Below are 113,317 nucleotides of genomic sequence, written 5' to 3' on the forward strand. Positions count from 1 at the left end.
GCAGCAAGCGTGAGTAGTCGATTGTTGACGTTTCGGATGCTCTCGTCGAACGGCTGTTCCTGGCCCGGCTAGCGCCCGACGACGGAGCGCGGCGAGTCGGTCCAAATGCCGAACAGGCGCTCCGTCGCAGTCGGTTGCAACGGCGATGCCATTATTTCGTGAACTCCCGCTTTGCCCTCTCGCAATGGCATCATGTCGGCTTGACGTCCATCTCTCTTCAAACGTCCCGAACATGTCCAACTTGATCGTTCATGGAGGCGCCCCGTTACGCGGGGAGATTGTGCCCTCCGCTAACAAGAACGCTGTCCTGCCGATACTCTGTGCAACGCTCCTCACCGATCGACCCGTGCGCCTCATCGGAGTGCCAGAGATCACTGATGTCCGGAAGATTCTCGACATATTCCGTGTGCTTGGAAGTGATGTGTCGGTGAATTTCTCGACCGGCATCGTTGACTTGCATCACCGAGCGACCGTTTTCGATCCCGCTACGCACCGGCTGCCCGAGGAGATGCGCTCGTCGATCATGCTGGTGCCACCTCTTCTCGCGCGTTTCGGCGTGGCGAGGCTTGAGAGCGACGTGAAAGGCTGCACACTCGGCGTGCGCGAAATCGATCCACACGTAGAAGTATTCGAGCGTTTCGGCGCTCGTGTGGCGCGCACGGACAATTCACTGACCGTCCACAACGACGGAAGGATGGTCTCCAACGATCACTGGCTGGACTATGCATCAGTAACGACGACTGAAAACTTTGCGCTGTGTGCGGCGGCCGCCGATGGCACCTCGACACTTGTCAACGCGGCGTCGGAACCACATGTTCAAGAGTTTTGCCGGTTCCTGTCAATGCTCGGTGTCTGCATTGAAGGCATCGGTACGTCACGGCTCGTGGTGACAGGCGGCCGACAACTCGGCGGCGGCGAGTTTCGCTTTAGCGAGGATTTTCATGAGATTGCGACATTTCTCGCGCTGGGCGCGATCACCGGCGGCGACATCGCGGTCAAGAACTCCGCACCCGAGCAGTTCCCGCTGATCGACAGGACCTTCGCAAAGTTTGGCGTCAACGTCGTGCATCGCAACGGCTGGTCACGCACGGTAGTTCAAGGTCAATTGAAAGTGCTCCGCCCGTTCACCCAGAACATTCTTACCAAGGTCGAAGCGGCGCCATGGCCCTATCTGCCTGTCGATCTACTGCCAATCTTTGTGGCACTTGGGGTGAAGGCCGAAGGCAGTGCGATGTTTTGGAACAAGGTCTATGACGGCGCAATGGGCTGGACGAGCGAGTTGTCGAAGTTCGGTGCGCACGTGTTTTTGTCGGACCCCCACCGGCTGGTCACGTTCGGAGGGCTGACCCTAAGCCCCGCACGTGTCGAGAGTCCGTACATCATTCGCGTAGCGATCGCATTGCTGATGGTCGCCGCGAGCATTGACGGACGATCGGAGATCATGAATGCACTACCGATCCGGCGTGCCCATCCGCACTTTGTCGAAAATCTGCGCTCAGTGGGTGCGAACGTCGAGTGGACCAGTAGCGAATGATAGGCATCGGCGCACGACTTTCCTGCATGGGGGTGCGGATTCTGCGAGCATTGCGACGCAAGATCTGAAAAAAAACAGCCGCAATGTGAACCGTCGCGAGATTGCCGCGCGGTCGAGGTTCCTACGATAGCAACGGCTCTAGGTCCGCTGTTCGCTTGGTTTCCACCGCTCAAATGGTTCTCGGTGCATTGGAGTGAGCGTCTCTTCATTGCCGCACCTGGTCCAACGGACTTGCGCAGCGATCACGCCAGGTTGTGTATCTCGTGCAAAAAGCATAACCCGACGACAGTCACGGATCAAGTGAAAAGGGAGGAACGATTCGAAAAGCCTTACGGTTCGGTCTGTGACGGCGATACAACCACGCCTGTCCTTATAAAGATGAACGGAGCCTTGCTGCTTGCCTTTCGCTCGGCCGGTTGACGAGCATAGTAGATGTCCCATTCGTCTTCACTAGTCTGTACGAAGCCGTGCCGTCTGTAAAAGCGGTTCGAATCACTGCCGCGCAAGGCGCCGAGACGGACTGGCATGCCTTGCGCGTCCGCGCTGGTGAAGACATCGCGTAGGACAGTCGCGCCGATGCCCTTTCCCTGGTGCTCCGGCAGGATATAAAAGTGATCGAGTAACCAGTGGTCTGCTTGCGGGCGAATGAGAATGAAGCCAGAGCGAACACCATTGACCTCGATAAATCGACACAACGCGGGATCGAACGACGTTAGAAACCGCTCCCGCGCGCGCTGCGGGTCGAAACGATGGACGCGCTCCAGGCTCTCGCGCATCGCGGCGATACGAATGGCAACGAGGGTTTCAGCATCGGACTGCGCCGTAAGGCAATAGGCGATGTTCATTGAGGGCGGCATCCGGACAACGGTCACTCGGCGCTGCCAATAATAACGCCGCGAATCGATTGTCATCAATCCACGCCGTCATCCCGGACGTCCGCTTTTGGCCGACCGTCGCCTTATAACATTCGCGTAGCGGGCCGGCACCTAGGACTGCAGAGTCGCCATGAGCACCCGCTGGCTTCGAGGAGGCGGTGATTCACGGGGGTGGAGTTCGGCCAGTAACGACAAACACAACGAATAACGAACGGTCTCGCAAGGAATGCAAGAAATCCCGGGCTGCAGAGATGCCCTCGTCGACGTTGTTTCCCTCGTAAAACCAATTGTCGTACGTGGGCTCAAGACTTCGTCCGTCTGACGTTGCGCGGTAAACGTCCCCGCCAAGGACCAGCCATTTTTGGCCTGCAAACAGGTCCAACGCTTGCCCTGCTTCAGAGAGATATAGCGCGGCTTCCTTTAGGCCCATAACTTCAAGCGGACCGTCCGCTCCGAGCGTAAAGTTCGAGAATCCTGGAGATGGTCATTAACACTCTCGTGGCGCTGTCTAGCGAAAAACTGGATGGATTGACAAGTCGTCGATCGGCGAAAGACGTCGGATTGTCAGCAATCAGAGGGCGATCGTCAAATGACCGTTTGCGGCCGGAAGTGCGCGTTCGCCCGCCGTGAATGCGACATTCGCAAACCCCGTTTTTCCGAAAGCCGGCAATAGACTGTCACCAAGCTCATTAATCGCGTCGTTTTACCGTAGTCACGCACGGCCCACACCACGCGCAGGCGCCTGTACCGGACACCATCCTCGAATCCGTACAGGTACTGTACCGGCAACGCTCGCTAGAATGCTCCAAAGTCCTCTGCCAGTCTTTGGAGTCCGCCATGTCTTACTTCACGCTCAGCGCGCTGCCAGCCGGCATCCTGTTCGCGCTCGTCACTACCATCACGCCAGGTCCGAACAACACCATGCTGCTGGCTTCCGGCGTCAACTTCGGTTTTCGCCGCACGTTGCCGCATCTGTCTGGCATTAGCGCCGGCGTGGTGCTGTTGATGCTGTCGGTGGGCATCGGTCTCGGCGAAGCCTTCATTCAGTTCCCGGTGCTCTACACGGTGCTCGAAGTCGCGAGCGTCGCGTACCTGCTTTACCTCGCGTGGAAAATTGGCACGTCCGGCGAATTGAAAGTGAAGCAGGGCGAGCGCAGGCCGATGAAATTCTATGAAGCCATCGCTTTCCAGTGGGTCAATCCGAAGGCATGGATGATGGTATTGACCGCCGCCACGACGATTCATTTGAGCGAGAGCTACAGCATGAACGCGGTAGCAATGGCGGCGCTGTTCTATGTGATCGGCTTTCCGTGCATTTGCCTGTGGGCCGGTTTCGGCACCGCCATGCGCCGCGTGCTGTCCGACCCGAAGCGCCTGCGCGTCTTCAATATCGCAATGGCGCTGCTGCTGGTTTGCTCGCTCTATCCGATCGCACTGAAGCTGATCGACACCATCCGCGCGTGAGCGCGTGGGCGCGTGTTCATCCGGGCACCTGCGCGCGGCTAGATCACGCCACGCCCAACCTGCTCGATGAAGCGCCACAACGCGTCGTCGGTTGAATACGGGGCGTTGAAGCGGAACCAGGCGCTCGGCGCGTCGTCGGGACGGAAGTAGGAGCCGGGCGCAAGCCAGATGCCGTGCGTGAGCGCGGCGGTCGCCACGTCGCCGGCGCGCGCGGCGTCGATCGGCAAACGCGCCCATAGAAACAGTCCTGCGCGCGGGCGATGAAACACTTCGAGCCCGAGCGAATCCAGCCGCTCCTCGACGGTTGCGTGCGCGAGCTTCAGCCGCTCGTTCACGGCCTCCACGTGACGCGCGTAGCGCCCTTCAAGCAGCACTTTGTCCACGATCCGCTCGATCGCTTCCGACGACGTCAGCCCCACCGCCATCTTCGTGCGCGCCAGCTCACGCAGCACCGCGCGCTCCGCGACCACATAGCCGCAGCGCAGCCCCGGCGTGACAGTCTTCGAAAAACCGCTGACATACAGCACGCGCTGCAAGCCTTCCATTGCGGCGAAAAGCGGCGCACCCGACGGCGCCAGCTCGCGGCTCACGTCGTCCTCGATCACCCACATGCGCTGACGCTCGGCGATCTGCAGCAAGCGAAACGCGGCCGACATGCCGAAGGTCGCGCCGGTCGGATTCTGCAGCGTCGTGTTGACGAAAATGGCCTTGGGCTTGTGCTGCGCGACGAGCGTTTCGAGTACATCGGTATCGACACCGGCGGGCGTGCGCGGCACGCCATGCACGACCAGTCCCGCCAGCTTGAGAATCTGCAGCAGGTTGCAATAACCCGGATCTTCGACGATCACCGAATCTCCCGCGCGCAGCAAGGTACGCACGATCAGGTCGAGCCCCTGCGTCGCGCCTTGCGTGAGCAATACGTTCGACACGTCGACCGGCAAGCCGCGCCGGTCGAGCTGCTCCGCGATGCGCTCGCGCAACGGCGCGAACCCGTACGGATGACCGTAGTCGCCGAACCGCGCCGCAGGCACGCGGCTCATCGCACGCAGCGCGTGCTGCAGACCCGTTTCGTTGATCCACTCGTTCGGCAGCCAGCCGCCGCCCGCCTTGATCGGCACCGAATGATCGGCGAACACGTCGGACAGGAGCCAGGTCGCGGTGAGACTCGGCGGCTGCCAGTCGGTGACCGCAGGCCGGGCGGACGACGGGCGCGCCGCCACGCGATACCCGGAGCCGCGCCGCGCGACCACGAGCCCCATCGACACGAGACGGTTGTACGCTTCCGTCACCGTGAACGTACTGAGTTCGTGACTTTGGGCCAGTTGCCGGACGGAGGGCAGCAACGCGCCCGCGCGCAGCGATTGAGCCTCGATCGCCTGGGCGAAGCCTTGCACAACCTGTTCGACCAGCGTCGGAGCGGCGCGCCGGTCGCGCTCGAGGTTCAATTCGATCATGGTCAGGACGAAAAAGGCGGCCGGCGAACGGCCCTGAATGAATGACGCGGAAACGGCGCGCCGCAACCTGCCGTTCCACGCTAGATCCGCGCTAGATCCGCGCGATGCGGTCGACACAGTTGCCGCGAATCCACCAACACAGTTAGCGCGACACTGCGTCAACTGTTTATGCCGCCATTAAACCGCGAACGCTACAGTTTTGGCTATGCCCACGGGAAGTGCCCTCGGGGTGCCTCGACGGAAATGCGTCTGGGGCGCCCCAACGGAAGTCCCTATCGGGAAACCACTTCGAGGAGAACCCATGACTTCGCGCCCCGTCATCGACGATCTGTCGTCTTTCTGGATGCCCTTCACCGCCAACCGCCAGTTCAAGGCCGCACCGCGCCTGCTGGAGTCGGCGAAAGGCATGTATTACCGCAGCACGGACGGCCGCGAAGTGCTCGACGGCTGCGCGGGTCTCTGGTGCGTCAACGCGGGACACAGCCGCGATGAGATCGTTGCCGCGATTACGCAGCAACTCTCCACGCTCGACTTCGCGCCGACTTTCCAGATGGGCCATCCGCTCGCGTTCGAAGCGGCCACGAAAGTCGCGGAGCTGATGCCCGAGGGCCTCGACCGCATCTTCTTCACGAACTCGGGTTCCGAATCGGTCGACACCGCGCTGAAGATCGCGCTCGCCTACCACCGTTCGCGCGGCGAAGGGCAGCGCACGCGCCTGATCGGCCGCGAGCGCGGGTATCACGGCGTGGGTTTCGGCGGCATTTCGGTCGGCGGCATCGCGCCTAATCGCAAGACTTTCTCCGGCGCGTTGCTGCCGGCGGTCGATCACCTGCCGCACACGCACAACCTCGAACACAACGCTTTCTCGAAGGGCCAGCCGGCTTGGGGCGCGCACCTCGCAGAGGAACTGGAGCGCATCGTCACGCTGCACGACGCGTCGACGATTGCCGCGGTGATCGTGGAACCGGTCGCCGGATCGACGGGCGTGCTGATTCCGCCGCAAGGCTATCTGCAGAAGCTGCGCGAAATCTGCACGAAGCACGGCATCCTGCTGATTTTCGACGAAGTGATCACGGGCTTCGGCCGCGTCGGCAAGGCCACGGCAAGTGAATATTTCGGCGTGACGCCGGACCTCATCACGATGGCCAAGGCGATCAACAACGCGTCGATTCCGATGGGCGCGGTCGCGGCAAGCCGCACGGTGCACGACACGATCGTCAACGCGGGCGCGCAAGGCGCGATCGAGCTATTCCACGGCTACACGTATTCGGCGCACCCGGCGGCCGTCGCCGCGGCTATCGCTACGCTCGACCTGTACGGCCGCGAAGGACTCTTCGAGCGCGCCGCGTCGCTTGCGCCGACGTTCGAAGCCGCCGCTCACTCGCTGCGCGGCGCGAAGCACGTGAAGGACATCCGCAACCTTGGCATGATCGCGGGCATCGAACTCCAACCGCGCGACGGCGCGCCCGGCGCACGCGCTTACGAAGCATTCGTCAAATGCTTCGAAGCGGGCGTGCTCGTGCGCTTCACCGGCGACATTCTTGCGTTCTCGCCGCCGCTCATCATCAACGAAGAGCAGATCGCGCACATCTTCAAGACTGTCGGCGACGTACTCGCCACCGTGCAGTAAGGTCCACCCCGGCTCAATGATGCGCGCGAGCCGCGCGCGTCTGAGCCGCCTTCTTGGCCGCCGCCGAACGGCCGGCTGCACCCTTGGTCGCAGCAGCCTTCTTGGCGGCCGCCGAGCGGCTCGCCGCCGGACGCTTCGCGGCGGCCGTCTTTGCCTGCTTCGACATCGCCGAATGCGATGCGCCGGCCTTACTCTCGCGCTTCAGCGCATTGGTGGAGGCACGTGAGCGCTTCGCCGTCGACTCCTTGCTGGCCGTCTTTTTTGCGGTGCTCTTCTTCTGCCCCGCAGCGCTGTCCTTCTCGGCTTTCTTGCGCGTGGCCTCGCTTGCGGCGCCTTTCTTGGGTGCCTTCAGATCCACGCCCGCGCGACGCGCTTCCGAGAGGCCAATGGCGATCGCCTGCTTCGGCGACCTCACGCCGTGCTTGCCGGCGCGCACCTTGTCCACCTGCTCCTTGACGAACTCTCCAGCTTGCGTGCTTGCTGACTTGCCGGCGCGTTTGTCGGCTTCGGCACGCTTCACGGTTTTCTTTTCGGGCATGACGGTTCTCCGGTTGAATGTGGCTCTAGTCGCTGAGCAATGTGTGTGCCGGGGTCGTCGTTCAAGCTGTCGGGACTCGCGCCGTTCACGTCGACGGCGTATGGTGTCATCAAGAGTTGGCACTTGACCGGCTCGAACGGGAGACATCCATGAAGATCCCCACCGTGCGCGCGGGTGCGCATATTGAAGGCGTGCATTGGATCGCCGAATACGCGGAAGACGTCCACGAGATTCGAATCTTCCGCGAGGGGCAGGAAATCGACGTGCACGACGCGCCTTCGTCGCTGTTCGGCGACGAGGAGAACGCCGGCTCAAAAAGTACCGCGGATCATCGCGCGGGCGAGGCAGCCGTGCTGGCGTATCTGAGGCGCTTCGTGGCCGAGCACGACGCCGAGGAATAGCGCCTTCGGCCCAAGCGAGCCGGCCGGAAGATCGGCCGGCGGCCGGCGCCTCATCGGCACCGGCATGGATGGACGCCTGCGGCATGGGCCGCCGCAGGCGTGGCGGCACGCTCGCGCCGCGACAGGAAGCTTACTCGGCAGGCCGCAGCTTCTTCACCTCGGCGTCCGACGGCTGAACGCTCGCGCCATCGACATAGCGATACGACGTCATCACGCCTTTGCCGTCCTTCAGACCGGTCACGCCCACATAAGCACCCATCGTCGACTGATTGTCCTGCGCGCGATAGGTGATCGGCCCGAACGGCGTTTCCACGCCAAGGCCCTTAAAGGCCTCCGCGAGTTTGTCGGTATCGACGGAACCCGCCTTTTTGATGCCGGCCGCAATCGACATGAGCGCCGAATAACCGACCACCGAGCCGAGCCGCGGATAGTCGTGATACTTCGCCTGATAGGCGTCGACAAATTTCTTGTTGGCCGGCGTATCGATCGAATACCACGGGTAGCCCGTCACGATCCAGCCGGCCGGCGCTTCGGCACCCAGCGGATCGAGATAATCCGGCTCGCCCGTCAGCAGCGACACGACGCTGCGGTCCTTGAACAGGCCGCGCGTATTGCCCTCACGTACGAACTTGCCGAGATCGGCGCCGAACAGCACGTTGAAAATAGCGTCGGGCTTGGCGTCGGCGATTGCCTGCGTGACCGCGCCCGCGTCCACGTTGCCAAGCGGCGTGGCCTGCTCGGCAACGAACTGCACGTCAGGCTGCGCGGCGCTCAACAGTTTCTTGAACGTCGCGACCGCCGATTGTCCGTACTCGTAGTTCGGATAGACCAGCGCCCAGCGCTTCTTTTTCAACTTGGCCGCTTCGGGCACGAGCATCGCAACCTGCATGTACGTGGAAGGGCGCAGGCGATACGTATATTTGTTGCCGTCCGCCCAAACGATCTTGTCGGTCAGCGGTTCGGCGGCAAGGAAAAAGATCTTCTTCTGCTTCGCGAAGTCGGTGAGCGCGAGCCCTGTGTTCGACAGGAAACCACCGAACAGCAGTTGCACCTGTTCCCGCGCGATCAGTTCCTGCGCGACGCGGATCGTGTCGCCGGGGTTGCCGTTGTCGTCGCGCGAAACGACTTCGAGCTTTTTGCCGAGCACGCCTCCGCCAGCGTTGATCTGCTCCAAGGCAAGATTCCAGCCGTTCTTGTAAGGACCGAGAAAGGCCGGCTGCGCCTTGTAGCTGTTGATTTCGCCGATCTTGATGGTCTGCTGTGCGTTCGCGGCGAAGGCGGCGAACGACAGCACCGTCGATAGCGTGAGGCGAGAGATCCATCTTGCGCGCGTGGTCATGCGTTTCTCCGTATCAAAGGGATTGCGGGAATGCGTTGGTTTTCTGTGCGGCATTGCAGCGGCGATCGAGCGAACGGTTGACCGGTCGCTGCGTAGCACGCTCACTCGGCGACCGGCGTTGCGCGAATCCGCGCGACGCTTGCGGCAACGTCCTGCCAGGCCGGTTTGCCGCCCGCGAACTGCTGCCGCAGATACGTCACCAGTTCGGCGACCTGGGCGTCGTTGAAACTGTCGCGGTAAGCCGGCATCGTACCGAGTTCGGGCAGCGCAGGCGAGCCGATGCCGTCGAGTATCACGCGGATCAGATTATCGGGCGTCGCGCTATGCAAATTCGTATTGAGCGCCAGCGACGGATGCGCGCCGAACAGTTGCGGCCCGCTGCCCGTGTGATGACAGGCGGCGCATGCACCGTCGAAAAGCCGTGCGCCGACGCCTGCCGGCGTGCCGGTGATCGCGCTCGCGTGTTCGTATTGACGCGCCATCGCAGCGGTATCGACGTTCGCTTCAACGGGATTGAGCGAAGCAAGATAGTTTGCCATTGCGCGAATATCGCTGTCGGGCAACGCAGCGAGATCTGCGACCACCGGCGCCATCGGCCCGGCCGCAACGCCATGCAGCGGCGCGTGCCCGAAGCGCAGATAACTGAACAGTTCGTCTTCGCTCCACGGCACAGGAGAGTTAGAAAGCGACGACAACGCGGGGGCTTCCCAGCCTTCCACGCTGCCCCCACCCATGAACGCCGCACCGGTCTTCTCGGCGCCGAAAGCGTTGCGCGGCGTGTGGCATGCGCTGCAATGGCCGAGACCGTTGACGAGATACGCGCCGCGATTCCACTGCGCGCTTTGCGTCGCGCTCGCAACGAACGTATTGCGTCCGAGGAAGAGGCCGTTCCATGCGGCCATCAGCGGACGCGCGCTGAACGGAAACGGCAGCTTCGTTTCCGGCGGACGGAAGCGAACCGGCGTTTGCGACATCAGGTACGCGTAGAGCGCCTTGAGGTCGTCGTCGGAAGTGTTCCTGAACGACGTGTACGGAAAGGCAGGATACAGCCGATGGCCGTCCCGGCTAATGCCTTCGCGCATCGCGCGAACGAACGCTTCCAGCGACCATGAGCCGATGCCCGTCTGCGCATCGGGCGTGATGTTCGTACTGTAGACGGTGCCGAACGGTGTCTCGAGCGGCTTGCCGCCGGCGTTCGGCACACCGTTGCGCGCCGTATGGCACACCGCACAATTACCGAGCGAGGCCAGCAGCTTGCCGCGCGCGACGAGGTCCGGCGCGAATGCACTGGCAAGCGGCGGTGCGATCGGCGCAATGGGCGGCGGCGCCCACGCCGACGCACCGAGCCAGCCCGCAGCGCCCGCGGCAAATGCGCCGAGAAAACCCAAGCGCCAGCGCTTTTTGCGGCGCGACGCGGCGTCTTGGGCCTGCGCATCGGCGAGCGCGGCGCGGATCGTTTCGGGCGTGAAAGGAGGCTTGCGAAAACGCACGCCGGTCGCGTCGTATAGCGCATTCGCAATCGCCGCCGCGCCGGGCAGCGACGCGGACTCGCCCGCGCCCATCGGCGGCTCGCCGTGGCGCGGCATCATCACGACGTCGATCACGGGCACTTCACGGAACGTGAGGATCGGGTATGCGCCCCACTCCTGACTCGTCACCGCGTTCTGGTCGAACGTCACGCGCTCTTTCAGTGCGCGGCTCGTCGCCTGAATCACGTTGCCGTGAATCTGATGACGCACGCCGTCGGGATTGATCATGGTGCCCGTGTCCTGGCCGACCACCACGCGCGTTACCGCGAGTTCGCCGCTTCGGCGATTCACTTCGACGTCGGCGACCCACGCGCACCACGCCGCGCCGAAGCCGGGAAACTTGCTGTGCACATAGCGTGCGTAAGCAATGCCGCGGCCGCGCGCGATGTCGCCCTCTTCTCGAGGCTGGTCGGTTCGCGGCTCTCGCGGCTGCCAGTCCGCGCGCTCGGCGACCGCCTTCACGAGGTCGACGGCACGGGGGTCGCTCAAATGCTTCAGGCGAAATTCGACCGGATCGACGCCTGCTTCGGCCGCGAGTTCGTCGATGAACGACTCGTGCGCGAACGTGTTCGGCAACGCGGACACGCCGCGCAGCCACGACGCACGCACGATGGGCGCCGTGTCGTCGCAGACCACGCGCATCGACCGATAATCGTATGGTGGCACCGCCGTTCGGTCGCCCATTTCGAACACCTGCGGCTGCGCGGACAGCACGCCGGTCAGCAGCAGCGCCAACGTAGGTGCGTCGTTCGACGGATAACGCGTCGAGAAGTCGTAAGCCGCCAGTTCGCCTTCGGCGCTCAATGCGCCGCGCACATCCATCAACTGCGCCGCGCCCTTCGGCTCCCAAGCGTGCTCGTCCTCGCGCGACAGTTGCACGCGCACCGGTGCGCCGGTCGCGCGCGACAGCAGAGCGGCGTCGGCGGCAACATCGTCCGCGCAATTGCGACCGTAGCAGCCGGCCGCATCCATCCGCACGATGTCGATGAGCGCTTCGTCCATCGACATCAGCAATGCAAGGTCGGCGCGCAGCGAATGCGGATTCTGCGTGCCCGACCACACTTTCAGCGCGCCCTCGCGATAATCGGCGACGGCGCACGAAGGGCCGATCGACGCGTGCATCTGAAACGGCCACACGTAGGTGCGATTCAGCGTGCGACTCGGGTCCTGCGAAAGCGCCGCGTCGACATCGCCGTCGATCACGAGGTCGCGCCGTTTCGCCGGATTTGCACGCAATGCGGCTTCCACTTCTTCGCTGGTTTCGAGCGGCGGCAACGGTTGAGCGGGTTTCCACTGAACACGGAGCCGCTTCGCGGCCTGCTGCGCGACTTCCTCACGTTCGGCCACGATGCCTACAAAGTCCCGTATGACCACTACTTTGACGATGCCGGACAAGTCGCGAATCGATTCTTCGTCCACATGCTGCAGGCTGTTGCCCACAAAATCACCCTGCGCGATTCCCGCATATGGCGGACGCACAACGCGGCCATGCAGCATGCCAGGCACGCGCACGTCGTGCACGAAGCTCAATTCGCCCGTCGCCTTCGCGGGAATGTCGACGCGTGGCGCGCTCTTGCCGACGATCTTGTAGGTGTGCGGCGATTTCAAAGGCGCGTCGGTAGTCAGCTGCAGTTCGACTCGCTGCCCCGCGATCAACCCGCCGTAGCCGATGCGTCTTGCTTTCTCTACCGCGTTGTCGCCGTCGTGTTCGAACACCATGCCATCACGTACAACGAGCTTTTCGACATCCACGCCGAAGCGTGCCGCCGCCTGTGCGAGGAGCCATTGACGCGCCTGCGCCGCCGCATGCCGCAGCGGCACTGCGGTTATCTGCATCGTGGCGCTTGCGATGGTCGGCCCCTGATTCGGCGTTTCGTTCGTATGGCCAAGCACGATCGACACGCGCGTCAAAGGCAGATCCAGTTCTTCCGCGACGATCTGCGCAAGCGCGGTGCCGATGCCGGTGCCGAGATCGACATGGCCGTTGAACGCGATCGCACTGCCGTCGTCGCGCACGGCGAGAAACATATCCGGCTCGCCTGGAACAAACGACGACCGCGAGCCGGGTTGACCGACAGCCGGCTTGACCGGCGCTTGCGGCGCGCGCATGACGATCAGCACGCTCTGCGCGTCGTACAACTGCTTGCGCGACGGCGCAGCGGCCCGGCGATCGACGCTGAAATCCGGTCCTGTCATGCGCGCGCCCCTTCGGAAGCATTCTTTTGCGACGCGAGTAGTTCAGCGGCGCGTTGCACAGCACGCACGATCTCCACATGTGTGCCGCAGCGGCACAGATTGCGCGACAACTCGCGTCGGATCGTTTCCACACTGGGATGCGGATCGCGATCGAGCAAGGCCTTCGCCGTCATGATCATCCCGCTCAGGCAATAGCCGCATTGCGCGGCCTGCTCTTCGATAAAAGCCTGTTGCACTGGATGCAGCGCGGCACGTGTACCCAATCCTTCGAGCGTGGTGATCTCGCGGCCTAATGCCACTTTGGCGGTCGTCACGCACGCACGCGTCGGCACGCCGTCCAGCAGCACCGTGCATGCGCCGCATTCGCCCAGTCCGCAGCCGAACTTCGGGCCGTTGAGTGCGAGGTCGTTACGCAGCAGATAGAGCAACGGCGTGTCGGCGGCGGCGCTGACGAGATGGGTCGCGCCGTTCACTTTCAGCGCGAGCGGCGCCGGCGCGTTCACGAGCTCACCGTGAGCGCTGAACGTTGCGTGCTCACAGCACGACCGGCACTTCGGTCGCGGGCGGCGTATTACGACTGCGCCTGCAACGGATCAAACCGTCGATCATCACCATGCCCACGCCCGGAATGTCGCCGAGCTGCACGCTTTCGAGCAGCGTGTCAGCCGCCGTATGTTGCGCGCGGTCCATGAAGACGAGGTCGGCGGGACGTCCCACTTCGATCAAGCCCTGGCGTAAGTTCCGCTGACGTGCGGTATTGCCGGTCGCGAAGCAGAACGCGATTTCAGCGGGCACATCCGCGAGACTGGAAATGAGCGCGATCATCCGCAAGATGCCCAACGGCTGGACGCCGGAGCCGGCGGGACTGTCGGTGCCGAGAATAATGCGGTGCGGGCATTTCAGTTCGACCGCATGACGAGCCGTCAGCAATGCGATGCGTTCGTTGCCGTTGTGCACTATCTCGAGCGCACGGCTCGACTGCTCGCACAAATCGCAAACATGCCGGTAAGACAGCGACGTATGCCCGCCGTTGATATGGCCGATCACGTCAGCATCGGCTTCCAGCACCACGTCGCGGTCGATCAGACCGGAGCCGGGAATCGAAGGGCCGCCCGTATGAATCGTGCTCTGAATGCCGTACTTACGCGCCCACGCAACCATCCGCGCGGCTTCCTCGCCGGCCTTCACGCTGCCGAGACCGACCTCGCCGAGCAGCTTCACGCCTGCTTCGGACAGCTCCTTGAAATCCTCCTCGACCATGCCCTTCTCGATGACCGGCGCGCCCGCCATCACCTTGACGCCGCCGCCGACACCCGCGCCGCGCATGCCTTCGAACGAACGCTGCGCGGTGATCGCCAGTGCCTTCACGCCGAGCACATCTTTCGGACGACCAGGTAAATGTACTTCGCCGGCGGAGATCATTGTTGTCACGCCGCCGTTCAGATTCGATTCGATCCATCCCATCTGGTTCTGTCGCGGCGTCCAGTCGCCGAATACCGGATGCACATGCGAGTCGATCAGACCGGGCGCAACGGTCGTACCCTTGCAATCCACCGTAGTGCGCGCGCCTTCAAGGTCGCAGTCCTTCTCTTTGCCCACAGCAACGATCACGCCGTCGTCGATCACCAGCGTGTCGGCGTCGAGAATCGGCTGATCGATGTCGCCGGATAACAGCAGCCCGATGTTCGTTACCGCGACCTTGCCCGACAAGCCTGTCAACGTCTCTGCTGCCATCTGCCTCTCCTTTCGCAACGACTGTCCTAATCACGCGCGAATCAAACGCTCAGATAAGCGCGCCTCACTGTTTCGTTACTTGCCAGTTCGCCGATCGTGCCGCTAAAACGGATCTGCCCTTTTTCGAGCACATACGCGCGGTCGCTGACCAGTTCCGCGAAGTGCAGGTTCTGTTCGGATAACAGAATGGATAGCCCTTCGCGCTTGAGTTCGAGAATCATATTGGCCATCTGCTCGACGATCACGGGTGCCACGCCCTCGGACGGCTCATCGAGCAACACGAGATACGGGTTACCCATCAACGTGCGCGATACGGTGAGCATCTGCTGCTCGCCGCCGCTCATCTGGCCGCCGGGGCGTTTTGGCATTTCGCCGAGATTGGGGAATAGACGGAACAGCTTTTCCGGCGTCCATTGCGGCGCGCCTTCGCGTGGCGGCTGGCGGCCAGTGTCGAGGTTCTCCATCACTGTCAGATCGGCAAAGACACGCCGGTCTTCCGGAACGAAGCCCATGCCCATGCGAGCGATCTTGTACGGCGCCAGCGCAGCAATGTTCTGGCCGCGAAAGGTGACTTCTCCATGGCGTCGCGGCAGCAGACCCATTACCGCTTTCATAGTGGTCGATTTGCCCGCGCCGTTGCGGCCCATCAGCGCGACAACTTCGCCGCGGCCTACTTCCAGGCCGACATCGAACAGAATGTGAGCGCGTCCATAAAACGCGTTGAGGCCCGCTACTTTCAGCATCGGTTCGCTCATTGCAGCGCTCCTCCTGCCGCATGACCACCCGCCACGTCGTGCAGCGCCGCGTGCGGCTGAAAAGTCTTGCCGGTGCCGAAATACACTTCCTGCACTCGCGGGTCGTTGCGGATCGTGTCACCGTCGCCCTCGGCGATCAGCTTGCCGCGCGCGAGCACGATCATCCGGTCGGCGTAAGCGAACACCACGTCCATGCTGTGCTCGGTGAACAGCACGCCGATTTTCTGCTCCGTGACGAGCCGCTTGGTCAGCGCCATCAGTTCGTTGCGCTCCTTCGGCGCCATGCCCGCAGTGGGCTCGTCCATCAACAGAAGCTTCGGCCGGTTCGCGAGTGCAATGGCAAGCTCGACACGCTTCACGTCGCCATACGCGAGAACGCCGCATGCGCGGTTCGCGTCGGCGGCCATGCCGACCTGCTCGAGCAGCGCGAACGCTTCGTCAGCATAGCGCGAGGCTGCGGGCTTCCACACGCCGAAAGTTTTGCGTTCGCGCGAGACAAGGGCCATCTGCACGTTTTCGAGCACCGTCATTGAATTGAAGGTCGCCGCGATCTGGAATGTCCGGCCCACGCCGAGCCGCCAGATGTCGCGCGGGCGCATGCCAACGAGTTCGTGTCCGTCGAAACGGATAGAGCCTGACGAAGGCGATAATTGTCCGTTGACCATGTTGAAGCAAGTGGACTTGCCCGCGCCGTTAGGCCCAAGCAACGCGAGAAGCTGGCCGGCTTCGAGCGTGAATGAAACGTCGTCGACCGCTTTCAGACCGCCGAACGATTTGCAGAGGCCGGATACGCGCAGCAAGCTCATAGCCCCTCCTTGATCGCCGTGCGTTGCGACGGTTGCGGGCCGTTCTTCTCAGCGTTGTCGGCCGTGTCATCGCCAAAACGATCGCGGATAAAACCGACGATGCCCTGCGGAAACGCGATCACCAGCAACAGAATCGTGAAGCCCAGCAGCGCTTGCCAGTAATCGGTCTGCCGCGCGACGGTGTCCTGCAGCCACGTGAAGACAGCCGCACCGACTATCGGCCCGGTGAGCGTCTGCAAGCCGCCGAGCAGCACCATCACGAGGCCGTCGACGGAACGGCTCACACTGATCACCTCCGGCGAAATCGTGCCCTTGGAGAATGCATACAGGGAACCCGCGAGACCGCAGAACAGCGACGCGATCACGAAAGCGGCCCATTGCACGCGCTTCACGTCGATGCCGATCGCCTCGGCGCGCAGCACCGAATCGCGCGACGCGCGCATTGCATAACCGAGCGGAGAGAACAACATGCGGCGCAAGAGCCATACGCCGACCACCGCACAGACAAGCGTCAGGTAATAAAACGCCACCGGCGACGATAGCCAGTTAGACGGCCACAAGCCGAGAATGCCGTTGCTGCCGCCCGTCACATCGTCCCATTGGAAAACGACCGACCACACGATCTGTGCGAACGCGAGCGTCAGCATCGCGAGGTATACGCCGGAAAGGCGCACGCAGAACCAGCCGAACACCAGCGCGCCTGCAACGGCCAGAAGCGGTCCGAGCAGCAACGCGGCTTCCATCGGCAGATTCAACACCTTGAGGAAGAGCGCGGCACCATATGCGCCGAGTCCGAAATACGCAGCATGGCCGAAGGAATGCATGCCGCCCGGCCCCATGATGAAATGCAGGCTCGTCGCGAACAGCACGGCGATGAGAATTTCCACGAGCAGCACCGGCATATACGGGAACGCATTCGCCGTGAGCGGCGCGAGCAACAGGATCAGCAGCGCAATCGCGGCAAGCCATTTGAGCCGCTTTCCCGCAGGACGCAGAGGCGCTTCCGGCGCGGCCATGCCCCGCACTGCGGCACTGGCGCGACCGAGCAAACCCCAAGGCCGCACCACGAGCACGACGGCCATCACGACGAATTCCGCAACCAGCGTAAATCGGCTCAACGAGAGACCGACGCCGAATAACGTCACATGTCCGATGCCGATGCACAGCGCCTTTATCTCGGCGATGATCAGCGCCGCGACGAACGCGCCCGGAATCGACCCCATGCCGCCGACCACGACGACCACGAACGCATTGCCGATCGTCTCCAGATCGAGCGAGAGATTCGCCGACATACGCGGACCTTGCAGCGCACCGCCCAACCCGGCCAGAAACGCGCCGACGAAAAACACGCCCGTAAACAGCCACGCCTGATTGATGCCGAGCGCGCCAAGCATCTCGCGATCGTGAGTCGCCGCGCGCACGAGCGTGCCCCAGCGCGTGCGCGTCAACGCATACCAGAGCAGGAGCAAAACCACCGGGCCGATGACGATCAATGCGATGTCATACGTCGGCAACGGATGGCCGAGAAAATCCACTGCGCCCGCAAGATGCGGCGCGCGCGGTCCGAACAGATCTTCGGGTCCCCATAGCCACAACGCGGCGTCGCGAAAGATCAATACGAGTGCAAACGTGGCAAGAAGATGGAACAACTCCGGCGCCTGATAAATGCGCCTGAGCACGATCACCTCGACGAGCGCGCCGAGCACCGCCACGACCAGCGCAGCGGCCAGCACCGAAAGCCAGAAGCCGCCCGCGGTGTGTCCGAAGCGGCTGGCGATGCTGTACGCCACGTAGATGCCGAACATGTAGAACGAGCCGTGCGCAAAGTTGACGATGCGCGTTACGCCAAAGATCAACGACAAGCCGGCGGCGACGAGAAATAGCGTCGACGCATCGGCGAGTCCGTTGACCAGTTGTACCAGCAAATTCGAAAGCATCGAGACCCTCGGCAGCTTGCTGACGATCCACGCGCCAAACGGCAAGAGGCTCGACCAGCAGACGTTGCGGCGCGTACGGCACCGTGCTCGCACGCATCAACGGCAGCACACTACCTGAAAGAAAGCCCTTGCGGGAAGCCGTGAAAAAATCGCATGCAAATCCCTGTGCAAGCGTCAGCGCAAACCATCCTCGCCCTTGATTTCGCTTGCCTCCAAACCGCCGATACGCGGCAACGGCCGGCCCGACGCGGTCACGGCCACCGCGACCACGATCTCGTTGGCACGCGGCGCGTCGGACACGCGCGCCTCGATCGCGTCGAAATGACTGCGCACGAAAGCGGCGTCCTTATGGCCGAGTGGCACGTCGATCGGGGTGCCGAGCGTGCCCATTTTTTTCGCCGACGGCACGAGCGCCGCGCCCTTTTCGACCGCCGCGCGCAACGGCGCGCCGAGCTTCGGGTGCAAAATCGCGGCGGCGTGTTCGAGTTCGCCTGCCTCGCCGACAATCGCGGCCTTGCCATAGCTTTGCGCGTCGCCCGGCTCGATGCCGAGCGCTTCGACGCACCTCTTGCCGAGCAGCGCGCCCAGTTCCTCGCCGGCCTCGATCAGTGCGTCGAGCTTCGCTTCGTAGCGTCCCGCATACGGATTGTCGATCACCGCGATCGCCACCGCACGACGGGCCGGCGGATCGACGTTCTGACCCATTTCAATGCGTGTTTCGTCCACTTGCACGACTAGCTTGCGAAGCCTGATTGCCATTTCGCTCTCCGTGTTTCCATGCCTGCGCTGCTCTGTGTTGGTCTGTATTGTCCGTACGCCCGCTGCAACCTCAACGTGGTTTAGCGCAGGCCGTCCTTGCCCACAATTGCCTCTTTCGCGAGCCCGCCGACGCGCGCATGCACGCGCTGACCGGTGCTCATCGCAAGGATGTACACCACTTCGTCGGCGGATGGTGCGCCTGGCACGCGTACTTCGATCGCGTCGAAATGACTGCGCACGTAGCTCGCGTTCACATGCGTAAGCGGTACGTCGAGCGCGGTGGACGGCGCGCCGACCTTTTTCGTCGACGGCACGATTGCGTTGGTGGGCACGCCGTTTTTCTCCAGCAACTCGCGCATCGCATAGCCGCCTGGCACATGCCATAACGCGCCGTGTTCCAGTTCGCCACGCGAGCCGACAATCGCGCCCTTGCCATAACTTTCGATCGACGCATGCGGGACCGCCATCGCCGCGAGCAGCCGTTGCGCCATGTCGAAGCCGATGGGCTTGAGCGCTTCCATCGCGTGTTCGATGTTCGCTTCATAGCGGCCGGCGAACGGGTTCGTCATCACAGCGGCAATCGCACCGCGGCGCAACGGCTCTGCGGGCGCGGGGCCGAACTCGTGGAAGATGTCTTCGACGTGCGTCAGCACGCGGCGTATTTCGAACACGGAACCTCCGTTGTTGTTTGAGCGCGATGCGAAAGCAACGCGCTCGTGCCGTGCATACCGGCGACTCGCACTCGCCCTTGCAAGAACAATGCGGCGCCTTCAATCATCCCTCTATTGAGCAAGCGCCGCGCGGCTTCAACGCCGCGTGCAAGTGCGAAATCGATGAGCGGCTGTGGCAGCCAAGGCACGTTGGCGGTAACAAGCCGGTCGCCCAGATCGGTGTCGTCCTTCAGCGACGAAGCCGGTACACGTACGATGCCTGCATGATCGAGATTCACGGCGTTGGCGATCATCGTCGCGGCGGCGTCTGCGCTTGCCGCATTGCGTGCGAGCACTGTCACACTGTCCGCGATGCCGAGACTGAAGCTGCGGCCGCGCCAACCGCTCGTGGCAATGCCGCGAATGGGCGCGTTGGCGTCGAGCGTGAGATTGGCGTCGAGCGCGTCGCCGCCTCGGCTCTGCGCTTTCGCGAGCGACTGCGAGACGTCCGCAAAGACACCGACGCGATATTGCCGGCCCTCCGTCAAATAAAACGCGATGTCGCCGCCATTGTTGATGAACGCGCGAGAGATGCCTTCACGCGCGAATGCAGCGATCAATTCGTCGGCGACACTGCCCGCAACGGCCGCCATTGGCGTGATAAAACGCGCGCGGTGCGGATGGCACGCGGACCACATGCGGCGCGCAACAGGGCCTTGCAGCGCGCAGTCATCAGGCGACGCGTCGACGCTAATGGGCCGCCGAAGCATTTTTAATTCACCGACCAGTTCAGGCAATACGTCGACGAAACGTGCCCAGCACGCATCAAAAGCAGCTTGCAGCGCGGCGGGTTCTCCGTCGGCGCCGAGGATCAGATCGATGGGCCCGTGCTGCCAATGCCAACGGGTTGCGTCGATGCGGATGCGGGTTGGGCTCATTGCGTTGTCGTGACAGTCCGGTTAGCCGAGCATTGGCGGCATGACGGGTGGCCACGGATTGTCCGGATTGGCGGCCACCATGCGGCGCGCAAGCGGCGCGCCTTCGGTATGCTCGGGACCGTTGGCCAACACGTTTTCCAATGAACGCACTGCATCCAGATGGCCGCCGAGATCGCGATAGGCGTCGTACGTCATGGTGAATTCGATCGGCGCGACAATCGCGGGCGTCGGCACAGTACCGAACGACCGGTCAGGCATGCGCGATACGTCGACCATTACGGTAATACCGCCGCCTGGCCACACATAAGCCGGCGCGCCGCCGCATGTCACGTTGACGAGCTTCTGCTTGATCGCGCGCGTGAGCAGCACCGGGTTCTCGGTCGCACCCGCGCGCAGACTGCCGCCCGCGCCGCCGAGAAACAGCACCGTCGCAAGCGACGGCTCGCAGTTTTCGCCGATTCGCTCCACTGTTCTGCGCACCGCATCGGGCATCTCGGCCACGCGCGGAACGAGATCCTGATCGAGTTCGTACCACTGCGCGTGCTCGCCTGTGGTCGACACCATCAGCAGGCGCGTGCCGGGTTTCGCAACTGCAGGATCGAAGCCTTCGATAATCGCAAGGGGGTCCTGAATGTCGGTGCCGCCCCAGCCAATGCCAGGATTCGCCACCTGAAAGTAGCGGCCGGGCGTCGACTTGCGTCCGCGAATCCGGATGCCGGAGCGTGTCATGCCGAGGCAGCGCCCCGCCTGATGTTCGGTCAGCACGCCGGTGATGTGATCGTCCACCACGACGACTTCGTCCGCGTGCCCGAACCATTGCTTAGCGAAGATGCCGATAGTCGCCGACCCGCAACCCACGCGCATGCGCCGCTCTTCGACACCGTCGACAACCGGCGCGGCACCGGCGCGAATCGCGAGGCTCGCGCCGCCGTCTATGCTTAACTCCACCGCCTGTTTATTGCCGAGCGCGAGCATCATGTCGCAAGTCACGCGGCCTTCTTTCTTGCTGCCGCCGGTCAGGTGATGCACGCCGCCGAGACTCAACATTTGCGAGCCGTATTCGGCCGTCGTCACATGCCCGACGATCTCACCCTGACAGCGCACGTTGGCCTGCTCTGGACCGAGAAAGCGGTCAGTGTCGATTTTTACCTTGAAGCTGCAATAGCTGAAAATGCCTTCGGTGACGACCGTGATCATGTCGACGTCGTCGCGCTTCGAGGCAACGATGAAAGGCGCGGGTTTGTAGTCGGGATAAGTGGACGATGCGCCGACACCGGTCACGAAAAGCGTCTGTTCGGTGGAATCCTTTTGAGCATCGGACGATGCACCGAATTCGACCGTGGAGTCCGCTTCGTTTGCGCGGGATAGAAACACCACCGGATCGACGCGAATCAGCCGTCCGCTTGCATTCGCATAGCGATCGCATGCGCCAGTGCGGCCTTCCGATATCTGACACAGCACCGGACAGGCGTTGCATTCGATCTTGTTCGACGCCATTCGCTCGCTGCGCGGCGCCGCCTTCTCGAGCACGGTGGGGCCGGGCGTCGAGGCGGTGTCGCCGTCCACGCGCTCCGCACCGAAATCGACCTTCGTATGTTCTGTCATGGTGGGGTTCCCATACGACGACATTACAATCGGTCCTGCCCGGCTGACGAATAGCCCTTGTTTCAAGGGACGTTTCGTGTGACTCGCGAATTTCATGTTGCGGTCACTTACCGTTCGTGTAGTATCCGCTACACCAAAGTTCTTGCAAATCTACTCGATCAAAATAGACTGCGCAATGTGTTTCCCGTGCGTATGCGGATGGTGCAACGCGGCATTTAAAGAGCGCGCATTGGATCGATCGTCCAGTTTGCGCCGAAGATGCAGCACTCGCAGCACTCGCACAATGCAAGGCCCGCTGTATGATGAGACGCGTGTCTGCCCTGGCGAACAGCGGACGCAAAGTCACAAGGTGCAAATCTTAATCGACGCCAACAGAGAGATATCGGACCGCCATGAGTTCCACTGCCGCTCGCAAACCGGGAGCCACCGGCATCCGTGCGAAACAGGCGCAAGACACGCGCGCCAAGATACTGAAAGCGGCAATCAAGGTCTTCGCGAAGCAAGGCTATGCAAGCGGGCGCGTGGAAAGTATTTCGAAGGCTGCGCGCTCGCACGACCGAATGATCTACTACTACTTCGGCAGCAAGGAGCAGTTGTTTATCGAAGTACTGGAAACGATCTACACGCAGTTCAACGAAGCGGAGAGCAAGCTCGATCTCGACCTGGACGATCCGGTGCACGGCCTTGAACAGATGGTCGAGTTTGTCTGGCAGTACTACCTAGACCACCCGGAGTTCGTTACGCTGCTGTCGAGCGAGAATCTGCATCAGGGCAAGCACGCGAAAAAGTCTTCGAAGCTGAAAGAAATCTCCGGCTATGCGATCTCCGTGGTGCAAAAGCTTCTCGATGCAGGCAAGGCGCAGCGCGTTTTCCGCGCCGAGGTAAAGGCGCGCGACGTGTATCTGCTGATCGCATCGCTCGGCTATTTCTATAACGCGAATCAGTACACGTTGGGCGCGTTTCTCGGCGAGCCGCTAATGGACAAGGCGGCGCTCGCGCATTGGCGCGAAGTTATCAAGGACACCGTATTGCGCGCTGTCCGGATCGACTCGCCGGCTCAGGCACGCCCGAATGCAGATGCCGTGACTGACGTTGATGTCAGTGCACGTCGCGAAACGGAGCCCGCACGGCGGGCCATGTAAAAACGCGCGCCGTATCGGGCGCGCGTCGTATCGTTAAAGCATGACTGCAGCCAATCAACTCACTGCTTCGCTGCGGCGTCGTCCTCGCGGAACAGTTTGTCGGCGAGATGAAACGCGGAGTTGGCCGCCGGCACACCGCAATAAACGGCGGTTTGCAGCAATACCTCTTTGATCTGTTCACGCGTCACGCCATTGTTTTTCGCCGCGCGCAAATGCAGCGCAAGTTCTTCGCTGCGATTCAACGCAACCATCATTGCAATGGTCAGCAGGCTGCGCGTGTGCCGCGGCAAGCCCTCGCGTGTCCAGATTTCGCCCCACGCATAGCGCGTGATGAAATTCTGGAATTCTTCAGTCAACTCGGTGCGATTCGCAAGCGAGCGGTCCACGTGCGCATCGCCCAACACTGCGCGGCGCACGCCCATTCCTGCTTCGTATCGGTCTTCGTCGTTCATTTCGGCTCCGTCAAAAAGTCGATGACTGTCTTCGTGAAAGCATCGGCCTTCTCGATGTTCGAAATATGCGACGCGTCCAATTCGACGTAACGCGCGCCTGGAATCGCCTGCGCGAGTTCGCGTCCTTGCGCAGGCGTCGCCGCGACGTCGTGCGTGCCGCTGATCACGAGCACCGGCAGCTTGATCCCGTGCGTTTCGGGACGAAGATCGGTGGCGTCGATCGCATCGCAATTCGATGCATAACCTTCCTTGTCCGTGTGCACGAATACGTCGCGAATCATGGCGAGAACCACCGGCTCCCGCTCGATGTAATCGGCGGTGAACCAGCGCGGCAACACCGCGTCCGACAGCGCCAGCATGCCCTCCGTGCGAGCCCGCGCGGCGCGCGGCACCCACACTTCAGGCGAGCCGATTCGCGCGGCCGTATTCGCGAGCACGACGCGCTCCAAACGATTCGCATGACGAGCGGCCAGCGCAACGCCTGTCAGCCCGCCCATCGACACGCCGCAAAAATTCGCGCGCGCGATCTTCAGCGTGTCCATCAGGCCCAGTACGTCGCCACTTAGTTGCTCGATCGTGTACGGACCTTTCGGCGCTTCGGAATGACCGTGGCCGCGCGTGTCGTAGCGCAACACGCGGAAGTGCTTCGACAGCGCCGCGACTTGCGGCGTCCACATTGACAGGTCGCTGCCGAGCGAATTCGACAGCACGATCCACGGTGCATTGCCGTGACGGTCGCCGTCGATCCGATAGTGCAGCTCCGTGCCGTTGACTGCGGCGTAAGGCATGCCGGTTACTCCTTCGAAGGGGCGCGCTGTGAACGCGCGGTATGAAGCGCCAGCGCGGCGTCCACATATGCGTGCGCCTGGCCGACGTATTGAGCGGGGTCGAGCAGTTGTTTCAGGCGCTCGACCGAAAGATGCTGGGTGACGGCTACGTCCGCGGACAGCACATCGAAAAGCGTCTGCCCGTCGTGGATCGCGGCTTTCGACGCGCGCTCCACGAGATGATGCGCGTCCATCCGGCCAATGCTGTCCCCGAGCGCAAGCATGACCGCTTCGCCGAGAATCAGGCCGTGCGTGACGTCGAGATTCTTGGCAAGGCGCGGCACGTTCACGTTGAGTCCGGTCGCGATCTGTTCGATGTTGGCGAGCGCGCCGCCAGCAAGCCGTGCAAGATCGGGCAGCGCGTCCCACTCGGCTTGCCAGCCGCCGAGCGCGCGCTCGTGTTCCTGCACCATGCCCGCGAATACCGTGGCGACGAGTCCGGGCGCGCGCGTGGCCGCCGTGAGAACCGCCGCGCAGCCAACCGGATTACGCTTGTGCGGCATCGTCGACGATCCGCCTTTGCCTGCAGCGGCAGGCTCGGCGAGTTCGTCGATCTCGGTTTGCATTTGCAGCGAGATGTCCCGCGCGATCTTTCCGAGCGTGCCGATCAGCATGGCGAAGAACGATGCGCTCTCTGCAATCCGGTCGCGCTGCGTATGCCACGGCAATGTAGGCACCGTGAGGCCGAGTTCTTGCGCGAGCGCTTGCGTGACTTGCGGCGCCGCATCGCGAAGGCTCGCCAGCGTGCCAGCCGCGCCACCGAATTGCAGCACGAGCGCGCGCGCACGCAGCGCATCGAGCCGCTCGCGGTGACGCAACAACGCATCGAGCCATTGCGCGAATTTCAGGCCGAGCGTGATCGGCAACGCCTGCTGCAACCATGTGCGGCCGATCATCGGCGTCGCGCGATGCGTGGCCGCCAGTTTCGCGATTGCGTCGCAAGTGGCTTGCAAGCCGCTGTCTAGCAGGTTGAAGGTATCGCGTAGTTGCAGCACCGTTGCGGTGTCGATGATGTCCTGGCTCGTCGCGCCCCAATGCACGTATTTCGACGCTTCGGCGTCAGCCGCTTTCACGCGTGCGGTGAGTTGCTTGACGAGAGGTATCGCGAGATTGCCGCCGAGCGCCGCGTCGCGCGCTAGCGCGTCGGCGTCGAGTTGGTCGGCGTGGCAGGCTGCTTCGATTGCCGGCACCGCCGTTTCAGGAATGACATGGTGCGCTGCCGAAGCACGTGCGAGCGCCGCTTCCACGTCGAGCATCCGTTGCAGCGTGGCACGCGGCGCCCAGATGTCGTTCATCGGCTGTGTGCCGCAAAGAAGGCCGGTGAGGCGACCGCTGGAGTCGAGCATGATGACGTGGATGGCCGGATGATTTTATTGAATGTAGCACTGCTCGGCGAAACGCGGTGCGCACGGCAGCACGCGTGCCGCCGCGCCGCGCCACCGTTACGCGGCGCGCGCGTCCTGCGTACCGTCGATCAGCGGCACACCCGTGAGTTTGAGCAGCGCGTCGAAGTCGATATCCGAGAAAATCTCGCGCACCACGAGGCCCTGGTCGGTAACGTCGATCATGGCCAGATCTGTGTAAATGCGATCGACGCAACCGACGCCCGTCACCGGGTACGTGCATTCAGCGGCGATCTTGCTTTCGCCCTGCTTGGTCAGATGCTCCATCATCACGTAGACCTGTTTCGCGCCGATGGCGAGATCCATTGCGCCGCCGACAGCGGGAATCGCGTCCGGTGCGCCCGTGTGCCAGTTCGCGAGGTCACCCTTCGCCGAGACCTGGAACGCGCCGAGCACGCAGAAGTCGAGGTGGCCGCCGCGCATCATCGCAAACGAATCGGCGTGGTGGAAAAAGGCGCCGCCCGTCAGCAGCGTGACATGCTGCTTGCCGGCGTTGATCAGTTCGTCGTCTTCCTCGCCCTTCGCGGGCGCGGGGCCCATGCCGAGCAGGCCGTTTTCGCTGTGCAGGAAGATTTCCTTATCGGCTGCCAGGTGGTTCGCCACCAGCGTCGGCACGCCGATACCGAGGTTCACATACGCGCCTTCCGGAATATCCAGTGCAACGCGCTTGGCCATTTCATCGCGGGTCAGTTTCTTCATGTCGGTCTCCGGTTCAAGCGGCAGCGTCGCGGGGATTGGGCAGCGGAGCGTGTGCCGCTTGCGGCACTTCGATCACGCGTTGCACGAAAATGCCCGGCGTCACGATGTTTTCCGGATCGAGCGCGCCGAGCGGCACGACTTCCGACACCTGCACGATCGCGGTTTTCGCCGCACTTGCCATGATCGGCCCGAAGTTACGAGCCGTCTTACGATAAACGAGGTTGCCCCAGCGGTCGCCCTTATACGCCTTGATGAGCGCGAAATCCGCATGCAGCGGCGACTCGAGCACATAGTGCCTGCCGTCGATCAGACGCGTTTCCTTGCCTTCAGCTAGCTTCGTGCCGTAGCCGGTCGGCGTGAAAAATCCGCCGATGCCCGCGCCCGCCGCGCGAATGCGCTCGGCCAGATTGCCCTGCGGCACGAGTTCGAGTTCGATTTCGCCGGCGCGATACAGCGCGTCGAACACATACGAATCCGTCTGGCGCGGAAATGAGCAGATGATTTTGCGCACGCGCTTCGCCTTGAGCAGCGCGGCAAGGCCAATGTCGCCGTTACCGGCGTTGTTGTTGACGATGGTGAGTTCGCGCGCGCCTTGCTCGATCAGCGCGTCGATCAGCTCCGACGGCATGCCGGCCGTGCCGAAGCCGCCGATCATGACAGTCGCGCCGTCGTGGACGTCGGCGACCGCCGACTGAAGTGACTCGAAAATCTTGTTGATCATGTCGAATTTCCTTGTGAGGCGCTACGCACGCCGGGCATCGCCGTGACGGCAGCCTACGCGGGCGGTCTCCAGACAGATGCGAGCTGTGCCAAACCGTGGGGCGTGCGACGAATCACCTGCCAGCTCGCTCGTTTTGTTCGCACAGTGAACAGTGATTCGTTTAGCGAACGATTCGGCGATTATGGTTGCGCTTGAACTGCATTGTCAAGGCACGGACTTTCCCTTAATCATAGGTTGCCGACGTCCCAGGTGCGCGCCTGTTGGCCCTCCCGCACATTCTTCCTGCTCGGCGTGCAAAGAAAACTCCACTATCCCGAGTGGCGATTCTTCGGCTACCCTTTATCCATATATCGAATAGCACAGACGGCCGCCGGCCAAAGAGCATGTCGGACAACAACCTCGATCTGAATCTGATTCCCTACCTCGTCGCGATGGAGGACACCCGCAACGTCAGCCGCGCGGCCGAGCAACTCGGTGTGAGCCAGCCGCGCGTGAGCACGGCGCTTGGACGGCTGCGCGAGTATTTCGACGACCCGTTGTTCGTGCGCACTTCCAAAGGTATGGAGCCAACGCCTCGCGCGCTCGCCATTCTGCCGGCCGCACGCGACGCGCTTTTGCGGATCGAGAAAGGCATGCTCGATGCACAGGAGTTCGACCCGGACACGAGCACGCATACATTCTCGATCGCGCTTTCCGACGTCGGTGAGATCGTCTTCTTGCCGCGGCTTTTGCAACTCTTCGCCGAGCGCGCGCCGCATGCGAATCTGCGCTCCGTATCGCTGTCGCCGGCGCATGTCGAACGCGGGCTCGAATCGGGCGACGTCGATCTCGCGGTCGGCTACTTTCCGGACCTGTCGGGTAACAACTTTTTCCAGCAGCGGCTCTTCACGCACCGCTTTATTTGCCTGATGCGCGCCGGTCATCCGCTTTCAAAGGCGCCGCTTACGCTTGCGCAATTCGTCGCGTCGGGGCACGCGGTGGTGCGCGCGGAAGGACGCAGCCAGGAAGTCCTCGAACAATATCTGGTGAAAAAACGCATCGAGCGGCGGGCGGTGCTGGAGACGCCGCACTTCATGAGCCTGCCGTTCATCCTCGCGCGCACGGATCTGATCGCGACCGTGCCGCATGCAATCGGCTTCGCGTATGTGTCGGAACATGCGTCGATCACGCTCGTCGAGCCGCCTCTGCCGCTGCCGCGTTTCGATTTGCGGCAGCACTGGCATCGCAAGTTTCATAACGATCCGCGCGGCAGCTGGCTGCGCAGCGTGGTCGCGCAACTCTTCAACGACGCAATGGACGAGTGGCCGAAATGAAACCGTCAGCCCCGCGACGTCGGAAGGGGCATCGGCACGATCCGGCGTAAAACATGGAACAATGACCCCACTCATGAACCCGCGCGCTCCATCCTGGCCCGACGCGCGATCCCGGAGGAGCGACGGATGACCAGCAGCAAGACAGAAGAAACCACACCGGCGGCCGCGAACGGCCGTCCGAGCCGTGAAGAAGCAGAAGCAGCCGTGCGCGTGCTGCTGCGTTGGGCCGGCGACGATCCGCAGCGCGAGGGCCTGCTCGACACACCGGCGCGCGTGGTGCGCTCTTACGAAGAGTTCTATGCGGGCTATCAGGTCGATCCGCGCGAAATCCTCGCTCGCACATTTTCCGAGGTGGACGGCTACGACGAGATGATCGTGCTGAAGGACATTCGCTTCGAGAGCTATTGCGAACATCACATGGTGCCGATCATCGGGCGCGCGCATGTCGCTTATCTGCCGCAACACCGGGTCGTCGGCATTTCAAAGCTCGCTCGTCTCGTCGACGCATTCGCGAAGCGCCTGCAGATCCAGGAAAAGATGACCGTGCAGATCGCTGATACGTTGAACGACGTACTGCAACCGGCGGGCGTGGGCGTCATTCTCGAAGCCGCGCATCAGTGCATGTCGACGCGCGGCGTGCACAAAGCCGGCGTGACAATGGTTACGTCGCGCATGCTCGGCACGTTCCGCACGGACCCGTCCACGCGCCGCGAGTTTCTGGCGATCGTCGGCAATCCCGGCGCCGTCGCGGTGCCCAACACGTAAGAGCACGTTGTTAGCCGAACGCGCGGCACCACGCATGCCTCACGCCGCCTTGCGCGTGCTGCGCGGTTGCCCGAATGTCGCGAGCATCACGGCGCCGAGCACACAGGCAACGCCCGCGAGTTGCGCCGCGCTAACCGGCTCGTGCAATAGCAGCGCGGCCAACGCCAACGCACTGACCGGCACGAGCGCGGTCGTCAAGCCGGCCTCCGCGCCGCTCACGCGCGCGGCGCCTTCATACCAGAGAACGAAGCCGGCCACGGTCGGCACGAGCGCGTAATACAGCACGCCGCTCAGAGCGCCGGCGTCGAGCGGCATGCTCCAGGGTCTTTCAAAGTACGCAGGCACGATCGACACCGCGAAACCCACGCCGCACATCAACGCCGACAACGGCAGCGGCGCAACCGGCGTGCGCAGCTTGCGATTGAGCAGAATGAAGAGCGCCTCGCAGACAATCGCCGCGAACACCAGCGCGTTGCCCACGATAGAAGAACCGCCCGGATGCGGCCCGACGCTTTCGCCGGGATGCACGGTGCAAGCAAGCACGCCCGCCGTGGCAAGACAGACCGCACCGAGCAGCGAAGGCGACGGCCGCTCGCCCAGCGCCAGCATCGCGACCACTGCCGACACCGCGGGCAACGTGCCCGCGATCACGCCCGCATCGCCGGCGGAGGCGAGTTTCATCCCGCTGATGAGCAACACCGTATAGCCGACGCTGCCCGCCGCGGCCTGCGCGACCACCAGCGCGGCGTCGCGCCGGTCGAGACGCGGCCAGCGAACGCCGCGCCAGCGCATGATCAGCACAAACAACGGAAACGCAATTGCGAAGCGCAGCGCGGTCGCGCTGAACGGCGGCAATCCCGCCGCGATCGACTTGCTCACCACCACCGTGCTGCCGACGCCGACCATCGCCAGCGCGCAGCACATGTAACCGATGTACCGTGAGTTCATCCGGCATCTCCGAGGCAAAGGGACGAGCACGCAGCTTAGACATGCGTCGGCAGGCGGTCTTGAACGAAATTGCAGCGGGTCGCGCAGTGGCCCTGCGGGAGATCGATCGAGTATCCTGATTGAAGGGAGAAGCCACAGCGCGACGGGAACGCTCTTTGCATCGGCAGTCGAGCCGGGCAACAATAGGCGCGCTTTCAACTTCCCGACAAGAACCCAGGAGCCGCTCAATTGGTAGAGTTTCCGTCGTCGGCGGTATCCACTTGGGGCGGCGCGGTCGTCTTCGGCAACGTGCTGTTGACGCGACTCGGCGTGCCGATTCCCGCCGTCCCCGTGTTGCTGTTTGCCGGCTCCGCGATCGCGGCGGGCACGCTGTCGTTCTGGCCAGTGCTATGCGCCGCGGTGCTCGGCGCATTGATCGGTGACGGCCTGTGGTTCGCGGCCGGTCGCCTCTACGGCAGCAAGCTGATTGGCGTGCTCGGCCAACTGGTGCCCGCTCTCGATGCCCGGGTCGAACAGGCTCGCTCGATGTTCGAGCGCTTCGGCGTGCCGCTGGTCTCGATCTCGAAGTTCGTCCCTGGCCTCGCGCTGATTACGCCGCCGCTGATGGGCACCACGGCCGTGGACGCCCGCATCTATGCAATCTGGGACCTGACTGGCGCAATGGCGTGGGCCACTTTCTGGCTCCTCGGCGGCGCGGCAGCGGAACGGCAACTGCATATGTTGTTCGAGTTCGTCAGAGCGCGCGGCGGCACGGTGATCGATTTGCTGCTGGGCGCCGCGTTGGTGTATCTCGCCTATCGCCTTTTTCTGCAGCAGCGGGCACGCCGGCAATCTGCGCTCGCCGATGGCGGCGCGCAACCGCAAGCGTTGAACCGCGCGGCGGCCCGCAAGCCGACGCCCAAGGTACTCGACGCACGTCCACCGGGCGCGGCGCTCGACGCAGCGTCGCCGATTCCGGGCGCGTTCGCACTCGACCCGCATTCGCCCGAACAGATCGACTTCGCTCTGCGCGCTTACGACATGGTGATTTACTGCGTGTGCCCGGACAGCGCGACGGCTGCGGAGATCAGTGCGCGCATGCGCAACTACGGCTATACGCGGATTCGCGCACTTCGCGGAGGGCTGGATGCATGGCAGCGGCGCGGCTTCCCGGTGGGAGTGCTGCTGGTCGACGAACCGGGCGCAAGCCGGCCCGCGCAGTCAATTGGCGGATTGCGCGGCGGCTTACAGGGAGACGCACAAAACGCCGTGACACTGCGCGGCCTCGCGCCGCGAAGCCGCGCAAGCGCATGAGTGCCGGCTGCGCTCTAAAGGTCAACCTCGCCTCGTGTGCTTCAAGCTAGTCAACAGCAGCGAGTGCTAAGTCATCGAACGCATGGGCGACTGCGCGGCAGAGACGCGATTGCGGCCCGCCGCTTTCGCCACATAAAGCTGCCGGTCGGCCGCGGCGAGCAGGTCGAAGGCGTTCTCACCTTGCGCGGGCACACAGGTCGCGCAACCGACGCTCACCGTGACCGCCACCGTATCGTCGCCGCCCTGCAGAATGTCTTGAGCCTGCACTCTTCGGCGGATCTTTTCGGCGACCGTGAGTGCCCCGTCGGCCGACGTGTCCGGCAGTATCACGGCAAACTCCTCGCCGCCATAGCGCGCGACCACGTCGACTGAACGGCGCACCGTGGTCGATATGCATTCGGCCACCGCGCTCAGTGCCTCGTCGCCGCTTGCATGCCCGTGTGTGTCGTTAAAGTGCTTGAAATGATCGATGTCGATGAAGAGCGCCGACAGCGGCTGGCCCGTGCGCCGCGCGCGGCGCCACTCTTCGTCGAGCCGGTTGTCGAGCACACGGCGGTTGCTAAGCCCGGTCAGCGGGTCGGTGGCGGCGAGGCGCGTCAACGCAGCCTCCGCGCGCAACTTGCCGCGCAGCGCAAACGCCAGCAGCCAGGACACCGCCACGAAGACTGCGCCGAACGCGAGCGTCAATGCGCCGCTAATCGTCGCACGACGACGCCACGGCGCCAGCACGTCGTCGACGGCGGGCGCAACGACCGCAATCAGCGAGGTGCCCGGCACGTGCGCGTAAGTGAACATGCGCTCGACACCGTCGACCGCGGAAGGCGCCACATAGGAACCGGCGTTGTGCGCGGCCATGCGGACGAAGCTCGGGGACCTTGCAATGCTCGCGCCGATATCTCGCGGCGAGTACGGCTTGCGCGCGATGAGCGTGCCGTCGTCCATCGCGATGAACACCGAGCCCTGCTTGCCAATGTTGATTCGTTCGAGCAGGCGCTGGAAGTACTCGATGCGAATCGCAAGCAACGCAACGCCGGCAAAGTTGCCATCGGCGTCGTTGATCCGCCGGGTGAGCCCTATCGACAATTTGCCGTCGCGCAAGCGGGAGCGGAACGGATGAGACAGATAAAGACCCGCAGCCGCGTTGCGCCGATGGGCGATGAAATAGTCGCGGTCAGTCAAGCGAACATCCCGGTTGACGTCGCCGCTTTGCGAAGCGATCACCTCGCCCTGCGGGCCCACGATATACGCGCCGCCGAGATAGGCGGCCGTCGTGGCACGGTCGAACAGCACTGCTCGCTGCATGTCGGGAGGCAGCCCCGCACCCAGGTGATGCTGCGCGCCATCGGCCATTGCCTGCAACGAGAGGTTATAGATTTCGACGTTCCTCTCCAGATCGCTGGAGATGATCGACACCAGGTTCTGCGACGTTTCGCGCGCATGGTCGAGCGCGTCAGTGCGGCCGCTGACGAGCGTCAGCAACGTGAGCGCCGCCATTGCCACCGCGACCAGCGTACCGGCCACACCCGCCAATACCGGACGATTGCCTACATAACGCGCGACGCTGCCTGCTCCATGCCGGAAGGTCCTGCGCCAGCGTCGCCCCTGCAAATGCGCTCGATTTGCCACCTGCGCGTTGCCTCCATTGCACGCGGACCGCATGAGCGTGCGGGCCGCCATTCGAAATTATGCGCAGCTGCTTTGCCTGCCGCGTGTCAGGCCGCGTTCGCGCTATAGCTTGCGCAACAGTCCTGCTGCCGAACGCATCCGACGTTTGCGCTCCTTGTGCAACCAGTGCAGCACGGCGTCGGTGTTTCCCGATCCGGCAAACAAGGGGGCATTGTCGCGCAGCAACATTTCGCTCGCGACAATGTCGTTTAGCGCACCGAAACGTTTTTGCACCTGCTTAAGCCGCTTGAGCGTGCGCTTGTGGCTGCCGCTCAACACCGGCTGAAAAAATTCGAGCAGATAGCGAAGCTTCTTGCCGGCTTTCCTGACGTCGTGAAAAGCGGCGTAATTCGAAGGTTTCGCGCGGCGCGCGCGCCTGGCGCGCTTGAACAACGAACGCTCCGAAGCCGCCACCCGTTTTCCCGCGAACCTGCTCAGCGGTACGCGCTCGTGCGTCGTGTTGATCTCCTTCGATGCGCTCGTCAACGCCTCGCGCAGCAGATGCTTGACGTCCGCGTTCGACAGCGTCTCGCGGCTCGTCGCGAGCGCATCGCCGCGCGCCTGCTCCAGCCTCGTCGAGAGGCCGCGTGCACCGCTATCTTCCTGGCCGAGGAGTTCGATCAGGATGTCCCAGTCGCGGGTTTTTCCGGCTGCAGTGGCCAGATACTTGTACAGCGCGCGTTGCCGTGTGTTTTCGCCCTTCTCGAGGAGCGGCGCGAAGGCCCACCACAACGACCGCAAGCGGCGGAGCGAAACCCGCAGCTTGTGCAGCGCTTCCGGCGATGGATCTTCGCGTACTGCAGTCGCGAACGCTATCGCGTCGCTCACGAGCGGGGCCGCATACGACGCGAACGCCGCGTGCGCTGTGGGCTCTTGCGCAGCCGGATCGGCGACCGACACGCCTTCGTCCGCCTTGCGGCTTTCCTTGCGACTGTCGCGCGCCATCGAATCTCCCCCGAAAGGTGTACCCCGCATCCTCAGCGTAGCAAAAACGATTCCTGCGCGCTATGCAGCGCTGCTTGGGCCGTGAGCCAAGGCGCCGCCCGCCAGATACCCGTGGATGCCCGCTCATATTCATCCGCCGATGCACATGTCATCGTACAGACACATATGCCCCGCAGCATCGGCAATTCACCGACATTCCTCCAGGGGCACACGTCATGCCGGAACTTTCGTATCCGCAACCCAGCGCGGCCAGTGGCAAGGGGCGCAATCTCGGTCTCGTGATCTTCCTCGCCGTGATCGTAGTCGGCGTGGGCTATTGCGGCGTGCAGCTCGCGGGCGATCTCCAACCGGTGCGGGAGGGTTCCATCCTGCCGTATTTGCTGCTCGGCGTCGCACTGCTGATCGCACTCGGATTCGAATTCGTCAACGGCTTTCACGACACAGCGAACGCCGTGGCCACGGTTATCTATACACATTCGCTTGCGCCGAATCTCGCGGTCGTGTGGTCCGGCGCGTGGAATTTCCTGGGCGTGCTGACCTCGAGCGGCGCGGTCGCGTTCGGCATCCTGCAACTGCTGCCGGTCGAGCTGATCCTGCAAGTGGGCAGCAGCGCGGGCTTTGCGATGGTGTTCGCGCTGTTGATCGCGGCAATCATCTGGAACCTCGGGACCTGGTATTTCGGCTTGCCGTCGTCGAGCTCGCATACGCTGATCGGCTCCATCATAGGCGTCGGCCTGATGAATCAGTTGATGCACGGCGTGAACGGCACGAGTGGCGTGGACTGGACCCAGGCGCTTGGCGTGGGCAAGTCGTTACTGTTCTCGCCGCTCATCGGTTTTCTCGCAGCCGGACTGCTGCTGATGATTCTCAAAGCCGTTGTGCGCATTCCCGCGCTGTATGCCGAACCGAAGGGCAAGGAGCCGCCGCCGTTCTGGATTCGCAGCCTGCTGATCCTCACCTGCACCGGCGTTTCGTTTGCGCACGGTTCGAATGACGGCCAGAAAGGCATGGGCCTCATCATGCTGATCCTGATCGGCACGGTGCCGACGGCGTATGCACTGAACAAGGCCGTTACGCCCGCTGAGACGCAGACGTTCATCGCGGTCGCGGAGCAAACGTCGGGCGCTCTTGCGCGCTACACGAATGGAGCGCCGCCTTCCGCCAATCCGCGCGCCGATGTCGAAGCCTATGTGCGCACGCATCAACTGACGCCCGCGACGGTGCCCGCCTTGAAGCAACTCACGGATATCATCGCGCACCAGGTCGGCACATCCGGTTCGATGGCGGCTGTTCCGCAAGGCATCGTCGACAACGTGCGCAACAACATGTACGTGGCGTCGGAGGCGATTCGACTGATGGACAAGGCGAAGCAACCCGCCTTTGCGCCGGAAGACGCCAAGGCGATCAACAACTTCAAGGGGCAAACGGATCACGCCACCAAGTTCATCCCGACGTGGGTGAAGGTCGCGGTGGCTATCGCGCTGGGCCTGGGCACGATGGTCGGGTGGAAGCGGATTGTGGTGACCGTCGGCGAAAAGATCGGCAAGCAACACCTGACGTATGGACAGGGCGCGTCGGCCGAACTGGTTGCGATGATGACGATCGGCGCGGCCGACATGTACGGCCTGCCCGTGTCAACGACACACGTTCTGTCTTCGGGCGTGGCCGGCACGATGGCAGCCAACGGCTCGGGCTTGCAATGGGCGACCGTGCGCAGCCTGGTGCTCGCGTGGGTACTGACGCTGCCCGCCTCTATCGCGCTCGCGGCCGGCTTGTACTGGGTTTTTCGTGCCGTGTTTTAAACAGTCCGTTCGCGATCGTTCATGCATCGACATGCATGGACCGGCATAACGAAAAAAGCGCGGCATATGCCGCGCTTTTTCGTTTCTTTTACTTCGAAAACATGCCCGGTCAACTGCTCAATACACCTCGGGCACGATCATCGAAGCCGGCACGGGCTGACGGCTGTACTCGTCGTGATAAACGCGCGCCGGCAATTCGACACGCGGATGCTCGATCTCGTGATACGGCACCTGGCTCAGCAGATGATGAATGCAGTTCAGGCGCGCCCGTTTCTTGTCCACTGCCTGCACGACCCACCACGGCGCCTCGGGAATATGCGAACGTTGCAGCATCACTTCTTTGGCGAGCGTATAAGCCTCCCAACGGCGCCGGCTTTCCAGGTCCATTGGGCTGAGCTTCCACTGCTTCAGCGGATCGTGGATGCGGTTCTGGAAGCGGATCTCCTGCTCTTCGTCGGTGATGGAGAACCAGTATTTGACGATCTGCACGCCGCTGCGCACGAGCATCTTTTCGAACTCGGGCACCGAACGAAAGAACTCTTCGTATTCTTCGTCGGTGCAAAAATTCATGACACGCTCGACGCCCGCGCGGTTGTACCAGCTGCGATCGAACAGCACCATCTCACCACCGGCGGGCAACTGTGACACGTAGCGCTGGAAATACCATTGCGTGCGCTCGCGATTGTTCGGTGCGGGCAATGCCGCGACGCGGCATACGCGCGGATTGAGTCGCTGCGTGATGCGCTTGATCGCGCCACCCTTGCCCGCAGCATCGCGCCCTTCGAAAATCACCACGAGACGATGCCCCGTCTGCACGATCCAGTCCTGCAATTTGACCAGTTCGCCCTGCAAGCGGAACAGTTCGCGAAAATACATCTTGCGTGCTTCGCGGTGCTCAAGCGTGAAGCTCTCCGCACCGTCGAGGATGCGGTCGTCGACCTCCATCTCGAGTTCCTCGTCGTACGCGTCGATGAGGTCTTCCTCGAAACGGCGTTGCCGCTCCACGAGCAACTCAGCTTCAGGTCTCGGATCCTGCTCTTTCATTGCGGCTCTCCTGGCGACGAAAATGATCAGGCTCGCGGCGGCAAACGCGACGCGGGCGCGCCCGATTATCGGTGTGCCCGGTGTCAGCCGTGTTACCGCATCATGTTTATGATAGCGAGTTTCACGCCGACGCTGCCCGCTAGCGCAACGGTTTTGCGAAGCTGATCTCGTGGCCGTCCGGATCGGAGATGTGAAAATAGCGCTCGCCCCACGGCGCATCGGAGGGCTCGAGCGTAGGCTTGAATCCGGCGGCCAGTGCCTTGCGATAGATCGCATCGACATCCGACACATAGACGATCACGCGGCCCCACCAGTTGACCGGCGCACGCGAATCGGCGATCAGGTTCAGATACGTGCCGCCAAACGCGAACGACGTAAATGCGGCTTGCCCGCCGCCGAATTTGAGTGGGAACCCGAGAGCTTCGTAGAAGCGCACCGCTTCCCGCATGTCGCCGGTGGCGAGCGTGATAGCGCTGAGCGACTCGATCCGCGGTTCGGCCCCGGCGGATGAAGCTGACGAAGCCGCAGCATCGGTCTCGCCGGATGGATGAGAGGGCAGGTTCATGACGGCGGTCTCCTTGGCGTGCGGTCGCGGACGGCTCGCGGTGGCATTACAGTGTCTCACACGCCGAAAGCCCGCTCGACGTCGGCGATGGACGCTCACGCCAGATTGCGGCCGATCTCTGCCCGGGCGAGCCAGGCGGCCCTAGCCGGATTCGCACTTGAAAAGCCCAGCCGCGCCCCGCATCTGCAGTTCCGTTTATCCGGAGCATCGCCATGGGAAGCCGTCCACGCTTCATCGATGACCTGTCGCGCGCCGCATCCGACGCCCCCGGGCCAAACCACCTCAATCCTCTATCCGACGACGCCCTGCTCGACGCCTATTCGCGCACCGTCATTGGCGCGCTGGAACGCGTGCAGCAGGCCGTCGCCTTCATTTCCGTCGAACGCCGGCTGGCGGGCGCCGCCACGCGCGAACGCGGTGCTCGCGGCGGCACGGGCTCAGGCTTCATCTTTACGCCCGACGGCTACTTGCTGACCAATAGCCACGTCGTGCATGGCGCGACGCACATTCAGGTCACGCTCGCCGACGGCTCCAGGTTCGACGCCGATCTGGTCGGCGACGATCCCGGCAGCGATCTGGCCGTGCTGCGAATCGGCTCGCCCGAGCCGCTGCCGCATGTGGAGCTCGGCGACTCGTCGAAGCTGCGCGTCGGGCAGATCGCCATCGCGGTCGGCAATCCGCTCGGCCTCGCGCAAACAGTGACGACGGGTGTCGTATCGGCGCTCGGCCGCTCGCTGCGCTCCAATTCCGGCCGCATGATTTACGACGTGATTCAGACGGACGCCGCGCTCAATCCCGGCAATTCCGGTGGCCCGCTGATCAATTCGGCCGGCCAGGTGATCGGTGTGAATACCGCGATCATTCCCGGCGCGCAGGCCATCTGCTTCGCCACCGCAATCGACACGGCGAAGTGGGTCATCATGCAGATTTTCGCGCATGGCCGCGTGCGGCGAGCGTATATCGGCGTGGCGGGCACGACGACGCCGCTGTCGCGCCGCGTGCAGCGCTACTTCGGTTTGAGCGCGCAAAGCGCCGTGCATGTGATGGAAATCGTCAAAGGCAGTCCTGCTGCGGCGGGCGGTCTGCGCACCGACGACACCATCGTCGCAATCGACTCGCTGCCGGTGCAGGACGTGGATGCGCTGCAACGCACACTCGACGCGTCGCGGATCGACAAGCCCGTCAACGTGACGGTGCTGCGGGGCGCGCAGCGGCTCGAATTGACGCTGACACCGGTGGAACAGGCAAGCTGATCGCGTAAAAAAACCTCGGGCTCTTTCGCGCGCGAGGTCTTGTATTCGTGAACGGCGCATCGCGATCGACACGCCGTCCACACCTTCGAAAAACGCTTACTGAATGATCCGCGTGACGCCACGGCCGCGAGGGTCGGCTGCGGGCTCCGGCGTGTCGTCATTGATCTTGATGGCCTGGATATCGCCGTTGAAGTTCTGGGCCTTCAGCGTATAGCCCTTCGCTTCGACCTGCTTGGCGAGTTCGCCGTCGATCGGCTGGTACGGCTCCCAGAAAATTGTGTTCGGCGGCAGCAGCTGGTGATGGAAACGCATCGCGCCGACCGCTGCCGGCAACGGCATGTTGAAGTCGTAGATGTTGTTGATCACCTGGAAGATCGACGTGAAGATGCGCGAGCCGCCCGGCGTACCGATTACGAGCGAGACTTTGCCGTCTTTCGTGAGAATCGTCGGGCTCATGGACGACAACGGGCGCTTTTTGGGTTCGATCGAATTCGCGTCGCTGCCCACCACGCCGAACATGTTGGCCACGCCCGGCTTCGCGGAGAAGTCGTCCATCTCGTCGTTCAGCACGATGCCCGTGCGATCCGCGACCACACCCGAGCCGAAGTAACCGTTCACCGTATAGGTGTTGGACACTGCGTTACCCCACTTGTCGACCACCGAGAAATGCGTGGTTTCCGCTTTCTCCGGCATCGACGTGCCGAGTCCGGGTTGCACGCTCTTGGTGTCGGACGGGGTTTCCGGATTGATCTCAGAGGCACGCTTCGCGATGTACGCGTCGTCAGTCAATTGCGCGACGGGCACCTTGTAGAAGTCGGGGTCACCAAGATATTGCGCGCGGTCGGCGAACACGCGCTTTTCGATTTCCGCGATCAGATGGATGTATTGCGCCGAATTGAGCGGGACGTCCTTAAAGTCGGCTTCGCGGTCAGCCTTCATCTTCAACAATTGCACGAGGCCGATGCCGCCCGAACTCGGAGGCGGTGCGGTATAGACGCGGTAGCCTTTCCAGTCCGCCTGGATCGGCTGGCGCCACACGGCCTTGTACTGCTGCAGATCCGCCTTCGTGATGAGGCCGTGGCCGCGCATGGATTCAGCGATCAGGTCGGCGGTCTTGCCCGAGTAGAAGTCTTTCGCGCCCTGGTCCGATATGCGCTGCAATACGGCGGCCAGATCGGGTTGCTTGAAGTTGACGCCCTGCTTCAGGTTGCCGAAGTAGGTGTCGAAATTCGTCTTACCGGCGAATTCTTTCGCTGCCGCGTCGCGACGCTCCTGCAGTTGCTCGCTGACCGTGAAGCCGTCGCGTGCATAGTGAATGGCCGGTGCAAGTACCTGTTTCCATTTCAGCTTGCCGAAGCGGCGCTGCGCCTGCCACATGCCGTCGACGGTACCGGGCACGCCCACGGCACGGTAGCCGTACAGGCTCATGCCCTTGATGACCTCGCCCTTGTCGTCCAGATACATGTTCTTCGTCGCCGCGAGCGGCGCGCGTTCGCGATAGTCGAGGAAGTACGGCTTACCGGCCACGTACAGCGTCATGAAACCGCCGCCGCCGATATTGCCCGCCTCAGGATAAGTCACGGCAAGCGTGAAAGCGATGGCGACTGCGGCGTCGACGGCGTTGCCGCCTTCCTTGAAGATCTGTTCGGCGGCGTCGGCGCTGTACTCGTCGGCAACCGCGATCGCGGACGCAGTCAGGACAGCCGGCTGGGCCTTCGCGGGCGGCTTCGCGACTGCCGGTGTGGCCTCGAGAAATCCGACGGAAACAGACAGCAGTGCAGCCAGCGCGAATCCGCTAGCAGACGATTTGGCGTTGCGGAACAACTTCATTGATATCCCCCAAGACGACTGTTTCACCAGACGATAACTTCCATTCCCTTGGGCTTATAACATGTGAACCGGCTCTTTGCGAACCAGCGGTAGCCCGTAGGAAGACTGCTGCGGCACACAAAACCACGCGTCGCGTGTCTGCGTTATGCCGTGCCGCGGCGGCCACGGGCGATTTCGTCGCCGGCGTCGTGCGGCAAGCGTGCCGTGACCGGAATCGACAGAAACGAGAACAGGCCGACCACGACAAAAGCCGGCCAGAAGTCCGAGAACACGATGCTCGAATGCCCCTGCACGTTGTGCGAAATCTGCAGCACGATGCCCGCGATGGTCACGCCCAGCCCAAGCGAAAGCTGCTGGATCACGCTTGCGACGCTCGTCGCGCGGCCCACGTCCCGGCTCGGAATATCGGCGTAGGCCAACGTGTTCAACGACGTGAACTGCAGCGATGGAAAGAAGCCGCCGACCAGCACGACGCACCAGATCAGCCAGTGCGGCGTGCCGGGAAAGAACAGTCCGTATATCGCGATGGCAATGCCCGCGCAGCCTGCGTTGACCATCAGCACGGTGCGAAAGCCGAAGCGTCCGAGTATGCGCGAGGTCGCCGCCTTCATGAAGATCGAGCCGAATGCGGACGCGCATGTGATCGAACCCGACAGAAACGGCGTCATGCCGAGGCCTTCCTGCAACGCAAGCGGCAACAGAAACGGCACGGCGCCGAGACCGATGCGAAAGAGCGACCCGCCCGCCACACTGGCATGAAAACTCGGAATACGCAAAAGGCGCAGATCGAGCACCGGCAACTCGACGCGATTCGCGTACAGCACATAACCCACCAGCAACACGACACCCACAGCGCACATGCCGATCGATACGATGTTCGGCACCAGTTCGCCACCCACCAGCGAAAGCCCCAGCATGAACAGCGACGCGCCGCTCGCGGACAACAGGAAGCCGGTCCAGTCGAGCCGGCCTGGATGCGCTTCGCGGACGTTGGCGATGTGCTTGTTGGCGAGCCAGATGCCGAGCAGACCAATCGGAATATTGACGAAGAAGATCAGGCGCCAATGCAGATACGTGGTAATGAAGCCGCCGAGCGGCGGCCCGACCACAGGACCGAGCAGCGCGGGCACCGTCAGATAATTGACCGCGCGTATGAATTCCGATTTCGGCACCGACCGGAAAATGATGATGCGCCCCACCGGCACCATCATCGCGCCTCCAATGCCTTGTACGAAGCGGGCGGCCACGAACATGCCGAGCGAGGTGGACGCCGCGCACATCAGCGAGCCCGCCATGAAGATGCCGATGGCCGTGCGAAACACCGTGCGCGAACCGAAGCGGTCCGCGACCCAGCCGCAGATCGGAATGAAGACGCCGAGGCCGATCACATACGCGGTGACAGCCAGCTTGAGGGTGATGGGGTCCTGACCGAGATCGCGCGCCAGGACCGGCAGCGACGTCACGATGACCGTGCCGTCAACGTTTTCCATGAACATCGCACACGCGACGATCAGCGGAACAATGAAAGCGCCTAAAGCGAAAGGCATTGGCAGAGCGACGGTCGGCTAGGCCGTCGATATAAAGCGTCGATTATGGCATCGCAGCCGCAACGAAGGTTGCGATGCCCGCTGGATAGTCCTTGAACGACAAAAAGCCGGCATTGAGCCGGCTTTTTGCTGAATGTCTCGCGGTCAAGCGGATATCAACGCGGATATCAACGCGACGCGCTGACGAGCGGCTGCAACTGCGGCAGGATATCCGTGGTCGCACGGGCGACGTCGTTCGGGAAATCGATTTCGATCCACGGCGCGCCGGTGACGTCGGCGGTGTCGAACACCTGGCTGCGCTCCAGCAGCAGGTCGCGCACGGCTTCTTCGTGGGGCAGATTCGCCCGGCCGCTATCGACATAGCCCGCCACGATCTGCGCAAAGCGCTCGGCCGTCTCCTGACGGAAGCGGAAAAAGCCAACCGATTCGCCGATGGTGTCGTACTCGAGATTGACCGCCAGTTGCTTGCGCAACTCGACTGGCACGCCGTCTTTCAGGCACAGCTTCACGGGCTCGTCGCCAGCTTCGAAATCGCGGTCGATCAGCAGACGGTTGACCGTCTCGCCTGCGACCAGCGCGCTCAGAATGCGCTCGTCGTACAGCACGTCGGCGTCCATCAGCAGAACGTCGCCGCCGCGCGTCAGCGCCTCGGCCACCGTGTGCACGGTCAGCACGCTGCCCAGGTCGTAACGCGTGTTCAGCACCGTTTCAACGTGGTGCGGCCAGTTGATGCGCGCCAGTTCCGCCTGCACCGACTCGGGCTGAAAACCGAGCGCCAGCACGACTTCTGTTACGCCGGCGGTTTCGAGCATCTGCAGATGCCGTTCGAGCAGGCTCATACCGTCGAACTGCAACAGGCACTTCGGGAACTGGGCTTCCGGCGGTTGCTGGAGACGCAGGCCGAGGCCCGCAGCGAGGATGATGGCACGCATGCGCGGTCCTTTGAAAAGATACGGAGTTTAATCGACAGCGGGAACGCGCCCAAGGGCGCGCCGCCTTTGCCAGCTTCGTTCGCTGAAGTGCAAGACCAGCAGACCCGGCAACCCTAGCAGGATTTCGCGCGCGCGCTTGGTCAGCGACAACGCGAGCGCCGCGTCGGGCGGCAGACCCACCAGCGGCGCAAGCAGCAAGTAGCCGCCTTCCTGCACGCCGAGCGAGCCGGGAATCATGAAGGCCGCGCCGCGAATCGCCTGACCGACGCTTTCGAGCAGCAGTGCGTCGACCCAATCGACCGGATGGCCGAGAAAACGCAGAGCGAGCCAGACTTCCACGGTGCCGACGATCCAGCCAGCAAGACTCAGCGCAAAGCTCGCGGCCACGCGGGCCCGCTCGCGGTACATGGCCTGCACGGCGGCGTCGACGGCTTCGGCGCGCGTCATCAGCCCGGACCAGTCGCGTTTGCCGAACAGTTTCGACGCCACGCCGAGCAGCCGGCCGAACAGTCCGCGCCGTTGCGCATAATAAAAGCCGACGATCATGCCGCCAAGCACTGCGGTTGCAATGAGCGTGGCGGTTTGCAGGTCGTGCAGCGCGCCATGTGCCGCGTAGGCGCCGAACATCAGCAGACCGAAGAGCGCGAAGATGATTTGTGCGAGTGCCTGGGCGGTCGTGCTCACGGTGATGGCCGCAGCCGCGTCGCGCATCGGCATGCCGCGCTGCGACAGCTGCCGCACCATCACCACCGGCCCGCCGATCTGGCCGGCTGGCAGCAGGCTGTTTACAGATTCGCCGATCCAGCGCGCGAACAGCGCGTCACGCACCGACAGATCGTGACGCCCGCCGTCCCGGCCGCGTGGCAATAGCACCGAGATCGCGCCGGCGTCGAGCGCGAGCGGCACCACGTGAAACGCGGCGACGAGCGCGAGCCCCCAACCGGCGGCGAGCAGCGTCGACACCACCGAACCGAAACCCTGCCACGCGAGCAGGCCGACAAACAGCGCCGTCCCGATCGACAGCAGAATCAGGGCTGCGCGACTCATGCGCGGTCCTTGTCGCGGGGTTTCGTCTGAGTCATTTGACGAAACACCTGGCGGAAGCCGAAATACGCAATGGCGTCTTTCATGTTGGAAATGAGACGACGCCACGGACGCATGTTCGGATCTGTGACGTATTCAAAAGTGAGCGACACGCGCATCTCGTTCGGGCCGGCCGGCGTAATGCGATGACGCAGCTTGTCGCCGTCGAAAAACACGAGGCCGCCAGGCGGAATCTGCACCGAGCCGGGCTGATCCGGCACGTCCGGATTGCGCGTGTGCAATTCATAGTCGAGACGGCACGACGATTCGTCGATTACGCCAAGCAGAAGCGTATAACGGCGGCCGTCGTAATACGAAGTGTCGTAGTGCCAGCCAATGTGATCGCCTGGCCGCGTGTAGTAATACAGCGCGTACGCGTGCGGATCGTCCGCCGGCGACACCTGCAGCTTGTCGCCGCTCAGCTGTTCGAGCCAGCCGATCAGTTCCTTCGAGCGATACAGTTCGGCGATGAACGGCGCAAGACGGTCGATCGTATGACGGCTCACGCTGCCGCCCTGCTTGTGGCCCGGCAGGTAGTTGCGGTTAACCTCGTCGAGCAGCGCACGCGCGCTATGCACCAGTTGCGCGGTGACTTCCGGCGCGAGGAAATCCTCCAGATAGAGAAATGCGTCCTGCTCGGCGAAGTCCTTGCGCAAGCGCGGATTGTCGAACGTGCGCGTGCGGCTCGCGACCGCACGGTCGGCGTCCGGCGCGGCGGGCGTCGTCTGCATTGCGGGCACGGCATGTTCTGTGTGAATCGATGCGGCCACGTCGTCTTCGGCGTGTGTACTCATTTGCCAGCCAATACTTGATGGGTTTCAGAAGCACCCGCGCCAGTTGCGGCTGGCTGCGCGGTACGGCGCGAGACGCGCCAGTAGTCGATCATCACCCACACGGCGAAGAGCGGTGCGCCAATCGAGGCGGCCACGACGAACGGCATCACGACGCTCGTCAGCGTGACGATGGGCAGCAGGTACAACACGTCTTCTGTTTCGAAGCCGCCCACGGCGGCCTGCTTCGTGCCCGCCTTGCCGGCCATCTCCTCGATGCGCATGCGCAGGAAGAAAATCAGTGCAACGGCAATGCCGGCAATCGCGCCGAGCCAACCCGGCGCAACCGTCAGCACGCCGATATTCGACGCGCTCATGCCCATAGCCATGCCGATAAACAGCATGACGGTGACGAGGGCATCGCAAGCGAGGTCGTAAAAATGACCGATCCGGCTCGACTTGCCGCTGATGCGCGCGAGTTCCCCGTCCGTATGGTCGACGAAGTTGGACAGAACGATCAGAACCGCGCCGGCATTGGACCACGCGAAACCGCCGCGCGCGAGGCACAGCGCGCCTGCGACGCCGATCAGCAGACGCAGCGTGGTCAGATGATTCGGCGCGACGCGCGTATTAACCAGCGGTGTCACGAGCCGGCGGGCGAGCCGCGCGTCCCAGGTTCGGGGCGGCGGAACATTAATTGGAGTCTGGGGTCGCGAATTCATAACCCGGAAATATATACGGGATCGAGAAAGATTGCTTTCTCCTCGTTCGTTTCTGTGTGCTCGATCGGGACTCGCGAACGGTTTGCCGACTGCCCCTATATGAAGCAGGATTTGCCGAATCGCGATAAAGTGCGAATCCTGTTGCGCCTGCCTCCGCGAATAGCCTCGATGTCAGACAGTCTTCGCGATTTGCGCGGGATTTGTTTTTATCCGTGCGACCCGTTGTGCACGCACTACAGCGCACCACATCGCAGTACTCGAATTCGCCGCCTTTCGCCTATGAAACGCTTTCTTCCATCTGCCGCTTCGCGCGTCTTCTGCATAGCCGCACTCGTTGCCGCCGCCCTCGCGCTGCCGCTAGCCGCTCGCGCGACCCCGCTGGACGCGCCGCTTGCCTGCAATGAAAGCGGTCATCAATTCATCGCCGATCTTGCCGACAATCAATTGATCGACCCGAAGCCGACCCGCGTCGAAAGCAACTCGATCAACGCATTTTCTCCCGCGCAAGGGGCGGACCTGACCGCGTTCGGGTTCCACATTTTCGCGGTGGTCGGATATGAGAAGGACGATCCGATGTTCCGCGTTGGCGAAGGCGAGCCGGTTGCACGCTCGGCGTATGGCGTGGTCGTTTTCGGAAGCGAATCGAAGGTGCGGGCCGCCGTGACGGCAACCGGCGGCACGGCAATCGTGCACCGCGTAGCGCCGCTCATTACGGCGATCTTCTGCAAGCGGAGTTGAGGCGGCGCTTCACTATCCGCGTCGCCTCCCGCGAAATTACAGCTTGATCGACGTCGGATCGGCCGTCAGATAGCCGACCGTCGCGCCGAAGCGGTCCTTGTAGTTGGCCCGAACGAGCGGATCGAGCGTGGCCTTGACCTTGTCGTGCAACGGGCTTTCCCAATCGCCCACGTGCTGGAAATTGCTCATCACGTAGGTCCAGCCGTTGATCTCGTCGACGGCGTGCAGACCCGTCGACTCCGCGCCTGCCGGACACGACAGCACGCGCGAGAGCGTCTTCGTGTCGACGTTGTACGCCCACAGGAAGTTGTTCACGTGCATGCTGCTGTCTTCGCCGATGAAGAGCGTTCGCAGCTTTTCCGAAAACTTGAGGTTGTCCGGGTTTGCGATACGGTCGGCGTTCGCCGTGTTGCCGAGCGCGTCGGCGGTTGACAGGTCTTCGCCGACGAGCGCCGCGGGCGCCGCCATATCGACCGGCACCCAGTTGCTATTGATCGCGCCGCCGCTGCGGTCGGTCTGGCCGCCTTTCATATTGAGCGCGTAGACCGCGCCCGCGCTGATGGCTTTGTCGACCGCTACGTCCGTCGATGCGGCATTGCCCCGCACCATCGATTTCTCGACACGCGACATCGCCGAATACAGCACCTTGTCCTTGATATTGACAGTCGTGCCTTCGAGTTTCGTGAAGCCCATGCTGCCGCCGACCAGCGCCGCGTAACGGTGCGTCTCGAGGAACGTCGCCGCTTTGGTCATGCCCGGCTTCACGCGGATCCAGTTGAACGTGCCGTTGAAATTGATCTTCGTGTACGACGTGTCCAGCGGGTCGGCGGTCTTGACGTCCATGATGTCGGCCGCAGTCAGCGTGTTTGCGAGCGACTCGATTTCGTCGCTGGTTGCATGGCCCAGGTTGATCCACGAAAGCGTCGCTGCACCCGCACCGCTCGACGACACCTGCGTCCACTTCGCGACATAGAGCGTGCCCGCCGACAGGTCGGCCTCGCGGTCGGCAACGAACATGAAGAGCCCGCCGTTGGTGGCGTCGTCGCCCATCAGCACGGTGCGCTTGTCCGGCATCACCTGAACCAGTTCGTGCGAAATGCGGCCAAGGCAATAGTGCTTTTTGACCGTGCCGGTGCCGTCCGGGTTGACGGTGACTTCGGGCAAATGGCCATAGTGATACGGATTCGCCGTCGTCTCGCTACCGAACAGGTTGCGGCTAAAGCCCTTGAACTGGCTATTGGAGGAGATAGTCGCAGCGTCCGGCTCGTACTCTTCGCTCGACAAATGCGTATTCCACGGCGACAGGCTCGCGCCGCAAGTAATCCACAACCCATGCACCTTCGACGTATCGACGTTGTGATAGCCGACGAGCGTGAGCTTGCCGGTGGCCGGGTCCTGATCGAGCGTCAGCACGGCGATGGGCGACGGCAACTGACCGTACATCGACACGAGGCTCTGGTCGCGCGTCGCGTACTCGAACTGCACGACTGCGAACACGGCGTTGCCTTTGATCCCCTTCACGCTCGGATTGTCGAGACGGATCAGCGAACTGCCGTCCGGGCAATCGGAGTAGAACTGACGCTCCTTGCCCACAACCGATTTGTCGATGATCGGCTGATTGTTGATGTCCACGTAACCGCCGGCAAGAATCGTCCCGCCCTTGATGTTCGGCACCAGGTCGCCGGTAATGAAGAACGGCTGATATGAGAGCTTGAACGTGCGACTGCTGCCGTCGCTCAACTGCACGGTCAGCGTGGAGCCCACCGTGGTTTTCGCCATTGCGGCGGGATCGGCCAGCGTCGGCGCCGCCATTGCGCTGAAAGCCGCCGACACGAAATTGGCGACCGGCTTGGCCGGCGTCGCGAGATCGTCGCTGCCGCCGCACCCGCTCAGCATGGAAGCCGTGGCGAGACCGCCCAATGGGAACATCGGCAACATCGGCACGCCGGAGAACAGTTTCAGGGCCTTGCGGCGGGAAGGGTCGAACGGCTCAGCCATGTTGTCGTAATCCCTGGTTGTGGGTGGCGTGGATAACTCACAGCCGGCACGACTCGGATTCAGACCGCAGGGTTCGTGCTCGCGCCGCTATGACGCGAGGATTCTATGAAGCGAATGTGAAAGTATATTGACAGTCGTTGGTAATGTTCGCCGTGGCAACAACCGACGTTAACAACTGGTGTTAGCCGGGACGCCGGAAGTCATTCTCGACCCACGCCGAAGCGCTCGCCTTGCTGAGCTTGAAGTTAGGCGCGACCTGCACTTGCGCGAGTTGCTCGCCGAATGTGTCGAGCGCTGTCAGCAGCGCGTAGGGTTCGTCTTCATCCGGCACGATGTCGAGCGTGATGTCGAGTTCGTTGTTGCCGTCCGCGCTCGACACGCGTACTTCCTTGTGAAGTTGCGCGCGCAGTTGCTGCTCATGACGGCGCAGCACTTCAGACGCGGTTTTCACGAGCGTATTGAACGCGCCCGTGTCGAGCGGCTTCGGGTCCTTCTTGTTGCGCCCCATTGTCCATGGGCCGACAAGCGCGGGCTCGGCTTCGCCGTCCTTGATCATTTCGACGGCCCAGCCTTCGTCGTCTTCATTCTTGATGACGCGAGCGGTCCAGCCGTCGTCGCGCCAAAGACGCGCTTCGTGCAGCGTTTCGGGCTCGGCTTCGATCTGCGTGGTATCGGGTGCGGACGCGCCTTCCGTCGTGGGATCAGCAGCTTGGTCGGACGAGGGAGGGGTCGGGTCGGTCATTACAGGTTCACTCACTATTGCTGGACTTGAGACACATATCGAGCATGCAATTCTACCCGCCTCCGGCGCGCCGACCGCCACGCTCTGACGAACGGACAAGTCCTGGCTGTCGTTTCGCCGGTCGAAATACTGCATTTCGTCTTTCGAATGGAACTTATAAGCCCATAATAAAAATGGCGAACAAATATGGATCGATCCGAGTATAAATTTGATAAAAAATCCAGCCTTTAATGAAAGGTAAAGCAGAATCAGAACTTGCAACGAGTCGAATAGAGCTTCGTACAAACAAGGCTTTGTTGCGTGAAATGCCGGCAATTCGGCCCCACGCCGACAGCTTCAGCAAGAGTTCTGGCAGTAATGCACTTTGAAAGCCGTCGCGCGGCAGCAACAATGAAATAAGCTTGAATGCGGCACCATAATCACGCGCGTTGTTATTTTCCTTTATTTTTGCGCACTTACGTCATTCGCATATCTTCATTACGGATTCTGGAAATGAGTGTTGCGCCTTTTGCGCAATTGGATAAGCGAATAGCGGGAATACACTTCGCAGCGGATCGGCACGTGGCCGACGCAATCAGCGCAATCCACGGCCCCACCCCGAATGCGATTCTCGACGCATTGTCCCTGGAGTCATGAAATGAAAAGAACCCTCATCGCAGCAGGTCTCATGGGCGCATTCGCGCTCAACGCACACGCACAAAGCAGCGTCACGTTGTACGGCACACTCGACGCCGGCCTCGTGTATTCGAACAACCAGGGCGGCCACAGCAACTGGCAGCAAGGCAGCGGTTCGGTGTCGAACACCTACTTTGGCTTGCGCGGCAGCGAAGACCTGGGCGGCGGTCTGCACGCCATCTTCACGTTGGAGAGCGGCTTCAATCTGAACAACGGCCAGTTCTCGGAAGGCAACACGCTTTTCAACCGCCAGGCATTCGTCGGCTTGAAGAGCGACCAGTACGGCACGCTCACGCTCGGCCGTCAATACGATTCAGTGGTCGACTATCTCGCGCCGCTGTCGGAAGCGGGCGCAGGCTACGGCAACAATCTCGCGGCCCACCCGTTCGACAACGACAACCTGGACAACTCGTTCTCGATCAAGAACGCGGTCAAGTACACGAGCGCGAATTATGCGGGTCTGAAATTCGGCGGCCTGTACGGTTTCAGCAATTCGGCCGGCCAGTTCTCGAACAATCGTGCATGGAGCGCGGGCGCTTCGTATGACAATGGTCCGCTGAGCGTCGCGGCGGCTTATCTGCAACTGAACAAGTCGGGCAGCTCGAATCTGGGCGGCGCGGTTTCGCAAGGCGACGGCACTGCGCAGATCGCGGCTAACCTGCAGCGCACGTATGGCGCGGGCATCAACTACACATACGGGCCGGCAACCGCGGGCTTCGTGTACACGCATACGCAACTGGACGGCATCACCGGCATCGACGTCGGCGGTGCAACGCTGCCAGGCATTGCCGGCACCAACCTGCACATGGACAACTACGAAGTGAACGGCCGTTACGCGCTGACGCCGGCAATGAGCCTCGCGGCTTCGTATACGTTCACGGACGGCAAAGTGTCGGGCTCCAACGGCTCGGGCGATCCGAAGTGGCATACGGTCTCGCTGCAAGGCGACTACTCGCTGAGCAAGCGTACCGACGTCTATGTCGAAGGCGTCTATCAGCATGCATCGGGCGAACTCGGCAATTTTGGTTCGAACGTAGCGGCGATCAACACGCTCGCGCCGTCGTCGACGGGTAACCAGGTTGCCGCCGCTGTCGGCCTGCGTCACCGCTTCTAACGCTCCACGCAGTGCTTGCAGTGCGAGCCTACCGATTCGCGCTGCTTCCGAACCCGCCCGTGACACGATCACGTCGCGGGTTTTTTTGTGGGCGCGACGTTTCAGCTTGTAACGAAGGTGACGGTGCAAGCGCGTGCTCGGTATACTCGGGCGTCCGCATTTCCCTTCGCGATCGAGCGTGTCCGCTGCGTGTGGTTTCAGCGAGCGTTCGACGCGAATGAAAGGCGGCTTTGTCGCGAAGCATCGCATTGATCGCTGTATGACTCGTTGCGTCAACCGCGCTATGCTTCGCCCGCACAAGATTCCCGCGAATATCCGGGGACGCCGACGACCTCACCATGAAACGAATTTTTCTGCTTGCTCCCGCCGTCGTGGCGATCGCCACTCTCGCGGCTTGCGGTTCCTCCAACGGGCCCTCCGCACGCGACGCGTCGCAGCCCATGATCTACGTGTCGTCGCAACGTGCGCCAGCGTACATCGCCAGTTGCCTGGAAAGCCGCTTGTCGAGAGTTCGCCTGTCGCGCGTGGGCAGCGCGACCGAGATCGCGGTCGGCTCAGATTCGAACAACTCATATTTCGTCACGTTGACGCCGTCGAACGCGGGCTCCGTGATCAAGGTCATGCATCCGGCCAACGCGCCCGACGATCCGCCGGAACCGGAAATGCGCTTCAATATCGCACGTTGTGCGACCTGATTATTGCAGCCGGCGCGCGTGATTCGCGTTGAATGCGCCTTTGTTTAATGCGTGACACGCGATGTCGCGACACGTTTCTATCGACGTCCCGGCTATTTTTCTGCGCGTCTATCGGCGACCATAGCCGCCCCTCTTCTTCACGCGACGCGCTGCGTCGCGAATTCCGATGGCATCCAGCAAAGCACATCATGCAACCGGTTTCGCGGCGGGCGTCATTTCGGCGGCGGTCGTGGGGCGCATCGGCGGCGGTCACTACGGCGCGTTTTATATCGGCGTACTAATGAGCTTTATCGCGGGCGTAGCGGGAAGCACGGCGCCGGACTGGCTCGAAGTCGCGTGGTGGTCGCGCGCACGCCGGCTGTGGATCGCGCATCGCACGTTGACGCATTGGGGCATTGGCTGGGTCGCGCTGCTCGCCGTTTCGTACCGCGGACTCGGGCATTCGCTTTATGCAGCGCCCGCGTTCGGCTTCGCATGCGGCGGCCTGATGCATCTGCTCGCCGACTGGCCCAACCCGCTCGGCGTGCCGTGGATCGCCGGGCGACATTCGCTGAATCTATGGAATAGCGGACATTGCGACCTGATCGTAGTCGCGGCTTCGTGGGCGGCGGCCTGGTTTGTCGGCCGGCATATCGGACTGCCCGGCATGCACGGATTAGACCTCTGGCAGCACCTGCGCTTGTAAATCTCGCGCTCGTACCGGCGCAGCGTGAGTTTGCGTCAACGCATCGCCGCAGCGTAGTTTGCGGGCGTGATGCCGAGCAGGCGCACAAAAGCGCGCGTCATGTGACTCTGATCGGCAAAACCCGCAGCGGCGGCCGCGTCGGCAAGCGACACACCGCGCGCTATCCATTGCCGCGCCAGCACCACGCGCCGCTGCATCCGGTATGCGTGTGGCGGCAAGCCAATTTCATGCGCAAACGCTCGCAGCAACTGGAAGCGGCTCATGCCGACTTCGCCGGCGAGATCGGCGAGTGTGAGCGACGCTGACGGATCGTCGTCGATGCGCGCTTTCGCGCGCGCAATCGGCCCCGCGCGACCCAACCATAAGGCTTGCGTCTCACCGCTCGCCTGCGTGGTCGCGTGAGCGGCAAGCAGATGCGCAAGCAGTTCGAGCAACGCCTGTTCCCGCGCCAACGCGTCGGGTGCGCCCGGCGCCCCTACCGCCACCGCGAATAATCGTTCGAAAAGATGTTTCAGCAGCGGGTCGTGCACCACCGGCTGCGTGAGTTCTATCTCGCGCGCAGCCACGCCGCTCAATTCGGCCGCTGCGCTCACGAGCATCGACGGCTCGAAATAGAGCATGCGCCACGCGCGGCCGCGTTCATCGAGCGGACTGCCGTCGTGCACTTCGCCGGGGTTCACCATGATCGCGTCGTTGGCGCGCGCTTCGACGGGGCCGCGACCGCTCGCCGATTTGTGCCCGCCACTGACTATCACGCCAACGCCAAAGCGGTCGTGCGAATGGCGCGGAAACGCATGCGCGGTTTGCGCCACAGTCGCCTCGACGCCTGCAATCGCGCAACGAGGCATGTGGATGCGGCCACGCGACGCGTCGCGCCCGCGCATCAACGCCGCCCTTCTTCGCCCCGCTCCCCTTCGCGGACCTTGCCCTGCGAGACGCTGCTGCCCGGCGGCACGCTATGCGTGAGCCACACATTGCCGCCGATCACCGAGCCGCGGCCAATTGTTACCCGTCCGAGGATCGTCGCGCCGGCGTAGATCACCACGTCGTCTTCGACGATTGGATGCCGCGCGTTGCCCTTGATCAGCGCACCGTCGATATCCGCCGCGAAGCTCTTCGCGCCCAGTGTCACCGCCTGATAAACGCGCACGTGTTCACCGATGATCGCCGTTTCACCGATCACGACGCCCGTGCCGTGGTCGATGAAAAAGCTCGGGCCGATCGTCGCGCCAGGGTGAATGTCGATGCCGGTTGCCGAGTGCGCGATCTCGTTGATGAAGCGCGCGAGCAACGGCACGCCGAGACGATGCAGCGCATGCGCAAGGCGGTGATGCGTCATCGCCCATACGCCGGGATAGCAAAGCAGGATTTCGGTGATGTGCTGCGCGGCCGGGTCGCCCGTGAACGCCGCCTGAATGTCGCTGACGAGCAGCGCGCGAATGCCAGGCAACTGCGTGCCGAACTGGCGCGCAACCTCGAAGGCACGCTCGCGCAGTTCCGTGTCGGGCGTTTGCGCGTGTTCCGGCAGAAACCGCAGCGCACGGCGGATCTGCTCCGCGAGCAAACGCAGCGTGCTTTCGAGCGTGTGTCCGACGTAGTAGTCCACGGTTTCGTCAGTCAGATCCGGCGCGCCGTAGTGCGTGGGAAATAGCGCTGCGCGCAGGCCCGCGACGATGTTGACCACCGCTTCGCGCGACGGCAGTTCGCGAATGCCGAGCGGATGCCGCGTACGATGCAACTCTTCGCGCGACGCACGCAGGTCCGCGACGATCTCTTCAAGGCCCCAGTTGTGGGTAGGCACGTTAGGCATAGAGGGACAGCGCCGTGCGAGGAGCACGGTATCGAGTGATTGTCCCGAAAGATTACCGCGTTTTGCCGCGGCTCGCGCAGCGTTGCGCGCAAGGCAAAGGCGAACGTGCGCTCAGATGGTCAGGCTGCTCGCGTCGATCCAGCGCACCGCCCAGTCGCGCGCATGGGCAATTGCGGCGGCCTCGTCGCGAAAGCACAGGTCCGTCGGGAAAAAACGGTTGGCGACGAGTTCACCGTCGCTCGACCGCGAGATGACGACGTAAGGTTGCCAACTGCCGTCGCTGGCGCGCGCCGGTGCGCAATTTAACAAATAGCCGCGATGTGTGAATGCAGCATCGAAGTGCATGTGTCACCCGCCCTGACGGCCCCGTAGAATGTTTTGAGTAAGCCCGCGCTCATTGCACCGGTGTTGATAAACAGCGATGTGAATTCGCGAGAACCCGATTAAGCGCTGTTGCAGAACACGCCCCGCTCGCCGGAGTATGATCATACTCTGTAGAAAATGCGCGTTCATTAAAAAAACGAAAGACGCGCGGACGCAATCGCCTTGGTGAGGGAACGGACCTTGCAGTTCTGAACCCAACTTCTTGAAAGGAGAATGCATATGAACACCCATTTCGACAAGGCAGCAGACGCCGGTAAGCCAACTGTCGCGAACGGCCCGCGTACCGCCGAATCGCACAATGACCGGACACACGACAGCACGGTCGACACCGACGGCAAGAATCACGAAGCCGCGCGCATTGCGGGCCAGAGTCCGATAGCAGTCGACGAAATTACGACCAGCAACGCGACGCTCGTCAACAGCGTGCCGGAAGCGCTCGACGGCATGGCCGGGTTCGACAGCCGCGTGGGCGGCAATCATCTGCTGCTCGCGCTGGAGCCGGGCTATACGGTGATCGACAAAGGCATGTTCGAGCCGCAAGCGCTCCATTCGACCGATGACCTGTTCGACTATTCGCGCCCAGGCGAAAACCGCCATGAACGCGGTCGCATTCATTACGCCCTTAATCATATGCGACCCACACGGGTGATCGAAATACAGCGGGTGAAATAATCTGTCGATTTGCACTCGCGTTTGAATCTCGGCGAAGAGGCCGATTTGTCGGCAGATATCAACGCGCGCATTGTTTAAATAACGATGCGCGTTTTTTATCGCCTCGCGCGGATTAGAAACCGACGGTTCGAAGACCTCCTCCCCGTCGCGGCTTTTTGTACGATCCAACGCGGCGCACAATCGTGGCACATCAAACTCAACGGAGCGGTAGATGAAAAAGATCGTCGTGATTGGCGCCACGGGCACGCTGGGCCAGGCTGTTACTGCGGAGCTGAAGGCTCGCCATGAAGTTATCGAAGTAGGCGCGACGCGCGGCCAGTATCAAGTGGACAGCACCGATCCGGCGAGCGTCGAGCGGCTCTTCCGCGAACTCGGCAAGGTGGATGGCGTCGTCACCACAACGGGCAAACTCCATTTCGGCCCGCTCCAGCAAATGAGCGTCGAACAGTTCTGGGTCGGCCTGCGCGACAAGCTCATGGGACAGATCAATGTCGTGCTGGCGGCGCAGAACTACGTGAACGACGGCGGCTCTTTCACGCTGACGAGCGGCATCGTGGGAGACGAGCCGATTCGCGAGGGCGCGAATGCGACGACCGTCAATCTCGCGCTCGAAGGTTTCGTGCGCGGCGCGGCGATCGAACTGCCGCGCGGTATCCGCATCAACGTCGTGAGTCCCACAGTGCTGACCGAATCGATGGGCGCGTATGGGCCGTACTTTCGCGGCTTCGAGCCGGTCAGCGCGCAACGCGCCGCACAAGCGTACCTACGCAGCGTGGAAGGCGCGCAGACGGGCCGCGTCTATCGCGTCGGCTACTGAGCGCCCAGCTTGCGGAACGCGTTGCGCCGCTCAATGCTTCTGTTCCTTCAGGCGCGAAACGATCTGGGTGGGGCTCACGAACTGCAGCGCGATCAATACCCAGACCAGCGTGATCGCCATGTAGATCATCGCCATGGCGTCGATGGATTGCGGCGCGCGCACGCCGGTTGAGAACACCGCGTAGTACAAGGCGACCACGAGCGTTTGCGTCCCGGGCCCCGCGGTGAAGAACGTGAGTTCGAACATACCGATGGTGCGCACCAGCACCAGAAGCGCCGCGGCCAGCATGCCGGGCACGAGCAGGGGCAGCAGCACGTAGCGGAAATAGCGGAACGTGTTCGCGCCGAAAATCCGCGCGGCCGCTTCGAGATTCGGATCGATCTGTTCGATGAACGGCGTCATCACGAGAATCACGAACGGCAGCGCGGGCACGAGATTCGCAAGTATCACGCCGCTCAGCGTGCCGGCCAGACCGATCTTGTACATCGCGGTCGCCATCGGAATGCCGTAAGTGACGGGCGGCACCATCAACGGCAACAGGAAAATCAGCATCGCAATGCGCTTGCCGCGAAACTGCACGCGCGCAAGCGCATATGCCGCCGGCACGCCGAGCAGCACCGACAGCAGCACGACCGCGCCGACTACTTCGACCGTCACCCACAGCACGCTCGCCAGCTGGAAATCGCTCCACGCCTGCGCATACCAATGCAGCGTGAAGCCCTGCGGAAGCAACGTGCCGAACCAGCGGGTCGCAATCGAATTGACCGCTACGGTCGCGATCAGCAGCACGACGTTGGCAAGGAAAAACACCATCGCGCCCCACACGATCAGCCGCCATACGCGGCCTGGCACGCTCGCACGCTGCTTCACGCGCCTCGGCTCGCGTGCGTCGTCGCCCTGCTGTTTCGATTCGGACGCGGACCACGAAGCCGGCGCGCCGCCACGCTCGGTCGTCATCAGCCTTTGCCTCCGGTTGCAGGGCCGCTGTAAAAGAAGCGGCGCGCGCCTAGCATCGCGGCCACTACCAGCAATTGCACGAAGCCCATCACCATCGCAATCGCGGACGCGAGCGAATAGTCATAACTTTCGAACGCGGCTTCCGCTGCCGCAATCGACATCACGCGAGTCGGCCCCGCGGGCGCACCAAGCAGCACTGCCGACGGAAACACCGAAAACGCCTGCACGAACGAGAGGCAGGCGGCCATCGTCAAACCGGGAACCAGCAGCGGCAAATAGATGCGGCGAAACTGCTCCCACGGACTCGCGCCGAGCGTCGCGGCCGCGCTCGCGAGCGTCGGGTCGATGCCGGTCACGTACGACAGCGTCAACAGAAACGCGAATGGAAAGCCGGACACGATCAGCGAGATCAGCACGCCCCAGAAGTTATGTGTGAGCCGAACTTCGCTCGAATAGAGATGCATGCCGTGCAGCGCCTGCGGAAACCAGCCGTTGGGTCCGAAGTAAGTGAGCATGCCGTCGGCGATCAGCACCGTGCCGAGCGTGACAGGAATCACCAGTAACGTGGTCACGAACTTTTGATACCGCGAATGCCGGCGCAACGCGAATGCGACGGGCACCGACACGCCGACGTTGATCAGCGTTGCCGGCACGGCCAGCTTCAGCGTGACGATGATGGTGGGCCACATCGACGTGTCGGTGAAGAACGTCAGATAGTTGGCCCATGCACTGCCGCCGTTCATCGGCCGGAACGACAGCGCGAGACCGTATGCAAACGGATAGATAAACAACGCGACGATGACGAGCAACGCCGGCGTGACGAGCCACGCCTTGCTATCGCGCTGCGCGGCGGGCGCGACAGGCGCCGACGGCATGGGCGTGCTCATGCGGCCTCGCCGTCATAGACGAGCGTGCGCGAAGGCGGCACACGCAAGCTGATATGTTGTCCTTCGACGAACTCGCCCGCGACGCGCGCCCACAAATCCCCGAACGCGGTCTTCACGCGCAGCAGCGAACTATTTCCGCCGTATTCGACGACGGTCACTAACGCGTCGAATGCATTTTCGGTTCCGGGCGCCGTGCGCTCCATGTCCTCGGGGCGAAGCGCCACGCTGACACGCTTGCCGTTGAAGCCCGCCATCGGCGTGCCGATCAGACGGACGCCATTTGCGCTCACCGCGACGCCTTCGCCTTGCATGCCTTCGAGGGTGAATTCAGCGACGTTGCGATAGCCCATGAAACGCGCGACATGCAGATTCTGCGGGCGCGTATAGACCTCTTTCGGCGTGGCGACCTGCTGCACGACGCCTTCTCTCATCACGACGATGCGGTCGGCCATCGAAAGCGCTTCGTCCTGATCGTGCGTGACGTACAGTGTCGCGCGTTCGAGTTGGCTATGAATGCGGCGGATTTCGGCACGCATCTCGATGCGCAACTTGGTGTCGAGATTCGACAGCGGCTCGTCCATCAGGATCAGCGGCGGCTCGATGACGATCGCACGCGCAATCGCGACGCGCTGTTGCTGACCGCCCGACAGTTGCCCGGGCAACTTGCGCTCGTGGCCGACCAGTTGCACGAGTTGCAATGCCTCGCGCGCGCGCCGCATGATCTCGCTCTTGCCAACGCCGCGCATCTTCAGGCCGAAGCCGACGTTGTCGAGCACGCTCATGTGCGGGAACAGCGCGTAGTTCTGGAACACCATGCCGAAGCCGCGTTTTTCCGGCGGCAATACATCGATGCGCTTGTCGTCGAGCCAGATGCCGCCGCCGCTCAGCGGCTGCAATCCCGCAATGCAGTTCAGCGCCGTCGATTTGCCGCAGCCCGAAGGCCCGAGCAACGCAATGAATTCGCCGCGCCGGATGTTCAGATCGAGCCCCTGGAGCGCGGCGATCGACTGGCCTTCCGCGTTCGTGAAACTGCGGCTCACCGAGTCGAGCCGCAACTGTTCGAAGTGATGCTTCATGGCGGTTCCCTGATGCGCGTGACGCGTCACGCGCGAATCGCACTCGCACGAGTGGGCGCGGCTATCCGGCTTCGGTTATTTGGTCTTCTGAGCGCCGACTTCCGTGTCCCATTTCCTGAAGGCGGCCACCATCGCAGCCGCATTGAGCGGCAACACGTGCGGGCGATCCGCCAGCAGCTTCGCGTACTCGGGCCGCCCGTACTTGTTCAGGACTTCCTGGCTATGCGCGGGGGCCTGCTCGACAGTGACACCCTTGATCGCCGGCCCCGGGTAGAAGTAACCGTCGTCGTAAGTCATGGCTTGCTGCGCAGGCTCGAGCATGAAGTTCATCAGCTTATAGAGCACGTCCAGCTTTTCTTTCGGCACGCCCTTGGGCACGACCATGTAGTGCGCGTCGTTCACCCACGTCATGTTGTCGAACGCCTGCACGCGGAAATCGGCAGGCACGATGCCGAGCGCGCGCGGATTGATGTCCCAGCCTGTTACCGTCACGGTCATGTCGCGCGTGCCTTCGCCCAGCTCCTTCATCACCGCGGACGTGCCGCCCGGATAGTAAGGAATGCATTCGTTCAGCTGCTTGAGGAACGCCCAGGTCTTATCCCATCCGTTGATGGGGTCTTGCGGATTCTTGTCGCCGAGCACATAGGGCAAGCCCATCAGGAACGTACGGCCCGGTCCCGAGTTTGCGGGCCGCGCGTAGATCAGCTTGTCCGGATGCGCCTTGCACCATTGCAGCAGTTGCTCGGGCGTTTTCGGCGGATCGCTGACCTTGGCGGGGTTGTATTCGAGCAGCGGCCCGGCCGGCATATATGCGACCTCAAGACCATAGCCTTGCGCCAAATCCTGCATCTTGCGCGGGCCGGGCGCGTATTTGTCGAGCACACCGGGGAATTGCGCCGCGTTGTCGGGCAGCAACTTGGTCCACAGGTTCTGTTCGATGCCGGCTGCGAGGGCGTCTGTGCCCGTCAGAACCAGGTCTATGTCCGAGCGGCCCGCGCCCTGCATAGCCTTGATCTTGCCGGGCAATTGCGGGGCGGGCGCGTTGGTGTAGGTGATATTCGCGACGAGGTTCGGGTACTTCGCTTTGAACGCCTCGAAGCCGGCGCGCGTAAGTTGGAGATCGCCGGCGACGTCGACGATATTGAGTGTGACTGGATCAGCCGCATGAGCAGCCGATCCGAACGCGGCGCTCGCCGCGAGACATACCGACACCAGCCTGAGCGACAACCTGTGCGGAACAGTCATTGCGTCTCCTCGCTTCTTGGTATGAAGTCCGCCGGACGACTGCGCCGGGCGTCTTGTTCAACCACTGCAACATAGCGAAGCGCCACATCCGATGTCAAGCAAATACTATTGCTCGCGTTTTCCCCAACATTCTGTGCATTTTCGCCGGAAGGCCTTTGGTCTCAATGATTTGGCATGCTTGTATAGGAGGGCAAACCCCGAGCCGCCTGGCCGCGCAAAGCCGCTTGTCAGGCAACTATCGCGGACCACTCGTAGGCGAAGCACGTGATCAGCCGCCGCGTACGCCTTGCGTGTTCACATAGAGCGAGTACAGGCCGTGGCTGGCCGCCATGAAAAGCCGGTTGCGATGACGTCCGCCGAAGCACACGTTCGCACAGCGCTCCGGCAGCGCGATATGGCCGATCGGCTCGCCTTGCGGTGTAAAGACGCGCACGCCGTCGAGCTCATCTGTGCCCATACCCCAACCACACCATAAATTCCCGTGGACGTCGACGCGAAAGCCGTCCGGCGTGCCGGGGCCCGCGTCGATCAACACTCGGTTGTTCGACAGCGCCGAGCTGCTTCCGTCGACGTCTACGTCGAAAGCGCGAATCTTGCGCGGCTCGCCTCGCGATTCGACGATATAGAGCACGGACTCGTCCGGCGAAAACGCAAGGCCATTCGGTCCGAGAATGTCGTCGGCGACTACGCTCACCTCGCCCGTCTGGCCGTCGATGCGGTACACGCAGGCGGGCAGCTCCGACTCCTGCCGCTCGCCTTCGTAAAAGCCGTCTATGCCGAACGTCGGATCGCTGAACCATATCGAACCGTCGGATTTGACGACGACGTCGTTCGGCGAATTGAAACGCTTGCCGCGATAGCGATCGGCGAGCACGGTAATCGAGCCGTCGTATTCGGTGCGGGTGACCCGGCGCGTCAGATGTTCGCAACTCACGAGGCGGCCTTGCCGGTCGCGCGTATGGCCGTTGGCATTGTTCGACGACTGACGGAACGTGCTGACCGTGCCACTCGCCTCGTCCCAACGCAAGATGCGGTCGTTGGGGATATCGCTCCACAGCAGATAGCGGCCGTCGCCAAACCAGACCGGCCCTTCCGACCAGCGCGCGCCTTGATACAGACACTCGACGGACGCTGACGCAAGGGTCAGCGACTTGAAGCGCGGATCGAGCACGCGCACGGAAGGATCGGGATAGCGTCGGCTGTGGTCGGTCATGCTGCCTCTGTCTGGGTGGATCAATCGGTTCGGACGCGCACGTGCGCTCTTTCGAGCGCGAGCAACGTATGCGCCGCGCTGGCGATCTTCGCATGATGTTCGGGCGGCGTCGAACTGAGCAGCGGCAAGATCGGCCCCATGTCGGCGATCTTCGAGAACGTCACCGCGTCGTGCAGCACGCGGATCAGCGAGATGTCGTCGCGCAACGTTTCGAGCGGCAGGAACGCGTCGTAAAGACGTTGTGCGGTGTCGTTGTCGCCGGTTTGCACTGCGTGCAGCAGAGCCGTCACCATGTGAGGCGCGATACAGCCCGAGCCGGTTGTCCATGCCGCGAGGCCGAACTCGCGCAGATGCACGAGCGCCGGCCGCTCGCCCATGCCTGACACGACCTTGCCCGCCGGCACATGTTGCAGCAGGCGGCGCAGGTACGGATCGTCGGCGGGATTCTGGCGGACGATCGCATACTTCACGGCGAGCAGCGTGCCCCGCTCGACGAGGCGCGCGAGCGTCTCCACCTCCACATAGTCTTCGCTTTTGATGTACAACGTGAGTGGGATGCCCGCCGCGTCGACGATCCGCGTCAGGCCTGCTTCGACGCCCTCTGACGTCGTAAAGCCGGCGAGCGGCAGCACCATTGCCGTGCGATAGCGGGTCTGCGCGAGGATGCGCGCCTGGTCGAGCATCTTTCCGTAATCCGGCCCGATGGCGGGGATCACGCGCGTGTCGGCGCTCGCCGCATCGGCCAGCAGGTCGAGCAGATCGCGATATTCGCTCACCGCTACGTGATAGAGGTTCGCGTTGCCGCCATAGAGCAGTGTGCGCACGCCGCCTGCCTCGATATGGCGGATCAGCGTGGCATTCTGGTCGGCGTCGAGCGCAAGGTCTGCGCGGCGTGCCAGCGGCGGCACGGCCATGACCGAGGCTGCCAGTTCGCGGTCGTCAAACGGAGATTCGTTCATGAGGCGGACACCCGAAAAGTCGTAGCGTCTACGGTAGCACCTGCCTCGAAAAGTTGTCAAACAACTTTGTCCGCGACCATTCCACAGACCGCCGCGTGCGGCAAAATGTTAAGACGCTTCGCTGCATTTTCGTATGACAATAGATGGAATGCGCTGCATAGTGCGAAACGGTGATTTACGCATCAGAATCCGCCGGGCCAAGTAAAGTCGTGGCATGGCGAATAGAGCGGTTTTGCCCGTTTATTTGGCATTCGCGAAATGCGATATGAAAGGAATGAACCGGCAAAAGCTCAACACCCTGCTGCGTGGGGATTGCAGCAAGATTCGCGGTACAGGCAATCTACGGAGGGCAAATGCGCGTGCGGGTTTATTCGCGTTCAGTTAAACGTGACTTAAAGGCCGCGTATCGAGCGGACGGCTCCAGGTTGCAAAACATTTTTTAGTGATAAATTGTCCGCACTAAAGCAGTCGCACATAAAAACCTGCGCAAATAACCACACAGGCTATTTGCGAGTCTGAGAGAGTGGAAATTGGCGCTACATTTTATCGAGCAGATGGCACCGCTACTGGAGGCCGCCGACGAAGCGGAATGGTTCAGCGCGGTGGCCGGTCTCGCGGAGAGCTGGGGATTCGACCGGCTTCTGATCGCAATGCTTCCGCGCCCGACCATTCGGCTTGAAGACGCTTATATTCGCAGCACCTACGCACCGGCGTGGCGGCGCACCTACGACGAGCAGGGCCTGGTTCATATAGATCCAACGGTCGCACATTGCGCGACACGCTCATCGCCGCTAGTGTGGTCGCCGGAAATCTTCACGACCGCGCCGCAGCAGTCCATGTACGAAGAAGCGCGCGCCCACGGCTTGCGCGCCGGCGTCACACTGCCGATTCACGGCCCGAATCAGGAGGCCGGCATGATGTGTTTCGTGAACGACGCCAATCCGACGGACACCTTCTGGCGTCATATCGACGTGGTATTGCCGAATCTCGTGCTATTGCGCGACCTGGTGATCGACACCAGTCAGCGTCATTTGCATGCGCACACGCAAAGTTTGTTGCCCAAGTTGACGCCGCGCGAACGCGAATGTCTTCAATGGACCGCGCGCGGCAAATCCACGTGGGAAATTTCCCATATCCTGAACTGTTCGGAAGCCGTGGTGAACTTCCACATGAAGAACATCAGGACCAAACTCGGCGTGAATTCGCGGCGCGCGGCAGCCGTGATTGCGACACAACTGGGGCTTATTGACCCGGGTTGAGCAACGCCGCTGCGTCGCGGCTGTGAAGCACCCGCTCGGCCCGACCCAGGTCGGCGTCGGAAACGGTTTTCGTGAAGTACAGACCCAGCAGGATCGAGACGGGCGCCGGGATTTCCGCACCGGACTCAAAGCGGCTGCCGCGCGATTGCGTGACGCCAAAGCGAGCCCAGAAACGGCGCTGGCTTTCTTTCTTCTTTTTGCGATACGCAATGATCAACACCCGATCTACCGCAGTGGACGGCTCCGCCGAACGCGTTTGTAGACCGGTTTGCGGTTGCCAGTGATTGTCGAGATGTTCCATTTTTGTGTCCCGTCGGTTGAGTGCTGTTTCCTGTCTCAAATTCTCCGATATCCGATAAGCATGCACACCTATCCAGGTAGATAGGTAGCGGAACGATTCAGAATGCATAAGTTTTCCTGCGTATTGGTTTCCCCAACACGTTCAGGAGAACGTCATGCAAACAGCGATCCGGATTGGAATGCGTCAAGAGTTCGACAACGAAGACATCAACGAGATGTACCGCCTGCGGGCACGGGTGTTTCACGGACGGCTCGGATGGGATATTCCGACCATAGCGGGTATGGAAATCGACGGCTACGATGCGCTGGGACCGCATTACATGCTGATCCAGGCCGACGACCGGCGCGTGCGTGGCTGTTGGCGCCTGATGCCGACGGAGGGGCCGAACATGCTGAAGGACACGTTTCCTCAGTTGCTGCATGGCGCTGCTGCGCCGGTCGGGCGGCATATCTGGGAATTGAGCCGGTTCGCGATCGACACGAGCGGCGAGGAGAAGTCGTTCGGCTTCGCCGACGTGACGATGCAGGCGATTCATGAGCTCGTGACTTTCGCCGACCGCATGGGCATCACGCGATATGTGACGGTGACCACAACCCCCATTGAGCGGCTGTTGCGCAAGACCGGAATCGAGATTAGCCGCCTCGGCTCACCGCTGCAGATTGGTGTGGAACGCGCGGTGGCGCTGGATATCGCCGTGAGTCCGAAGACCCGCACGGCGCTGTTCGGGCCGATCGCCGCAGCCGCTTAGCTAAGCCTCGCTGCTCCGCTGCTCGCCGCCAGCCGCGCTTCGCCGTGTTGGCAACGGCCGGCTAGACGGCGCGCAGCGGGCCACGCGACGCTTGCCTCACGAACCAAACATCCGTTCGAGCGCGTTTTCCAGGTGCGCTCGCATTGCCTGCCCCGCTGCCTGCGGGTCCTTGCGGCGAATCGCGTCGAGCACCGCCCGGTGTTCCGCCTGCACGAGACGTTGCCGCTCCACCGTTTTTACGAGCGACAGGTTGCGTGACAAATTCATGCTGAAAACTATCTGTTCCTCGATGAACGACATGACCGTGATGAAAAACGGGTTCTTCGACGCGCGCGCCACCGCGAGATGAAACATGAAATCGTCCGACGCGCCAATGCCGCGCGTCTCGATGATTCGTTCGAGCTGATTCCATGCGTGCTCGATCGCCGCAATGTCGTCGGCGTCGGCTTTGAGCGCCGCGTGCTCGGCCGCGCCGGTCTCCGTGACAATGCGAAACTCGTAGCAGCGGCGGATGTCGGACAGCGTTTCCAGCGGGGCGAAACGCCGCACGTCCGGGTCGGGTCGCCGCGCGACTGTCGTTCCCGAGCCATGACGCGTCACGATGATGCCGTCAGCCCGCAGCCGTGCCAATGCCTCGCGCACCGTGGGTCGCGAGGTCGAGAAGCGTTCGGCGAGCGCATGCTCGGTAGGCAGCCGCTGGCCTTCCTTGTATTCGCCTTCGAGAATGCGATTCAGGATGTCGCCGTAGATTTTGTCGGGCAAGCCCGTCGTTTTTCGCTCGTTCATCGGCCGGGCGCAGCAGCTTGTCAGAGTAGATTCAGATTGTAAGGCAAACCGCGGCGGCAACCGCCGCACTTCGGGCTCGCCGCATCGCGCAAGAAAGCGCCCACGCGTCTTGGGAAAACGGCGGCCGTCTAGCAAGGGCAACGTCAAAATTTGTGAACCGGTTGATTTACATCCTGGCTGAAGCGGCGTTTCTGGACGATTATTAAAGCTCGCAACCTGACTGGAGCGGAAATGTACACACGCATTCTTGTGGCGGTAGACGGCAGCCAGACTTCTCGCCGTGCTTTCGAAGCAGCGCTCGCGCTCGCCCGAACCAACGGCGCTGTTTTGCAGCCGTTGTACGTCGTCGAAAATACGCCAATGTATTTCGAAGCGCCGGGCTATGACCCTTCAGTGCTTCGCAACAGTCTCATCGAACAAGGGAAGGAGCTCGGCGTGGAACTCGCACGCGAAATGGATGCGCAAGGTGTGAAGGGAGAGATCGTCGTGACCGAGGCGCCGTCGCTCGACGACGTTTCCACGGCCGTGCTGAAAGCCGCCGCCGACTTCAACGCCGACTTGCTCGTCATGGGCACGCATGGCCGGCGCGGATTTCAGCGCCTGATTCTTGGCAGCGTCGCGGAGCGTTGTGTGCGCCAGGCTCGCTTGCCGGTGCTGCTGATCCCGTCCGCGGCCAGTCAATCGTCCAGCGACGCGCACACGCCAGACTGACGCCGCGAGCGTCACGCCAGCGGGTAAGCGAGCAAATAAGTGAGGCAAGCCGCCCCGCGTGCACGATCGATGCTACGCCGGTCCGCCTCGCTGCAATGCGCGATGAGTGACGTGGTCGTCGAGAAGGCGCCGCATCGTGGCCAGCAACGCGGGCCCATCCACCGGCTTGCGCAGAAACCCGTCGAAGCTAACGAAGGCGGGAGGACTCGGCTCTCCTGAAACGAGTATGAAAGCGACGTCGGCCAGTCCGGGCAGTGTGCGCAAGCGGTGACACAGTTCGCTGCCCGACATCGTCGGCATGCGCCAGTCGGCAACCACGACATCGACGGGCGAAGCCATGAACTGAGCTAGCGCCGACTTACCGTCCAGCGCAGTTTTTACTTCGTAGCCCTCGGCAGAGCAAATCGCGCTCCATGCGTCCAACGCCTCGGCGTCGTCATCTACCAGCAGTACGGTTGCCATGTGCAATTGTCCTATCGCTTCGACAACCTGCGTCGCAACGCGCATGCCAACAGGCGCTCCTCAGTTCGCGCCAATCGGCCTACGCGCCGCAAGCATGGATACGAAGCGGGAAATGGCGAAGCGGTCGCGTCGCAGCATACGGATTGCCGCGCGCGACCACCTCGCCTGTTGCTGTTAACAATAGCAACTCAATCGCAAGCCGGTGGGCCAACTGCTTGACAGCGCAACTTCAGGTGCGTGCCAATGCGGCTGCCACCAGGCGCTGCTGTTCTACACGATGCGCGCGTATCGACGAATCCGCGCCCGATGGACTCTCGCGCCGGCACACGTCGAACACGCGGCAATTCGCCGGAACCGCTCCTTCTATGTCATCGCGCACGAAATGCCATGCGCCATGCTTCTTTTCCTCTTCCTGGGCCCATACCACCTCCGCAAGGTTCGGGTAAGCGGCGAGCGCAAGCGCAAGCTCGCTCGTCGGAAACGGGTACAGCTGTTCTATCCGGACGAGCGCAGTCTGCGTGTCGCGAGAAGCATCGCGCGCCGCCTGCAAGTCGTAGAAAAACTTGCCGCTGCACAGTACGACGCGCGTCACGTCTTCAGGCAACGCAGCACCACTGTCTTGCAGCACCGGAGCAAACGCACCGTCGATCAACTCGCCGAGCGGCGCATGCGAACGCGCATTGGCATGAAGCTGCCCCTTCGGCGACATCACGACAAGCGGCTTCGGCTCGACGCTCAGCGCCTGCTCGCGCAACATATGGAACCATTGCGATGACGTCGACGGCATCACGACCTTCATGTTTCCGCCTGCGCACAGTTGCAGGAAGCGGCTGAGATACGCACTGGAATGCTCGGGACCGACGCCTTCATGACCATGCGGCAGCAGCATCGTCAGACCGGACGGTTGATCCCACTTGTACTCGCCCGCAGCAATGTATTGATCGATGATCACTTGCGCGCCGTTCACAAAGTCGCCGAACTGCGCTTCCCAAATAGCAAGGTGCGACGTGGACTGAACGCTGTAGCCGTATTCGAAACCCAGCACGGCCTCCTCGGTCAGCGGTGAATTGATGATGTCGAACTCGCCCTGATGCACGCCCAGATTTTGCAGCGGCACATGAGGCTCAGTTGCGCCGGGAGTCGCGCCGGATGTTGCGCCTTGCGAGTGCCACACTGCATGCCGATGCATGAAGGTGCCGCGGCCCACGTCCATGCCGGAGATGCGCACACTGTGCCCGTCGTCGAGCAGACTTGCATACGCGAGGTTTTCCGCGAAGCACCAGTCGACCGTCGCGGTTTCAGCTTCTACGCTCCGCTGCCACTTCGCCGTGATGTCGCGCACGAAGTCATGTAGACGCAACCCGGGCGGCGTGCGCGTCAACGCTGCAGTCAGCGACTGCACGCGGGCGAGCGACAACGGTCGCGTGCGCTTCGTGCGCCTGGCAGGTTTCGCGGGTCTGTCACCGCTCGTCCGGTCGGCACGTTGCTGCGACAACGTTTGCGTGGGTGGCGCCAGAAGGTCCTTCAATACATCGGCGCGCAACATCTCGAGTGGTGTCTCCTCACCGATGGCTGCGTGATAAAGCTCGGTGACGGTCTGATGCGCCGAAATTGCCGCCTGCTGCGACGGTTGCGTCAGCGCAGGAATATCGTGTTCCGAATGACCGAGGCGCCGATATCCGATCAGATCGATGATGACGTCCGCTTCGTACTCCATCCGGTACTGCAATGCGAGCTTCGCGGCGCGCAGGACCTCGTCGGGACGGTCTGCGTTCACGCGGATCACGGGAGCGTCGATCATTCGCGCGACGTCCGTGCAATAGGAATGGCCTTCGGTGTCCATCCGGTTCGGCGTCGTGAAGCCGATCTGATTGTTCACGATGACGTGAACCGTGCCGCCCAACGCATAACCGTCCTTACGCGTCATGTTCAACGTTTCCATCACGATGCCCTGCCCCGCGAATGCCGCGTCACCATGCACGACCACCGGCAGGCATCCAAAGCCGCGATGTTCGTCCTGGTATGCACGCGCCATTCCGCTCACCACCGGATACACGCTTTGCAGATGCGACGGATTGTGCGCAAGGAAAATCGCGGCGTCGCCATGGGGCGTTTGTCTGACGGTGCTGCCGCCGAGGTGATAAGGCAGATCGCGCTGCGTGGCCGCGACATCTGAATTCGGATCGAGGCAATCGACGAGCTTTGCCGGATCGAAGCCCATCACGTTGACGAGCACGTTGAGGCGCCCTCGATGCGGCATGCCCGCGAACACCTGCTGAACGCCTTGAGCGGCAGCCTGATCGACAATCGCTTCGAAAAGCGGCACGAGGCTCTCGCAGCCTTCGAGTGAGAAGCGCTTTGCATGCTCGAAAACCGCCGCCACATGACGCTCCCACATTTCGGCGGCAACCAGGCGGCGCAACAGAGCGCGACGCTGCTCGCGGGCGGCCAACGGCGCAAGCTGTTCCGACTTGAGCATTGCGGATAAACGCGCACGACGCTGCGGATCGCGAATACCGGTCAGATCGAGGCCGATCGCGCCGCAATAGACGCGCCTCAGTTGGCGCTCCAGTTCATGCACCGCCGCTGACGGCGGCAGCAGTGGATTTTCAGCGCCGATAGGCTGCGCCGGGTCCAGCCCATGAAACACAGGGTCGAGCTCGGGCACGTCGGGCACGGGCGTGAGGCGCAGCGGGTCGAGCGACGCCTGACGATGACCGTGTTGCCGGAACGCGTCGATGAAGCGCCGGACCTGCAACGTCCGCGCTACCGGCGACAGGTCGCCTGCCGGTTCGATAACCGCGCTGGCCGGAGAGCGTGAAAGAACAATCGATTCGGAAGAGACGTGGGACATGTTTTGATAGCGTGCGGAAGAAACCGTTAGTCGGATCTCGCTGTCCGCATTGCGATACTCAGGGCGCAAGCCCTCCACGGCAACATGACAGTTGGCCGCGATCTTCGGCAGACAGCGAAACGGAAAGGAACGCGATGCGGATGTGGGCTTGCAGAGCGCTCGGTCTTCTATTTGTTATCGAGCCGGTCCGCGCGACCGGCTCGTGTCTCCGTCCGTTGTCTGCCTCGACTTCTACTGCGGTGACATGCGCGCGTTGAGCCACGCGCCTGGCGCGCCTGCCTCGCTCATGCCGTTCGTGCGATGCGCGTGCGGTTCGTTCGCGGCGCGCCGTTGCTTCGCCGTGTCGCCGTTCAGCTTGAACGTGCTGACCGTATCGGTGAGCTGTTGCGCCTGGTCCTGCAAGGCTTGCGCGGCAGCGGCGCTTTGCTCGACGAGCGCGGCGTTTTCCTGCGTCACCTTGTCCATCTGCGTGACCGCATGGTTGATCTGCTCGATGCCTTCGCTTTGTTCCTTGCTGGAGGAGCTGATCTCCGCAACGATCTCGGTCACGTGGCGAATGCTCTTGACGACTTCGCTGATGATCTGACCCGCGTCCTCGACCATCTTGCCGCCGGTACCCACCTGATTCACCGAGTCCGCGATCAGCTCCTTGATTTCCTTTGCCGCGACGGCGCTGCGTTGCGCAAGTCCGCGCACTTCGCTCGCGACCACCGCGAAACCGCGGCCGTGCTCGCCTGCACGCGCCGCTTCGACGGCAGCGTTGAGCGCAAGAATGTTCGTCTGGAATGCGATACCGTCGATCACGCCGATGATCTCGACGATCCTGCGCGACGATTCGTTGATCGCGCTCATCGTGCTCACGACCTGATTCACCGCGTTGCCGCCCTTCACCGCGACGTCCGAAGCACTCGACGCAAGCTGGTTCGCTTCACGGGCGTTGTCGGCGTTCTGCTTGACCGTCGACGTAAGTTGCTCCATGGCAGCCGCGGTTTCTTCGAGCGAACTCGCCTGATGCTCGGTGCGGCTCGACAGGTCCATGTTGCCGCTCGCCACTTCGCGCGTCGCCTGGCTGATCGTGTCCGTGCCCTGGCGCACTTGCGCGACGATGCCGTGCAAATTGCTGGTCATGCGTTCGAGCGCGGTCAACAGGCGCCCCACTTCGTCAGTCGTATCGACATGCAGGTGATGCGTGAGGTCGCCCGCCGCGACCGCTTCCGCGAGGCTGACCGCGCGGTTGATCGGCCGCGTGATGGTGCGCGTGATGAAGATGCCCGTTGCAATTGCGATCAGCGTCGCGACCAGTGCGAGCAGGATCATCTGAATTTTCGCGCGATGCGCTTCGGCAACCGCATCGGCCACGTCGTGCGCCATCCGCTCCGCCTGCACGTCGACCATCTTGTCGACAAGCAGGTAGTAGGCGTCCTGAAGCCGCGCCATGTCGCCCTGATAGACGTCGCGCGCTTCCTGCTGCTGGTTCTTGCTCACCAGATCGAAGAAAGCTTTCACGCTCACCCCGTAGGCCGAGCGTGCGTCGAACTGCTGCTTGAACAACGCCTTCGTGTCATCGCTCGTCAGATACTTTTCGAGTTGCCCGTAGGCTTGCGCATTGGCTTTGCGGATGGCCGCATAGTCGTCCATGTACTGCTTGGCCTTGTCCGGCGAGGTAGTCAGCAGCAGATTGCTGAGAATGCCGTTCGCCTTGTAGCCGTTGCTCTTGATCTGATTGCTGAGCGCAATCAGCGTGTAGCGATGACTGACGATCTCGTCCATCTTCGTGTTCGTGGACTCGAGATGCTCGATACCCACGATAGCCGTGCCGACGAGCAGCGCGACCATCAGCGCGAAGGCGGAGCCGAGCCTAACCCCGATTTTCAAATTCGAAATCTTCATGTGTCTAATTCCTTGCCCTACCGCACGATAAAGTTGTCGCGAAGCAGCCAGTGCTTCAGCCTGAAAGGTGCGCCCTGTCTCAAGGCGGTTCACTTCGATGACGTCTGAACCGCCGGCGCGCGCCGACGTGGGCGCGTTTGGATCCGCCCCTTCTCGTTGCCGCCGCTTTCTTCAGACAATATGACGACACAATCCGCGAAACCTTGAGAGTGGGTCGCGCGAGAAAGTGAAAATTTCGCCAAACGTTTGCGTCGGCGTGGGAAAGGGCGTGGTTGAGGGGGGAAAGATGAGTAAGCGTAGATGCGGGCTGCGGAACGCGGGGGGACGGTTCTACGCGCCGGGCGGCTCTGACATCGCTCAAACGGCATAAGCGTGAACGCGCGTCATTTTGCCGCGAAACAGGGGACAGAGCCGGTGGGACAATTGGCGCATTCCCCCTGACATTGGTTCAGACATGCTTACTTCTACCGCTGCACATTCCGCAATCGCCGCCGACTCCGCTGTTTCCCCAAGCCCGGCTGTCGGTTCGCCGCCGTCGCAGCGCAGCCGCCGCGCTACGCCGCGGGCAGCTGGACGCACCGGCACCCGCAGCGCCGCGCGCTGCTCCAGTTGTGCGATGCGCCAGCTTTGCATGCCACAAGGGTTGGCACCCGACGAGTTGTCCAAGCTCGAAACGCTGATCTGCTCCGCGCGGTCGGTGCACCGCGGGGACGCGCTGTACCGCAGCGGCGACAGTTTCGACAACATCTATGCGGTGCGTTCCGGCTCGATGAAAACCGTCATGGCGCATCGCGACGGGCGCGAACAGGTTACCGGGTTGCGACTTGCTGGCGAGGCGCTCGGCCTCGACGGCATCAGCGAAGACCGGCACGCATGCAGCGCGCTGGCGCTCGAAGACAGCACGGTGTGCATCGTTCCCTACACGGCGCTCAAGTCACTGTGCCGCGAAATCGGCTCGATGCAGGAACGACTGCACAAACTGTTGGGCGAGCAGATCGTGCGCGAAGCGGCCCAGATGATGGTGCTCGGCTCGCTTTCGGCGGACGAACGAGTCGCGGCATTCCTGCTCGACGTGTCGGAGCGCAACGCTCAACGCGGTTATTCGTGGGCCGAGTTCAACCTGCGAATGACCCGCGAGGACATGGGCAGCTACCTCGGCATGACGCTGGAAACAGTGAGCCGCACCCTGTCAAGATTTCAAAAGCGCGGCCTGATCGACACGCAAGGCAAGCACATTCGCATCGTCGACCTGGACGGATTGCGCCAGGTTTAGGCTCGACACGAGGGCGTGGAGCGCGCGGCCGCGTCGTTTGCCACGATTTTCCGGCGGAGCTTGCGCCTTGGCATGGCATCTGCAAGCGGGTACAGTCTTTGTTTAGTCCGTCCCCCCGCAAGGAGACCCGGCGAAATGAACCGCGACCCCGGTCCACATCATCCGCTCGTTCAACGTCTGAGCGACGCGCGTCAAGTTACTGACGCCCTCTTTTCCATCGTCAAGCCCGAGTTCCTGTACGAAAGACCAATCCGCGAACGGCACCGGATTGTGTTCTATATCGGACACCTCGAAGCTTTCGATCGTAATCTGTTCGACAAGCGCCTATTCGATCTCCCCGCGTTCGATGCGCAACTCGATCAGCTTTTCGCATTCGGCATCGACCCGGTAGACGGCGGTCTTCCGAGCGATCAGCCTGGCGACTGGCCTTCGCTCGATACCGTGCGGCAATACGGTTTGAACGCCCGCCGGCAGATCGACCGCGAACTGCAGGCGCTTACCGATTCCGCGCGGGTCGAGGCTTCCGGGCAATTGCTCAACGTCGCAATCGAGCATCGATTGATGCATGCCGAGACGCTTGCCTACATGCTGCACCAATTGCCGATCGAGCAGAAGGTGACGGATTTGCGCGAGCCTGTCGTGCACGGTCCGGGGCGCGCGAACAGCCTGTCGCCGATGGTCAGCGTTCCGGCCGGTCCGGCTGTGATCGGCATGCCGCGCGACAGCGGCCGCTTCGGCTGGGACAACGAGTTCGGTGAATTGCACGTGGACGTGCCTGCGTTCGAGATCGACCGCTATATGGTCACGAACGCCGCGTTTTGCGAGTTCATCGAAGCCGGCGGTTATCGCGAGCGGAAATGGTGGACGGAAGAAGACTGGGCGTGGAAGGAAGCCGAGCGCATAGAACATCCCGCGTGCTGGTCGCGACGCGGGGCGAGCGGCCAACGTGGCGAATGGATGCTGCGCACGATGTTCGACGAAGTACCGCTTCCACCCGACTGGCCGGCATACGTGAGCCACGCGGAAGCGAGCGCCTACGCGCGCTGGGCGGGAAAGGCGCTGCCGACAGAAGCGCAATGGCAGCGCGCGGCGCACGGTGCACCGCATGCGGGCTCCGGCAACTTCGACTTTCGCAGTTGGGATCCGCGTCCGGTTGACGCTTATCCGGACAATGTCAGCGCGTTTGGCGTTGAAGGCCAGTACGGCAACGGCTGGGAGTGGACTTCCACTTTGTTCGACGGATTGCCGGGGTTCGAACCGTTTCCGTTCTATCTGGGTTATTCGGCCAACTTCTTCGACGGCAAGCATTACGTGCTGAAGGGCGGATCGGCGCGCACCGCACAATGCATGTTACGACCGACATTCCGAAACTGGTTTCAGCCGCATTATCAGTATGTTTATGCGGGGTTTCGGTGCGTGAGGTGATTGACGAATAAAGCATAAGGCGATTGGTTTGGGGTGCTTATGCTTTATTGCAAAAGCGGGCGCTTGTCCGCTTTGACAAGCCGGTACTCCGCTCAAAGAGTAACGAAAACGCACGGCAAGGAGGGAATGTACGACCCAGCGTGCATCCCGATCTCACACTCGACTGCAGCGGCACAGTTGACAACTGCATAACTACCAACTCAGCGTGAGGAAGTGCCATGCGCCGCCCTTTTTGCGCAGTTGTGACGTGTCTCGCCGCAGCAGCGACGCTCCTCGTCGCCCCGGCTGCATCGCTAGCCTGCACGCGCGTCGTCTATCTCGGCGACAACGACGACGTTATCACCGCCCGATCGATGGACTGGAAGCTCGACGTCGCCACCAATCTCTACATCCTGCCGCGTGGCATCGCCCGCACCGGTGAATCCGGTCCGAACTCTCTTAAATGGACCGCCAAATACGGTAGCGTCGTGGCTACCGGTTATGACGTCTCCACCACCGATGGCATGAACGAAAAGGGTCTAGCCGCTCAACTGCTCTGGCTCGTCGAGTCGCAATATCCTCCCTTCGGCAAAAACTCCAAACCGAGACTCACCATCGCGGCGTGGGCGCAGTACGTGCTGGACAATTATGCGACCGTCTCGGAAGCCGTAGCTGCGCTTGAGAAAGAGCCGTTCACAATCGTCACCGACAACGTCCCCGGAGAACAGCGCCTCACCACACTGCACCTCGCCATGTCGGACGCGACTGGCGACAGCGCCATCGTCGAGTACATCGGCGGTAAGCAGATCATCCATCATGGTCGGCAGTATCAGGTTATGACCAACTCGCCGACCTTCGACGAGCAGCTTGCATTGAACGAATACTGGAAACAGATCGGAGGCACCGTCTGGCTGCCTGGCACCAATCGCTCTGCAGACCGGTTCGCGCGCGCCTCGTTCTACGTCAACGCTATCCCCAAGAGTGAAGACCCTGTCATTGCACTTGCCAGCGTCTTTAGCGTGATCCGTAATGTGTCTGTGCCGTTCGGGATTACCACCCCCGGCGAGCCGAATATATCGTCCACACGTTGGCGCACCGTCGCCGATCACAAGCGCATGCTTTACTTCTTCGAATCGGCCCTCACCCCGAGTACTTTCTGGGTCGATTTCAAGAAGGTCGACTTTTCAGCGGGCGCACCTGTCAAACGTCTCGACCTCGGCAAGGATCAGCGTAATACATTCGGCGGCGAAGTCTCCAAGGACTTTCAACGCGCACCCGCGTTTCCCTTCCTCGGCATCGACGTCAGCAAGTCCCGCTAGTGACCGCCTCGGAAATGACAGGCGAAGCGACGGCTGACTGGAACGTCTGACAGGACGTAGCAGCACGAGCGCATGCGGCCCCGGCTATCCAGCCGTCGCCCTGTCAGGCGAAAAACTCCCGATCACGCAGCGGCCGCAGTGCGGAGGCGATTGACGAGCTGGTTGTCCTTGCCTTCCACCAGCGGCGTCAGCGTGAAGTTGAATTCGATCTCCTTGTAAGCATCGTCTTTCAACCCGAGCGCCGCGCCGCCGCTCTTCTCGACCACCGGCGGAATGAGGCCTTCACGCGTGGCGTAGGCGAAGTCGTCCCAGATGAGCGGATCGCCTTCGATGTTGATCTGCGTGGTGAGCTTGCGCAAGCCGTCGGCCTTCACGAAGAAGTGCACATGGGCGGGACGGTTGCCGTGCCGCGCCAGTACGTTGAGCAACTGTTGCGTCGCGCCTTGCGGCGGGCAGCCATAGCCCACGGGCATCAGCGTGCGGAACTCGTACGTGCCGTCGTCCTGTGTGCGAACAGCGCCGCGCAGATTAAACGGGCTTTGTGCGCCGGTCGGGTCGAAGTGCGAATAAAAGCCCTTCGAATTGGCATGCCAGCATTCCACGACGGCGCCCGCCACCGGCTTGCCGTCCGGGCCCCGCACGGTGCCGCGAATGACGAGCGGACCAGCATCCGCATCGGCGTCCAGATCGATTTTCGACACGCCGTCGCGCACCGGCGCGCCTTCCACATAGAGCGGACCTTCGATCGTACGCGGCGTGCCACCGTCGATTTCCGCCTGCCGGTCTGCAGCGTCCATGCGGATGTCGAGATACTTTTCCAGTCCCAGTCCCGCGGCGAGCAAAGCCGCCTCGCCGTCCTGACCCAGCTTGTTCAGATAGTTCACGCCTGCCCAGATTTCGTCGGGCGTGACGTCCAGATCGTCAATGGCCTTGAACAGATCGCTCAACAAGCGATGCGCGATCTGCTTGGTGCGTGCGTCGCCTTTGTCGCTGTCGAGATTGACGGCGGCCTTGAGCAGGTCCTGCACTTCCTGGGTGGCGAATACCTTGACGTTCATGATTGCTGTCTCCGTGATTATGTGGGGATTCTTCGAAAGCTCGCACTTACGCGTCGCCGTCGCGAACAGAGGATGGGTGACGGCACAATGGTGTCACCGAAATTTTCATGTAGGGAAACAACGGCAGCGCGGTGAGGATGTCGTGCAGTTCCGCGTTGCTGTCGACGTCGAAGATGCTGTAGTTTGCGTACTCGCCCGCAAGGCGCCAGATATGACGCCACTTGCCGCTTCTCTGAAGCTCCTGCGAATACGCTTTTTCACGCGCTTTGATTTCGTCAGCGACATGCGCCGGCAAGTTGTGCGGAAAGTTCACATCCATGCGTACATGGAAAAGCATGGTCGGTCTCCTAACTGATTACCTGGTGACTGCAATGAGGCCGTCGCGTGTGAAGCGCTTGACCCGGGCTTCGTCGAGCGTGATACCGAGGCCCGGCCCGCTCGGCACCGTCAATTCGAAATCGCTGTAGTCGAGCGGCTGCGTCAGGATTTCCTCGGTGATCAGCAGCGGCCCGAAAAGCTCGGTGCCCCACTGCAGATTCGCAAAGCTTGCGAACAGATGTGCAGAAGCAACCGTGCTGAACGCGCCTTCGAGCATCGTCCCGCCATACAACTCGATGCCGGCCGCATCCGCGATTGCCGCCACGCGCTGTGCCGCGAACAGGCCGCCGCTCTGTTCGATCTTGATGGCGAACACATCGGCGCCGTGATGCTTTGCGATCTCGAACGCGCTTTCCGGACCTTGCAGAATTTCGTCGGCCATCAACGCAATGGGGAAACGCCGCATCAGGCGCCCGAGCGCGGCGGGCGACGTGACCGGTTGCTCGACCAGTTCGCAGCCGGCATCGGCGAGCGCAGGAATGGCCCACGCCGCCTGCGTTTCGCTCCACGCCATGTTTACGTCGACGCGCACCGCGCCGCGCTCGCCTAACTCGCGCTTGATCTGCGCAACGTGCGCAATATCGGTCTTCAGTTCTTTGGCGCCGATCTTCAGCTTGAACACCTTGTGCCTGCGCGCGTCGAGCATGCGCTCCGCTTCGGCGATGTCCCTGCTGGTATCGCCGGAGGCGAGCGTCCACGCGATCGGCAATCGCTCGCGCCTGCGCCCGCCGAGCAGTTCGCTCACGGGAACGTTCAGACGCTTGCCATGCGCATCGAGCAAGGCGGTTTCGAGCGCGCTTTTTGCAAACGAGTTCACCTTGACCAGCTTGCCGATGTACGCCATCAGTTGCTGCACGCGCGTCGCGTCCTTGCCGATCGCGGCGGGCGCGAGGTAAGCGTCGATGGACAGCTTCATCGACTCGGGACTTTCGGGCCCATAAGCCATGCCCGCGATAGTCGTGCCCTCGCCGATTCCGACTATGCCGTCGCTGCAGAACACCTTCACCAGCATCAGCGTTTGACCATGCATGGTCGCGACGGACAGTTTGTGAGGACGGATCGTCGGTAGATCGACGAGAGAGGTTTCGATGCGTTCGATCGTCGCTGTGGCCATGGGGGATCGTTTGGATAAATGCGGACGCGTGCTTTGCGCTCTTCACTCCAAGGTAAAGAACGCAGCAAGATCGGTCAAATAGATCAAATGTACGTTGCCGCATTCATCGCATTGATGACGTAATCTTCCGTCACGCTACCGCGACGCGCTTTTGCAAGCGGCCAGCTTCAGCCGGCACCCAGCAACGCAAAGCACGAGCGCTACCTTCAACGTGGCTCGCCGATACGAAGGTTTTCACAGGGTGCTCATGCATGGGATTCATATCGCGCATTTTTGGCCGGAATTTGACCGTCTCGCAGATCCGCTCATATCGTTCGAGCATTGTCATGACGAAGTCGATCCAACGCGCCCCGCTGCCCTCCTCTCATGGATGCGGGAATTCTCACTTCATGTTTTCCCATCATCATGAATCCTGATGCAGTGAACCCCCACCTGAGTGCGCCGTCATCCACCACTCGGCCAGTGCCTCGCACGAGGAGCACCGCCCGGCGCGCAGTCACCACCGCCGTACTTGGGCAGATCCTCGAGTGGTACGACTTTTTTCTCTATGGCACCGCTGCCGCGCTCGTTTTCGGCAAGCTGTTTTTCCCCGTCGGCAGTGATCCGCTGACAGGCACGATCGCCGCATTTGGCGGCTTCACCGTGGGATTCATCGCGCGGCCCATCGGCGGCGTGCTCTGCGGACATATCGGCGATCGCTACGGCCGTAAAGTGGTGATGATGCTCACGCTGCTGACCATGGGCTCGGCAACCGCATTGATGGGCGTGCTGCCCACGTATCAGCAGATCGGTATTGCGGCACCTGTCATGCTCGTGCTCCTGCGCATCATGCAAGGGCTCGCCGCGGGCGGTGAATGGAGCGGCAGCATTCTGTTGATCCACGAAAACGCACCCCAGTCGAAGCGCGGCGCGCTCGCTGCGTGGAGCCCGTGCGGCGCGGCACTCGGCTTCGTGCTGTCGACCGGCGCATTCCTGCTCGTGCAGAACCTGTCGTCAACCGACTTCCAGAGCTGGGGTTGGCGCCTGCCGTTCCTCGGCAGCACCGCGCTCGTCGTGCTCGGCCTGTGGATGCGCCGCTCCGTTGGCGAAAGCGCGGCATTCGCCGAAGTGAAGGCGACGCGTCACGAGAGCCGCATGCCCGTGATCGAAGTGCTGAAACAATGCCCGCGTGAAGTGCTCACCGTGTTCGGACTGCGCTTCGGCGAAGGCGCGGCGTCGTACATCTTCTTCGCGTTCTCTCTCGCATATGGCCAGTTCGTCGGCATCAAGTCCGCGTGGATTCTCAGCGGACTCACCATTTCGATGCTGCTCATGATTCCCGTCACGCTGTTCTTCGGCCACGTCACCGACAAAGTAGGACGCAAGCCTGTGTATCTCGCCGGCGCGATTTCCATCGTGCTTGTCGCGTGGCCGTACTTCGTGCTGCTCGGTTCGGGCGAATACTGGAAGGTGCTGGTTGCGCTGATCCTGGCGAACAGCATCACGCTTGGCATGCTCGAAGGCGCACAGCCTGCGTTCATCAGCGAAATGTTGCCAGTGCACCTGCGTTTCTCGGGCCTCGGCATTGGCCGCGAAGTGTCGTCGGTGCTCGGCGGCGGCCTTTCGCCAATGATCGCGACCGCATTGCTCGCACACTATCGCAGCGCCCTGCCGGTTGCCCTCTATCTCGGCGCACTCGGCCTTGTCACCGTCATTGCCACTTTGCTGGCGCGCGAGACGTATCCGAAAGCGATGCGTATCGCCGCGCGCGAGCAGGCGGAATGACATCGTCACATCAATGACCAAGAGGTATCAAGCATGCAAGCCCTTTCAAGCGATGCGATCGTCGATTCGCAGAACGATTACCCCGAATACGCCGGACCGTTGACGCTCGACGCGCTGATAGAAGAAGTCGAGCGCCGCCGCGAAGAGTTCGACGCGATCTCGCACGTGCCGCGCGACATGGTCGGCAAAATGAAACGCGCCGGCATCTTCCGCGCAAGCACGCCAAAGCGTTTCGGTGGCGACGCGCTGCCGCCTCCACGTTTTCTCGAGATGCTCGAGCGTATCGCGATTGCCGACGGCTCTACGGCATGGGTTGCCGCGTTCGGCTCGGCGAACACGTATCTGGCCGCGCTGCCGGTAGAAACTCAGGCACGCATCTACGCTTCCGGTCCCGACCAGGTGTTCGCGGGCGGCTTGTATCCGTTGCAAAAGGCCGAGCACGCGGCCGGCGGATTCGTCGTGTCGGGCCAATGGCGCTTTGCGAGCGGTTGCAAGGGCGCGGACTGGATCGGAGTCGGCATCGGCGGAGCGCCTGCCGCCGCCGACGACAAGAACGCTGGCAAGCCCTTCACGGCTGTATTCCCGGCAAATGAAGTCGAGATCGTCGACAACTGGAACGTGGTCGGCATGCAAGGCACGGGGAGCCACGATCTGCGCCTCCAGAACAAGTTCGTCGAGAAAGAGTGGACCTTCGTGCGTGGCGGCGTGGCGCTGATCGACGAACCGCTCTATCGCTACCCTGCTGTCGCGTATCAGGCGCAGGTGCACGCCGCGGTCAACATCGGTCTGGCTCGGGCCGCGCTCGACCTTCTGGCGAGCATGTCCGGCGTGACCAAGACCACTACGGGCGCGCCGCGCCTTGCCGATCGTGCGTACTATCGCTCGGGCATCGCACTCGCGGAAGCACAGTTGCGCAGCGCGCGGGCGTTCTTCTTCGAATCCGCGGAGGCATCGTGGCGCACGGTGCTTGCCGGAGACCCGGTGCTGCCCGCCGAAGCGAACCTGCTTCGCCTGTCGGCCACGCATGCGGCCCACACGTGCGCCGACATCGTGATGCAGGCGTACAAGATGGCGGGCATCGGCGCGATCTATCGCGAGAATCGCATGCAACGCCTTGTGCGCGATTCGATCGTGGTCACGCAGCATGCGTTCCTTGGTGAAGGTACGTACGACGCGTCTGGCGCGGTATTCGTGGGCATTCCGCCCGTCACGCCTTACCCCTGATCGAGGCACGAAGACGATGCATGTCTGTCTTTTTCTGATCGGCGCGAGCGGCCCCCACACGCCGCTCGATGCAAGTGCGCTGCAACGCGCCGCGTCACACGTGAGAGGTCTCACCAAGTTGATCGTGCACGAAGCGACACGCGGCCAGGTCGATCCGCGTATTGAGGCTTCGGACGACACGCCGTCGTGCGTGCTGCAATGGTATTTCGACGACCTGGCACCGCTCGAAGCTGCCTGTGCAAGCGACGGCGCAATCTGGCGTGCAATGCAGACGACTTCGATCGCGCAGTCGTTCAGTCAGCAGGTCATGGCTGTGCGCACGCTCAAGGATTCGGCGGAAAGTGTCATGGAGCGATGCACGTATCTTGTCGCGTACGAAGGTGTGGCTGAAGACTTCAACGCTTGGCTCATGCATTACATGCAGAACCATCCTCCACTGATGCTGCAGTTGCCCGCGTTGCGCGAGCTCGAGGTTTACACGCGCATAGACTGCACGAGCGGCCTGCCTTTTCCGAAGTCGGATGCGATGCAGCGCAACAAGGTAGTCTTCGACGACACGGACGCGCTCATGGCCGCCCTCGCGTCGCCCGTACGCGACGCGATGCGCCGCGACTTCCTCGCGTTGCCGCCGTTCTCCGGCACAACCCCGCATTTTGCAATGCGCAGCATGTACGGTAATCTCGCACATCAGCATCAGTGAGCGGGCGATCGCGACGCGGCTTTATCGCGCGCTTCGCCCTCGTTCTAGAGCGAAGCGCATGAACAAGCCGCATCCCGGCATTGCCGACCTGAATCTGCTGCGAGTGTTCCTCGCCATCTGGGACCTGCGCAGCCTCACCGCCGCGGGCGACAGGCTCGGCCTCACGCAGCCCGCCGTCAGCCACGCGCTGCGCCGATTGCGCAATCTGTTCGAAGACCCGCTGTTTTTGCGCACGCCGAGCGGCATGGTGCCGACCGACGCGGCATATCGACTCTATCCACCGCTCGCGCAGGCGCTCGGCATCATCAATGAAGCGGTGCAGCAGCTGGCGCGGTTCGATCCCGCCACGGCGCAGCGCGTGTTCCGCGTGTCCATGTCCGACATGTCGGAGTTCTACTTCCTTCCACCGCTCGCGGCCATGCTGGATCGCGAAGCGCGCGGCATTCGCATCGAGGTGGCAAACGTACCGGTCGAATCGGTCAGCGCCGCCATGCGCGCGGGCGAGATCGATCTCGCGCTCGGCTATGTGCCGGGCCTCGACGCGGGCTGCGCAAGCCAGACGCTCTTTCTCGACGAGCACGTGTGCGTGGTGCGCGCGGGTCATCCGTTGCGCAAAGCGAGGCCGACCCGCGAAGACCTCGCCGCGTTGCGCTACGTCTATGCGAGCACGAACGCCACGGGTCATCGCATGGTCGAGCAGTGGCTCGATGAACTGAACCTCAAGCGTGACGTGGTGCTGCGGTTGCCGCATTTCGTCGTCGCGCCCGAGATCGTGATGAACACAGACCTCGCGGTGGTCTTCCCGAAGAGCATTGCGCGGCGCTTCAATCGCGGCAAGGCGTTTCGCGTGCTGCCGTTGCCTTTCTCGCTGCCGCCCATCGAAATCAAGGTCCACTCTCACACGCAATTCGCGTCCGACGCAGGCATTGCGTGGTTGCGCGGCGCCATCTTCGCGATGTTTCACCAGCCCAAAGTTTGATGCGCCCGGCAGGCCCGCATATTTGCCACGCTGATACCTGCCGTTCTTTTCGGCCTATTTGACGCAGCTATCCGGCGAATCGACACTGTGTGATATGCGAAGCCTTCTGGAAGGCGCGCCTCACCATCACCCAGGCAAGCAGACATGTCCACGATTCAATCTTCGCCGGCCGCCGAACGTAATGCGGCCATGCCGGATCGCGCACTCAAACGTATCGTCGTGGCGTCAGTCGCGGGTAATGCAATGGAGTGGTATGACTTTTTCGTCTACGGCACCGCTGCGGCGCTCGTGTTCGGGCAACTTTTCTTCCCTGCGAACGCGGACCCGCTGATCGGCACGCTCGGCGCCTTCGCGGCCTTCGCCATGGGCTTCGTCGCGCGACCGCTCGGCGGCATTGTCTTCGGGCATATCGGCGACCGCTATGGACGCCGTGCCTCGCTCGTGTGGACGCTGCTCATCATGGGTTTCGCGACCTTCGGTATCGGTCTGTTGCCGACCTACGATCACGTCGGGCTGTGGGCGCCCGCCGCGCTCGTCGCGCTGCGTCTGCTGCAGGGCATCGCTTCGGGCGGCGAATGGGGCGGCGGTGTGCTGATGATCAGTGAAAGCGCCCCGCCCGAGAAGCGTGGCTACTACGCGGCGTGGAGCCAGCTTGGCGTGGGCGGCGGTTTCGTGCTCTCGTCTGCGGCTTTTCTCGGCGTGCAAGCTTTGCCGCACGATCAATTCGTGTCATGGGGATGGCGTCTGCCGTTTCTTGCCAGCATCGTGATCTTTGCGCTCGGCGTGTATATCCGTCACAACCTGCCGGAAAGCCGCGACTTCGAAAACGCCGACAAGGCAGGCAAGACATCGCACATGCCGGTGGTGGAAGTCATCAAGCGCCATCCGAAAGAGATCCTCATGGCGATGGGTCTGCGCGTGGCCGAAAACGGCGGCGCCTACATCTTCCTCGCGTTCTCGCTCGTGTACGGCAAGTATGCAGGTATTCCCAGTTCGACCATGCTCACCGGCGTCATGCTCGCCATGGTGGTCGAGATGGTGGCCATGCTGTTGTGGGGCAAGCTCTCCGACCGCATCGGCCGAAAGCCGGTGTATATGATCGGGGCGATTTCTCTCGTGGCGATGGCGTTCCCGTTCTTCTGGCTGCTCAACACCCATTCCACGCCGCTCATCTGGCTCGCGCTCGTGATTGGCACCGCGGTCTGCCACGGTGCGATGATCGGCACGCTGCCGGCGCTGGTCGGCGAACTGTTCAGCACGGAAGTGCGCTACTCGGGCGTGGCGCTCGGGCATGAAGTCGCGTCCATCTTCGCAGGCGGCTTGTCGCCGCTCATCGCCACCGCCTTGCTGGCGCACTATCATGCCTATTGGCCCGTGGCGGTGTTCCTGATCGTCCTCGGTCTCATCACAGTCGTTACGTTGCGCTTCACGCACGAGACTCGCCAGCGGTAAATTCACCACTCGCTCTTCGAAAGCACTCGCGCGGCCTTGGCCGCGCGAGTGCTTTTTGCGTCTGTGTCTGTCATATGTGGGCTTCCGACTGTTGCTCGTAAAATCAGTTTGACCGATGCACATCACGCTTTTTTATATATTTTGCTTATTGGCTATGCGGCGTTAATCTGAAAGCGTCATCCCTCCCAAAGTCATCGAAAAGCATCATGCAAGCCCCTCTGCTCAAAGTCCGAGTCGACGCCGTCCGCGAAGAAGCGCACGGCGTGCGCTCGTTCAGCATCTCCCGCCTCGACGGCCTGCCATTCGATTGTTATGAGCCCGGCGCGCATATCGACGTGATGAGTCCATCAGGCATCACGCGTCAATACTCGCTTTGCGGCGATCCGGAATGTCTGCACTCGCAAATCTTTGCGGTGAAGAAGGAGGACCATTCGCGCGGCGGCTCACGCTCGCTGCACGAAGAAGTGCACGTCGGCACGCAATTGTCGGTGAGCGCGCCGCGCAATCTCTTCCGTCTGCACGAAGGCGCGGACGAGCATGTGCTAATTGGCGCGGGCATCGGTATTACACCGCTTCTGTCGATGGCATACCGGCTGTCAGCACGGAAGGCGCGCTTCACGCTGCACTACTTCGCGCGCAGCGAAAGCCACGCGGCTTTCATGCCGCTGTTCACCCAGGCTCCGTTCGATGCACACGTCAAGCTGCACTTCGGCGTGGAGCGCGAGGCGCTGCCCCATGCCCTCGACGCCTGTCTGCGCGACGCACGTGACAACGCACATGTCTACACCTGCGGTCCGGCACCGTTCATGGACCTTGTCGTCGAAACGGCGCAGAAGCGGCTGCGCGCTGAATCGATTCACCTCGAGCGCTTCAAGGCTGACGCCGCGCCGGCGGATGAAGCGTCGCTCGACAGTTTCGATGTGCAGATCGCGAGTACCGGTGCGACAGTTCACGTCGATGCGAAAACGTCGATTGTCGATGCACTTGCGTCGATCGGCATTGAAGTCGACACGTCATGCGGCGAAGGCGTGTGCGGCACCTGCATGGTCGACGTGGTGAGCGGAGAGCCGGAGCATCGTGACCATTGCCTGAGCAAGTCAGAACGCGCGAGCAACAGCGTGATCTGTTGCTGCATATCGCGCTCGCGCTCCCCGGTGCTTGTGCTGGACCTATAGTTCTCAGGACTTCGTGAAGTCCGCGAGGATCTTGGAGATGAGCTCGCGCATCCACGCAATGCCTTCATCCTCGTGAAAGTGCTCGTGCCAATGCATGGTCACCGCGGCCTTCGGCAGCGGAACCGGCAGCGAATAAATACGGAACGCATTGCCGCGATTCAGGATATGCGCGAGCCGCTCAGGCAGCGTCGCAAGTAGATCGGTCACGGCGAGCACACCCGGCACGGCGACGAAATGCGGCAGCGCGAGCGAGATATTGCGCCCCACGCCTTGTGCCCGCAACGCGTCATCCAATTCATGATGACTGTGTTCCAACGAGCGCACCTGCACGTGCGACGCCGCGAGAAACCGCTCCAGTTTCAGCGTATTGCCCGCAGGCAGATCGCGGCGCTTGCGCGTCATGCATACATACGACTCTTCGAACAGCAGGCTATGACGCGTGCGCGGCAGCAATGAAGGCAGATTGCCGATGGCGAAATCCAGCCGGCTCGCGCGCAACGCTTCCTCTATTTCCTCCACCGGCAACGGCTCGACCAGCAGCTTCACGCGCGGCGCGGCCTTCTCCAACGCTGCGCAGAGCGCCGGCAGATACGCCATCTCACCCGCGTCGGACAACGAAAGCCGAAAAGTGCGGGTGCTCGTGGCCGGATCGAAACGCTCCGCATAACGCAGCGCCTGTCGCACAGTGTCGAGTGCGCGGCCCACGATTTCCGCGAGTTCCAGCGCAACGGGCGTCGGTTGCATGCCGGCGCGCGTACGAATGAACAGCGTGTCGTCGAACAGCGTACGCAACCGGCCAAGCGAATAGCTGACGGCGGGCTGGGACAGCGCAAGCCGCTCGCCGGCTCGCGTCAGGCTGCGCTCTTCCACGATGGCCTGAAAGACGCGCAACAGGTTGAGATCGACATGGTCGATGGATGTCATGGGAAGTCTCGCGTTACATCGGCCACACTTATCCGTGGACCTGTTTTTAATCGATTTGACGCATGATCCACGCAAAGCGAGACTGATGTCAACGAGAGGAAGCGCCGATGCGGTAGCGCGCTTCTCATCTGAGCCCATCAACTACTCCCCCACGACCACGATGAGTACGCCGACCTATCAAACCATCGACACGAGCGCGCTCGCGAAGCGCGCGGAGTCCGATCGCATTGCGCCCTCGCTCTACTACGATCCGCAGCTTTTCGAGGAAGAACTGCAACGCATCTTCTACAGGACGTGGGTGTGGGTTGCGCACGACAGCGAGTTGCCCAAGCCGGGCGACTTCGTGACCACGACCATCGGCCGTCAACCGGTTATCGTCGTTCGTGACAAAACGGGCGCGGTGAATGTGCTGCAGAATCGCTGCCGTCATCGCGGAGCGACCGTGTGCGAAGAACACAAGGGCAATGCGAAGGGTTTCACGTGTCCGTATCACAGCTGGTCATATGCGCTCGACGGCACGCTGCGCGCGCTGCCTTATGGCGACGGCTACGAAGGCGTGTGCGAAAAGGGCGATCTGCCGCTCAAGAAGCTGCGGGTGGGCGTGTATCAAGGTTTGATATTCGCGAGCTTCAACGAACAGATCGAATCGCTGGAAGATTTTCTCGGCGGCGCGAAGCCGTGGATCGACCTGTTCATGAAGCAGGGCGCCGGCTATCCGATCAAGGCCAACGGCGAGCACAAGTTCAAATTCAAGGGCAACTGGAAGATTCAGCTCGAGAATACGACCGACCTTTATCACTTCCCGGTCGTGCACAAGTCTTGGATGAAGTCCATCGACGATGAAACGGCCGCTGTCATCACGAGCTTCATGACGAGCGAAGACGCCTTTTGCCGTTCGCTCGGCAATGGCCACAGCCTCGCTGTGCTCGTGCCGGAAATCGTCGACCTGGACCGTGACGACGGTGCGCCGCTGCCCGATCGCTTCAACGAACTCGCCACGCAACTCTCACAAAACCACACGCCTGAGGAAGTGCGGCGCATCGTGCGTTCGCTGATGGGTGTCGGCTTCAACCTGAACCTGTTTCCTAACCTCGCGCTGTCGATGGCGTTCTTCCGCGTGCTGAGCCCCATCTCGGCCGAAGAGACGGAGATTCGTCACGTTGCGCTCGCCATGGACGGCGGCCCGGACGAAGCGAACCGCGTGCGCCTGCGCATTCACGAACACTTTCAGGGCCCGTTCGGCTTCGGTAGCCCTGACGACGCCGAAGCCTGGGAACGCGTGCAGCGCGGCTCATATGCCGGCCCTGACGTACCGATCCTCGTCAACCGCGGTCTGAACCGCGAAACGGCCGCACCGAACGGTGAGAAGACCGCTCACGCAACCGACGAAACAGGCATGCGCGAAGCCTACAGGCAATGGCGCGCAATGATGGAGCAAGCATGATGGACGACCGTAACGCACTTTTCTCCGACCAGACCTTCGCTTGCGCGATCGAATTCATCTGGCGCGAAGCCGAGCTTCTGGACCGGCGTGACTACCGCGCATGGCTCGAACTGTGGGACCCCAAGGGCATCTACGTGGTGCCGATCGACCCCGACACGACCGACTACGCCGCAACACTGAACTACGCGTTCGACGACCAGCACATGCGCGAACTGCGCGTGCAGCGCATGACGTCAGGGTATTCGGCATCTGCATCCGATGCGGCCCGCACGGTGCGCACCGTGTCACGCTTCACGCGGTCTTCGGATAGCGCGGACCTCGTCGAAGTGAAGTCGTCGCAGATCATCATTGCGTACAAGCGCGGCGTGTCGACGATCTTCGCCGCCGACCTGACGCACAAGATCGGCATGACAGACGGCGAACCGCGGCTCGTCGAGAAAGTTATCCGCCTGATCAATTCGACCGAAGCACTGAACGCCATCGGCTTCCTGCTTTGAATGCCATTCGCGCATCGGTGCCTGCATCGTGCAGTCACCGCGCCGATGCGTATTCCTGTTCCGACCATGCCGACACTCGAAGTCTATTTGCCTCAGGGTCATTCCGACGAGCGCAAGGCGTCGCTCATTCAAGGCCTCACGCAGGCGACCGTCGACGCGATCGGTGCGCCCGCAGAATCCGTACGCATTCTGCTGTCCGAGTTGCCGGTCTCGCACATCGGGTTGGGCGGAAAGCTGACGCCCGCTGCGTTGCCGGTCATCGTCGCAATTCTGATTGCAGGCCGCACGGCAGCGCAAAAAGAAGCGCTGATTGCGCACCTGTCGGAGACCAGCGCGTCCGTGCTGAATGTGCCCTTGCAGTCCACGCGCGTCATGATCAAAGACATTCCCAGCACCGATTTCGGCCTGGGCGGCAAGACCGCTCGCTCGTTGGGACGATAAGTCATAGCCAGAACCGTACGCGGCGATCCGTAAGCCGGACATGCGGTTCGGCACATAAGGGAACCACATCATGACTGATATCAGACACTTGCCGCTGCGGGTGCTTTTCTGCTGCGGTGTCACGCAGAATTTCTTTGACTTGCCGCGTGAGCAGACAGGCGAAGTGTGGCAGGCCTACGGCACGATGCTCAACGCCGTCGAAGCAATGGAAGGCGTACGAGTGCTGGGCGTGATGGATGACGACCGGCTCGTCGTTGGCAACGCCGAAGGCGCTCCCTGGACCTTCTATGTCATGGCCGACGTCGCGGACTTCGACACCGCCGTTGCGGTCTGCAATCTGTATCGCACGACGCCTGTGGGCGACTACAACCTTTGGCGCTACGGCAAGATCGAAGCGCGCGTTGGCCGCGCGCTGACTGTCCCGCCCGCCGTTACCAACGAGGCGTAGCCATGACGGACAAGTTCATTGAGAGCCTGCAGACACGCCTGCGCGCGCTGGAAGCGCAGAATGCCGTGCGCAAAACCATCGCGCGATACATGGCGCTTTGCGATGTGCCTGCACGCGCACTCCAAGGCGAGTCGCTTGCGGCGCTCTTTAGCGATGTGGCCGTGTGGGAAGGCATCGGTCCGCAGTATGCGGACAAGTTCGGCCGCTTGCAGGGGCCGAGCGCCATCGTCACGATGTTGCAACGCTATCTGCCGCCCACGCCGCATTTCGCGACGAACGTCCACTTCCTGACGAGCGAGCATATCGAAGTGCAGGGCGATACGGCGAAGGGCCGCTGGATCATGCTGCAGGCGTCCGGCTATGTCCATGCAAAAGCTGAACTCATTGCGGCGCGGCTCGAAGTGGATTTCACGCCGTCGCCGCACAACGAAGACATCTGGTTGATCCGTCATTTTCGTACCGAGCGCCTTTTCGACGCGCCCTGGCAGATTAACCCCGCGCAAGGAGTGCGTGCATGAGCGCCTTTCTGCAGAGACTCGATCTCGCGTCGCACGCCGCAGCCGATGCGCCCACCATTGCGATCAAGGACAGCATCGACATAGCGGGCTATCCGACGACCGCGGCCAGCCGGGCGCTCGCCGATGCACCGCCCGCGCCGCGCCATGCACAAGTCGTCCAGCGCCTGCTGGACGCCGGCTGGCGCATTACGGGCAAGACAAATATGCACGAACTCGCGTTCGGCATGACAGGTATTAACGACTTCACTGGCACGCCTCTCAACCCGCAAGATCATGCTCGTATTCCCGGCGGTTCGTCGAGCGGGTCCGCATCGGCGGTGGGATTGCGCCTCGTCGATGCTGCACTCGGCACTGATACCGGCGGCTCCGTGCGCTGCCCTGCGGCATGCTGCGGTGTGATCGGTCTGAAGCCGACCTTCGGGCGCGTCTCGCGCGAAGGCGTCGCGCCGCACCAGACGTCGCTCGATTGCGTCGGCCCGTTTGCGCGGGACATGAACACGGTCATCGACGTGATGCTCGCAATCGATCCGTCATTTCATGGCGGCCGGGCACGCCGTGAGGTGACGGGGCTGCGCGTCGCGCTGCCCGACGTCGAAGCAGACGGCGAAATTCGCCATGCCGTCGCTGCTGCCGTCGCACACAGCGAACTTGCGTCGCGCACAGTGCGACTCGAATACATGCAAGATGCCTTCACCGCCGGTCTTGCCGTCATCAACGCCGAAACATGGCGTGCCTTCGGCCATCTGGTCGGCAGCGGGATGCTTGGGCCGGACATTCTCGCGCGCCTCAACGCTGCCGCGAACACGCCGGCCTCCGAGCTAGACGCAGCCGAGCGCATTCGCCGCCGCTTCACCGATGAGGTTGACCGCGTGCTGGAAGATGCGCACGTCCTGATCCTTCCGACCATGCCATCACTGCCCATTACGATCGAGGCCGCGCGCGCCGGCACGTCGGTGATCGCAATGTCGTCGCTCATTCGGCCTTTCAATCTGAGCGGGCATCCGGCGCTTACGTTACCGGTTCCGGTCGAAGGAGCGTCGCTGAAGGCCGGACTGCAGATCGTCGGTCGCAAAGGCGATGACGAGACGGTTTGCGCGGTCGCCGCACACATCGAAGCGACGCTCGCTTCCAACGCATAAAGAAGGATCGGAAGTCATGTCGAAGAGAGTCGTACTCGTGACCGGCGCCGCGCGCGGATTGGGCGAAGCGCTAACGCGCCGCTTCCATCAAGCCGGCTACAACGTCGCGCTAGGCGATATCGCTGTCGATGCCGCAGAGGCACTCGCGCGCGAGCTGAGCAGCGACGGATCAGGCGCCTACGCCGTGACGCTCGATGTGACGAAAAAGGCGGACTTCGAGGCCGCGCGCGATGCCATCCTCGACCGCTGGGGTGCAGTCGACGTGCTCGTGAACAACGCGGGCGCGTCCAAAGTCGTACCAGTAATGGAAATCACCGCCGAGCAATTCGACGACGTAATAAGCGTCAACCTTCGCAGCGTTCTGTTCGGCTGCCAGGTGTTCGGTAAGCACTTCGCGACGCAAGGCGCGGGGCGCATCGTGAACATCGCCTCTCTCGCGGGACAGAACGGCGGCTCTGCGACCGGCGCGCACTATGCCGCGGCCAAAGGCGGCGCTCTTACGCTGACCAAAGTCTTTGCGCGCGACCTCTCCGCACACGGCGTCACCGTCAACGCGATCTCGCCGGGCCCGCTTGATCTGCCCATCGTGCACGAAAGCGTGCCGGCAGAGACGCTGGACAACGTCATTGCGGGCATTCCGGCAGGACGCCTCGGTTCCGCGAGTTACATCGCGGATGTGGCCGTGCTGCTGGCTTCCGCCGATGCCTACTTCGCCAACGGCGCGTGCTGGGATATCAATGGCGGACTCTTCATGCGCTGAGCGCCAACTGACACGGTGCGCTCGTACAGGCACGTTTTCATCGAATCCAACCTTGCTGGATAGCATCAAGCCGGAGTCACACACATCATGTCCGCACAGCCCACTCCTGTTCAGTCACAGATCGACCCGCTGCGTCAGCAGTTCCGGCAAGCGATGGCGCATCTGGGTGCAGCCGTCAATGTCATCACCACGGCAGGCGCACACGGCCGATGCGGCATTACCGCCAGCGCGGTTTGCTCCGTGACCGATACGCCGCCCACACTGCTCGTCTGTCTGAACCGCTCGAGCGCAATGCATGCGGTATTCGACGGTAATCGCCATGTATGCATCAACGTGCTGCCTGCAAATCTGGAAGACATGGCGCGACACTTCGCGGGCATGACGGGTTTGTCGATGGAAGAGCGCTTCCAGCTGCCGGAGTGGCATGAAGGACTCAACGGCGTGCCCGTGTTGCGCGGCGCGCTCGCGAGCTTGCAGGGAAGAATTGTCGAAGCAAAGGATGTCGGCTCGCATGCGGTGCTGTTCGTGGAGACGACTGAGATCAGAGTGCGCAGCGACGGTGACAGCCTGATCTATTTCGACCGCAACTTTCACCGCGTGCCGCGCGCGTGGAAGGGCGCGACCGGTCGCTGAACGGACCTTTGCGCCGGCTGCGCTTTGTCATGCGGGCAGCGAGACGCTTACTGCGTCACCAGGGCCAATACACGAAGCGGGCTGCCCGAGCCTCCCAGGATTTTCAGCGGAGCGGAAACGATCACCGCTCCTGTGGCGGGCAACTCGTCTAGATTTCTCAGGCACTGCAGGCCATAGCGGTTCGAGCCGTGCATCAGCGTATGGCATGGGTACGGCATGGGCCACGCGTACGACTGCCCTGCATCGGTGTTGATGGTCTCGACACCGAAGCCATGGACCTTGCGCTCATGTATCAACCATTCCACCGCTTCCTGCGTTGGACCGGGTGTGTGCGCACCGTCCTCGCGCATGTTCAGAAACGCCGCCGGATCAGTCCGCTTCGACCAGTCCGAGCGCAGTAGCACCCACGCGTTCGCGGGAATGTGGCCGTGCTTCGTCTCCCAAGCTTCCAGAAATGCGACGGTCAGCAGCCAGTCCGCATCGGCTGCCACTTCAGCGCCGGCGGCGATCACCACGGCCGGCGCAATGAAGTTTTCGACTTTGATGGTGTCCACGGTGTTCTGCTCGTGGTCCTTGCCCGTCACCCAATGCACAGGCGCGTCGAAATGAGTGCCGGTGTGTTCGCCGCATGAAAAGTTGAAACCATCCACCGAACTGATACCCATAACCAATATCGGTGAATTTGACGCTTGCGAGTGATGCATCGACACTGCCTTCCACACCTGCATCTCAGAACTGCCGGCAGTATTGTGAGGCGGCGTCCACGCGTCGAATCGCACGCCTATCCCAGCCGAAGCAAACCGTTGCCGACGGTTTGTCCGTCGCCCGTAACGTAGCCACACAAAAAGTTGCTGACGAGTCTAGCGCCACGCGTTGTTCAGATTTCCACTCCGAATCATTGCCTCTGGAGACACACAATGCTCAAGAAAAGAGAGGGCAAAGTCCTGCTCGTGCCGTGCGCACTGACGCCACTGGTGGTCGCGTCGGCTGCATTATTCACAACGGGATGCGGCGGCGGATCAGACACCGGGCTGACGACCAGTCAAACGTCCACGGTGAGTTGTTCTGAACTTTCTTCCACGACGATCGCCGACACGACCTTCACGCTGGCGAGGGACATGCCAGCAGGCGATTTCGCGCCGCCCACGGGCGTGACCATCAAGGGCCTGCCGCCCTTTTGCCGAGTCGCCGCCACTGTCAAGCCTTCGTCCGACTCGAACATCAAAGTGGAGCTGTGGCTTCCGGCTGCGTGGAACGGCAAATACCTCGGCACGGGAAACGGAGGCCTCGGCGGCACCATCGACTATGAAGCCTTGGCCAATGGCTTGCGCCGCGGGTTCGCCGTTGCGAATACCGACCTCGGCACATCGGCAGGCGTTGCAAGCATGGTCGGGCATATGGATACGATCGTCGACTTCGGCCATCGCGCGACGCATTTGATGACGACATTGTCGAAGACTCTCGCCAACCGTTTCTATGCGAAGGCCCCGTCCTATTCGTACTGGTTCGGATGCTCGACCGGCGGTGGTCAAGGCATGCACGAGGCGCAACAGTATCCGCAGGACTACGACGGCATCGTGGCCGGCGCACCGGGCGCAGCCCGCGTGCCCGCGCATCTTTCCTATCAGTGGGCGTGGGCCGCGACCCAGCAGGACCAGACGACCAATCTGACGGTCGCCAAGCGCAAGCTGTGGGCCGACTATGTCATGAGCGCGTGCGACGGACTGGACGGACTGACAGACGGCGTCATCGGCCGACCGGACATGTGCAAGGTGGACCCAGCGGTGATTCAGTGCAATGCCGCCGACGCGCCCGAGTGCCTGACAGCAGGACAAGTTAGCGCGCTGCGTAAGATCTACGCCGGACCTACCAATCCTGTGACAGGCGCGCAGCTATCCTACGGATATCTCCCTGGCACCGAACTCGATTTCTCGACCGCCGCGACTACGCCGACCACTGCGCCGCCGTTTCCATTTCCATTCCAGTGGGTATGGGGCGTGAACTGGGACTGGAAGAGCTTCAACTGGGCCGGCGACGTCGACGTGATGCACAACACCCTGGACTTCGCAGTGGACGCATCGAACCCGGACCTCTCCGCCTTCGCGGCGCATGGCGGTAAGCTCATCGTCTTCCAAGGTCTTGCCGATGGCATCCAGGTGCCGGGAGCGGCCATTGCGTACCGCCAGAACGTCGAGAAGGCCATGCCAGGTCAGTCCGACAAATTCATGAAGCTGTTCACCGCGCCGGGAATGGATCATTGCAGCAAAGGAGTCGGGCCGAATGTGTTCGGTAATCTTAATCCGGGATTCCCCGTTGCACAGGACGATCCAACTCACGACCTGTTGGCCGCCGCACAGTACTGGGTAGAGAAAGGCCGCGTGCCCGATCAGATCATTGCGACGAAGTACGCCGACAATTCTCCGACCGGTGCCATTCAACGGACCATGCCTCTGTGCCCGTGGCCCGAAGTCAGCAAATACAACGGCACCGGCGATGCGAATTCGGCCGACAGCTTCAGTTGCGTCGATCCGTCGTAGCGTAGAGAACGCTGATTAGGCCGCAGGGCTCGCATCACGCCGCGGGCGTCCCGTCTGATGACGGGACGCCCGATTCGTCACGTGCATTGCTGCGTTGTTCATATGCGGCCCGGCATGCTCGAACAGTATCGGTCGCCGCGAACCTATGCTTCGACAGTAATCGTCAAATGATAAGCTATCCGAATTGTTTTTCCGCATGAACGCGATTCATGCCGATCATTATTGGCCCGAATTTGACGGCAGGAAATCGCGCTTCGATACTCGGTTCCACTCTGCGCCGCAGAGCCCGCCGACATAAGAACGATGGTGGTAAGCGAAACATTCCACGCTGAGACGATGGACCAGGACAAAGGACGATCACAGCCATGATTGCACAAAGACACAACGCTTTGAAAAAGACAAAATCTCGCGCTGTATTGACGCAAGGTGGATCGAAGCGCTTGTCCGCGCTGTTCGTTTCGTCAACGCTCGCTGTCATGCTGGCGGCTTGCGGCGGCGGCTCTTCCGTTACTTCGGATTCCACCATTGCCGCAACCGCCGACGGCACCGTGCAAGGTTCGGCGAGTAACGGCGTGGTCGCTTTCAAGGGCATTCCATTCGCGGCTCCGCCCGTCGGCGCGCTGCGCTGGAGACCGCCACAGCCTGTGGCCGCATGGAGCGGCATGCGCCAGACCACGTCTTTCGTTCATGACTGCATGCAGACTAACGGCCCGAACTCGGGGCTGACGGTCACACCGTCTGAAGATTGCCTGTACCTCAACGTTTGGCGCCCGCAGAACAGCAACGGCAAGAATCTGCCCGTCATGGTCTGGATCTACGGCGGTGCGTACGTTACCGGCGGCACGTCGATGCCCCATTACGACGGCACACAGTTTGCAAAAGAGGGAGTCGTGCTTGTCACGCTCAACTACCGTCTTGGCCGCTTCGGTTTTTTTGCGCATCCAGCATTGACAGCCGCTGCCGCGCAATCCGGCGAGACCGTGGCAAATTATGGTTACATGGATCAGATTGCTGCTCTGAAATGGGTTCAGAAGAACATCGCTAATTTCGGTGGCGCCCCGACGAACGTGACAATCTTCGGAGAATCGGCTGGGGGAGAGTCGATCCATAATCTGTTGACATCACCGCAGGCGTCAGGGTTGTTCGCCAAAGCGATCATTGAATCCGGCAATGGGCGCGTCGATCAGTACTGGGGGCGCACACTTTCACGCAACGCGAAAACGGTCGGAGCATCCGCGGAAGAACAGGGTACGCTGTTTGCAAACGAACTCGGCATCAACGGCGGCGACGCCGGTTCGTTGCAGGCCTTGCGTGCACTCTCGGCAGATCAGGTCCTGGGCGGGCTCGACACGTCGACTCTGAACCTTGCGCACAACCTTGCCACCTTCTCGGGCAGTTCGATTGTCGACGGCAAACTGGTGGTAGATGAACCGGAGAATCGGTACAAAGCCGGCCAGTTTGCGAAGGTTCCGCTTCTTCTCGGCGTGAACAATGCCGACCTTGGCTTCGCCACCAGCGGACTCACGACGAAAGAGCAGGCGTACGCAATCTTCGGTTCGCAAAAGCTCAGTGCGGCCGCCGCAGCGTTCGATCCAACCGGCGCAGCATCGGTGTCGGCGGTCGAGAGCCAGATTTCCCGTGTCATCACAATGGACGAGCCGGCGCGCTTCGTTGCACGAACGTTCACCTCGCAAGGTCTCCCCACTTACCTGTACCGCTTCTCTTACGTGGCGCAGTCGATTCGGGGCAAGGTTAGCGGAGCTACACACGGTGCCGAGATACCTTACGTTTTCGACACGCTCTCCGCCTCTTACGGCACGGCGGTCACAGCCCAAGACGAGCAGGTAGCGCGCAACATGATCGCTTACTGGTCTGCTTTCGCCAAAACCGGGAATCCATCCGATGCAGGGCTGATTGCCTGGCCCGCATACAACATCGGTCTGGACAATCAACTCGAATTCACGGCGGCGGGCACCTTGCAGATAGACCAGCCGAGTCCGTTGAAAGCGCAGATCGATCTCGTCGAACCGCTCAACGACACGGATCAAACGGTGAATCGTCAGTATCAATAGCAGTAGCAACGGAAGGAACAGGGAGTGGTTCAACGATAGGTCGATCGATGTAGCGGCCACGCACCGGCTGCTTCGTCGACGTCCGTCATCGGCATCCCGATCATCGACTAAACGCTGCAATTACCTCTCAGGGTGCGACCGGTTCAGGAGGTTTACCGGCGGTTGGAAGGGGGCCAAGATGCGGCGAGCGAGGGCTGAAGATAGGCCGACAGTGGCCGCCGGATAGACTTGAGCAAACTTGCGGATGATCGTGCTTCGTCGAGGTATTGCCCTGCCGACCGGACGCTTGCCCGACGTCCCGGAATAACTCACGACCGCCGCTCAAAGCTGGGCACGAACGCGGTGGGTTCGCGAAGTCCGTATCAAGTTTAAAAAGGCTTGCAGGATTGGGGAGTTGTCCCCTCGACGATACAAACAGGTCAACTCGATTTCCCGCAACTGTGTCGATCTGAGCGGGCGGTACACAACGCCGGGCAGCCGCAGATTGACTGCCGATTCCGTGGTCACGCAAATGCCGAAACGGCTCGCAACCAATGCGATGCACGTCACCACGTCCTCCACTTCCTGCTCAACGCGCAGTTGCACATTCTCGGCGCGAAACGCAGCGGACACCTCCTGCGCGAGGCCATGCACGGGTGCGTTGGGATAAAGAATCATCCGCTCGCTGTCGAGATCCCGCAGCGCCACCGCCTTCTTCGCGCACAGCCGATGTCCTTCGTACAGCGCAACCAGAAACGGTTCTCTCAGAACCCAATCAACCGCGATATCGGGTTCGTCGGGGACGAGACGATTGAAACCGATCGTGATGCGCCGCTCACGCAACGCACTGATCTGCTCGGCCTTCGACATATTGTGCAAGCCGATCTTGACCTCCGGCCGTTCGGTATGAAACGCGGCGAGTAGCCGGGGAATGACGTTCAGAATCCCCGAACTGAAAATGCCGACATCGAGCCGTCCCAGGTAGCCCTGGCCGGCCAATTGAGTCTGTTCCTCCGCACGCCGCGCAAGAGCCAGGATGTTGGGCACCTCTTCCATCAACGCGCGACCCGCCTCGGTCAGCTCGGCGCCCTTCGTGGTTCGGACGAACAGTTGCGTACCTAGTTCTTGTTCGAGCGCACGAATGTTGCGTGTAAGCGGCGGTTGCGCCATGTGCAGACGTTCCGCCGCCCGTCCGAAGTTCGCCTCCTCTGCTAGCGCCATGAAATAGCGCATCTGCTTCAGGTCCATGATTCCTCCAGGTACTGCGCAGGCTCCGATACCCATTCGGTATCAATATGGGTCCAAACGGTATTGGACCGTCATGGCTTGCATCGTACATCATGACCTCGCTCATATCACGTCAGGAAACGAGTCATGCCAATCATCCACATCTCGCTCGTCGAGGGCCGCGACGCTCAAGCCGTCAAGGCGTGCCTTAAGGCAATCGCCCGCACCGTGCACGAAACCCTCGGCGTGCCCCTGGAAAGCATTCGGGTCTTTGCAAACGAGGTGCCCTCGACACACTGGGCAATAGGCGAGCGTACCAAGGACGAACTCGGCACGCCGGCTCTGGAGAACGGCAAATGACACCCCTCCTTATCGAGGAAGCAGCTGCTGCGCTTGCAACTGCTCAGCGCAGCGGCCAATACCTCGCCCCGTTGCGCGAAACGTACGATCAATTGAGTATCGACGACGCATACGCGATCCAGCGAGTGAACACCGAGCGTCGCCAGGCCGAAGGCCGCCGCGTCGTCGGATGCAAAATCGGCCTCACATCGGTCGCCGTGCAGAAGCAGCTCGGTGTGGACCAGCCCGACTTCGGCATGCTCTTCGACGATATGGGGTATGGCGATGGTGAGCCAATTCCATCATCGATACTCACGCAACCCAAGGTTGAGTCCGAAATCGCATTTGTCATCGGACGTGACATGACGATGGACAACCCTACCCAGGTTGACGTGCTCAACGCCATCGAGTACGCGCTGCCTGCGCTGGAGATTGTCGGCAGCCGGATCGCGGACTGGAACATTCGCATCACCGACACGATTGCGGATAACGCGTCCTCGTCGGCGTACGTGCTCGGCACCATGCCTCGTAAATTGTCTGAATTCGACCTGCGCTTGTGCGGCATGGTGATGGAGCGACGCGGCGAGCCAGTATCGGTCGGCGCAGGCGCCGCCTGTCTGGGAAATCCCATCAATGCGGTTGTCTGGCTGGCCCGGACGATGGCATCGCTGGGCCAACCCTTGAAAACCGGAGACCTGGTGTTGTCAGGCGCCCTCGGACCCATGGTCCCCGTCATCCCCGGGGACGTGTTCGAAACTCGCATCCACGGACTAGGGTCCGTGCGCGCCGTGTTCGAACCGCTATCAAAAAACGAGGTGCGCTCATGAGCAACACTGCCGAACTCGCCAAGCTGCTCGACGATGCGGCACTAAACGCAACGGAGGTCACGCGGTTCGATCGCGAGGGCCGCCTGTCACTTGACGAGGCATACCGTATTCAAGCCGAATCGATCCGCCGTCGACTCGACCGAGGTGAACGCCGTGTCGGTGTGAAGATGGGTTTTACCAGCCGGGCCAAAATGGTCCAGATGGGCCTATCCGATGTGATCTGGGGACGACTGACCGATGCAATGCAGATCGAGGAAGGGACAGCGATTGATCTTTCGCGCTTCGTTCATCCCCGCTGCGAACCGGAAATCGCTTTCATACTGAAGCGGCCACTCGAAGGGAACGTCACAGGGCCTCAAGCCCTCGCGGCGGTGGAAGCGATCGCTCCGGCGATCGAAATCATCGATTCGCGCTACAAGGATTTCAAGTTCTCGCTGCCAGAAGTGATTGCCGACAACGCGTCCTCTAGCGGTTTTGTTATCGGCCCCTGGTGCGATCCGAAGATCGACTTTTCTAACCTCGGGTTGACAGTGAGCATCGACGGGCGGGTCGTCCAGGTAGGATCGACCGCAGCGCTGCTGGGTCATCCTTTACGTTCGCTCGTAGCCGCCGCGCGTTTATCAGCGGAGGCTGGCGAGCCCCTTCAGGCCGGATGGGTTGTCATGGCGGGCGGTGCTACGCCAGCGGAGTGGATCAAGCTACGGCAGTACACGTCAGTCGAGATGGAGCAGCTCGGCAGTGTTGGATTTCACGTCGCGGCGTGACCCCAAATCTCGGAGTGGATATGAACGGAAAGGTAAAAGTTGCGATCATCGGTCCCGGCAACATCGGGACCGACCTGATGATAAAGGTGATGCGCAACAGCCAGCACCTCGAAATGGCTGCGATGGTGGGTGTAGATCCGAAATCGGATGGGCTCGCGCGCGCTGAACGGATGGGCGTGGCGACGACAGCGGAGGGGATCGACGGGCTGTTGAAACTCGATGCGTTCAAGAACATCGATATCGTCTTCGACGCCACGTCGGCCAGTGCGCACAAGCATGACAACGATGTGCTGCAAAAGCACGGCGTGCAGGTTATCGATCTGACACCGGCTGCGGTTGGCCCGTATGTGATTCCGGCGATCAATCTCGAGGCTGAAAATGCGTCCAACATGAACATGGTCACGTGCGGCGGTCAGGCGACGATTCCAATTGTTGCAGCCGTGTCGCGTGTCGCGAAGGTCCACTACGCGGAAATCGTCGCCTCTATCTCCAGCAGATCTGCGGGGCCGGGCACGCGCGCAAACATCGACGAATTCACTGAGACCACCCGTAGCGCTATCGAGACGCTGGGTGGAGCAACGCGCGGCAAGGCAATCATCGTGCTCAACCCAGCGGAGCCGCCATTAATCATGCGCGACACGGTGTGTGTATTGTCCGATCTGGTAGATGTCAGCGCGGTTGAGGACAGCGTCGCACAGATGGTTGCCAGCGTGCAGGCATATGTTCCCGGTTATCGCCTGAAACAGAAGATTCAGTTCGACATTGTCTCTCCGGAAAAGCCGCTGAACGTGCCGGGTCTCGGTGTAAAGCACGGATTGAAGACGTCGGTATTCCTTGAAGTAGAAGGCGCCGCCCATTACCTGCCCTCGTACGCGGGCAATCTCGACATCATGACGTCGGCCGCGCTCGCGTGCGGCGACATGATGGCGCGCCGACGCCTTGCTGCCGGCGTGGTCCGAGGCCAGAAGGAGCCTATTCAATGACATCGCTCGACAAGAAACTCTATATCTCCGACGTGACGCTGCGTGATGGCAGCCACGCAGTCCGCCACCAATACACCATCGCCAACGTCCGGGCAATCGCCAGGGCGCTTGATGAGGCCGGTGTCGACAGCATTGAGGTCGCGCACGGCGATGGCATCGAAGGGTCGAGTTTCAACTATGGTTTTGGCGCGCATAGTGACGTCGAATGGATTGCTGCAGCGGCGGGGAGCGTCAAAACCGCGAAGATAGCGACGCTGCTTATTCCCGGCATCGGCACCATTCATGATCTTCGCAACGCATATGATGCAGGCGCACGCGTCGTGCGCATCGCCACGCACTGCACCGAAGCCGACGTGTCTCGCCAACATCTCGAATTTGCTCGCGAGCTCGGCATGGATCCCGTCGGATTCCTGATGATGAGCCACATGACGACGCCGCAGAAACTTGCGATGCAGGCGAAACTGATGGAGCGCTACGGCGCGACCTGCGTCTATGTCGTGGATTCGGGCGGCGCACTTGGCATGACGGACATCCGAGACCGTTTCCGCGCTTTCAAGGACATATTGGACCCAGAGACTCAGACCGGTATGCACGCACACCATAACCTGAGCCTTGGCGTCGCGAACTCGCTGGTCGCCGTCGAAGAAGGTTGCGATCGCATCGACGCGAGTCTCGCCGGGATGGGTGCAGGCGCAGGAAACGCACCGCTCGAAGTGTTCATCGCCGCAGCGGAACGTCTGGGCTGGAATCACGGCTGCGACCTGTACCGCCTGATGGACGCGGCAGACGACCTGGTGCGTCCGTTGCAGGATCGTCCAGTGCGCGTTGACCGTGAGACGCTGGCGCTCGGCTATGCCGGCGTGTATTCCAGCTTTCTGCGGCACGCCGAACTTGCTGCAAGCAAGTATGGTTTAAAAACAGTCGATATCCTCGTGGAACTCGGTCGGCGCAAGATGGTTGGCGGCCAGGAAGACATGATCGTCGACGTGGCTCTGGATCTTTTGAGCCAGGGCGGACACGAGCGTGATAGAAGCGCATTACAACGTGCATAGATATCGGGCCGTAGCAACAACGCGTGCGACCGGATTATTCGGTCCAATGCCTGCTACACGGAGATGCTGCAATTGACCGGCGACGAGCCAACGACGATATGTACGACTTTACAGCCCCTTTTCAAGACCCGTCCGGCTCACCGATTCGTGAGCTGTTCAAGTATCTTGCCGAACCCGGGATGATTTCATTCGCGGGCGGTTATCCAGCTAGCGACCTTTTTGACGTCGACGGTTTGGCATTTGCCCAAAAACGCGCTTACCGGGATTCGAACCGCTGTCTGCAGTACGGGCCGACCGACGGACTGCCTGAGCTAAAGAGTGAGCTGGTAAATCTGATGGCCCGTCGCGGCGTAACCTATGGGCCGAGCGAACTGCTCGTGACGACGGGTTCCCAGCAAGGACTGGATTTACTGTTGCGCGTTCTCGTCGCGCCCGGCGATGTCGTACTCTCCGAACAACCAGCTTATCCCGCGACGTTGCAGGCCCTGAAGCTTCAGCATGCCCAGATCGTTACGGCGCAAGTAGATGGCCACGGCCTCGATGTAGACAACCTCGCCGCGCTTCTTGAATCGGGAGCCGTGCCGCGACCGAAGCTGCTGTACACGGTGCCAACATTCGCGAACCCGACCGGTGCAACCATCACGCGGGAACGACGCATCGCGTTGCTCAAGCTCGCTGTCAAGTACCGGTTCGTTATCGTTGAAGACGACCCATACGGCGATCTGCGTTTTTCGGGAGACGCCGTCCCATCAACTCTTGCGTTGACGGCCGAAGTCGAGGGTTCGCGCGATTGGGTGGTTCACTTTGCAAGCCTCTCAAAGATTGTCGCGCCGGGACTAAGAGTGGGCTGGTCAATCGCGCCGGCAGAGATCACGCGCCGTTGCATCATCGCGAAGCAGACGGTGGACCTATGTAGCGCTCCATGGACTCAAGCGATCGCGGCCGAATATCTGGCGGACGGCGCGTTGGAGCGCCATCTGCCGCGCATCACCGCGATGTATCGACGCAAGTGTGACGCACTGTGCAATGAACTGCGCTGGCAACTGGACGATGCCATTCAGTTCCATCAACCCGAAGGCGGGATGTTCGTGTGGGCGCGAATCGAAGGTATCGATTCATCGGAACTCCTGAGGCACGCAATCGAAAACAAGGTCATTTTCGTCCCAGGTAAGGCGTTCTTCGCCGATAAGCTGGACATAGCATCACTGCGTCTTTCATTCGCTGCTCCCGGCGTTGTGGAGATTCAGGAAGGCGCAAGGCGGCTGAAGCGTGCGTACGAAGCAGCACTGGCAGCGGGCACATCACCGGTCCAATCCTCGGGGTCGTAAAGCAACGGCAAAAGAAGGTTTGGTGCGGTAAAGCGGATCTCCGCCCACACGTCGTCGCTCCTCAACATCCGACCCATCTTGGCCCGCTAGCACAAAAAGACAAGGTGTAAACACGTTTCATCAATAATCCAGATCAACTGTGGAGGTAGACATGCAGGACTACTAATTAAAAAAGAGCCTCAAGCAACGACACATCACGATGATCGCGCTCGGCGGCGTCATCGGCGCAGGCCTGTTCGTCGGCTCCGGCTCCATTATTGCAACCGCCGGCCCCGCGGCGATTCTGTCGTACCTGATCGGGGGCGTCATGGTGACGCTGGTCATGTTCATGCTCGGCGAAATGGCATCCCGCAATCCTGATAGCGGCTCGTTCTCCACGTATGCGAGCAGCTATCTCGGCGAATGGGCCGGCTTCGCGGTCGGCTGGCTTTACTGGTTCAAGTCGATGATTACGATCACCGTGGAGGCGATCCTGCTCGGCGCGATCCTCCACGATTTCCTGCCATGGCTACCGGTCCCGGCTGGCGCGCTGTTTATGCTGATCGCGCTGATGGCGAGCAACGCGTACTCCGTGCGCGCGTTCGGCGAAGCCGAATACTGGCTGTCGTTCGCGAAGGTCGCAACGATCATCGTGTTCATGGTGCTCGGCGCGTCGATTCTGTTCGGCTTCCAGCCGGGCATCCCCGCGCCGGGGTTCGTAAACCTGACCGACCACGGTGGCTTCATGCCCAACGGCATTTCGCCCGTGATCTCCGGCGTGATGGTCGTGATCTTCTCGCTTGGCGGCAGCGAAATCGCGGCCGTGGCCGCAGGCGAATCCGAGAACCCGGGCAAGAATGTGATCCGCGCCATCAAGAGTGTGATCTTACGCGTGATGGTGTTCTACGTCGGCTCGGTGTCGATCCTGATCCTGTGTATGCCGTGGACCGACAAGGTCAACCTGAAATCGCCGTATGTATCGCTGTTCAGCATGGCGGGCTTCACCGGCGCGGCCGTCGCGATGAAGATCGTGCTCTTCGTGTCGTTCATGTCCGTGATGAACTCGTTCCTGTTCTCCAATTCGCGCATGCTGTTCTCGCTGAGCCAGCGCGGCCATGCGCCCGCGATGTTCGGCCGCACCAACGCGAAAGGCGTGCCGATGAACGCGCTCGTGCTGTGCCTTGTGGTTTGCGTTTCGATCCTCGGCATTCACTTCCTGAGCGGCGGCGACCTGTTCCTGATGCTGGCGAAGAGCAGCGGCGCGTTCGTTATGATCGTTTGGATCTTCATCATCGTCGCGCACTTCGCGATGCGCCGGCAGACGAAGCACGAGCAACGCGACCCGGCGGCGTTCCGTGCGTGGTTCTATCCGGTGTCGAACTGGGTCGCGCTGCTTGCGCTGGTCGCCGTACTCGGGTCGCAGGCATTCAACCCGGAATCACGCTTCCAGTTCTGGTTCGCGGTATCGACGGCGCTCGCGATCGTCGTGTCGTACTACGTGCGGCGCAGGCATCCGTCGTTCGGGCAGACTTCCGGCGCGAAGGTGCGCTGACGAGGCGGTCCCGGGGCGTGCATTCAGTCGAACGCACGCCCTCGTGCACCGTGCCGTTCATGAGCAGGTGTGCGACGGTCGTTCGGAGGACCGCGAACGAGTGTTTGCCGATGTCTCTAATTGGGCCGACATACGCCCCAGGCAGCCGCTCTCACCGACCAGATCGGGCATCTTCATAAGCGGCTGCTGATCGAGCTCTCTTACCCTGCGTGCGTCACACGCTAATACGGCCACCGAAGGCGTGAATTTCGCTGCGTTCGCCTTAACCGCGCATGACGATCTGTCTGCGCGACCGGCGCGATTGCAGCGAGCTTTACGCGGCTTCTGCCAACTCTGGCCAGGCTGCGGTTTCGACTGCATGCTCGTGCAGATGTCGCCGCGCGACATCCTCGAACTGTTCGTGCCACTGCGCCACGTCGCCCCCATCGTGGACGTCTTCCAGGTCTTGCAGAAGCGCGATAACGCGTGGTTCGTAGGCGTTGACGCCTGACATCGCCAACGCGTGGAGCAATGGACCACCCTCGCCCGCCTGGTAATACCCAATGCCGAATTCTTCCAACGCGGGCGAATAGTGCTCGTCGTGGATCAGCGCGCCGATCGCGCAGCGGCGGCCATCGCGCCCACGCAACCGACAACTGCCGCTGTCGTCTTCGGACACTGCCATTTGCGCGAGAAGATGCGAGCGCACCGTCGCGAAGATCTGTTGGAGGCTTGTCATGGAGTTGCTCCGCATCTTCACGCAGCGCGCTGCAAACTACGCACTGACAGCCCGAATCTGCGCGCGATAGAGCGCAGCCGCTCGTCCCATTCCCAGATGCCGAAGACGTCGTGAACGTTCTGCAGACAGCTCAACAGTTCGACGGTTTGTGGCGAATAGATATTGAGGCGGGCGCGCAACAGTGCGCGCTTGAGTGCAGCGACCCCTGCGTCCATGTAGGCGGGAATCTGCAGCGCCTCGGCGAGGACATAGCGAACCGGCACGCCTTCCATCGACGTGCGGTAATCAATCGGACGGATCAGTGCGCCGATCGGACATCCGCCGCAACGGCCGCGGTACGCTCCGCCGCCACGCGGAAGCAGCGCAGCGTTGCCTTGGTTCATGAGATGCGCCACGCTCGCATCGAAGATTTGTTGATGAGTAAGAAATCCCGCTGCCACGGCTTTGCTCCGACGAATTAAACATGTACACACTATCGTCCGCTGACGCGATGCCTTGTATCCAGAAAAACCCTGTTTTTACCTGAACACATCAAACGACGCGTAATTTATACCGAAAAATAGCGCGACCTGACCGTTGGCCGAGCCATGTTCGACGTCGCTGGCCGTGTGCCGTTAAGATGGGAGCGCGGTTGCGTGAATTGGCGCGGTCCCCGAGCGCGGCAACCACTGCACTGATGACCCAAAAAGATTCAAACTCAATACCAAGCCGCCGGGCAATGGACAGCAATGTTCCCGCTGTGGACAACCGGCAAGTTACCTATCAACATCGATTTCGCTTTTTCGCCATTGTCGATACCTGATGCAAAACAGCGTGTTCGCCTAAAAGGCGCTCGTGCGCGCGTTCTGTCGATCAAGGTCATTTCGAGTGCGCTTTACAAATCCAATGTATTCATCCGGAGTACTTAGGATAGTGTGGAGCGCCGTGTGTTTGCCGAACTTTATGAACCATGAAAGGAATCGCGCGGTAGGCTTGCCAACAAAGCGGTCCGCTACTATTGTCCCTTGGACCTCACGCACATGTCACGACATGCCTTTAGCATAATTGCGGCTTGGCTCATACCTTGCTCGTGCAAACGTGTATAAATATTTCAGATCGCCTGTGTTTTACTCTGCCACGCGAGCGCCGCTCGCATGGAGTTACTGAAGATGACCGCAAGTCAAGATCCGCAAGTCGAAAGCGATATCGCCGTACAACTCGCAGCCGAGCGTTCTACCAACGCACGGCTGCTCAAACTTATTAACGCCCACTCGAAGATCGCGGCGACCAAGCTGAATCTGGATACCTTCTTTTCCGTGGTCACCGACGCGCTGCTCGATCTGGTGCCCGCGGCGCACGCATCGGTAGTGGAATGGGTCGACGGCGACGACATGGTGTACCGCGCATGCAGCGGGTCGATAGCGCGGCACGTCGGTTTGCGCCTGAAGCGCGAGGGGAGTCTCTCGGGTCTGTGCTCTGTCGAGAACAAGCTGCTCTATTGCCGCAACACTTCTAACGACCCTCGCGTCGACAGGCGGGCGTGCGAGCGAGTCGGAGCCGCTTCGATGATCGTCGCGCCGCTTGCCTACCACGCGGAAGTGGCCGGCGTGGTCAAGCTGATGGCCGACACGCACGATGCGTTCTCTGCCGAAGACATTGAAACTCTTGAGAGGATCACTTCGCTCGTCGCGTCCGGTATGGCGCATCAGCGCGTATTTGCCGAGAACCAGACGCTGATCGAAGAAAACGCAATCACCATTGCCAAGCTGCGCACCGAAATCGGTCTGCGCGAAGCCGCAGACAAAAGACTCGCCTCCTCCCTGCGCCGCCGCAGACTCGTGCTCGACACTACTCACGACGCTTTCATCTGTACGGACTCGAACGGCATCATTATCGACTGGAACGACGCGGCGAACCGCACCTTCGGCTATTCGCGCGACGCCGTGATCGGCCAGCCGATGCTGTCACTGCTGTTCCCCGAACGCTGCAAGGCCGAGTACGCTAAGCTGGACATCTTCGCGTTCGATCAGAAGGAGTCCGGACACAGTCCGCGCACGGAACTGACTGCGGCACGAAGCGACGGCAGCGAATTCCCGGCAGAGCTTTCCGTGGCCGCTGTGCAGTATGACGGCAGTAAAGAACTCGCATACTTCGTGCGCGACATCACCGAGCGCTTTAATGCGCGCGATCTCGACAAGCGCTTTCGTGTGCTTGTCGATGCGATCAGCGATTACGCCATCACGTTGCTCGACGCTGACGGGCTCATCACCACATGGAGTGCCGGGTCCGTCCATGTAATGGGCTACCAGGCCGACGAGGTAATCGGCAAGCCACACTCGCTTTTTTACACGCCCGAAGACGTGGCAGTGGGCAGGCCGCGGAAAGACCTCGACCAGGCCGCGCGCGAAGGCCGCAGCGAAATGGAAGAGTGGCGTGTGCGCAAGAACGGCACGAACTTCTGGGCCAACACCATCGTCACAGCGCTGCGCGATCCCAACGGCGCGCTGCAAGGCTTTGCGAAGATCACGCGCGATATGTCGCGGCGGCGGCGCATGGAAGAACTCGAAGCATCCAGCCAGCGTATGAGCCAGTTCCTCGGCCTGCTCGGGCATGAATTGCGTAACCCCCTCGCTCCACTGCGCAACGCGGTTAGCATGCTGCAGCTCAAATCGAAGGGCCACGAAGCATTTCTGCCGGAACACGAACTTATCGACCGCCAGCTGTCGCACCTCACCCGTCTGGTCGACGATCTGCTCGACGCCGGGCGCGTGACACTCGGGCGCGTGCACATCACGCCTACGCCGTGCGCGTTGCAGGCAGTCGTTCAGCTCAGTATAGAAGGCAGTGCGCCGCTTCTCGCCGCGCGCGACCAGACATTGAACGTGTCGATGCCCGAAGAGCCGATGCGCGTGAACGGCGACCTTACGCGCCTCGTGCAGGTCGTGCAGAACCTGCTGAACAACGCATCGAAGTTCAGTCCCATTGATGCGTCGATCGACTTGACGGTATTTCGATCAGCACGGCTACTCGCTATTCGTATCGACGACCCCGGCCGCGGCATCGAGCCCGATGCGATCGATGCGATGTTCAATCTGTTCGTGCAGGAAACGCCGACCGAAGAACAGGCCGATAAGAGCGGTCTTGGCATTGGACTTACGCTCGCGCGTGCAATTGTGGATCTGCACGGCGGGCATATCGACGCGCGTAGTGCAGGACGCGGTAAAGGCAGTTCGTTCACAGTATGGCTGCCGGGGTACGAAAGCGACGTTGCCGACGAAGAGACCCGCGAGAATCCGCCCGTCGCACCGCAACAAGCAAACGTGCGCGTACTCGTTGTCGACGACAACAACGACTCTGCCGACAGCATGGCGGCGCTTGTCGAAGTGCTCGGTCATGAAGCGCGCGCGGTGTACGACGGCGCCGCTGCCGTCGAGCTCGCGAAACAGTGGCAGCCAGCGCTTGTCCTTCTCGATCTTTCGATGCCGAAGGTCACCGGCTTCGATGCGTTACCGCAGATCCGCGCAGCCCTGCAGGAGCCCGGCGCGGTGATCGCGGCAATGACAGGACTCGGCACCAGCGAGGACCGCGCGCGGACCGCAGCAGCGGGCTTCGATCTGCATCTGACCAAACCGGTCGGTCTCGACGATCTGGAAGATGTGCTGCGTCTTGCAGGCAAGATATCTACGGCCTGAGAGCGTGCGATGTGTGTCGGCTCACACGACACTAACTTCTACTTGAAAACAGGTCGGCCACAACGGAGCGCAACCAGCGATTGCCCGCCTCGTGATGGTACTTCGCATGCCAATGCTGCCGCACCGCAAATTTATCGACCTGGAACGGACAGGAATGGACCGCAATGTCGTTCACTCTTGCCAATGTCTCCCCAATGTTTCGCGGCAACGTGGCGATTAGATCAGTCGACTTGATGATCGAGCCCAGCCCGAGCATGCCCGGAAGCTCTAGCACGACGTCGCGTTCTATGTTCTCGCGCAACAACGCCTGCTCCAGCAATTGTGCGCCTGTCCCGCCGGCAATGATCACGTGCCCCTCGCGACAGTACTGCTTGATGCTGAGCCTGGTGCGCACACGCGGATGGTCAGGATTGGCGAGACAGACCCAATCCTGCATATAGAGCTGTTGCTGATACATGCCGCCGCCAAGCCACGGTATATGCCCGATCGCCAGATCGGCTTCGCCGGATTCGAGCGCGCGCTCCGTGTTTCCATCGATTCTCGCGGCTTCCAGCCGAATGCCCGGCGCGTGGGCGCGCACGTGTGCCAGCATCCTGGGAAGCAGCGTGATGTGACTCGCATCTGTCATGCAGATGCGAAAGCGACGCTTTGCCGTGTTTGGATCGAACGATATCTCCCACGCTGAAAACCGACGAAGCGACTCAAGGATCTGCCTGCACGGTCCGATCAGTGCATCCGCCTGCGGCGTCGGCGTCATCCCGCCCGGCGTCCGGACGAACAACGGGTCCTGCAGGTGTTCCCGTAGGCGCCCCAGCCAGATGCTGACCGTGGGCTGACTCTGCCCAAGTTGCTCGGCAGCGCGCGTGACGCTCCGCACGTCGTACAGCAGGTCGAAGAGCTGCAGCAGCTTGAGATCAGGTAGCTCGGGACTGTTCATGGCGATATTGTCGAACGTAATGTCGCCATTGTATTCATTGCACCACGTGCATGGGCGCATCCCTGTATATCGCGCGGCGTTTGCGCGCCGCGCCCCGCCCCGACGCATCAGCTATCAGGCGGCAGCCGCCACTGCCGCCCGCAGTCCTAGCGAGTAGCTGTCTATACCAAAACCGCAAATCTGCCCCTTCACGATTTCGGCGAACACCGAATGATGGCGAAAGGCTTCGCGCGCGTGAATGTTCGACATATGAATCTCCACGATGGGTACCGTCAGGATGGCGAGGGCGTCCCGAATGCCATAGCTATAATGCGTCCATGCGCCGGCATTGATCAGTACGCCATCGACTTTATCGACGAAAGCCTGATGAATCCGCGCACACATGTCCCCTTCACTGTTTGTCTGGTAACTCTCCACCGTCACGCCAAGCTCCGTGGCCAGCGCCTGAAGTCGAGCATCGATATCGGCAAGCGTGGCAGTTCCGTATTGAACCGGATCGCGCTTGCCGAACATGTTGTGGTTAATGCCGTGCAGCATGAGGAAAGTTTTCATGAGTTATCCATACGATGTTTAGACTTGCGTCGTTTCGACAACGGCGCCGGTTTTAGCTGCCATCACGATCGCTTCGGTAATGCGCAGATTTCGTAGGCCATCGCGCGCGGTGACGATTGGTTCCGCTTCGCCTCGCACGACTTGCCCGAAGTGTTCCATCTGATACTTGAGAGGATCGTCGTGCATCACGTCCTCCACGCTGACATCGAACGGCTTCCACCAGGATCGATCCTCAGCTTTCCCGTAGGTCTTGAGGCGCATCGTCGGAATCGACAATGATCCGAACGTGCCGGCGATCACATAACAGTCTTCGTCAGAGTAGGATGTGTATGCCTTGTTTTCTTGCGAGGTCTGTTCCCAACTCCGCGCACTGGCGGCCGTATCCGATAACAGGAATGTGCCGAGTGCGCCGCTCGCGAAACGCAGATTGACGGCGACGGTATCCTCGACTGCAAAGCCGCGCGTCGCGTTTGACGAAAATGCCTGCACTGCCACGATGTCACCGCATAGCATCCGCAGGTTGTGGATGTCGTGAATCATGTTGAGCAGAATCGGGCCTGCGCCCGGTTCCTTGCGCCACGGCGCGTCCTCGAAATACTGGTCGGGCTTGAAGAACATTGCGCTGCCCACCACCGCGACTATCGAGCCGAGCCTGCCTTCGTCGATGATCGCCTTTGCGCGCGCCATGATCGGACTGTGCGCGCGGTGATGACCGATCAGCACGCTCGCGCCATAGCGGTCGGCATCGGCGACGAGCGCTTCGGCCTCCTCCACCGTGGACGCTATAGGCTTCTCCAGCAGCATCGGCACACCTGCCTGCATGCTCAAGCGCGCGTGTTCGAGGTGAAGGGTGTTCGGCGTTGCAAGAACCACCCCGTCGGGGCGGTCTTTCTTGAAGAGTTCATCGAGCGAGCGGTAATGCGGCACATGTGCTTTCGCGGCAATGTCGGCCGCCGCGACCGACGGACCGACCACCGCCGACAGGACGCAAGTCGCGCTTTCCCGGACGACACGAATATGCTCGAGACCGATATAGCCGGCACCCGCTACGGCGATACGCGTTTTCTTCATATCACTCTCCGTGTCCTCCGAGCCGGCGTGAATCGCCCACATCGAGATCAGATTGAACACGATAGCGAACGCGACGATCGGTTATAAGCCACAGCCTACTCGCGATAACGAAAGCCCGTCATCAGTCTCCGTTTGCACGCGGCGTTTCTTCGTCGCGTCAATCCAGCGGAACCGTGAGCTGGTCGATGATCGCGTGCGTGCGCGGACGCACGCCTCGCCACCATGCGAATGCTTCGGCGGCCTGTTCGACCAGCATGCCGACGCCATCCGCGACACCTTGCACGCCCGCGTGACGCGCTAGCCGCAGGAACGGCGTAAGGCCCTTTCCGTACGCGAGTTCATAGGCCGTGCCGCTCGCGCTGAAGACACTCGGCGGGACAGGCGGCCGTTGTCCGGTCAGGCTCGCAGACGTCGCGTTGACGACGAGGTCGAACTGTCCCATCGATTCAAGCTCCGAATAGCCACACGCGATGAGCGTTGCGTCCGCGGCAACCTGTTCAACGAGTGCCTTCGCCTTGTCCACGTGCCGGTTAGCGATGACGAGTCTTGCAGGCCGCGTCGCGATGAACGGCAGCAACGCGCCGCGCACCGCTCCGCCCGCGCCCAGGACCAGCACGCGCTTGCCCGCCATCGGCTGATGCAGGTTGATTTCAATGTCACGCACGAGTCCGACGCCGTCGAAGTTCTCCGCCACGATGCGCCCGTTCTCGAACTTCATCGCGTTGACGGCCCCCGCGAGAGCAGCTCTTTCGCTGCGCTCGTCGGCCATGGCGAATGCCTGTAGCTTGAACGGCGCAGTGACGTTCATGCCCTTGCCGCCCGCAGCGATGAAAGTTCTCACCGCATCGTCGAACGCATTGGCCGGCTTCAGTGGCCCTTCGATGGCGTCATACGTCATGTCCTGTCCGGTCTCCTCCGCGAAAAGACTGTGGATCAGCGGCGATTTCGTATGTCCGATCGGATTGCCGATTACCGCGTATCGATCGCTCATGGCGCACCCGGCTTCGAGAAGAGCACGCCATCAGTTTGCATCGCGTCGATCTCGGCCGCGCTGAAGCCCAGCGATTGAGCCACTTCCTCGTTGTGCTGCCCGAGATCGGGTCCGACTTCGCGTATCGACGTATCGCAGTCGGAGAAGCGGAACGGCAGATTCGGCAGACGCAGTTTTCCGAAGCGCGGATGCTCCTGCTCGATCACCATGCCACGCGCGATGATCTGCGGATCGGCGACGACTTCATCGATGCGCTGAACCTTCGCGCTCGGCACATCGACGCTGTCGAGCAAGGCCAGCACTTCCGCGACAGGCCGCGCGGCTACCCACGGTTGAACGACCGCGAGAATGGCCTCGCGGTTCGCATTCCGTCCGTTCAGACTATGGAAGCGCTCGTCGTTGCCGAAGCCAGCCGGACCGCCGTGTTGCTCGACGAGTGTGGCGAAGCGCTTCCACGAATCATCGACTTGCGCAGCGATGACGAGATCGCCGTCGGCCGCGCGAAACACGCCGTACAACGTCGATGTCGGCATGTCGTGACCCGTTTGCTC

106 protein-coding genes (1 of these 106 cut by a window edge) are annotated in these 113,317 nt (G+C 61.9%); 46 read left to right on the forward strand and 60 right to left on the reverse strand.

Features of this window, described 5'->3' with window-relative positions:
• Positions 1–232 precede the first annotated feature (232 nt).
• The gene (locus tag OH764_RS29420) at positions 233–1,534 is read left to right on the forward strand and encodes a UDP-N-acetylglucosamine 1-carboxyvinyltransferase (RefSeq protein WP_498849581.1); all 1,302 of its coding nucleotides are present in this window, start codon (positions 233–235) and stop codon (positions 1,532–1,534) included.
• Between the two features lie 329 nt (positions 1,535–1,863).
• On the opposite strand, the gene OH764_RS29425 is transcribed toward OH764_RS29420, so the two are convergent.
• Positions 1,864–2,379 carry a GNAT family N-acetyltransferase gene (locus OH764_RS29425; RefSeq protein ID WP_498851324.1) on the reverse strand — a complete coding sequence of 172 codons (516 nt, stop codon included), beginning with the start codon at positions 2,377–2,379 and terminating at the stop codon, positions 1,864–1,866.
• Positions 2,380–2,572: 193 nt separating this feature from the next.
• On the reverse strand, positions 2,573–2,839 hold the full coding sequence (gene imm40, locus OH764_RS29430; protein ID WP_498849582.1) for an Imm40 family immunity protein: 267 nt from the start codon (positions 2,837–2,839) through the stop codon (positions 2,573–2,575).
• A 407-nt stretch (positions 2,840–3,246) separates the two neighbouring features.
• Here imm40 and OH764_RS29435 point away from each other — a divergent pair, with 407 nt between their 5' ends.
• Complete coding sequence (locus OH764_RS29435) at positions 3,247–3,873, forward strand: LysE family translocator (protein WP_498849583.1); 627 nt, start codon at positions 3,247–3,249, stop codon at positions 3,871–3,873.
• A 38-nt stretch (positions 3,874–3,911) separates the two neighbouring features.
• Here the strand turns inward: OH764_RS29435 and OH764_RS29440 are convergent, their stop codons facing one another.
• Positions 3,912–5,327: an aminotransferase-like domain-containing protein gene (locus tag OH764_RS29440; RefSeq protein WP_498849584.1), complete on the reverse strand. Its 1,416-nt coding sequence runs from the start codon at positions 5,325–5,327 to the stop codon at positions 3,912–3,914.
• A 301-nt stretch (positions 5,328–5,628) separates the two neighbouring features.
• On the opposite strand from OH764_RS29440, the gene aptA reads away from it, so the two are divergent.
• Positions 5,629–6,957 carry an aspartate aminotransferase family protein gene (gene aptA, locus OH764_RS29445; protein WP_498849585.1) on the forward strand — a complete coding sequence of 443 codons (1,329 nt, stop codon included), beginning with the start codon at positions 5,629–5,631 and terminating at the stop codon, positions 6,955–6,957.
• 13 nt (positions 6,958–6,970) lie between these two features.
• Here the strand turns inward: aptA and OH764_RS29450 are convergent, their stop codons facing one another.
• Complete coding sequence (locus OH764_RS29450; RefSeq protein ID WP_498849586.1) at positions 6,971–7,495, reverse strand: DUF6496 domain-containing protein; 525 nt, start codon at positions 7,493–7,495, stop codon at positions 6,971–6,973.
• 149 nt (positions 7,496–7,644) lie between these two features.
• On the opposite strand from OH764_RS29450, the gene OH764_RS29455 reads away from it, so the two are divergent.
• Positions 7,645–7,896: a hypothetical protein gene (locus tag OH764_RS29455; protein WP_128591741.1), complete on the forward strand. Its 252-nt coding sequence runs from the start codon at positions 7,645–7,647 to the stop codon at positions 7,894–7,896.
• 130 nt (positions 7,897–8,026) lie between these two features.
• Here OH764_RS29455 and OH764_RS29460 read toward each other — a convergent pair whose 3' ends face one another.
• The 11 genes from OH764_RS29460 to OH764_RS29510 all read right to left on the reverse strand — a co-directional run bounded on the left by OH764_RS29460 (position 8,027) and on the right by OH764_RS29510 (position 22,144).
• A complete protein-coding gene (locus OH764_RS29460; protein ID WP_498849587.1) occupies positions 8,027–9,235 on the reverse strand; it encodes an ABC transporter substrate-binding protein in 1,209 nt (402 codons plus the stop codon).
• Between the two features lie 101 nt (positions 9,236–9,336).
• Positions 9,337–12,960 (reverse strand): molybdopterin cofactor-binding domain-containing protein, encoded by a 3,624-nt coding sequence (locus OH764_RS29465; RefSeq protein WP_498849588.1) that lies wholly within the window; start codon positions 12,958–12,960, stop codon positions 9,337–9,339.
• Positions 12,957–13,463 (reverse strand): (2Fe-2S)-binding protein, encoded by a 507-nt coding sequence (locus OH764_RS29470; RefSeq protein ID WP_498849589.1) that lies wholly within the window; start codon positions 13,461–13,463, stop codon positions 12,957–12,959. Before OH764_RS29470 ends, OH764_RS29465 begins: the two co-directional genes overlap by 4 nt.
• Before the next feature lie 31 nt (positions 13,464–13,494).
• Positions 13,495–14,694 carry an amidohydrolase family protein gene (locus OH764_RS29475; protein ID WP_498849590.1) on the reverse strand — a complete coding sequence of 400 codons (1,200 nt, stop codon included), beginning with the start codon at positions 14,692–14,694 and terminating at the stop codon, positions 13,495–13,497.
• A gap of 41 nt (positions 14,695–14,735) precedes the next feature.
• The gene (locus OH764_RS29480) at positions 14,736–15,449 is read right to left on the reverse strand and encodes an ABC transporter ATP-binding protein (protein WP_498849591.1); all 714 of its coding nucleotides are present in this window, start codon (positions 15,447–15,449) and stop codon (positions 14,736–14,738) included.
• Positions 15,446–16,255 (reverse strand): ABC transporter ATP-binding protein, encoded by an 810-nt coding sequence (locus OH764_RS29485; protein ID WP_498849592.1) that lies wholly within the window; start codon positions 16,253–16,255, stop codon positions 15,446–15,448. Before OH764_RS29485 ends, OH764_RS29480 begins: the two co-directional genes overlap by 4 nt.
• The gene (locus OH764_RS29490; protein ID WP_498849593.1) at positions 16,252–18,192 is read right to left on the reverse strand and encodes an ABC transporter permease; all 1,941 of its coding nucleotides are present in this window, start codon (positions 18,190–18,192) and stop codon (positions 16,252–16,254) included. The genes OH764_RS29485 and OH764_RS29490 overlap by 4 nt, the downstream gene beginning before the upstream one ends.
• Positions 18,193–18,366: 174 nt before the next feature.
• A complete protein-coding gene (locus OH764_RS29495; RefSeq protein WP_498849594.1) occupies positions 18,367–18,951 on the reverse strand; it encodes an amino acid synthesis family protein in 585 nt (194 codons plus the stop codon).
• An 80-nt stretch (positions 18,952–19,031) separates the two neighbouring features.
• Complete coding sequence (locus OH764_RS29500; RefSeq protein WP_027776260.1) at positions 19,032–19,622, reverse strand: amino acid synthesis family protein; 591 nt, start codon at positions 19,620–19,622, stop codon at positions 19,032–19,034.
• Positions 19,598–20,539, reverse strand: a complete 942-nt coding sequence (locus tag OH764_RS29505) for a UPF0280 family protein (RefSeq protein ID WP_498849595.1) — start codon at positions 20,537–20,539, stop codon at positions 19,598–19,600. Before OH764_RS29505 ends, OH764_RS29500 begins: the two co-directional genes overlap by 25 nt.
• A 21-nt stretch (positions 20,540–20,560) precedes the next feature.
• Positions 20,561–22,144, reverse strand: coding sequence for a 6-hydroxynicotinate reductase (locus OH764_RS29510; protein WP_498849596.1), 1,584 nt, complete (start codon positions 22,142–22,144; stop codon positions 20,561–20,563).
• A gap of 392 nt (positions 22,145–22,536) precedes the next feature.
• Here OH764_RS29510 and OH764_RS29515 point away from each other — a divergent pair, with 392 nt between their 5' ends.
• Positions 22,537–23,286 (forward strand): TetR family transcriptional regulator, encoded by a 750-nt coding sequence (locus OH764_RS29515; protein WP_498849597.1) that lies wholly within the window; start codon positions 22,537–22,539, stop codon positions 23,284–23,286.
• 59 nt (positions 23,287–23,345) lie between these two features.
• On the opposite strand, the gene pcaC is transcribed toward OH764_RS29515, so the two are convergent.
• The 5 genes from pcaC to OH764_RS29540 form a co-directional block, all read right to left on the reverse strand.
• Positions 23,346–23,738 carry a carboxymuconolactone decarboxylase family protein gene (gene pcaC / locus OH764_RS29520; protein ID WP_498849598.1) on the reverse strand — a complete coding sequence of 131 codons (393 nt, stop codon included), beginning with the start codon at positions 23,736–23,738 and terminating at the stop codon, positions 23,346–23,348.
• Positions 23,735–24,526 (reverse strand): 3-oxoadipate enol-lactonase, encoded by a 792-nt coding sequence (pcaD, locus tag OH764_RS29525; protein ID WP_498849599.1) that lies wholly within the window; start codon positions 24,524–24,526, stop codon positions 23,735–23,737. The genes pcaC and pcaD overlap by 4 nt, the downstream gene beginning before the upstream one ends.
• A gap of 5 nt (positions 24,527–24,531) precedes the next feature.
• A complete protein-coding gene (locus tag OH764_RS29530) occupies positions 24,532–25,911 on the reverse strand; it encodes a 3-carboxy-cis,cis-muconate cycloisomerase (RefSeq protein WP_498849600.1) in 1,380 nt (459 codons plus the stop codon).
• A 96-nt stretch (positions 25,912–26,007) separates the two neighbouring features.
• Positions 26,008–26,667 carry a 3-oxoacid CoA-transferase subunit B gene (locus OH764_RS29535; protein WP_020066626.1) on the reverse strand — a complete coding sequence of 220 codons (660 nt, stop codon included), beginning with the start codon at positions 26,665–26,667 and terminating at the stop codon, positions 26,008–26,010.
• Between the two features lie 13 nt (positions 26,668–26,680).
• Positions 26,681–27,388, reverse strand: a complete 708-nt coding sequence (locus OH764_RS29540; RefSeq protein WP_020066627.1) for a 3-oxoacid CoA-transferase subunit A — start codon at positions 27,386–27,388, stop codon at positions 26,681–26,683.
• Between the two features lie 383 nt (positions 27,389–27,771).
• Here OH764_RS29540 and OH764_RS29545 point away from each other — a divergent pair, with 383 nt between their 5' ends.
• On the forward strand, positions 27,772–28,701 hold the full coding sequence (locus OH764_RS29545; RefSeq protein WP_498849601.1) for a LysR family transcriptional regulator: 930 nt from the start codon (positions 27,772–27,774) through the stop codon (positions 28,699–28,701).
• A 126-nt stretch (positions 28,702–28,827) separates the two neighbouring features.
• The gene (folE, locus tag OH764_RS29550; protein WP_498849602.1) at positions 28,828–29,466 is read left to right on the forward strand and encodes a GTP cyclohydrolase I; all 639 of its coding nucleotides are present in this window, start codon (positions 28,828–28,830) and stop codon (positions 29,464–29,466) included.
• Between the two features lie 39 nt (positions 29,467–29,505).
• Here folE and OH764_RS29555 read toward each other — a convergent pair whose 3' ends face one another.
• Positions 29,506–30,414: a DMT family transporter gene (locus tag OH764_RS29555; RefSeq protein WP_498849603.1), complete on the reverse strand. Its 909-nt coding sequence runs from the start codon at positions 30,412–30,414 to the stop codon at positions 29,506–29,508.
• 228 nt (positions 30,415–30,642) lie between these two features.
• On the opposite strand from OH764_RS29555, the gene OH764_RS29560 reads away from it, so the two are divergent.
• Complete coding sequence (locus tag OH764_RS29560; protein ID WP_498849604.1) at positions 30,643–31,707, forward strand: VTT domain-containing protein; 1,065 nt, start codon at positions 30,643–30,645, stop codon at positions 31,705–31,707.
• Between the two features lie 66 nt (positions 31,708–31,773).
• On the opposite strand, the gene OH764_RS29565 is transcribed toward OH764_RS29560, so the two are convergent.
• Together OH764_RS29565 and OH764_RS29570 are read right to left on the reverse strand one after the other, a co-directional pair.
• Positions 31,774–33,333 carry a GGDEF domain-containing protein gene (locus tag OH764_RS29565; RefSeq protein ID WP_498849605.1) on the reverse strand — a complete coding sequence of 520 codons (1,560 nt, stop codon included), beginning with the start codon at positions 33,331–33,333 and terminating at the stop codon, positions 31,774–31,776.
• 102 nt (positions 33,334–33,435) lie between these two features.
• Positions 33,436–34,317, reverse strand: coding sequence for a CHAD domain-containing protein (locus OH764_RS29570; protein WP_498849606.1), 882 nt, complete (start codon positions 34,315–34,317; stop codon positions 33,436–33,438).
• 215 nt (positions 34,318–34,532) lie between these two features.
• Between OH764_RS29570 and OH764_RS29575 the strand changes: the two genes are divergently transcribed.
• A complete protein-coding gene (locus OH764_RS29575) occupies positions 34,533–36,119 on the forward strand; it encodes an inorganic phosphate transporter (RefSeq protein ID WP_498849607.1) in 1,587 nt (528 codons plus the stop codon).
• A 117-nt stretch (positions 36,120–36,236) separates the two neighbouring features.
• Here the strand turns inward: OH764_RS29575 and ppk2 are convergent, their stop codons facing one another.
• Positions 36,237–37,163, reverse strand: a complete 927-nt coding sequence (ppk2, locus tag OH764_RS29580) for a polyphosphate kinase 2 (RefSeq protein ID WP_020066635.1) — start codon at positions 37,161–37,163, stop codon at positions 36,237–36,239.
• A gap of 139 nt (positions 37,164–37,302) precedes the next feature.
• The gene (locus tag OH764_RS29585; RefSeq protein WP_498849608.1) at positions 37,303–37,728 is read right to left on the reverse strand and encodes a VOC family protein; all 426 of its coding nucleotides are present in this window, start codon (positions 37,726–37,728) and stop codon (positions 37,303–37,305) included.
• Positions 37,729–37,940: 212 nt separating this feature from the next.
• Between OH764_RS29585 and OH764_RS29590 the strand changes: the two genes are divergently transcribed.
• Positions 37,941–38,981 carry a S1C family serine protease gene (locus OH764_RS29590; protein WP_498849609.1) on the forward strand — a complete coding sequence of 347 codons (1,041 nt, stop codon included), beginning with the start codon at positions 37,941–37,943 and terminating at the stop codon, positions 38,979–38,981.
• 96 nt (positions 38,982–39,077) lie between these two features.
• Here the strand turns inward: OH764_RS29590 and ggt are convergent, their stop codons facing one another.
• The 6 genes from ggt to OH764_RS29620 form a co-directional block, all read right to left on the reverse strand.
• Positions 39,078–40,811 (reverse strand): gamma-glutamyltransferase family protein, encoded by a 1,734-nt coding sequence (gene ggt / locus OH764_RS29595; protein WP_498849610.1) that lies wholly within the window; start codon positions 40,809–40,811, stop codon positions 39,078–39,080.
• 143 nt (positions 40,812–40,954) lie between these two features.
• A complete protein-coding gene (locus OH764_RS29600) occupies positions 40,955–42,358 on the reverse strand; it encodes an MFS transporter (RefSeq protein ID WP_498849611.1) in 1,404 nt (467 codons plus the stop codon).
• A 167-nt stretch (positions 42,359–42,525) separates the two neighbouring features.
• On the reverse strand, positions 42,526–43,290 hold the full coding sequence (locus tag OH764_RS29605) for a phosphocholine cytidylyltransferase family protein (RefSeq protein WP_498849612.1): 765 nt from the start codon (positions 43,288–43,290) through the stop codon (positions 42,526–42,528).
• Positions 43,291–43,317: 27 nt separating this feature from the next.
• The gene (locus OH764_RS29610) at positions 43,318–44,337 is read right to left on the reverse strand and encodes a lysylphosphatidylglycerol synthase transmembrane domain-containing protein (protein WP_498849613.1); all 1,020 of its coding nucleotides are present in this window, start codon (positions 44,335–44,337) and stop codon (positions 43,318–43,320) included.
• Positions 44,334–45,167, reverse strand: coding sequence for a 2OG-Fe(II) oxygenase (locus tag OH764_RS29615; protein ID WP_498849614.1), 834 nt, complete (start codon positions 45,165–45,167; stop codon positions 44,334–44,336). The genes OH764_RS29610 and OH764_RS29615 overlap by 4 nt, the downstream gene beginning before the upstream one ends.
• A complete protein-coding gene (locus OH764_RS29620) occupies positions 45,164–45,865 on the reverse strand; it encodes a CDP-alcohol phosphatidyltransferase family protein (protein ID WP_498849615.1) in 702 nt (233 codons plus the stop codon). Before OH764_RS29620 ends, OH764_RS29615 begins: the two co-directional genes overlap by 4 nt.
• A 279-nt stretch (positions 45,866–46,144) precedes the next feature.
• Here OH764_RS29620 and OH764_RS29625 point away from each other — a divergent pair, with 279 nt between their 5' ends.
• On the forward strand, positions 46,145–46,603 hold the full coding sequence (locus tag OH764_RS29625; RefSeq protein ID WP_498849616.1) for a hypothetical protein: 459 nt from the start codon (positions 46,145–46,147) through the stop codon (positions 46,601–46,603).
• A 36-nt stretch (positions 46,604–46,639) separates the two neighbouring features.
• Here OH764_RS29625 and OH764_RS29630 read toward each other — a convergent pair whose 3' ends face one another.
• Positions 46,640–48,601, reverse strand: a complete 1,962-nt coding sequence (locus OH764_RS29630) for a PhoX family protein (RefSeq protein WP_498849617.1) — start codon at positions 48,599–48,601, stop codon at positions 46,640–46,642.
• Between the two features lie 181 nt (positions 48,602–48,782).
• Positions 48,783–49,343 (reverse strand): hypothetical protein, encoded by a 561-nt coding sequence (locus OH764_RS29635; protein ID WP_498849618.1) that lies wholly within the window; start codon positions 49,341–49,343, stop codon positions 48,783–48,785.
• A 637-nt stretch (positions 49,344–49,980) separates the two neighbouring features.
• Here OH764_RS29635 and OH764_RS29640 point away from each other — a divergent pair.
• The 3 genes from OH764_RS29640 (at position 49,981) to OH764_RS29650 (ending at position 52,512) form a co-directional block, all read left to right on the forward strand.
• The gene (locus OH764_RS29640) at positions 49,981–51,132 is read left to right on the forward strand and encodes a porin (RefSeq protein ID WP_020066647.1); all 1,152 of its coding nucleotides are present in this window, start codon (positions 49,981–49,983) and stop codon (positions 51,130–51,132) included.
• Between the two features lie 338 nt (positions 51,133–51,470).
• Positions 51,471–51,827, forward strand: a complete 357-nt coding sequence (locus tag OH764_RS29645; RefSeq protein WP_498849619.1) for a sugar ABC transporter ATPase — start codon at positions 51,471–51,473, stop codon at positions 51,825–51,827.
• A 166-nt stretch (positions 51,828–51,993) separates the two neighbouring features.
• Positions 51,994–52,512, forward strand: coding sequence for a metal-dependent hydrolase (locus OH764_RS29650; protein WP_498849620.1), 519 nt, complete (start codon positions 51,994–51,996; stop codon positions 52,510–52,512).
• Between the two features lie 35 nt (positions 52,513–52,547).
• Here the strand turns inward: OH764_RS29650 and OH764_RS29655 are convergent, their stop codons facing one another.
• From OH764_RS29655 to OH764_RS29665, 3 genes are all read right to left on the reverse strand, one after another.
• Complete coding sequence (locus tag OH764_RS29655) at positions 52,548–53,396, reverse strand: AraC family transcriptional regulator (RefSeq protein ID WP_498849621.1); 849 nt, start codon at positions 53,394–53,396, stop codon at positions 52,548–52,550.
• Positions 53,396–54,322, reverse strand: a complete 927-nt coding sequence (gene epsC / locus OH764_RS29660; RefSeq protein ID WP_498849622.1) for a serine O-acetyltransferase — start codon at positions 54,320–54,322, stop codon at positions 53,396–53,398. The genes OH764_RS29655 and epsC overlap by 1 nt, the downstream gene beginning before the upstream one ends.
• Positions 54,323–54,433: 111 nt before the next feature.
• Entirely contained in the window at positions 54,434–54,667 is a 234-nt protein-coding gene (locus tag OH764_RS29665; protein ID WP_498849623.1) for a hypothetical protein, read from the reverse strand.
• Between the two features lie 258 nt (positions 54,668–54,925).
• On the opposite strand from OH764_RS29665, the gene OH764_RS29670 reads away from it, so the two are divergent.
• Positions 54,926–55,378, forward strand: a complete 453-nt coding sequence (locus tag OH764_RS29670; protein WP_498849624.1) for a DUF3005 domain-containing protein — start codon at positions 54,926–54,928, stop codon at positions 55,376–55,378.
• A 211-nt stretch (positions 55,379–55,589) separates the two neighbouring features.
• Positions 55,590–56,195, forward strand: coding sequence for an NAD(P)-dependent oxidoreductase (locus tag OH764_RS29675; protein ID WP_498849625.1), 606 nt, complete (start codon positions 55,590–55,592; stop codon positions 56,193–56,195).
• A 30-nt stretch (positions 56,196–56,225) separates the two neighbouring features.
• Here the strand turns inward: OH764_RS29675 and OH764_RS29680 are convergent, their stop codons facing one another.
• The 6 genes from OH764_RS29680 to OH764_RS29705 form a co-directional block, all read right to left on the reverse strand.
• On the reverse strand, positions 56,226–57,152 hold the full coding sequence (locus OH764_RS29680) for an ABC transporter permease (RefSeq protein ID WP_498849626.1): 927 nt from the start codon (positions 57,150–57,152) through the stop codon (positions 56,226–56,228).
• Positions 57,152–58,039, reverse strand: coding sequence for an ABC transporter permease (locus OH764_RS29685; RefSeq protein ID WP_020066656.1), 888 nt, complete (start codon positions 58,037–58,039; stop codon positions 57,152–57,154). Before OH764_RS29685 ends, OH764_RS29680 begins: the two co-directional genes overlap by 1 nt.
• Positions 58,036–59,115 carry an ABC transporter ATP-binding protein gene (locus OH764_RS29690; protein ID WP_027776294.1) on the reverse strand — a complete coding sequence of 360 codons (1,080 nt, stop codon included), beginning with the start codon at positions 59,113–59,115 and terminating at the stop codon, positions 58,036–58,038. Before OH764_RS29690 ends, OH764_RS29685 begins: the two co-directional genes overlap by 4 nt.
• Before the next feature lie 75 nt (positions 59,116–59,190).
• Complete coding sequence (locus OH764_RS29695) at positions 59,191–60,360, reverse strand: ABC transporter substrate-binding protein (protein ID WP_498849627.1); 1,170 nt, start codon at positions 60,358–60,360, stop codon at positions 59,191–59,193.
• A 268-nt stretch (positions 60,361–60,628) separates the two neighbouring features.
• Positions 60,629–61,573 carry an SMP-30/gluconolactonase/LRE family protein gene (locus tag OH764_RS29700; protein ID WP_498849628.1) on the reverse strand — a complete coding sequence of 315 codons (945 nt, stop codon included), beginning with the start codon at positions 61,571–61,573 and terminating at the stop codon, positions 60,629–60,631.
• Between the two features lie 20 nt (positions 61,574–61,593).
• Complete coding sequence (locus OH764_RS29705) at positions 61,594–62,532, reverse strand: dihydrodipicolinate synthase family protein (RefSeq protein ID WP_498849629.1); 939 nt, start codon at positions 62,530–62,532, stop codon at positions 61,594–61,596.
• Between the two features lie 554 nt (positions 62,533–63,086).
• Between OH764_RS29705 and OH764_RS29710 the strand changes: the two genes are divergently transcribed.
• Positions 63,087–63,791, forward strand: a complete 705-nt coding sequence (locus OH764_RS29710; protein ID WP_498849630.1) for a helix-turn-helix transcriptional regulator — start codon at positions 63,087–63,089, stop codon at positions 63,789–63,791.
• Here the strand turns inward: OH764_RS29710 and OH764_RS29715 are convergent.
• Positions 63,775–64,092, reverse strand: coding sequence for a helix-turn-helix domain-containing protein (locus OH764_RS29715; protein WP_020066662.1), 318 nt, complete (start codon positions 64,090–64,092; stop codon positions 63,775–63,777). The two genes, OH764_RS29710 and OH764_RS29715, sit on opposite strands and share 17 nt — an antisense overlap.
• Before the next feature lie 154 nt (positions 64,093–64,246).
• Between OH764_RS29715 and OH764_RS29720 the strand changes: the two genes are divergently transcribed.
• Positions 64,247–64,840, forward strand: coding sequence for an acyl-homoserine-lactone synthase (locus OH764_RS29720; RefSeq protein WP_110403842.1), 594 nt, complete (start codon positions 64,247–64,249; stop codon positions 64,838–64,840).
• 96 nt (positions 64,841–64,936) lie between these two features.
• Here the strand turns inward: OH764_RS29720 and OH764_RS29725 are convergent, their stop codons facing one another.
• The gene (locus OH764_RS29725; protein ID WP_498849631.1) at positions 64,937–65,626 is read right to left on the reverse strand and encodes a FadR/GntR family transcriptional regulator; all 690 of its coding nucleotides are present in this window, start codon (positions 65,624–65,626) and stop codon (positions 64,937–64,939) included.
• Positions 65,627–65,857: 231 nt separating this feature from the next.
• Here OH764_RS29725 and OH764_RS29730 point away from each other — a divergent pair, with 231 nt between their 5' ends.
• A complete protein-coding gene (locus OH764_RS29730) occupies positions 65,858–66,337 on the forward strand; it encodes a universal stress protein (protein WP_498849632.1) in 480 nt (159 codons plus the stop codon).
• A gap of 72 nt (positions 66,338–66,409) precedes the next feature.
• On the opposite strand, the gene OH764_RS29735 is transcribed toward OH764_RS29730, so the two are convergent.
• The 3 genes from OH764_RS29735 to OH764_RS29745 form a co-directional block, all read right to left on the reverse strand.
• Entirely contained in the window at positions 66,410–66,799 is a 390-nt protein-coding gene (locus OH764_RS29735) for a response regulator (protein WP_498849633.1), read from the reverse strand.
• Between the two features lie 229 nt (positions 66,800–67,028).
• Positions 67,029–69,653: a 2-oxoglutarate dehydrogenase component E1 family protein gene (locus tag OH764_RS29740; RefSeq protein ID WP_498849634.1), complete on the reverse strand. Its 2,625-nt coding sequence runs from the start codon at positions 69,651–69,653 to the stop codon at positions 67,029–67,031.
• Between the two features lie 231 nt (positions 69,654–69,884).
• Positions 69,885–71,543, reverse strand: a complete 1,659-nt coding sequence (locus OH764_RS29745; protein ID WP_498849635.1) for a methyl-accepting chemotaxis protein — start codon at positions 71,541–71,543, stop codon at positions 69,885–69,887.
• 616 nt (positions 71,544–72,159) lie between these two features.
• Between OH764_RS29745 and OH764_RS29750 the strand changes: the two genes are divergently transcribed.
• The 3 genes from OH764_RS29750 (at position 72,160) to OH764_RS29760 (ending at position 75,539) form a co-directional block, all read left to right on the forward strand.
• Positions 72,160–72,816: an FNR family transcription factor gene (locus OH764_RS29750; RefSeq protein WP_498851325.1), complete on the forward strand. Its 657-nt coding sequence runs from the start codon at positions 72,160–72,162 to the stop codon at positions 72,814–72,816.
• A 135-nt stretch (positions 72,817–72,951) separates the two neighbouring features.
• On the forward strand, positions 72,952–74,241 hold the full coding sequence (locus OH764_RS29755) for a formylglycine-generating enzyme family protein (RefSeq protein ID WP_498849636.1): 1,290 nt from the start codon (positions 72,952–72,954) through the stop codon (positions 74,239–74,241).
• A 218-nt stretch (positions 74,242–74,459) separates the two neighbouring features.
• On the forward strand, positions 74,460–75,539 hold the full coding sequence (locus OH764_RS29760) for a linear amide C-N hydrolase (protein WP_498849637.1): 1,080 nt from the start codon (positions 74,460–74,462) through the stop codon (positions 75,537–75,539).
• 122 nt (positions 75,540–75,661) lie between these two features.
• Here the strand turns inward: OH764_RS29760 and catA are convergent, their stop codons facing one another.
• The 3 genes from catA to OH764_RS29775 are packed head-to-tail and all read right to left on the reverse strand — an operon-like array spanning position 75,662 to position 78,089.
• Positions 75,662–76,597, reverse strand: coding sequence for a catechol 1,2-dioxygenase (catA, locus tag OH764_RS29765; RefSeq protein ID WP_498849638.1), 936 nt, complete (start codon positions 76,595–76,597; stop codon positions 75,662–75,664).
• 46 nt (positions 76,598–76,643) lie between these two features.
• Entirely contained in the window at positions 76,644–76,934 is a 291-nt protein-coding gene (gene catC / locus OH764_RS29770) for a muconolactone Delta-isomerase (protein WP_498849639.1), read from the reverse strand.
• An 18-nt stretch (positions 76,935–76,952) separates the two neighbouring features.
• Entirely contained in the window at positions 76,953–78,089 is a 1,137-nt protein-coding gene (locus tag OH764_RS29775) for a muconate/chloromuconate family cycloisomerase (protein ID WP_498849640.1), read from the reverse strand.
• A gap of 405 nt (positions 78,090–78,494) precedes the next feature.
• Between OH764_RS29775 and OH764_RS29780 the strand changes: the two genes are divergently transcribed.
• The 6 genes from OH764_RS29780 to OH764_RS29805 all read left to right on the forward strand — a co-directional run bounded on the left by OH764_RS29780 (position 78,495) and on the right by OH764_RS29805 (position 85,383).
• Complete coding sequence (locus tag OH764_RS29780; protein ID WP_498849641.1) at positions 78,495–79,853, forward strand: MFS transporter; 1,359 nt, start codon at positions 78,495–78,497, stop codon at positions 79,851–79,853.
• A 33-nt stretch (positions 79,854–79,886) separates the two neighbouring features.
• On the forward strand, positions 79,887–81,077 hold the full coding sequence (locus OH764_RS29785; protein ID WP_498849642.1) for an acyl-CoA dehydrogenase family protein: 1,191 nt from the start codon (positions 79,887–79,889) through the stop codon (positions 81,075–81,077).
• A gap of 16 nt (positions 81,078–81,093) precedes the next feature.
• On the forward strand, positions 81,094–81,777 hold the full coding sequence (locus OH764_RS29790; protein WP_498849643.1) for an EthD domain-containing protein: 684 nt from the start codon (positions 81,094–81,096) through the stop codon (positions 81,775–81,777).
• Positions 81,778–81,835: 58 nt separating this feature from the next.
• Positions 81,836–82,756: a LysR family transcriptional regulator gene (locus OH764_RS29795; protein ID WP_498849644.1), complete on the forward strand. Its 921-nt coding sequence runs from the start codon at positions 81,836–81,838 to the stop codon at positions 82,754–82,756.
• A 144-nt stretch (positions 82,757–82,900) separates the two neighbouring features.
• Complete coding sequence (locus OH764_RS29800; protein ID WP_498849645.1) at positions 82,901–84,208, forward strand: MFS transporter; 1,308 nt, start codon at positions 82,901–82,903, stop codon at positions 84,206–84,208.
• A gap of 206 nt (positions 84,209–84,414) precedes the next feature.
• Complete coding sequence (locus tag OH764_RS29805; protein ID WP_498849646.1) at positions 84,415–85,383, forward strand: PDR/VanB family oxidoreductase; 969 nt, start codon at positions 84,415–84,417, stop codon at positions 85,381–85,383.
• A 3-nt stretch (positions 85,384–85,386) separates the two neighbouring features.
• On the opposite strand, the gene OH764_RS29810 is transcribed toward OH764_RS29805, so the two are convergent.
• Positions 85,387–86,307, reverse strand: a complete 921-nt coding sequence (locus OH764_RS29810) for a LysR family transcriptional regulator (protein ID WP_087751935.1) — start codon at positions 86,305–86,307, stop codon at positions 85,387–85,389.
• A gap of 160 nt (positions 86,308–86,467) precedes the next feature.
• On the opposite strand from OH764_RS29810, the gene OH764_RS29815 reads away from it, so the two are divergent.
• The 8 genes from OH764_RS29815 to hpaC all read left to right on the forward strand — a co-directional run bounded on the left by OH764_RS29815 (position 86,468) and on the right by hpaC (position 92,187).
• On the forward strand, positions 86,468–87,751 hold the full coding sequence (locus tag OH764_RS29815) for an aromatic ring-hydroxylating oxygenase subunit alpha (protein ID WP_498851326.1): 1,284 nt from the start codon (positions 86,468–86,470) through the stop codon (positions 87,749–87,751).
• The gene (locus tag OH764_RS29820) at positions 87,748–88,248 is read left to right on the forward strand and encodes an aromatic-ring-hydroxylating dioxygenase subunit beta (RefSeq protein ID WP_027804416.1); all 501 of its coding nucleotides are present in this window, start codon (positions 87,748–87,750) and stop codon (positions 88,246–88,248) included. The genes OH764_RS29815 and OH764_RS29820 overlap by 4 nt, the downstream gene beginning before the upstream one ends.
• Positions 88,249–88,314: 66 nt before the next feature.
• The gene (locus OH764_RS29825) at positions 88,315–88,689 is read left to right on the forward strand and encodes a tautomerase family protein (RefSeq protein ID WP_498851327.1); all 375 of its coding nucleotides are present in this window, start codon (positions 88,315–88,317) and stop codon (positions 88,687–88,689) included.
• Between the two features lie 70 nt (positions 88,690–88,759).
• A complete protein-coding gene (locus tag OH764_RS29830; RefSeq protein ID WP_498849647.1) occupies positions 88,760–89,137 on the forward strand; it encodes a hypothetical protein in 378 nt (125 codons plus the stop codon).
• Positions 89,138–89,139: 2 nt separating this feature from the next.
• Positions 89,140–89,655 (forward strand): nuclear transport factor 2 family protein, encoded by a 516-nt coding sequence (locus OH764_RS29835; RefSeq protein ID WP_498849648.1) that lies wholly within the window; start codon positions 89,140–89,142, stop codon positions 89,653–89,655.
• Complete coding sequence (locus OH764_RS29840) at positions 89,652–90,794, forward strand: amidase (RefSeq protein ID WP_498849649.1); 1,143 nt, start codon at positions 89,652–89,654, stop codon at positions 90,792–90,794. The genes OH764_RS29835 and OH764_RS29840 overlap by 4 nt, the downstream gene beginning before the upstream one ends.
• A gap of 16 nt (positions 90,795–90,810) precedes the next feature.
• Positions 90,811–91,554, forward strand: coding sequence for an SDR family NAD(P)-dependent oxidoreductase (locus OH764_RS29845; protein ID WP_498849650.1), 744 nt, complete (start codon positions 90,811–90,813; stop codon positions 91,552–91,554).
• A gap of 87 nt (positions 91,555–91,641) precedes the next feature.
• Positions 91,642–92,187 carry a PNPOx family protein gene (gene hpaC, locus OH764_RS29850; protein ID WP_498849651.1) on the forward strand — a complete coding sequence of 182 codons (546 nt, stop codon included), beginning with the start codon at positions 91,642–91,644 and terminating at the stop codon, positions 92,185–92,187.
• A gap of 47 nt (positions 92,188–92,234) precedes the next feature.
• Here hpaC and OH764_RS29855 read toward each other — a convergent pair whose 3' ends face one another.
• Positions 92,235–92,915, reverse strand: coding sequence for a cyclase family protein (locus OH764_RS29855; RefSeq protein WP_498849652.1), 681 nt, complete (start codon positions 92,913–92,915; stop codon positions 92,235–92,237).
• A 189-nt stretch (positions 92,916–93,104) separates the two neighbouring features.
• Here OH764_RS29855 and OH764_RS29860 point away from each other — a divergent pair, with 189 nt between their 5' ends.
• Both OH764_RS29860 and OH764_RS29865 read left to right on the forward strand, forming a co-directional pair.
• On the forward strand, positions 93,105–94,724 hold the full coding sequence (locus OH764_RS29860) for an alpha/beta hydrolase family protein (protein ID WP_498849653.1): 1,620 nt from the start codon (positions 93,105–93,107) through the stop codon (positions 94,722–94,724).
• Between the two features lie 389 nt (positions 94,725–95,113).
• Positions 95,114–96,796 (forward strand): carboxylesterase/lipase family protein, encoded by a 1,683-nt coding sequence (locus OH764_RS29865; RefSeq protein ID WP_498849654.1) that lies wholly within the window; start codon positions 95,114–95,116, stop codon positions 96,794–96,796.
• A gap of 321 nt (positions 96,797–97,117) precedes the next feature.
• Here the strand turns inward: OH764_RS29865 and OH764_RS29870 are convergent, their stop codons facing one another.
• Positions 97,118–98,023, reverse strand: a complete 906-nt coding sequence (locus OH764_RS29870) for a LysR family transcriptional regulator (RefSeq protein ID WP_498849655.1) — start codon at positions 98,021–98,023, stop codon at positions 97,118–97,120.
• 126 nt (positions 98,024–98,149) lie between these two features.
• On the opposite strand from OH764_RS29870, the gene OH764_RS29875 reads away from it, so the two are divergent.
• The 7 genes from OH764_RS29875 (at position 98,150) to OH764_RS29905 (ending at position 104,826) form a co-directional block, all read left to right on the forward strand.
• Positions 98,150–98,362 carry a tautomerase family protein gene (locus OH764_RS29875; RefSeq protein ID WP_408162931.1) on the forward strand — a complete coding sequence of 71 codons (213 nt, stop codon included), beginning with the start codon at positions 98,150–98,152 and terminating at the stop codon, positions 98,360–98,362.
• Positions 98,359–99,168 carry a 2-keto-4-pentenoate hydratase gene (locus tag OH764_RS29880; RefSeq protein ID WP_498849656.1) on the forward strand — a complete coding sequence of 270 codons (810 nt, stop codon included), beginning with the start codon at positions 98,359–98,361 and terminating at the stop codon, positions 99,166–99,168. Before OH764_RS29875 ends, OH764_RS29880 begins: the two co-directional genes overlap by 4 nt.
• On the forward strand, positions 99,165–99,932 hold the full coding sequence (locus OH764_RS29885) for a 2-keto-4-pentenoate hydratase (RefSeq protein WP_498849657.1): 768 nt from the start codon (positions 99,165–99,167) through the stop codon (positions 99,930–99,932). The genes OH764_RS29880 and OH764_RS29885 overlap by 4 nt, the downstream gene beginning before the upstream one ends.
• A gap of 20 nt (positions 99,933–99,952) precedes the next feature.
• Positions 99,953–100,915 (forward strand): acetylating acetaldehyde dehydrogenase, encoded by a 963-nt coding sequence (locus OH764_RS29890; RefSeq protein WP_498851328.1) that lies wholly within the window; start codon positions 99,953–99,955, stop codon positions 100,913–100,915.
• Entirely contained in the window at positions 100,912–101,967 is a 1,056-nt protein-coding gene (gene dmpG, locus OH764_RS29895; protein ID WP_498849658.1) for a 4-hydroxy-2-oxovalerate aldolase, read from the forward strand. The genes OH764_RS29890 and dmpG overlap by 4 nt, the downstream gene beginning before the upstream one ends.
• 98 nt (positions 101,968–102,065) lie before the next feature.
• On the forward strand, positions 102,066–103,295 hold the full coding sequence (locus OH764_RS29900; protein WP_498849659.1) for an aminotransferase-like domain-containing protein: 1,230 nt from the start codon (positions 102,066–102,068) through the stop codon (positions 103,293–103,295).
• A 199-nt stretch (positions 103,296–103,494) separates the two neighbouring features.
• On the forward strand, positions 103,495–104,826 hold the full coding sequence (locus OH764_RS29905; RefSeq protein ID WP_498849660.1) for an amino acid permease: 1,332 nt from the start codon (positions 103,495–103,497) through the stop codon (positions 104,824–104,826).
• Between the two features lie 313 nt (positions 104,827–105,139).
• On the opposite strand, the gene OH764_RS29910 is transcribed toward OH764_RS29905, so the two are convergent.
• Both OH764_RS29910 and OH764_RS29915 read right to left on the reverse strand, forming a co-directional pair.
• The gene (locus tag OH764_RS29910) at positions 105,140–105,544 is read right to left on the reverse strand and encodes a hypothetical protein (RefSeq protein ID WP_498849661.1); all 405 of its coding nucleotides are present in this window, start codon (positions 105,542–105,544) and stop codon (positions 105,140–105,142) included.
• A 17-nt stretch (positions 105,545–105,561) separates the two neighbouring features.
• Positions 105,562–105,927, reverse strand: coding sequence for a hypothetical protein (locus tag OH764_RS29915; RefSeq protein ID WP_498849662.1), 366 nt, complete (start codon positions 105,925–105,927; stop codon positions 105,562–105,564).
• A gap of 765 nt (positions 105,928–106,692) precedes the next feature.
• Between OH764_RS29915 and OH764_RS29920 the strand changes: the two genes are divergently transcribed.
• Positions 106,693–109,215 carry a PAS domain S-box protein gene (locus OH764_RS29920; protein ID WP_498849663.1) on the forward strand — a complete coding sequence of 841 codons (2,523 nt, stop codon included), beginning with the start codon at positions 106,693–106,695 and terminating at the stop codon, positions 109,213–109,215.
• 31 nt (positions 109,216–109,246) lie between these two features.
• Here OH764_RS29920 and OH764_RS29925 read toward each other — a convergent pair whose 3' ends face one another.
• The 5 genes from OH764_RS29925 to OH764_RS29945 all read right to left on the reverse strand — a co-directional run.
• Positions 109,247–110,152, reverse strand: a complete 906-nt coding sequence (locus OH764_RS29925; RefSeq protein WP_498849664.1) for a LysR family transcriptional regulator — start codon at positions 110,150–110,152, stop codon at positions 109,247–109,249.
• Between the two features lie 114 nt (positions 110,153–110,266).
• Positions 110,267–110,704: a type II 3-dehydroquinate dehydratase gene (gene aroQ, locus OH764_RS29930; RefSeq protein WP_498849665.1), complete on the reverse strand. Its 438-nt coding sequence runs from the start codon at positions 110,702–110,704 to the stop codon at positions 110,267–110,269.
• An 18-nt stretch (positions 110,705–110,722) separates the two neighbouring features.
• Complete coding sequence (locus OH764_RS29935; RefSeq protein WP_498849666.1) at positions 110,723–111,775, reverse strand: Gfo/Idh/MocA family protein; 1,053 nt, start codon at positions 111,773–111,775, stop codon at positions 110,723–110,725.
• 157 nt (positions 111,776–111,932) lie between these two features.
• Positions 111,933–112,766 (reverse strand): shikimate dehydrogenase, encoded by an 834-nt coding sequence (gene aroE, locus OH764_RS29940; protein ID WP_498849667.1) that lies wholly within the window; start codon positions 112,764–112,766, stop codon positions 111,933–111,935.
• On the reverse strand, positions 112,763–113,317 hold the 3' end of the coding sequence (locus tag OH764_RS29945) for a CaiB/BaiF CoA transferase family protein (protein ID WP_498851329.1). The gene runs 669 nt beyond the window's last position; the window shows 555 of its 1,224 coding nt (coding positions 670–1,224); its start codon lies beyond the right edge, outside the window — the gene reads right to left on this strand; it ends in the stop codon at positions 112,763–112,765. The genes aroE and OH764_RS29945 overlap by 4 nt, the downstream gene beginning before the upstream one ends.

Origin of the sequence: Burkholderia sp. M6-3, assembly GCF_050858985.1 — a bacterium.
Taxonomy (GTDB): domain Bacteria; phylum Pseudomonadota; class Gammaproteobacteria; order Burkholderiales; family Burkholderiaceae; genus Paraburkholderia; species Paraburkholderia caledonica.

Bases quoted from the DNA above. Each gene is read 5' to 3' on its own strand.
- OH764_RS29420 (WP_498849581.1), top strand. From the start codon at position 233: ATGTCCAACTTGATCGTTCATGGAGGCGCCCCGTTACGCGGGGAGATT.
- OH764_RS29425 (WP_498851324.1), bottom strand. From the start codon at position 2,379: ATGAACATCGCCTATTGCCTTACGGCGCAGTCCGATGCTGAAACCCTC.
- imm40 (WP_498849582.1), bottom strand. From the start codon at position 2,839: ATGGGCCTAAAGGAAGCCGCGCTATATCTCTCTGAAGCAGGGCAAGCG.
- OH764_RS29435 (WP_498849583.1), top strand. From the start codon at position 3,247: ATGTCTTACTTCACGCTCAGCGCGCTGCCAGCCGGCATCCTGTTCGCG.
- OH764_RS29440 (WP_498849584.1), bottom strand. From the start codon at position 5,327: ATGATCGAATTGAACCTCGAGCGCGACCGGCGCGCCGCTCCGACGCTG.
- aptA (WP_498849585.1), top strand. From the start codon at position 5,629: ATGACTTCGCGCCCCGTCATCGACGATCTGTCGTCTTTCTGGATGCCC.
- OH764_RS29450 (WP_498849586.1), bottom strand. From the start codon at position 7,495: ATGCCCGAAAAGAAAACCGTGAAGCGTGCCGAAGCCGACAAACGCGCC.
- OH764_RS29455 (WP_128591741.1), top strand. From the start codon at position 7,645: ATGAAGATCCCCACCGTGCGCGCGGGTGCGCATATTGAAGGCGTGCAT.
- OH764_RS29460 (WP_498849587.1), bottom strand. From the start codon at position 9,235: ATGACCACGCGCGCAAGATGGATCTCTCGCCTCACGCTATCGACGGTG.
- OH764_RS29465 (WP_498849588.1), bottom strand. From the start codon at position 12,960: ATGACAGGACCGGATTTCAGCGTCGATCGCCGGGCCGCTGCGCCGTCG.
- OH764_RS29475 (WP_498849590.1), bottom strand. From the start codon at position 14,694: ATGGCAGCAGAGACGTTGACAGGCTTGTCGGGCAAGGTCGCGGTAACG.
- OH764_RS29480 (WP_498849591.1), bottom strand. From the start codon at position 15,449: ATGAGCGAACCGATGCTGAAAGTAGCGGGCCTCAACGCGTTTTATGGA.
- OH764_RS29485 (WP_498849592.1), bottom strand. From the start codon at position 16,255: ATGAGCTTGCTGCGCGTATCCGGCCTCTGCAAATCGTTCGGCGGTCTG.
- OH764_RS29490 (WP_498849593.1), bottom strand. From the start codon at position 18,192: ATGCTTTCGAATTTGCTGGTACAACTGGTCAACGGACTCGCCGATGCG.
- OH764_RS29495 (WP_498849594.1), bottom strand. From the start codon at position 18,951: ATGGCAATCAGGCTTCGCAAGCTAGTCGTGCAAGTGGACGAAACACGC.
- OH764_RS29505 (WP_498849595.1), bottom strand. From the start codon at position 20,539: ATGAGCCCAACCCGCATCCGCATCGACGCAACCCGTTGGCATTGGCAG.
- OH764_RS29510 (WP_498849596.1), bottom strand. From the start codon at position 22,144: ATGACAGAACATACGAAGGTCGATTTCGGTGCGGAGCGCGTGGACGGC.
- OH764_RS29515 (WP_498849597.1), top strand. From the start codon at position 22,537: ATGAGTTCCACTGCCGCTCGCAAACCGGGAGCCACCGGCATCCGTGCG.
- pcaC (WP_498849598.1), bottom strand. From the start codon at position 23,738: ATGAACGACGAAGACCGATACGAAGCAGGAATGGGCGTGCGCCGCGCA.
- pcaD (WP_498849599.1), bottom strand. From the start codon at position 24,526: ATGCCTTACGCCGCAGTCAACGGCACGGAGCTGCACTATCGGATCGAC.
- OH764_RS29530 (WP_498849600.1), bottom strand. From the start codon at position 25,911: ATGCTCGACTCCAGCGGTCGCCTCACCGGCCTTCTTTGCGGCACACAG.
- OH764_RS29535 (WP_020066626.1), bottom strand. From the start codon at position 26,667: ATGAAGAAACTGACCCGCGATGAAATGGCCAAGCGCGTTGCACTGGAT.
- OH764_RS29540 (WP_020066627.1), bottom strand. From the start codon at position 27,388: ATGATCAACAAGATTTTCGAGTCACTTCAGTCGGCGGTCGCCGACGTC.
- OH764_RS29545 (WP_498849601.1), top strand. From the start codon at position 27,772: ATGTCGGACAACAACCTCGATCTGAATCTGATTCCCTACCTCGTCGCG.
- folE (WP_498849602.1), top strand. From the start codon at position 28,828: ATGACCAGCAGCAAGACAGAAGAAACCACACCGGCGGCCGCGAACGGC.
- OH764_RS29555 (WP_498849603.1), bottom strand. From the start codon at position 30,414: ATGAACTCACGGTACATCGGTTACATGTGCTGCGCGCTGGCGATGGTC.
- OH764_RS29570 (WP_498849606.1), bottom strand. From the start codon at position 34,317: ATGGCGCGCGACAGTCGCAAGGAAAGCCGCAAGGCGGACGAAGGCGTG.
- OH764_RS29575 (WP_498849607.1), top strand. From the start codon at position 34,533: ATGCCGGAACTTTCGTATCCGCAACCCAGCGCGGCCAGTGGCAAGGGG.
- ppk2 (WP_020066635.1), bottom strand. From the start codon at position 37,163: ATGAAAGAGCAGGATCCGAGACCTGAAGCTGAGTTGCTCGTGGAGCGG.
- OH764_RS29585 (WP_498849608.1), bottom strand. From the start codon at position 37,728: ATGAACCTGCCCTCTCATCCATCCGGCGAGACCGATGCTGCGGCTTCG.
- OH764_RS29590 (WP_498849609.1), top strand. From the start codon at position 37,941: ATGGGAAGCCGTCCACGCTTCATCGATGACCTGTCGCGCGCCGCATCC.
- ggt (WP_498849610.1), bottom strand. From the start codon at position 40,811: ATGAAGTTGTTCCGCAACGCCAAATCGTCTGCTAGCGGATTCGCGCTG.
- OH764_RS29600 (WP_498849611.1), bottom strand. From the start codon at position 42,358: ATGCCTTTCGCTTTAGGCGCTTTCATTGTTCCGCTGATCGTCGCGTGT.
- OH764_RS29605 (WP_498849612.1), bottom strand. From the start codon at position 43,290: ATGCGTGCCATCATCCTCGCTGCGGGCCTCGGCCTGCGTCTCCAGCAA.
- OH764_RS29610 (WP_498849613.1), bottom strand. From the start codon at position 44,337: ATGAGTCGCGCAGCCCTGATTCTGCTGTCGATCGGGACGGCGCTGTTT.
- OH764_RS29615 (WP_498849614.1), bottom strand. From the start codon at position 45,167: ATGAGTACACACGCCGAAGACGACGTGGCCGCATCGATTCACACAGAA.
- OH764_RS29620 (WP_498849615.1), bottom strand. From the start codon at position 45,865: ATGAATTCGCGACCCCAGACTCCAATTAATGTTCCGCCGCCCCGAACC.
- OH764_RS29625 (WP_498849616.1), top strand. From the start codon at position 46,145: ATGAAACGCTTTCTTCCATCTGCCGCTTCGCGCGTCTTCTGCATAGCC.
- OH764_RS29630 (WP_498849617.1), bottom strand. From the start codon at position 48,601: ATGGCTGAGCCGTTCGACCCTTCCCGCCGCAAGGCCCTGAAACTGTTC.
- OH764_RS29635 (WP_498849618.1), bottom strand. From the start codon at position 49,343: ATGACCGACCCGACCCCTCCCTCGTCCGACCAAGCTGCTGATCCCACG.
- OH764_RS29640 (WP_020066647.1), top strand. From the start codon at position 49,981: ATGAAAAGAACCCTCATCGCAGCAGGTCTCATGGGCGCATTCGCGCTC.
- OH764_RS29645 (WP_498849619.1), top strand. From the start codon at position 51,471: ATGAAACGAATTTTTCTGCTTGCTCCCGCCGTCGTGGCGATCGCCACT.
- OH764_RS29650 (WP_498849620.1), top strand. From the start codon at position 51,994: ATGGCATCCAGCAAAGCACATCATGCAACCGGTTTCGCGGCGGGCGTC.
- OH764_RS29655 (WP_498849621.1), bottom strand. From the start codon at position 53,396: ATGCGCGGGCGCGACGCGTCGCGTGGCCGCATCCACATGCCTCGTTGC.
- epsC (WP_498849622.1), bottom strand. From the start codon at position 54,322: ATGCCTAACGTGCCTACCCACAACTGGGGCCTTGAAGAGATCGTCGCG.
- OH764_RS29665 (WP_498849623.1), bottom strand. From the start codon at position 54,667: ATGCACTTCGATGCTGCATTCACACATCGCGGCTATTTGTTAAATTGC.
- OH764_RS29670 (WP_498849624.1), top strand. From the start codon at position 54,926: ATGAACACCCATTTCGACAAGGCAGCAGACGCCGGTAAGCCAACTGTC.
- OH764_RS29675 (WP_498849625.1), top strand. From the start codon at position 55,590: ATGAAAAAGATCGTCGTGATTGGCGCCACGGGCACGCTGGGCCAGGCT.
- OH764_RS29680 (WP_498849626.1), bottom strand. From the start codon at position 57,152: ATGACGACCGAGCGTGGCGGCGCGCCGGCTTCGTGGTCCGCGTCCGAA.
- OH764_RS29685 (WP_020066656.1), bottom strand. From the start codon at position 58,039: ATGAGCACGCCCATGCCGTCGGCGCCTGTCGCGCCCGCCGCGCAGCGC.
- OH764_RS29690 (WP_027776294.1), bottom strand. From the start codon at position 59,115: ATGAAGCATCACTTCGAACAGTTGCGGCTCGACTCGGTGAGCCGCAGT.
- OH764_RS29695 (WP_498849627.1), bottom strand. From the start codon at position 60,360: ATGACTGTTCCGCACAGGTTGTCGCTCAGGCTGGTGTCGGTATGTCTC.
- OH764_RS29700 (WP_498849628.1), bottom strand. From the start codon at position 61,573: ATGACCGACCACAGCCGACGCTATCCCGATCCTTCCGTGCGCGTGCTC.
- OH764_RS29705 (WP_498849629.1), bottom strand. From the start codon at position 62,532: ATGAACGAATCTCCGTTTGACGACCGCGAACTGGCAGCCTCGGTCATG.
- OH764_RS29710 (WP_498849630.1), top strand. From the start codon at position 63,087: ATGGCACCGCTACTGGAGGCCGCCGACGAAGCGGAATGGTTCAGCGCG.
- OH764_RS29715 (WP_020066662.1), bottom strand. From the start codon at position 64,092: ATGGAACATCTCGACAATCACTGGCAACCGCAAACCGGTCTACAAACG.
- OH764_RS29720 (WP_110403842.1), top strand. From the start codon at position 64,247: ATGCAAACAGCGATCCGGATTGGAATGCGTCAAGAGTTCGACAACGAA.
- OH764_RS29725 (WP_498849631.1), bottom strand. From the start codon at position 65,626: ATGAACGAGCGAAAAACGACGGGCTTGCCCGACAAAATCTACGGCGAC.
- OH764_RS29730 (WP_498849632.1), top strand. From the start codon at position 65,858: ATGTACACACGCATTCTTGTGGCGGTAGACGGCAGCCAGACTTCTCGC.
- OH764_RS29735 (WP_498849633.1), bottom strand. From the start codon at position 66,799: ATGGCAACCGTACTGCTGGTAGATGACGACGCCGAGGCGTTGGACGCA.
- OH764_RS29740 (WP_498849634.1), bottom strand. From the start codon at position 69,653: ATGTCCCACGTCTCTTCCGAATCGATTGTTCTTTCACGCTCTCCGGCC.
- OH764_RS29745 (WP_498849635.1), bottom strand. From the start codon at position 71,543: ATGAAGATTTCGAATTTGAAAATCGGGGTTAGGCTCGGCTCCGCCTTC.
- OH764_RS29750 (WP_498851325.1), top strand. From the start codon at position 72,160: ATGCGCCAGCTTTGCATGCCACAAGGGTTGGCACCCGACGAGTTGTCC.
- OH764_RS29755 (WP_498849636.1), top strand. From the start codon at position 72,952: ATGAACCGCGACCCCGGTCCACATCATCCGCTCGTTCAACGTCTGAGC.
- OH764_RS29760 (WP_498849637.1), top strand. From the start codon at position 74,460: ATGCGCCGCCCTTTTTGCGCAGTTGTGACGTGTCTCGCCGCAGCAGCG.
- catA (WP_498849638.1), bottom strand. From the start codon at position 76,597: ATGAACGTCAAGGTATTCGCCACCCAGGAAGTGCAGGACCTGCTCAAG.
- catC (WP_498849639.1), bottom strand. From the start codon at position 76,934: ATGCTTTTCCATGTACGCATGGATGTGAACTTTCCGCACAACTTGCCG.
- OH764_RS29775 (WP_498849640.1), bottom strand. From the start codon at position 78,089: ATGGCCACAGCGACGATCGAACGCATCGAAACCTCTCTCGTCGATCTA.
- OH764_RS29780 (WP_498849641.1), top strand. From the start codon at position 78,495: ATGAATCCTGATGCAGTGAACCCCCACCTGAGTGCGCCGTCATCCACC.
- OH764_RS29785 (WP_498849642.1), top strand. From the start codon at position 79,887: ATGCAAGCCCTTTCAAGCGATGCGATCGTCGATTCGCAGAACGATTAC.
- OH764_RS29790 (WP_498849643.1), top strand. From the start codon at position 81,094: ATGCATGTCTGTCTTTTTCTGATCGGCGCGAGCGGCCCCCACACGCCG.
- OH764_RS29795 (WP_498849644.1), top strand. From the start codon at position 81,836: ATGAACAAGCCGCATCCCGGCATTGCCGACCTGAATCTGCTGCGAGTG.
- OH764_RS29800 (WP_498849645.1), top strand. From the start codon at position 82,901: ATGTCCACGATTCAATCTTCGCCGGCCGCCGAACGTAATGCGGCCATG.
- OH764_RS29805 (WP_498849646.1), top strand. From the start codon at position 84,415: ATGCAAGCCCCTCTGCTCAAAGTCCGAGTCGACGCCGTCCGCGAAGAA.
- OH764_RS29810 (WP_087751935.1), bottom strand. From the start codon at position 86,307: ATGACATCCATCGACCATGTCGATCTCAACCTGTTGCGCGTCTTTCAG.
- OH764_RS29815 (WP_498851326.1), top strand. From the start codon at position 86,468: ATGAGTACGCCGACCTATCAAACCATCGACACGAGCGCGCTCGCGAAG.
- OH764_RS29820 (WP_027804416.1), top strand. From the start codon at position 87,748: ATGATGGACGACCGTAACGCACTTTTCTCCGACCAGACCTTCGCTTGC.
- OH764_RS29825 (WP_498851327.1), top strand. From the start codon at position 88,315: ATGCCGACACTCGAAGTCTATTTGCCTCAGGGTCATTCCGACGAGCGC.
- OH764_RS29830 (WP_498849647.1), top strand. From the start codon at position 88,760: ATGACTGATATCAGACACTTGCCGCTGCGGGTGCTTTTCTGCTGCGGT.
- OH764_RS29835 (WP_498849648.1), top strand. From the start codon at position 89,140: ATGACGGACAAGTTCATTGAGAGCCTGCAGACACGCCTGCGCGCGCTG.
- OH764_RS29840 (WP_498849649.1), top strand. From the start codon at position 89,652: ATGAGCGCCTTTCTGCAGAGACTCGATCTCGCGTCGCACGCCGCAGCC.
- OH764_RS29845 (WP_498849650.1), top strand. From the start codon at position 90,811: ATGTCGAAGAGAGTCGTACTCGTGACCGGCGCCGCGCGCGGATTGGGC.
- hpaC (WP_498849651.1), top strand. From the start codon at position 91,642: ATGTCCGCACAGCCCACTCCTGTTCAGTCACAGATCGACCCGCTGCGT.
- OH764_RS29855 (WP_498849652.1), bottom strand. From the start codon at position 92,915: ATGCAGGTGTGGAAGGCAGTGTCGATGCATCACTCGCAAGCGTCAAAT.
- OH764_RS29860 (WP_498849653.1), top strand. From the start codon at position 93,105: ATGCTCAAGAAAAGAGAGGGCAAAGTCCTGCTCGTGCCGTGCGCACTG.
- OH764_RS29870 (WP_498849655.1), bottom strand. From the start codon at position 98,023: ATGGACCTGAAGCAGATGCGCTATTTCATGGCGCTAGCAGAGGAGGCG.
- OH764_RS29875 (WP_408162931.1), top strand. From the start codon at position 98,150: ATGCCAATCATCCACATCTCGCTCGTCGAGGGCCGCGACGCTCAAGCC.
- OH764_RS29880 (WP_498849656.1), top strand. From the start codon at position 98,359: ATGACACCCCTCCTTATCGAGGAAGCAGCTGCTGCGCTTGCAACTGCT.
- OH764_RS29885 (WP_498849657.1), top strand. From the start codon at position 99,165: ATGAGCAACACTGCCGAACTCGCCAAGCTGCTCGACGATGCGGCACTA.
- OH764_RS29890 (WP_498851328.1), top strand. From the start codon at position 99,953: ATGAACGGAAAGGTAAAAGTTGCGATCATCGGTCCCGGCAACATCGGG.
- dmpG (WP_498849658.1), top strand. From the start codon at position 100,912: ATGACATCGCTCGACAAGAAACTCTATATCTCCGACGTGACGCTGCGT.
- OH764_RS29900 (WP_498849659.1), top strand. From the start codon at position 102,066: ATGTACGACTTTACAGCCCCTTTTCAAGACCCGTCCGGCTCACCGATT.
- OH764_RS29905 (WP_498849660.1), top strand. From the start codon at position 103,495: ATGATCGCGCTCGGCGGCGTCATCGGCGCAGGCCTGTTCGTCGGCTCC.
- OH764_RS29910 (WP_498849661.1), bottom strand. From the start codon at position 105,544: ATGACAAGCCTCCAACAGATCTTCGCGACGGTGCGCTCGCATCTTCTC.
- OH764_RS29915 (WP_498849662.1), bottom strand. From the start codon at position 105,927: ATGAACCAAGGCAACGCTGCGCTGCTTCCGCGTGGCGGCGGAGCGTAC.
- OH764_RS29920 (WP_498849663.1), top strand. From the start codon at position 106,693: ATGACCGCAAGTCAAGATCCGCAAGTCGAAAGCGATATCGCCGTACAA.
- OH764_RS29925 (WP_498849664.1), bottom strand. From the start codon at position 110,152: ATGAACAGTCCCGAGCTACCTGATCTCAAGCTGCTGCAGCTCTTCGAC.
- aroQ (WP_498849665.1), bottom strand. From the start codon at position 110,704: ATGAAAACTTTCCTCATGCTGCACGGCATTAACCACAACATGTTCGGC.
- OH764_RS29935 (WP_498849666.1), bottom strand. From the start codon at position 111,775: ATGAAGAAAACGCGTATCGCCGTAGCGGGTGCCGGCTATATCGGTCTC.
- aroE (WP_498849667.1), bottom strand. From the start codon at position 112,766: ATGAGCGATCGATACGCGGTAATCGGCAATCCGATCGGACATACGAAA.